Consider the following 114,439-nt stretch of genomic DNA (forward strand, 5'->3'; position numbering starts at 1 on the left):
GGAGGGACGCAATTCGCGCAGGTAGGTCTGGAACAGATCCGTGACGCGCGGCAGGTTCGGCTTGATCGCCTCGACCTGCTTCTCTTCCTTGATCTCGAGAACGACCTTGACGCGGAGATATTGCACCCGCTCGCCTGGGGCGCCGACCAGGTTGACCATCATATCGGGCACTTCGATGAAGGACGGCGGCTTCAGCGGCGGCGCTTCGGCGTGCTTCTCCTCGCCGTGGCCGCGCGTCAGGAAGAACCAGCCGGCGCCGGCGCCAAGGATGGCGACGAATCCGGCGACCGCAATGATCAGCTTGAGCCTGCCCTTTTTCGACGATGCGGCTTCTGCGCCGTCTGCGCCTTCCGCCTGCTCGTTGTCAGCCATTGCCCCGCCCGCTTCCCTCTGGGAACGAACGCGGTTGCCACCAGCCTGGGTAACGATGCCCACAACGCGAAACAAAAGCCGCCAGCGCACACGCGCCCTCTACACGTGCAACGCTAGGGTAATAATGGTTAACGGAACCTTTCCATTCGCACCCAACTGGGAAAAATCTGCCGGGCAAACATGGTCAACAAGATCTTTCTGCCGCCCTCTCCGCCCGCAGAAGAATGCCTAACCCCTTAAAAAATCAGCACTTCCGTACTTGGCACGGCTTTCGCTGAGTAAGCGGCGTGGACCCGCCGGCTTGGGAGAGCCCAAAGGTTTACGACGGATCCGGATTACGGGCTTGGGAGAGCCTGCTTCGGATCGATCAAGGGGAGAACCACCGATGGAGAATATGCTTCTCGTCGGACTTTCGCGGAAGATGACGTTGGAACGGCAGTTGGATGTCGTTGCCAACAACGTCGCGAACATCAACACGACGGGCTTCAAGGCCGACCGGTCGCTGTTCGAGGAATATCTGCGCTCGCCGGCGCATGAAGACAATTTCATGCGCGCCGACCGCCGCGTCTCCTTCGTGCATGACCGCGCCACCTTCCACGACTTCTCGGCCGGTCCCTCCGAGCAGACCAAGAACCCGCTCGACGTCGCAATCGACGGCAACGCCTTTCTGGTGGTGCAGACGGCCGCCGGGGAGCGCTACACCCGCGATGGCGGCCTGCAGATCAACAATCAGGGCCAACTCGTAACCGCAAGCGGCGATCCGGTGCTGGGGACCTCCGGCCCGATCGTGTTCCAGCCGACCGACAGGGCGATCAACATCGCCGCAGACGGCAATATCACGGTTCTCGAAGGCACCGGCAGCACCGACTCGATCCGTGGCAAGCTGCGGCTGGTCTCCTTTGCCGACCCGCAGAAGCTCGTCAAGGAAGGCGGCAACCTTTACTCGGCGGGCCAGGGCGTCGCCGCCCAGCCCGACACCACTTCGCGGGTACGCCAGGGCTTCATCGAAAAGTCGAACGTCAATTCGGTCCACGAAATGAGCCGCATGATCGAGATCCAGCGCACCTACACGCAGATCTCGGCGATGCTGCAGCAGCAGCACGACCTACACCGAACCGCAGTCGAGAAACTCGCCGACGTTCCGGCATAACGCTTAAGGCATAGATCGATGCGCGCACTTTACACAGCAGCGACCGGCATGGCGGCACAGGAACTCAACGTTCAGGTGATCTCCAACAACATCGCCAATATGCGCACCACCGGCTACAAGAAGCAGCGCGCGGCGTTCCAGGACCTGATCTATGACCATGTGCGCCGCGTCGGCGCGCAGGCTTCCGACCAGGGCACCATCCTGCCGGTCGGCGTCGACATCGGCGGCGGCGTCAAGACCGTCGGCACGCCGCGGCTGATGGGCCAGGGCACACTGTCGCCGACCGGCAACGACCTCGACGTCGCGATCCGCGGCGAAGGTTTCTTCAAGATCCAGGTGCCCGACGGCACCTATGCCTATACCCGCGACGGCTCGTTCATGATGGACGCGCAAGGCCGCGTCGTCACCGCCCAGGGCAACCCGGTGCAGCCGACGATCACGATCCCGCAGAATTCCTCGCAGATCACCATCAACGCGCAGGGCCAGCTCACGGTCATGCTGCCGGGCTCGACCACGCCGACACTCGTCGGCCAGATCGGTCTGACGCGCTTCATCAACAAGGCCGGCCTCAATCCGATCGGCGACAATCTGTTCACGGACACCCCGGCCTCCGGCACGCCGCAGGACGGCGTCGCCAACACCGACGGGTTTGGCGACATGCAGCAGGGCAACCTCGAACAAGCCAATGTCGAGGTGGTGACCGAAATCTCCGACCTAATCGCCGCCCAGCGCGCCTATGAGATGAACGCCAAGGTCGTCAGCGCGGCCGACCAGATGCTGCAATCCACCTCCAACATGTTCCGCTAAAGGAATGGTCATGATCGCCCGCGCCCTCCTCCTGGCTGCCGCCCTGATCGCCACATCGACTACGGCCGCCGTCGCGCAGACCCGGGAAAGCTTCGCGAACCGCAACGTGATCGCCGCGCCCGTGCTGCGTGCCAACGTGCAGGTATCGGGCGACCTCGTGCGGATCGGCGACGTGATCGACAACGCCGGCAGCGCCGCGCAGATCGCGATCTATCGCGCCCCGGATCTCGGCACCACCGGCTCGCTGCCGGTAGCGCAGGTGCTCAACACCCTCCGTGCCCATCACGTGATCGGCGTCGACACCCGCGACCTCAGGGAAATTTCGGTCACGCGTCTGGCTCGCACGCTCGAAGGCAAGGACATCGAGCTGCAGGTTGCGCGCGCGCTGGAGCGCCGCAATGGTCTCGGCGACGCCGCCAATCTGTCGATGACTTTCGACCGCGATCCCGGCGACGTCAGGCTGGATGCCGGCTTCAGTGGCAGCCTGCAGGCGACCATCGTGCGCTACGACAACCGCAACGGCCGCTTCGATGTCACCTTTGAGATCGCCAACGAGAACAGCGCCGCTGCTGCCAAGCTGCGCTTTATCGGCACGGCGATCGAGACCGTCGAGGCCGCGGTGCTGGCGCGCAACGTCGAGCGCAATGAGATCTTGAAATCGTCCGACGTGGTGATCGAGCGCCGCCCGAAAGCGGAAGTCGGCCCTGATGCCGCCGCGCGCGATCGCGCCGTGGGCATGCAGGCCCGCCGCCAGCTCCGCGCCGGCCAGGCCATCAGGACGGCAGATCTCGCCAAGCCCGATCTGGTACAGCGCGACCAGAACGTGATGTTGATCTACGAGACGCCCGGAATCTACCTCACCATGCGCGGCAAGGCGCTGGACAGCGGTACCGAAGGCGACGTCGTCACCGTCATGAACCTGCAGTCGAAGCGCACGGTGTCCGGCACCGTGACTGGCCGTGGGCAGGTCTCGATCTCACCGCCGGCGTCTCGCCTGCCGCAGGCCAGCGATGCCACCTCCTCGCTCGGCAAAGCACAACCCGCACCCGTCGCCGTAGCTACCGTCAGTTCGCCAGTCGCTCCAAAAGCCGAGTAATGTAAATGTCAGTCACCCGTCTCAACCGCCTCGCTCTCTCCGCCGCCATGCTGTCGCTGGCCGCCTTGGCGAGCGGTTGCTCCTCGATCGACCGTCTGTCGCAGATCGGCGAAAAACCGAAGCTGACGGAGATCGAAAACCCGACTACGCAGCCCGGCTACAAGCCGGTGCAGATGCCGATGCCGAAGCCGGAGCAGGCTTCCTATAACGCCAACTCGCTGTGGCGGAACGGCTCTCGCGCCTTCTTCAAGGATCAGCGCGCGGCACGCATCGGCGACCTCCTGACGGTGACCGTCAACATCACCGACAAGGCCAACCTGTCCAACGAAACCCAGCGCAGCCGCTCCGCCAAGGAAGACTCGGGGATCACCGATTTCATTGGGTCAAGCACGATCACGCAGGCGAACAAGATCCTGCCCGGCAAGATCTTGACCACGGACTCGACATCGTCGAGCGACGGCAAGGGCTCGGTCAACCGCCAGGAAGCGTTGCAGACCAACGTCGCGGCCGTGGTCACGCAGGTGCTGCCGAACGGCAATCTCGTGGTCGAAGGCAAGCAGGAGATCCGCGTCAACTTCGAAATTCGCGAACTGATCGTCGCCGGCATCGTCCGCCCTGAGGACATCCAGAGCGACAACACCATCGATTCCACCAAGATCGCGCAGGCCCGCATCGCCTATGGCGGCCGCGGCCAGATCACCGACGTGCAGCAGCCCCGTTACGGGCAACAGGTGATGGACGTGCTGCTGCCGTTCTAGTTTCTCCCGAGCTCCCACACTCCATCGCGAACCTAGGCGCGATGAAGTGTATCAACGCGGCCTCCGTCAGCTCCCCTGCCGGAGGCCGTGGTCGTTTTGTGATCCAAGGAGCCTTAGAGCTTGCTCCAGCGCAAGCCGCCTGCCCCTCGTCGTCTTCGCGTTGGAACCGAACCTACCCGCCGGCGTTCCTGACAGCAACCAATCTGCACGGAGGCTAATCATGGGCCGCGGAATGCCATCGATGACTGCTCTGCTCGGGCTGCTCGCCATTGCGGGATATCAGAATCGCGACAAATTGGCAGAACTTCTCAAGGGCGTTGGGGGCCAGCCGAACACAGGCGGGGGACAGCAGCCGCTGGGCGGTTTGCTGGGCAATTTGAGCGGAATGTTGGGCGGCGCCGGGGTTGGCGGCCTGCTCAACGGCGGGATCGGCGAGTTGCTCGAAAGGTTCAATCAAAACGGCCAGGGCGACAAGGCCGAATCCTGGATCAACCAAGGCCCGAACAAGGATGTCTCGCCGCCGGAATTGAAGCAAGCGATCGGGTCCGACGTTCTGGCACAACTCGAACAGCAGACCGGACTTTCGCAGGAAGAGATCCTGGCGAGATTGTCTCGCGAGCTTCCGGCAGCCGTCGACAAGTACACACCGGACGGCCGTTTGCCCGCAGCATAAGTTAATGGACGTGACGTTGGAGCAAACAATAGGGAGCATCGAGATGGGCATACTTTGGACGATCATCATTGGCTTCATTGCTGGCGTGATTGCGAAATTCATTATGCCCGGAGACAATGAGCCCTCGGGCTTCATTCTCACCACCATACTGGGCATCGTCGGCGCCTTCGTGGCGACCTACCTCGGCCAGGCGCTCGGATGGTATCGGCCCGGAGAAGGCGCGGGCCTGATCGGCGCGGTGGTCGGCGCCATCATTGTGCTCTTCGTCTACGGCCTCTTCGCCGGCCGGCAACGGCGATCGATTTAAGAACTGGACCTGATCGTTTCATCGTCGGGCTTGGGTGTGGATCAGCGGAGCGGTCCGTCGTCCCCTAGCGAACTCAGGCACGAGACGATGATCAACGCGGTCTCCGTGAGTTCCTTTGGGCGGAGACCACGCGTAGGTCGAAGTCAAGGAAACGCCTGCTCATCAGAAGAACTCACGATGCCAGCGCGGTTAAAAGCATCCGCGCGAGATCAGCGCTGAGGTAAGGCTTCGGCAGCAGCAGCACGCCAGCATCGAGACGACCGTGATGTACAAGGGCATTCTCCGCATAGCCAGAGGTATAAAGAACTTTGAGCCCTGGGCGCCTCTTGATCCCCTCGGTCGCGAGCTGGCGGCCATTCATTCCCCCGGGGAGCATTACGTCAGTGAACAGCAGGTCAATGCGTTCGGGTCCATCGATGATGGCCAGCGCCTCGGCAGCATTGCCGGCGGCGAGCGTGCGGAACCCGAAACGTGTGATCTGCGCCACGACGTATTCGCGAACCAGCGGGTCGTCCTCGACAATCAGGATAGACTCATCGCTGTGTTCGCCTGCATACCCGCCTGTCTCGCCGGCGGGCGTCTCCGGGCCACCACCCGTGGCCTGCGGCAGGTATAGCTTCACGGTCGTGCCGTGGCCCTGTTCGCTGTAGACCTTGATATGTCCATTCGACTGTTTAACGAAGCCATAGACCATGCTGAGGCCGAGCCCCGATCCCTTCCCGGCCTCCTTGGTGGTAAAGAATGGTTCAAACACCTTTTCGAGCAGGCTGCTGGGGATTCCGTCCCCTGTGTCACTCACTGCGATCATGACGTAGTTGCCCGGTCTAACCTCGCTGTTCAGGCGAGCGTAGTTCTCATCAAGCACCACATTCTTGGTTTCTAACGTCAGCTTCCCGCCGTTAGGCATGGCGTCACGCGCATTTAGGGCGAGGTTCAGGATCGCGGTCGAGAGCTGACTGGGATCAATCAGGGCCGGCGCGGAATCGTGCGCCAGCATCGATTCAATTTCGATGTGTTCACCAAGGGTCGGTCGTAGCAGACTCGCCGTATCGATCACCAACGCGTTGACATCGGTATTGCGCGGCTGCAGCGGCTGTCGACGGGAGAAGGCCAACAGATGCTTCGTCAGCTCAGCTCCCCTTGCTGCGGCTCCGCTAATCAGATTGGTGATCTGAGTGAGATGTGGACGATCCTTGACCGCATCGCTGAGGATTTCGATGGTCCCGGTGATCACAGTCAGAATGTTGTTGAAGTCGTGCGCGACGCCACCGGTGAGCTGGCCGATGGCTTCCATCCTCTGCGCTTGCCGGAGCTTGGATTCGGTGGCCTCTTTCTCCTCAAAACGCCTGACCATGGCCTCAGCTTCGCGGCGTTGCCTGACTTCCTCCTCAAGTGCCGCATAGGCACCCGCAAGCTGGATGCGCGTGGGCAGCACCAGGATCCGCGGCAGCAGCAGTAGCAGTGCTGCCGCGATCGCGACCGAGATCAGCGCCAGGAAAGCTTTGGTCAGGGCCTCGATTTCATAAGCTGGCACCCACATGGTGTAGATCGACAGCAGGCGGGTCACTCCGCAGACCGCGACGAAGATCGCGAATGTCAAGAATACGCCCCGGAACATAAGCTCACGGTAGCGCCGCCACACGAAGAACGCGAGGACGAACGCCGTAGCAAAGAAGGCACCGGCGAGCATCGCGTCGGAAATGACATTCAGCCAGATCAGTTCCGGCTTCCACAGTAAGCACGCGCCGTGCGCGGTGAGCGTCGACATGTGGATAGCTCCAACAAGCGGCTGCAAGCATGCAACCGCAATCCTCCGATCCGTCCGTCGGAGCGACAGAAATTATTCAGGTTTTTCGCCACCCGCACAAGCGCAGCGCTGACCTCGGCGAATGTTGCTGCGCGCGCCAGAGCATCAAACCCGCATGTTGCATTCCCGGGAACAACCAATCGATGCGTCGATGGGTAGCCGCCACATTCCGGAACGTCTCCCCCCGCCCCTCGTTTTTCGTTCATCCAACTAGCAGGAGGAGAATCCCATGGCACTGGAGGCAAACGAAACCGGCAACCTGATCGGCAGCGACAAGGTCGAGGGAACTGCCGTCTATGGCGCCGATCGCAATAAGATCGGCTCGATCGAGCGCGTCATGATCGACAAGAAGAGCGGCAGAGTGTCCTACGCCGTGCTCTCCTTCGGCGGCTTTCTCGGCATCGGCGACGACCACTATCCGCTACCCTGGCAATCGCTGAAATACGATACCTCGCTCGGTGGCTACGTCACCGGCGTGACGGAAGCACAGCTCAAGAGCGCACCGCATTACGGCAACGACAACGCCTGGAACTGGAGCGATCCGACCCGGACCCGCGCCGTCAACGACTACTACGGCGTCGCGATCTGATCGTGGTTGCTCATTGGGGTCCGCCTCAGTAGCGGGCTTTTCTTTGCCTGACAGCCGCGAACGCAGGGCCTGCGTTCGCCTGTCAGCAGAGAACCATTCCTGCTGCCTTGCGTTGTGATCTGCGAAAGGCAGAGCAATGGGAAAATTCTTCTTGATCATTATCGCTGTCAGCGTCGCCGTTTTGCTGGCGATGAGCGCGTACGTCATCAGCCTGTGACAGCGAAACGGCTTACCAAACAGTTCGATCAAACAGCGCCGGGCGTGGAGTCGGCCACCGGTCGGCCAAAAAGCAGGCCCCGGCGCCTCTCGGGGGAAGATTGCGCCAGAGCCTGAAGGATTGCCGCGTGTTCAAAAACACGATTGCATAATTTTCCCGGCCAGGAATCGTTCCCCGCCAGAACGTTACTTCTTCATGGTTCCCGCGGAGAAAGTAGCATCGCCCTTCTTGTCCACCGCGCCTGCAGTCCGCGCGCCCTGCGTGCCGGCATTCTTGGATGAGGGCCTGGAGTTGCTGGTCGTGGTGCCCGTTGCGGCGTTCTTCATGGTGGCTACCGCCGGTAGCATCACCTCGGGTGCGCAAGTTTGTCGCAGGGCGGCATCAACTGAGCGAGCAATCGCGCGGGCGAACGGCGAAGGCGCTCCGAGCCCGGCAAAGTTTCTAGTTAACCATTAATTCGCCGGCGACGATGGCAAGATGGATTCATGATGAACTCATGGCCGGGGAAAGCACGATACAAGCCGTTAAACTCATTGCGCAGGGTACCGCCGGTGGATCGCCACACCTGCGATGATTACCGTATGCTTACTACCAATACACACGGACGGCGGGTGCTGCGGGCATCTGGCGCTCCCACTCCCTCTTTCTTTTTTGAGGGAACCCGTTAGCATGACCCGGCAAGCCGCGGGGACGCGAGCAACACCCAGTCATCATTCGCCCGAGAAGCAGGCGATCGAGTATTCCAGAGACCGCAGTGATGGGAACGACAGGTCGCGGCGTACTAGCTACCCCGCAAGTGCGGGGTGTGACCATTGCTTGTGGGGCCATGCTTCTCTTCCTCGTGATCCTGATTCCGGCCTCGCCTGCATCCGCCGAGCCGTGCAGCAAGCCGGCAGCGCGCTCCAAGATTGCCGAGACGCTCCGTCTCGCCTCGGAGCAGCGGCCTGTCAATCTCACGTTTCGCACCGGCGCCGACGGCGTGAAACTATCGATCGGCCTCAAGACGAAATACCCCGACGATATGACCATCATCCTGCAGAGTGACTTCGAGCAGTTGAACGTAAGGGATGACCGCTTCGATGTCCTGCTGCGATTGAGGGGGGCTCGGGAACGGGTCACCGTCCCCTTCCATGCAATCAAATCATTCTGGGATAAGTCCGAGTTGAAGTGCTCTGACGGCTGATGCCTCACTCCGGCGTCGCACGCCGGATCAGGGCGCAAAGCCCTGTCATCCGTGCGATCGGGTGTTCGACGAACAGGCGGCAGGAAGCGAGCGCGCCCTTCAGCGTGTCCGGCGGCGCCGGCGGCCTCAGTTGCTTTGCGAGAGTCGCACCATGCGCGTACCCGAGCGCGCGAGTCGAAAGCGTCAGCGCGTTCAGCCGCCCTTCCCGCTGCAGTGGCGCCAGCATCGTTCGCACCAGCGCCAGATAGGACGGCCAGTACGCCAGGTGCCGGTACATACTCGCAATCAGTTGCGGTTCGGTGTCCTCTCCAAAGGAATTCAATTCGGCGACCAGCGCCGCCACCTCGGGGTCCAGCGCCTCCATCGGCGGCAGCTCGGGAATTTTGGCGCCGGGCGCCCTTGGCGCATTATCGGGGGTCGTCACGGCATCGGCCGGGCGCGGCTCGTAATGCGCCAGCAACGCCGACAGCACGACGAGCGCGAGCGCATTGGCATGCTGATAGCTGTCAAGCACGTCACGAATCAGCGCGCGCTCGGTCTCGTCTACGCCGACGGCGAGCAAAGTGTCGATCGAGAAGCCAGGCCAATCCGGCAGCGCGATCGTTCGCCTGACGGCTTCGGCATGCAATGGCGCGTCGCCGAGATAGAGCGGTCGCACCGTCGCCCACGTCCATTGCAGTGCGCCGGGCATGGTCGCGAGGTTGCGCCAGATCAAGTTGACCACGCTGGTGCCGAGCACCTTGCGGATGTCAGTAAAAATGTCTGCGATTTCGCCTCTCGCTTCAGATTCGAGAACCGACGGAACGCTCTCTGCCATCACTCTCACTCGGACCCTAGGGTAGGCAAAGAGCGGCGTGCCCACCGACACAAAAATGGTGAGCACGGCGCAAGCGCGCCTTTGCCCACCTACGAGATCTACGCAAATGTCGCGGTTACCGTCCCTAGGCCCTCCAACTCCATCTTCACGGCATCGCCCTGGTCGAGCCACACGGTTTTCACAAGGCTGCCGGTAAGAACGATCTGCCCGGCATGCAGCCCCGTGCCTTCTTCGGCGAGATGATTGGCAAGCCAGGCCAGCGCGTTGTGGGGATGGCCGAGCACGTCGGCGCCGGTGCCGCGGCCCACCTCCTTGCCGTTGACGACGGCACGGCCCTTGGCCGTGAGCAGGTCCGGCGCCTTGGTGCGCGCCACCGCTTTGCCGAGCACGCAGCCGGCGGCGAAGAAATCGTCCGCGACCAGCGTCGGCGCGCCCATCGTCTCCCATTTGACGTACCGGTCGTCGACGATCTCGATTGCGGGGTGATACGCCTCGATTGCCTCCATCACCCACTCCGGGGTGAACGGGGCTTCCGACGGCGCGAGATTACGTGCCAGCCGCACCGCGATCTCGCACTCGACGCCGACGCGGACGTAATCGGCGAAGCGCAGCTTGGCGCCGGAGTCATGCACGCCCTTGGCGAACACGCCACCGCCGCAAGGATGGGGAATGTCGAGATATTCCTGCATCACCGGGCTGGTGCAGCCGATCTTGTAGCCGACCAGCGCGCCGGTCTGCGGTAGCAGCAGATCGTGGACGGCGCGTTGGATCTGATAGCCTTCGGCTTCATCTGCAGGCGCTAGCTCAGGCGGCAGCGCGGCCAGCGGCGCGCGATTGCGGCGGGCGGTAGCGATGTTCTGTGCGGCCGCGAGAATCTTGTCCATCAGCGGCGGCTTTCATGGTTGCAGCCTGCTGCGCTGACCGCCCTTCGCGGTCAGCCGCCAGGCCCTGCCTATTCGTCTCGATAAACCTTCTCGCGCTTCTCGTGACGTTCCTGCGCTTCCACCGACAGCGTCGCAATGGGGCGAGCCTCCAGCCGCTTGAGCGAGATCGGTTCACCGGTCTCCTCGCAATAGCCGTAGGTGTTGTCCTCGATGCGTTGCAGCGCTGCGTCGATCTTGGAGATCAATTTGCGCTGGCGGTCGCGGGCGCGCAGTTCGATGGCGCGATCGGTTTCGGAAGAGGCGCGATCAGCGAGATCCGGATGATTGACGTTCTCTTCCTGAAGCGTTTGCAGGGTGATCTTCGATTCTCTCAGGATCTCGTCCTTCCACGCCAGCAGCTTGGCGCGAAAATACTCGCGCTGGCGGTCGTTCATGAAAGGCTCTTTTTCGGAGGGTCGATAATTCTTCAACTTTTCCAAGGCCAGCCCATCTTCACGTGCAAGGCGGGGCGGAAAATTGTCCGTCCGCGCGGGCCTTATATAGCGGCGGGTTGTGACAGACAATATAGGCCGTCTCCTTGGGGGTACCTCCCCCAAGGCCTTGCACAGGCAAAGTTATCGGGACCGTCCGGCGCTAGTAGCCGACTGTGAAGCGCTGGCGGATATGGGCGGGACGCTCGATCTCGTCGGCGAGTGCAACTGCGAAATCCTCGAAGGAAATGGAACTTTTGCCGTCGGCGGCGGTCAAAAGCTGATCGGTCCCGAGGCGGAACTTGCCAGTTCGCTCGCCGGCGGTGAACAGGGCCGAGGGCGACAGGAAGGTCCAGTTGAGTTCCTTTTCGGCCCGGAGCAGATCGAGGAAGGCGGCGCCCTTCTCGGCTTCCGCCTTGTATGCCACGGGAAAACCCGGGGTAGTGACCAGCCGAACGCCCGGAGCCACTTCAAGACTGCCGGCGCCCCCGACGACGAGGTAGCGGCCGACCTTCGAATCCTTGGCAGCGCCGATCAGCTTGGCCGGGTCGCTGGCGAGAAAGTGGATCGAACTGATCGCGGCATCATGACCGTCGAGCAGCCGGGCCAGTCCCGCCTGGTCCATGGCATCGCCTGCGGTGGGCGTGACGTTGGCCTGGGCGGCGACCTTTTCGGGATGGCGAGCGATGGCGGTCACGGTGTGGCCGCGGCGGGCGAGTTCGGCGGTGATGCGCGAACCGGCATTGCCGGACGCGCCGATGACGGCGATTTTCATGGAGGTCTCCCTTGCGATACGCGGATGTGGTATCCAATGGTGACTAGATAGCGATTTGAATGTAAGTGTTAAGAGAGCACTTTTGGATCACCTGATTACGCCGGAGTAACCGCCGTGAAAGCCAACGCCAAAATCCCGAACGCCTATTCGGCTCAATGCCCGACGCGGCAGATTCTCGATCGCGTCGGCGACAAATGGGCCGTGCTCATCCTGCTTCTCATCAGGCACGAACCGATGCGCTTCAATGCGTTACGCCGCACCATTGAAGGCATCTCGCAGAAAATGCTGAGCCAGGTTCTCAAATCGCTCGAACGCGACGGATTGATCAAACGCCGCGCGATCGCGACCGTGCCGGTCACGGTGGAGTATTCGATCACACCGCTCGGCGCGACGCTCGCCGATGCGGTCGATCCGTTGCGGGACTGGGCGGAGAAGAACCTGAAGGAGGTGCTGAACGCGCAGCGCCGTTACGACGCGGCGAAGGATATGGCGGCGTGAATCAATCCACCCCATCATCCGGGGACAGGCGGAGAAAATCTTAGAACTGTCCGGCCTTCGCCAGCTCGACTTCAACCCGCAGCTCGATCTCGGCCAGCACCGCATCGAGGCCGGGATCGCCGGAGGACGACTTCAGATTGGCAGCGGCATCGCGCAGCCGGTTCACCGTAGAAGCATCGAGATTGCCGGAGAGCAGGCCGATCTTGAGTTCGTCGAGCACGTCGAGCGCGCCCCTGCCCCGTGCCACCGAACGCTTGCGGCGCTCCGTCGGATCCTCGACGCCCTGCAGGGCGAGCAGCGCGTCAATGTTACCGGCGGCTTTGGGCGCCACAGCCGCGCGCGGCTCCTCGGGCGTGGTCGGCGCCTCCGGCAGCGAGAAGCCGGTCGAACTGGTTCGCCGCGTGTGACTTGCGGGCGATCCAAGCGTGGTGCCGTTCGGTCCGTAGATGCGCATCGTGGTGATCTCACCCTGAGAATAGAGCGACCTTCGCCTTCTTATGGTTAATGACGCGTAAACGGCTCGGCAAAATCTGCCGACATGCGGCAGTTTCGCCCATCGTGGTGAAGCCGCCGCGACCTCGCGCCTCCAAGGAAGGCCCAGCAATATCAATGCATTGCATCGGAAATGAAGTGTGGCACGGCGCTCGCATAGTTAATGCCGGACCGTCGTCATGGGAGTGGCGCCTGCGGTCCGGTGGAAGACCTCGAGGGGAGCACAGGATGCCCGGCATCCGTTCGGCAAGACTATTTTGGGTGGCCTGCGCCGCGCTGCTGGCGCTCGCGCTAACGCCCTCGTCCGCGGGCGCGACGTCGCGGATCAAGGATCTCGCCAATATCGAAGGCGTGCGGCAGAACCAGTTGATCGGCTATGGCCTCGTCGTCGGCCTTAACGGCACCGGCGACACGCTGAACAACATCCCCTTCACCAAGCAGTCGCTGCAGGCGATGCTGGAACGCATGGGCGTCAACATCCGCGGCGCCACCATCCGCACCGGCAACGTCGCAGCCGTCATGGTCACCGGCAACCTGCCGGCCTTCGGCACTCAGGGCACGCGGATGGACGTCACGGTTTCCGCGCTCGGCGATGCCAAGAATCTTCAGGGCGGCACCCTCCTCGTCACCCCCCTGCTCGGCGCCGATGGCAACGTCTATGCGGTCGCCCAAGGCTCGCTCGCCATCGCCGGTTTCGCGGCCGAAGGGGCCGCCGCCAGCGTCACGCGGGGCGTGCCGACCAACGGCCGAATCCCCAACGGCGCTATCATCGAGCGCGAGATCGAATTCGCGCTCAATCGCCTGCCCAATGTGCGGCTGGCGCTGCGCAATGCCGACTTCACCACTGCCAAGCGCATTGCGGCCGCGGTCAACGATTTCCTCGGCGTCAAGACCGCCGAGCCGATCGATCCCTCCACGGTGCAGCTCTCGATCCCGGCCGAATTCAAGGGCAATGTCGTCGCCTTCCTGACCGAGATCGAGCAATTACAGGTCGATCCGGATCTCGCTGCCAAGATCGTGATCGACGAGCGCTCAGGGATCATCGTGATGGGCCGTGACGTTCGCGTGGCTACGGTTGCTGTGGCGCAAGGCAATCTCACCGTCTCGATTTCGGAGAGCCCGCAAGTCAGCCAGCCCAATCCGCTGTCACGCGGCCGAACTGTCGTCACGCCCCGCACCGGTGTCAGCGTTTCCGAAGACGGCAAGAAATTTGCGGTCGTGAAAGACGGCGTGTCGCTGCAGCAACTGGTCGACGGCCTCAATGGTCTGGGCATCGGCCCGCGCGACCTCATCAGCATCCTGCAGGCGATCAAGGCCGCCGGCGCGATCCAGGCCGACATCGAGGTGATGTGATGAACGGCATCGCCAACTCCTACGACAAGACCTCGCTGATCAACGGCCGCAAGGACCCGCTGCTGGCCGAAGCCCTGACCAAGATTTCGCCGGAAGCGCAGAAAAAGACACGCGCCAAGGCCGAAGAGTTCGAGGCGATGTTCCTCAACTCGATGTTGTCGCAGATGACCACCGGCGTCAAAGGCGAAGGACCATTCGGTGACACGACGGGCACCGGCGTCTGGCGATCGATGCTAACGGACGAGTATTCGAAATCCTTCGCCAAGTCCGGCGGCATCGGCATCTCCAACGATGTCTTCCGCACCTTGATCCTCCAGCAAGCCAACCGCATCGGCTGATCCAAAGGAAACCCCCGACATGAATCAGCATCCTCAGGCCAGGCCCGAACCGGCCGCCGCGCCAGCAAGAGCGATCTCCACGCCAACCGAGGCGCGCAAGCTCGCGGAAGAACTGATGGTCGTGATGAGCGGGCTGCTCGGCACCATCGAGCGCGAAACCGAACTGGTTCGTGCCGGCAACGTGCGCGAGGCGATACGGCTGGAAGAGCAAAAGGGAGAGCTGTCGCGCCGCTACATGATCGCGGTCGAGAATCTGAAGAACGCGCAAAAATATCTGACCCAGGTGTCGCCGGAACTGCTGACCACGCTGCGCCGCCACCACGACACCTTTCGCGCGATGTTGCAGATCAATCTCACCGTGCTTGCGACGGCGCGCGCGGTGTCCGAAGGCATCGTGCGCGGCGTCAACGCCGAGATTCAGCGCAAGAACATTCCGAGCACCTATACGGCTTCGGGACAACGCACCGCGCCGGGACCGCGCAACATCACCCCGCTCTCGGTCAGCCGCTCGCTGTAAGCCTCTAAAGCGCTTGATCTCGTCGCCAAGCCGCTCGCACTCCGGCGGGTCATGCGGTCGCTACATTTTTCACTAAATTGCCGCGCCTGCGTCAGCGCGGGGGTTAGCGTATTCCCTAACATCCCATTGAGAGGTGTGGAGCTATATTGCGGTCCGAGAGGGGTTGGGATTTGACTCGAGGGAAGCCAGGAGGCTGCCATGAGTACGGATTTCAGCATCAAGCCGGTGGGGGCCCCGGTTGCAACGCCGATCGCACCGCCCGTGAGCGAGGCGGTCGGTCGTGCCGTCGCGACCGAATTGCCCGCGCGCCAGAGCGTCACGGTGACGGACGCGAGCGTGCGCGCACGCGTCGATGCCAATGTTGCGAATGCTTCCTTGTCGAATCAGGTGGTGATCGATCGCGCTGCCGCCTCGATCGTCTACCAGGTGGTCGATTCCAGGACGAGCCTTGTGGTGAAGCAGTTTCCCGATGAAGCCATTCTTCGCCGCCGCGCCTACTTCCGCGCGCTCGACCTGACCAGGGACGCGCCGACGCGGCTGCTCGCCACCGACGTCAAGGCGTAATTCAAAAAGCTTGAGCTCACTTGCTCTGCTTCGCATAGGCGGTATCGAGCATCGTTCCGCCGGTTGCCGGGTCGGTTACGACGTTCTTGATGACCGCTGTTCCTTCCTTGGTCACCATGAACTTCAGGTCACCGATCCGGAATGCATTGTCCCTGATCAGAACGTCCGCGTATTTGTTGGTGCTGCCGCTCTGGTAGTGGACCTTGGCGCGAAATCCCGTGATGTTCGAGACCGAGATCTTGAACGACTTGTTGTTGGCGTATTTTCCGGTCCAGTCGCCCTGATAGAGCGTGGGATCGACCGGCACATACGGCGTCTTGGATGGAACCGCCATTCCCACGGTCTTGTAGTTGGCCGACAGGATGCTGAAAACGTCAGCCATGATCGCGCCCTCTTAAGCGGTCAGCCGCGGCCCGACAGGCCCGCCGCCAGGTTGCGATTGATGTCGATCAGCGACTTCAATTTGGCCGGATCCGGATCCATCTGCATCTCGATGGTCTGCTTCATCACGAAGACGCCGATATTGGCGATGTTCTGACGGACTTCCATCGGCTGCGGGTTGTCGTTGGTCTCCACGGCGCTCATGAAGATCGACCAAAGCCGGCTGTTGAACAGCAGCGCGTTGTGCATGTTCTTGTCGGGACCAGCCCAGTTGGACTGGACGTCCTGGAGCTGTCGTGCGGCCTTCAGCAGTGCCTGCGCTTCAATTTCACGGGGGGATGCGGTGGTTTGCGACGTGCGAGCGTAGGCTTGGGCTGCATTAGACATACACTGACCTCGATGGGGAGCGATTCACAGAACCGCGGGGCTTCAAACTGCCCAACTTTCATACAAGCCGTGCCTTTAAATATGGTTAGCTGCGGTTACCAAATGTGATCATTAAGCGGCAGCGACGGCTCCGTCGCCGCCGCTCAAAACAAAGCGGCGGAGTTTCCCCCACCGCTCTTGTTTTCTGTCTCGTCGCCGCGCTAGGTCCGTAGGAGCTGGAGCACGCTCTGCTGCGATTGGTTGGCGAGCGCCAGCGCGGACACCGCGATCGACTGCCGGGTCGACAGCGCCTGGCTGTTGGCCGCTTCCTCGTTCGTGTCGGCCAACGTCAGGTTGGCCGAGCCGTTTTGCAATACGTTGATCAGGTTCTTGTTGAAGTCCTGGCGGATCTGCACGACCGACAGGTTCGAACCGAGCGACGAGGCGTGCGTCCGCAACATGTCCGACGCGATGCTTATCTTGTCGATCGTCGCCTTGGCCGAGGCATTGTCCAGGAAGTCCGTGCCCGCCACCAACGGAGCAAGGCCAAGGCCCGCCACGCTAAAGGTCACCCCCTTGATGTTCAGGATGGACTTGCCGGTCTCGTTGAAGGTCAGCTTGAGATCGTCACCGTTCAGCAGGTTGATGCCGTTGAACGATGCATCCTGCGCGGTCGTCGAGATCTGGGCAATGATGTTGTTGTACTGGGCCACCAGGTTGGAGCGAATGGTCTGCGAAGCAGCGTCGGCGACCGCCGCGACCGTGGTCAAGTTAGCGATCTCGAATGCTTTGCCCGCACCAGTCGCGGTGCCAGCGAGGGTGCCGACGGTTGCCGAAGCCTTGTCGTTGATCGTCGTGATCGTGATCGCGCCGGTGGTGTCGTTAACCGAAGCCTGCAGGTTGTTGGCTGCCAGAGCCGCGTTGAGTTCGGTCAGCGTGTCAACTTCGTTCGCGGCCGTACCGAACGTGATGTTCGTCGGCGTGCCGCCGCCGGTCGCTGTGATCGTCAGGATATCGCCGTCCGCAAGCGTTGCGCCCAGCAGGTTGGCTGCCGTTCCCCCGGCGTTCGCGACGCTGGTGACGCTGGATTTGGGCGAATAACCGGCGGTCGTCTGCAGCACCTGGTGGGCGATCGACTTCGCGGTATCGACCAGCTTCTGCAGCGAGGTGAGGCCGGTATTGGCGGCCTGCAGGACCTGTACGCCGTTGCCGATGCCATCGAGCAGATTGTTGATGTCGCTGGCCCGGTTATCGAGCCCCGCGGCAGTGAAATAGTTGGTAGGATTGTCGAGCGCCGTATTGACCTTCTTGCCAGACGAGAGGCGGTTCTGCGTGGTGGCGAGCAGATCAGCGGTCGACTGGAGCGAGAGCAGGTTCTGGCGAACCGAGGCCGAAAGAACAACGGACATGAATCAGACCTTCCTAGTTTACGTCCGCAGTTCTACTCAGTTTCCTTTAAATTAGGGTAAACGCCGGCTTAAGGGATATGATTAACGCTTCCTTACCTGGAGGTGCGCAGCGCATTTTCGCCCTTGCGGCCCTTGAGAACAAAAAGGCGGCGGGGTTTCCCCCGCCGCCGTCGCTTGAGCTTGAGAAGTCGTCGAAATCAGCGCAGGAGCTGAAGCACGCTCTGCTGCGACTGGTTGGCCAGCGCCAGCGCGGACACCGCGATCGACTGGCGGGTCGACAGCGCCTGGCTGTTGGCCGCTTCCTCGTTGGTATCGGCCAGCGTCAGGTTGGACGAGCCGGTCTGCAGCACGTTGATCAGGTTCTTGTTGAAGTCCTGGCGGATCTGCACGACCGACAGGTTCGAACCGAGCGACGACGCCTGGGTACGAAGCGTGCTGCTGGCGGCGCTGAGCTTGACCAGTGCGGCGTTCGCGGACGAATTGTCCAGGAAGTCCGTGCCCGAAGTCAGCGAGGCAAGGCCAAGACCCGCCGCGTTGAAGGTCACGCCCTTGATGTTCAAGGTGGACTTGCCGGTCTCGTTGAAGGTCAGCTTGAGATCGTCACCGTTCAGCAGGTTGATGCCGTTGAACGAGGCATCCTGCGCGGTCGTCGTGATCTGGGTGATGATGTCATTGTACTGCTTCACCAGGCTCGAGCGAATGGTCTGCGAAGCCGCGTCGGCAACCGGAGCGGCGACCACGGTCGTGTTAGCGGGCAGGAATGCTTTGCCCGCACCAGTCGCGGTGCCACTGAACGCGCCGATGGAGGCCGAAGCCTTGTCGTTGGTCGTCGTGATCGTGATCTTACCGGTGGCGTCGTCAACCGAAGCCTGCAGGTTGTTGGCTGCCAGGGCCGCGTTGAGTTCGGTCAGCGTGTCAACTTCGGACCCGCCCGTGCCGAACGTGATGTTCGTCGCCGTGCCGCCGCCGGTCGCTGCGATCGTCAGTTGGTCGCCCTGCACAAGCCCCGTGCCTAGCAGGTTGGCTGCCGTGCCCCCGGTGATCGCGCCGCTGGTGACGCTGGATTTCGTGCTATAGCCGGCGGGGGCCTGCAACACCTGGTTGGCGATCGACTTCGCGGTATCGACCAGCTTCTGCAGCGAGGTGATGCCGGTGTTGGCGGCCTGCAGGACCTGCACGCCGTTGCCAATGCTGTCGAGCAGGTTGTTGATGTCGCTGGCGCGGTTGTTGAGGCCCTGTGCGGTGAAGAAGTTGGTCGGGTTGTCGAGCGCCGAGTTGACCTTGTTACCAGTCGCAAGGCGATTCTGGGTGGTCGACAGCAGGTCGGCGGTGGACTGAAGCGAGAGCAGGTTCTGGCGAACCGAAGCCGAGAGAACGATAGACATGTTTCATACCTTTCTGGTGTGAAATGGGAGGACAGTCGTTGTCCCGATCCTTTTCGATCGGGGGTTTGTCAGCGGTCTGGAGCGGCGGGATTTCCCCCGCCGCTCAAGATGTCGTCGAAATCAGCGCAGGAGCTGAAGCACGCTCTGCTGCGACTGGTTGGCCAGCGCCAGCGCGGACACCGCGATCGACTGGCGGGTCGACAGCGCCTGGCTGTTGGCCGCTTCCTCGTTGGTATCGGCCAGCGTCAGGTTGGACGAGCCGGTCTGCAGCACGTTGATCAGGTTCTTGTTGAAGTCCTGGCGGATCTGCACGACCGACAGGTTCGAACCGAGCGACGACGCCTGGGTACGAAGCGTGGTGCTGGCGGCGCTGAGCTTGACCAGTGCGGCGTTCGCGGACGAATTGTCCAGGAAGTCCGTGCCCGAGGTCAGCGAAGCAAGGCCGAGGCCCGCTGCGTTGAAGGTCACGCCCTTGATGTTCAGGGTGGACTTGCCGGTCTCGTTGAAGGTCAGCTTGAGATCGTCACCGTTCAGCAGGTTGATGCCGTTGAACGAGGCATCCTGCGCGGTCGTCGTGATCTGGGTGATGATGTCATTATACTGCTTCACCAGGCTCGAGCGAATGGTCTGCGAAGCCGCATCGGCGACCGGCGCAGCGACGGCCCCAAAGGTCAGGGTACCACCGCCGGTGTTGGTGTAGGTAATCGCACCGATGGTCGACGACGCCGTATCGTTGGTCGTGGTAATGACGAGCTTGTTGGTGCTGTCGAGGCTGGCCGAATAATTGCTGGCCGCCAGCGCCGTATTCAAGTCGGCGAGCGACGTGGTGGCAGTGAAGGTGAAGCTGAATGCCGCATGGCCAGCGGAAGCCGCGATAATCAGCTGGTCGGTGGCGTCGATGACAGTGCCGTCAACGAGGTCGTCCGCGGTGCCGAGGCCGATCGAAGTAACCGAGGTCGCCGTCGACTTGCTCGTATAACCGGCGGGAGCCTGCAGCACCTGGTTGGCGATCGACTTTGCGGTATCGACCAGCTTCTGCAGCGAGGTGATGCCGGTGTTGGCGGCCTGCAGAACCTGCACGCCGTTGCCAATGCTGTCGAGCAGGTTGTTGATGTCGCTGGCGCGGTTGTTGAGGCCCTGCGCCGTGAAGAAGTTGGTCGGGTTGTCGAGCGCCGAGTTGACCTTGTTACCAGTCGCAAGGCGATTCTGGGTGGTCGACAGCAGGTCGGCGGTGGACTGAAGCGAGAGCAGGTTCTGGCGAACCGAAGCCGAGAGAACGATAGACATGTTTCATACCTTTCTGGTGTGAAAATCGAGGAACAATCGTTGTCCCAATCTTTTTCGATCGGGTGAGCCAGCCTGGGACCGGGCCTCTAAAAAACAAATGAATCGAAACTGGACTCCTCCAGCGCTAAAAGAGGGACAAATTGTTCGCATTGACGCGACGTGGTTCGAAAAACCATTGATATTGCTGCATATTGCGCGACAGACAAAAAAGCAGCCGCTTGGTCTCGTTCACCAATCGTTAACTATAATGGGAAAGGATTGCGTTCGGATCGCCTGGAGAAGCACCAGCGGGTAGCTGGCGCCACGCATTCCCTCTTCAATGACTGCGCTTTCAAAAAGCGGCGACGGAGAACAGGCATGGCCTTGAAGGTTGAACTCAAGCCGAACGAGCGGATTATCATCGGCGCCTGCGTGGTGACCAACACCGACCAGCGCGCGCGCCTGTTGATCGACGGCGACAGGATCCCGATTCTGCGCGAGAAAGACATCCTGACGCCCGAGACCGCCGATACGCCGGCCAAGCTGATCTATCTCTCAGTCCAACTGATGTATCTGTCGCCGGATCCGATGGCGCATCACCCGACTTATTTCAACCTGGTGCGGGGCATCCTGAGCACCATGCCGAGCGCGTGGCCCTTCATAGAAGCCATCAACAATAACATCCTGAACGGCGACCTGTATCACGCGCTGAAGGAATCAAAGAAGCTGATCGGCCACGAAGAAGAGCTGATCGCGGACGCGAAAAGCCTGCGAGCGGCCAACTCCGGCAGCCAAGCCGATCGCAAGTCGGCCTGATCGGCGCCGGACAACACCACGACGACAAAAGGCCTCCGCAAGGAGGCCTTTTTGCGTATCGGAGTATTCAGCCGGCGATCATCAGAGATATTTGGTCAGCGAGGTCTGGTAGAGCATCGAGGTGGTTTGGTACGAGGCCTGCAGGCTGGTCTGCAGTGCGAGAATCTTGGTCGCGACCTCGTCGTCGTTGATGCCCTCGATCGAATCCAGCATCGTCTGCGTGATTGCCTTGGTCTGGGCCTGGCGATCTTTGGCCGCCTTGATCGACGCCGCGGCGCCGGCAAAGTCGGCCTGGATGTCCTGAATCGACTGCGTCCCCGGCACATCAGCGAGATTCTGGGCAATGCGCTGGTTCAGCGCAGCGATCTGCGCGTTGGCATTGGGATCGGTCACCGACGTCGTCACCGCGGCAAATACCGCGACGGTCTGCAGTTGCGAGCGCAGCGCCTGTTCGTCGGCGCGCGCGCCGTATTGCACTGTGATCGATTGGTCGATCTGCGCGACGGCGGTACCGCGCGCGGAATCCGTGCCAGTTTCGCCATTGTACCAACTGACAGTGTTCGCCGCCGTGCCCGCCACCAATGTTGTCGCAGCACCGAACGGTGTGGTGCCGACGCGCATCGGCGGCTGGTCGAAGAAATTGTCGCCGGCCGTCACCGCCGACGCCGCGACCAGCGCGCCATTGGCGAGCTTGCCGATCGAGGTATTGAGCGCGGCGTTGAGATTGGCAGCCGTCGCGGTCGGGTTGGCACCGATGGCGAAGCTGTTGGCCGGCAGCGGCGTCGCCGTCGAGGCCGTCAGAGTGATGTCCTCGGTGGTGCCATCCGGCAGATTGAAGGTGAACTTGACCTGTTCGCCCTCAGCCGGGTTGGTGGCGCCCAGGTCGACCGACATCGCCGCCGGCGTGCCGGCCGGCTGGGTGATCGTCGCGCCCGTCAGCGTCGAGGTGATCGCATTGAGCTTGAGGCCGAACTCGGACGGCGAAGCGTCCTCGGCGATCTGCACTGACGTCGCCGACGCCGCCGTCAGCACGACGCGGCCGAGGCCGAGGGTACCGACATCGGCCTGCTTGCGCTCCAGAATCAATTGCTTGAGCCCGGCCTGGGCGCCGTTGCCGTTCATGATCACGTCGGCGGCAGTCACCGGCGGCGTGTCGGTGGCACGGCCTGAGAACAGGTAGCGATCGCCCGACTTGGCGTTGAGCATGTCGACGGAATCGAAGAACCCGAGCGATGCGGTTTTCTGTCCCGCGGTCTGGCCGGTGTTGTCTATCTCGCTGACCGCACTGACCGCGGCGCCCTTTACCGACGAACCGACGTCGACAAGCCGCTGCAGCGACAGATTTGCGACGCTGATCCGCGTGTTCAGGTTTACCGCGGTGTCGGCATAGCCGGCCAGGCCGCTGAGTTGCGAGCGCAAGCCGATGGCGAGGCTGCGGCCGCTGCCCTGCCCCGCATAGGTGTTGGAGATCTTGCCGCTCGCCAACTGCTGAGTCAGCGTGTCGAGCTGGCTGCGCAGATCGAGGATGCCTGAGCCGATGTATGATGTCCGTCCGCTGACGCCACTAATGGTCATGACTGCCTCATATTGCCTGCATCAACGTTTTGTACATTTCATTCACCGTCGACATCACACGCGCATTGGCCGAATAGGAGTTCTGCAGCAACAGCAGATGCGCCATCTCCTCGTCGATGTTAACGCCCGAGGTCGCTGACATCTTTTCCTGCAGCGTATTGAGCACCACGTCCTGCCCGTCGGCGAGTTGCGCTGCCGCGTCGGCGGCCGCACCCTGCGCGCTGGTGAACTGCTGCATGTAACTCAACAGCGTGCCTTTGAACGGCGCGCTGGCGCTGCCGACACCCGATGCCGGCGAGTATTGAAACGTTGCTGTGGTCAGCTGCGACAGGATGAAGTCGGAACGCGTCGTGTCGCCCGCGGCAGTCGAAGCGCTGTAGAGCACAAGCTTGGAGGGATCCGCAACCAGCGCATTGTTGACGGCAAGACGTCCCGCCAGGCCCGTGATCTGCGAACCCGTCGCACTGATCGCGCCGGTGTAGGGTGAGCCGTTGTCGGTGAACAGCGAGAGCTCGGCGCTGCCATTTGTCAGGTTAGTCTGCGTCGTGGTGACCGAAGCTGCATTGACCGTCGAGAAGCCGGTATTGTTCAGCACCGTCAGCGTGGAGCCAGCGCCGGAGAACTGCAGGTTCGATCCACCCAGCGCTGTGTTCAGCTGCGCAATAACGGACGCCATGCCTCCCGAAAAATCCACGCCAACGACCTGATCGTTGGGATCGGCCGTCGCATCGTTTGACAGCGGCAGTACGCTGGCATCATCGACGCGCATGATCGAGAGTTGGCGCTGCGTGTTGGTCGCGGTGTCCGTGTAGGTGACATGGATGATGTTGCCGGCCTTCAGGTCGGCGACATTCAAATCAAATCCCGACTGCAGGCCGGACGTCACCGCGGTGCCCGCGGTGGTTTTGTCGGACAGCGCGCTGGACAGCGATGCCGCGAACTGGTCGAGCTGGTTCTGCGCCTCGACCAGCGACTTGTCGCGCAACTCCGTATAGGCGGCGATCTTGCCCGACTTGATGCCACCGGTGGCAGTCAGATCGATCGATCCACCATTGGCGAATGAGACGACGACCGAGCCCAGGTTGCTTTTCGACGGGTCGGAATTCCACAGCGTGTTGGGGCTGACCGTTCCCTGCGCATTGAACGAAAGCGTGGCGGCCTCGTTGCCGACGAGCTGCACGCCGGAGCTGGTGAAGACCGTAACCTGGTTGGAGCCGTTGGTGGTGACGCGAATGTCCATCAATTCGGACAATTGCGTGATGTACTGATCGCGCTGGTCGAGCAGAGCCGCCGTCGATGCGTCAGTCGAGGTGCCGCCGAGCGGATTGACCGCTATCTGGTTATTGATGATCGCGATCTGCGACATCAGGTTGTTGGCGGTGTTGACGGAATCGTTGATACCGTTTTCGGCAGCGCCGCGCAGCGTCTGAATGCCCTGCGTCATCGAATTGAGCTGGCTTGCCAGCACATTCGCCGCATTGATGACGCCGATTCGCGCCGACTGGCTATCGGCGCTGGTCGACAGCGCCTGCACCGCCGTGGTCAGCTTGTTGAAGGCATCCTCGAGCGTACCGACCGAACCCGGGTTGCCGTAGAGGCTCTGCAGTTGCTGCAGGAAGTTCGACCGCAACGAGGCGTAGCCCGCGCCGGAGGTTTCCGTGCGTAGCTGTGCCTGGATATACTGATCCAACTCGCGGTTGACGCCAACGGTCCGGACGTTGCTGCCATACGACCCGGAATCGACGGTGACCTGATTCAGCGTCTTGCGAACATAGCCGGGCGTTTCCGCGTTGGCGACATTCGACGACACCAGCGACATCGCGGCCTGATTGGCGCGCAGCCCGGACATCGCAATGGAGAGTGCGTCGCTGAGACTCATGACAAACTACCGCTCTCGAAAACCACCACCGGATAACGCGCGAACTACCGCATCACGTTCAGCAGGTCCTGGACCATCGTGTTCGCCGTCGTGATCACCTTGGTGTTGGCCGAATAGGCCTGCTGCGTGACGATCAGCTTGGTGAATTCGTCGGCGATGTCGGTGTTGGACGATTCCAGCGACGAGCCGGAAATGCTGCCGCCCTTGCCGAACAGGGCCTCGCCGGATTCGTTGGTGACTTCGAACGCGCCGCCGTCGATGCGCTTCAGGAAGTCGGCGCCGTTGAAGGTCGCGACGCTGACTTCGGCGAGATCGATGTTGCGACCGTTGGAGTAGCTGCCGACCACGCGGCCGTCGTTGCTGACGGAGACGCTTTGGAGCTGGCCGGCCGCATAGCCGTCCTGCTGCAGCTGGTTGACCTGGGCGTTGCCGTTGGTGTCTGCGAACTGGGTCAGGCCGCCCGTTCCGAATGCCATGGTGACGTTGCCGAGCGTCACGCCGCTGACCGTGAGGTTGTTGAGCGTGATCTGGCCTACCACCGGATTCATCTGGCCGTTCGGGCCAAAGGTGAAATCGGTGCCGACGTTCTGCCAGGCGACCGCGCTGCCGGTCGCACTCGGGTTAACCTGATAAAACAGATTCCAGGTATCGACGTGGCCGAGGCCTAGGCTGGCTGAGTCGATCTTCGCCCAGCGCAACTGCATGCTGACCGGGGCGCCGTTGCCGTCATAGGCGGTCGCGGCGCCGCCGCTGATCGACTCGTCGAGGAAAGTCTGGTTGTCGCTGCCGATCACCACGCCGGTGCCTGCCGTGCCGCCGCCGCCGCGGAGCGCCGTCACCGTGCCGGTGAAGCCGAGCGCGCCGAACGCCGCGGCGTTCGAGCTCGACATCGTCAGATCGAACGATACCCCCGTATGGATCGTGAGCGCGCCCGACGCCACCGATGATGAAGGGGTCGACGACGGGGGGCCTGCGCCGGTGATGGAGTCGATCTTCGCCAGCAGGTCGGCGATGGTGTCGGTGACATTGAGCTGGTTGCCGACGGCGCCCGCGGCGACGAAGGTCACAACGGTGCCGTTGACGGTGATGGTATCGCCGGCCGCGAAATTCGAAGCGATCGAGTTTGTGTTTGCGGCACCGGAGAGCGTTGTCGTCGGGCCTATCGCGGCCGGAATCGTCAGCTTGTTGTTCTGCGAAGTTCCGGTCCTGCTGCTGTCGGTGAATGGAGCCATCGGCGTTCCCAGAATTCTCGGATTGCTGGCGAAGTCGGCCGGACGCAGCAACTCCGATCCCGGCACCGATTTTTCGTGGTTGGCGGTCAGCGGATAGCTCGCAAGGTTGGCGCGATAGTCGATCCTGGTCGTGGCCTGCGACGGTAGAAAGTCATTCTGGAATCGCAGAACCTCCGGCACGCTGCCGCTCGGATTGCCCGTGGTCGGGTCGATCGGCACGCCCTGCAGAAAGTAGCCGGCGCCGTTGACGAGATAGCCGTTTTTGTCGAGCGAGAAGTCGCCGCGCCGCGTGTAGCGATCGACACCGTCGAATACCGGGTTGTTGTCGGAGAAGCTGCCGGGCTTCTGCACCGCAAAGAATCCGTCGCCGTTGATGGCCATGTAAGTCGATACCGCCGCCGACTGCACCGACCCTGCGATGGTGTTGGTGCTGCGCGAGCCGGCAGTGACGCTGCCCGCCAGCTGCGCGGTGTTACCGGTGTCGGGAATGATATCCTTGAAACTGGTATCGATCCGCTTGAATGCAGTCGTTTGCGAGTTCGCGATGTTGCCAGAAATGTTTTCCAGGGCGTAGGAATTCGCCCGCAGACCCGCGACGGACGTGGTGAGAGCGCCGAAGATACCCATGACATTTTCTCCAAATTCGATCCGGGCGGCTCGCCGTTCCTGGGAAACCGAGGCCGCGTCGGGAGAACATGTCGCAAGCGTCGTGCCAAACTATAAAACCAATAAAAATCAAAGCCTTAACAAAAAAGCCCCGGTCCAAAGACCGGGGCACATTTGCCGGGCGGGGCAACAATTGCCGAGCGGTGCCGTTACGAAGCCTGTGGCCCGGCCGGGTGAAACACCAGCCCAAACCCGTCGATGCAATAGCGCAAGCCGGTCGGCTTCGGTCCGTCGTCGAAGACGTGACCCATATGCCCGCCGCAGCGGCGGCAGTGGACTTCCGTGCGCGCCATCCCGAACGTCGTGTCCTTGGTTTCGCCAAGGGCATTGTCGAGCGGCTTCCAGAAGCTCGGCCAGCCGGTGCCGCTATCGTATTTGGTATCAGAGGAGAACAGCGGCAGGTCGCATCCGGCGCAGGCATAGATGCCCTTGCGTTTTTCTTTCAGGAGCGGGCTCGAGCCGGGCCGCTCGGTGCCGTGCTTGCGCAGGATTTCATACTGCTGCGGCGTGAGCTGGGCGCGCCATTCGGCGTCGGTCTTCTCCACCTCGAATTTCCCGGCGGCCTGCGCCGGCGTGGTGCGCAGCCAGCGGAAAGCGGCCAGGCCAAACAGGCCGGCTACGGATGCGAGCAGGATACGGCGGTCGAACATGGAATTCTCCGTGCGAGGCGGGCCTAACGGTTCGCCATCGAGTACGGCCCGGAAGCGCCGAAGTTACACCGATCCGTCCCGGATCTTCTCACTTTCCTGCGAGGGAACGTCCGGCATCCTGCCGTCGCGCGCCTCTGCCGGCCGTGGCGGCTGTGGACGCACGGGGCGCGGCGCGACCGGCGGACGGCGCGGCGGCCTGGTTCCCGCCTGCCGGTTGGCCTCTGCCAACCGCGCCTCGCGCACCCGTTCCCGAGCGCGGGCGCCTTCGCGGTAACGGGCCAGCGCGCCCGCCGCCGCGGAATGGCCCCGCCCCCACAGGCCGATCAAATGGCCGGCTACGCGGCCGGTGGTGCCGCCCGCCCATACCAGTTCGAATGGCGAGAACAGTTTCCAGCGGTCCTCACCCCACAGGATGCTGCGCGCGATGACCTGCCCGGCCATCGCCGAAGTGTTCAGCCCGTGGCGTCCGAAACCGCTGGCAACCCACAGCCCTTTGCGCAACTGCCCGATCTGCGGCATGCCGTGCACGGTCACCCCGACCGCGCCGCCGAACACGTCTGATATCGGGACTTTGCCGAGGCTTGGGAAGATGGTGGCAATACGGCGCTGAATGAGGGGGGCAAAGCGGCGCGGCCGCGCCTCCCAGGTGGTTTCCGGACTCGCCCACATCAGCCGGTCGCCGTCGACGATTCGGAAATGATCGATGCCGTCGCTGTCGGCCACCGAGCCACTGAAGGCGATCACCTCGCCGAGCCGTTCGCCGAGCGGCTCTGTCACGGCGGCATAGCGCCAGACCGGCAGCAGCGTCTCCGACAGGCGGCGTAACGGGGCGCCGAGATGAACGTTGCCGGCCAGCACGATATGAGAGGCGCGCAGCCGCGCCGACGGCGTCACGATGCGCTTGCGAATGCCCGACGGATCGATGCTGACGACCGGGGTATCTTCGAAAATGCGCGCGCCCGCCCGCCTTCCCTGCGCGGCAAGGCCATGGATGTATTTGCGGCCGTCGATCTGGAACGCGCGCGGATAGTAGATGCCGTGGAAATAGCGCGCCGTCCCGAGCTGATCGCGAACGCGATCGACCTGCCATCCCTCGACTTCGGTCTCGAAATCCTCGCTCAGCGTCTGCAGCCGGCTGATCAGCGTCTCGCCGGCATCGACGTTGGAAACCTCAAGCGCGCCTTCAGTGAGCGCAATTCCCGGCATCGCCTCGTCGGTTGCGGCGGCGCGAACGTAATCGGCACCCTCCTTCGACAGTGCCCACAATTCGCGCGCGTCTTCGATGCCCACGCGCTCGATCAGGTCGCCGATCGGAAGACTGTAGCCCGGCATGACCGTACCGAGTTGATGGCCGGACGCGTTCCAGCCGACATGCCGTCCTTCGAGCACGGCCACGCTGGCGCCGCGTCGCGCGGCCTCCAGCGCTACCGTAAGACCGGCAAGTCCGGCTCCCACCACGCAAATGTCGACATCCAGGTCGAACGAAAGACGCGACCGAAAAGGGCCGTCGTCGGGGCCGTTGGTCGCACTTGAGAAAGTCTCGGGCATGGCGTTTCTTACGGCCGGCTGCAGCGCTTGTCACCTCGTCCCAGACATGAGCTTGTAGATTAGTCCAGACTAAGACCGAATCGAGATCGCGCCAATGCGCCGTTTGATGCTGCTGCGTCACGCCAAGACTGAACACGACGCGCCTTCGGGCCATGACCACGACCGCCGACTCGACGAGCGCGGCCGGCGGGATGCCGTCGCTATCGGAACCTGGATCGGCCGGCATCCGCCTTTTCCCGACGCCGTTCTGGTTTCAACTGCGGTGCGGGCGCGGCAGACCTGGGAAATCGCGCGCGATGCAATAAAGGATGCAGTGCGGGAACGGCCGCCGAAGCCGCAGGTCGAACTGCTCGATGAACTCTACGGCGCCGAGCCGACGCAGCTACTGCGGATCATCCGCATGGCCGAGGTCACCGACCCCGCGCGCCTGATGCTGGTCGGCCACAATCCCGGCATGCATGAGCTGGCGCTGATGCTCGCCGGCAGCGGCGACGCGGCGGCGAAGAAGGCGCTCGAGGACAATCTGCCGACCGCGGGACTGGCGATCCTCGACTTTGCCACCGAGGACTGGAGCGAGGTGGCGTTCCGCCGCGGCAAGCTCGTGCGCTTCACCAGCCCGAAATTGCTGAAGCAGGCGCTGGACGATTGAGGCGCGCGGACATGGCTCTCCCGTGCTAAGCTCGCCAAGATGCAGTTTTCGAGCGAATTAAGACAAGTTCGCGTAAAAGAAAGCGCGTCAAAACAAAGGGCTGGAGTCGGGTTCTGACAAATCAGAACGCGACGGGCTGCAGCGGGAGGCTCAGATGTTCAAGTCGATTCTCGTGCCGATCGATCTGGCTGATACCGATCTGGCCAAGCCCGCGATCGCGACCGCCGCAACGCTGTCGCAAACCTGGAGCGGCTCGGTACGATTGCTCAATGTGTTGCCGATGACGCCGGTGATGCTGGCCGAATACGTGCCGGCCGATTTCGACGCCCAGCAGCGCGCGACCTCGGAGGAAGCGCTCGCGATCGTGGCGCAGGAATCCGGCATCGACGCGCCGCGCATTTCCACCGCCGTGCGGAAAGGCGGCATTTATCACGAGATCCTTGAAGAGGCGGCGACGGTCAAGGCCGACCTGATCGTGATGACCTCGCACCGGCCGGCGATGCGGACCTATTTTCTCGGCTCCAACGCCGGCCATGTGGTGCGCTATGCCAAGTGCTCGGTGCTGGTGGTCCGCCATTAGTTGGAGTGCAAAGCACTAACGATGTCGTATCCCGGACGCCGTGCAAATGCGCGTCGGCCCTGCACCGCAGGGCCCAGACACAAAATATCGAAAATAACCCCATGCAAAGTAGGACGGACCGGGTCCGCAGCATTCACGCCGCTTGCGTCCGGTCCCGAAATGGTCTGCCGTCATGGCCCAACCTGATCTCGTCCTGTTCTAATTTCCGATGGGGAATTGTGGACTTCACAACCCCGCCGCTTTCCCGCCCAAGTCATTTCCATCTCCAGATTCGTTCGATTCCGCGCTGATCGTCGGTACCGATCGCGCACGAAATCCGCGTCCTACGAACCTAGGAGATGATGACCCGCTTCCTTTCTATTCCGGGTAGTGAGGCATTTTGGTCACGCTGAATGATCGGGCGTGCGCGGCATGCGACGGAAAAGATCGGCCCGATCGATCGACCGGGCCGTTTCATCTACCAGCGATTAATTCCGACGCCTCACATCATTCGCCCGTACATCGGATCGATGACGCCGCGCACGGCCGACGCTATCTGGCTGCGCTCGACACCGATGTCGCGAAGCGCGCGATCGTCCAACTCGCTGAGCGTTTTGATGGCTTGGCGGCGCGCAAAGTAGGTGACGACGGCGTTCACCCAGTGACCGAGCAGGCGGAAAAAGCCACCAGCGAAGGCTCGGGACGCAGATTGACCTGCCGTCTGGGATATCGTCGTCATCGTTCTTCTCCTTGCTTTCGCGCGGCAAAGCACTGCCGCTGGCGCAAACGCTGCAGATAGCGCCTGCACCTATTGGGTTCTGATTGCTTGCACCCCTCTCAGTGCAATCACGGGCTTGATGGGTTCAAAATGATCCGATACATTTCTCGGTGCAAGGAAAACATTGCTCTCGGTGCAATAATGTCGAAGTTCGAGTATTTGAAGCTTGCCGATACCGTCGCCGCTGAGATCGCCAATGGCGCGCTCAAGCCTGGCGATCGCCTGCCGCCGCAGCGTAGCTTCGCCTATCAGCGCAAGATCGCAGTCTCGACCGCGAGCCGCGTCTACACCGAGCTCTTGCGCCGCGGCCTGGTGGTCGGCGAAGTCGGACGCGGCACGTTCGTTTCGGGCGAGACGCGGCGCGGTATCGCCATGCCGGCAGAGCCGCGCGGCGCGCGTATCGATCTGGAAGTGAACTATCCGATACTGCCGACGCAATCGGCGATGATCGCGAGAAGCCTGGCCGGACTGGAGCGGCCCGAAGTGCTCGATCTCGCATTACGGCACTCGACCACGGCAGGCACGCTGGCGGCGCGGACCATTTCCGCCGAGTTTCTCTCCCGCGACGACTGGTCTCCCGCCCCCGATCAACTCGTCTTCACGGCGAACGGGCGGCAATGCATTGCCGCCGCGCTAGCGGCAGTGGTGCCGAGCGGCGGCCGCTGCGGCGTCGAGGCGCTGACTTATCCGTTCATCAAGGACATCGCCGTCAGGCTTGGCGTGACGCTGGTGCCGCTTGCGATGGATGAGAACGGCGTTCGCCCGGACGCCGTGCAGAAGGCTCACCGCGAAGCGCATTTGTCGGCGCTGTACGTTCAGCCGACGATTCAAAACCCGCTCGGCATGACCATGCCAGCGGCGCGCCGCGCCGATTTGCTGCGCGTGGTCGAGAAGCTCGGCCTCACCGTCATCGAGGATACGGTCTACGGCTTTCTTGACGAAGAAACCCCGATGGCCGCGCTCGCGCCGGATAGTTGCATCACGCTCGACAGCCTGTCGAAGAAGGTGGCGCCCGGCCTTGCCCTCGGCTTCATCGTTTCGCCGCCGCGGCTGCGCGAACGCGTCATGTCCGCGGTTCGATCGGGCGGATGGACGGCTTCGGGATTTGCGTTTGCCGCCGGACAGCGGCTGATGGCAGATGGCACCGTTGCCGAGCTGTCACGCCTGAAACGAATCGATGCGGCACGGCGCCAGCAGATGGCGGCCAAATACCTCGCCGGATTCGATGTTCAGGCCAACGTCAAATCCTACCATCTCTGGCTGACCTTGCCCCAGCACTGGCGCTCGCAGACATTCGTCGCGGCCGCGGCCCGGCGCGACATCGCGTTGACGCCTTCGACCACCTTCGCGGTAAGTCCAGGCCACGCCCCCAACGCGGTCCGCCTGGCGCTCGGCGCCCCCAGCACCGAACAGCTCGATCTGGCGCTGCGCACGTTGTCGGGAATGCTGACGGCGAAAGAAGATGTCGATACGACCGAGTAGAACTATCGGTCGCCTGCCGGGCTTGCCGGCCACTCTGCGATAAAGCCTCTCGCCTTGTACGGCTCGATCTTGTCCCATTCGTGGAGCATGCGGCGGCTGAATTCGGCGTCGGTGTGCCAGAGCGCCCGCGGCGTTTTGAAACTGTCGACCATGACCAGCATCTTCTCCACTTCCGGCCAGTGCCGGTGCAGCGTCATCGGATAGCGACGCGCGGTCCACGTATTGCCAAGGCAGATAACGCTGCGGATGTTGGCGAGGCCGAGCGCAGCATCGATGATCGGCAGCGAAAAGATGACGTTTTCGCCGGTGTTCATCGCGCGGTCCTCTCTCAGAATGATGTCGGCCGGAACGCCCCGCGCGATCATGGCACCCGCAATGACCTCGCATTCCGACAGATCCGATCCCGGCGTCACGCCGCCGCTCACGGTCGCCCAGCGAAAATATCCGTCGCGCCACAGCCTGCAGGCTTCATCGACGCGCTCCTCGACATCCTCGCGCGTCCCGAATACGAACAGCAGATCGGCCGGCCGTAACGGCGTCTCGATCAGATGCCGCGCGTTGATCGCGGCAATCTCGGCCTCGGTTGGCGATCGCCTGTTTCGATCTGTCACGGCAGTTCGTCTAATAACGAAAACGGTCCGATCATGATGCTGTGCGTCAGGCGTCCGGCGAAGTCACATTTCATTTCGCCTCATTTCGCGGGATTGCGAGGCGGCGGCGGGAGCAATGTCTCGGGCAGTTCATCGAACGTGTAGAGCCGCGGCTTGTTGCGCCAGATGAAGCCGCCCATCTGCCATCCGAACAGGGCGGCGAACCCGACCAGAAACAAGGCGCCCGCGAATTCACCGGTAGCGACTGCGCGCGCGAGCAATCCTGCGATCGCGATCGCGACCAACGCCAATAGCAGACAGCCGCCGGCATAGGTCATCGGCCCGATGCCGCCGACCAACGCGACCGTGCCGCGCGCGGCCTTCAGGCGCGCATGCAATTGCTCGATGAAGGCGCGGTAATCGCGGTCCTGCGGCGTCATCAGCACGACGGTGTGCCAGCTTGTCGAAAAAGCGGTGATGCGCTGGCCGCTCTTGTGTTCGATATCTGCGCGAAAGCGGCGCGACTGCATCGACATTGGCCGGTAGGAGAGACGCACAGCCACGATATCGGCGTACGGCCAGATCCCGGCCTTTCCCCTCGCCTGCCACGACAGCCCTTCATCCCTGAGTTCGAATTCATGCGCCGATCCGACCAGCGATGCCTTGTAAACATAGCGGGTTCCGGGCGTGCCCTCCCCTGCTGTCGTGGCCTGTTCCGTTAGTGAAGGGGACAATTCAAAAATCCCGTTGTCGGTTGAATGCGGCCTGCTTGCGCGGCGCGCTGGCTTTATCTTACAAGCGGGCCATGGCCGATACGACTTATTTTCCGCGTCGCCTGATCCTGGCCGGCGCGATTGTTTCCGGAGTGCTGCTGGCGCTGGCCGTGCACATGCTGGGCGCGGGTTACGGGCTCGATCTCGGCGGCCTGTGGCGAACCGACACAAGCGAATTCATGCCCGCGGGCGCGGCGATCGCGTGGTGGCTGATCGCGACAGTGGGCTTTTCGGGCGGCTATTTTACCGCCGACCTGATGCACAGCGCGGCCTCGGGCCAAATTCCGCAGCGGATGCGACAGTTCCTGATCGCAGTCGGCGTACTGATCCTTGCCGGCGCCGGACAAGCCGCCTCGGCGCCGAGCCCGGTCTCGACCGTGTCGGGCGTGCTCGCCGGCCTTGCAGCCTTATGCCTCGGCGCCGTGATGGCATTCTGCGGCGCGCATTTCGCGTTGCGCGAGGCTTAAAGAACCAAGACTCGAGAAGCTAAGCGACGACCCGCGCCCGTGGCTTCGATAGCATCGTTTCCACCTCGGCAGCGGGACGCGGCGGGCTGAACAGATAGCCTTGCGCCTGCGTGCAGCCCTCCTGGCGCAATAGCTCGAACTGCGCGTCGGTCTCGACGCCTTCAGCCGTGGTGATGATACCCAGGCTCTTGCCGAGGCCGGTCACGGCGCGGACGATCGCCATCGAATCATCGCGCGTCGCCAGTTCGGTGATGAACGAGCGATCGATCTTGATCTTGTCGAACGGGAAGCTGCGCAGGTAACTTAGGGACGAATATCCGGTTCCGAAGTCGTCGAGCGAAATCCGGACGCCAAAAGCGCGAAGCTCGTGCAGAACCGAAAGCGTCGCCTCGCTGCTCTGCAGCAGCACCGATTCCGTGATTTCGAGCTCGAGCCGGTGCGCCGGAAGACCCGAGGCTTTCAGCGCCTCCATCACCGTCGATACCAGATTGGGATTCTTGAACTGCACCGGCGAGAGATTGACGGCGACGCCGACATCCTGCGACCACTGGGCCGCGTCGACGCAGGCTCGGCGCAACACCCAGTCGCCGATCGGCACGATCAGGCCGGTTTCCTCCGCGAGCGGAATGAAGTTGGCCGGAGAGATCATGCCGCGTAGTGAATGACTCCACCGCACCAGCGCTTCGAAACCGACGACTACGTCTTTGGCGACGTCGCGGATCGGCTGGTAATAGACTTCGAATTCTCCACGCTGCAGCGCGGCGCGCAAGTCGAGCTCCAGGAGCCGCCGGGCCTGCGCGCGGGCGTCCATCCCGGTCTCGAAGAAGCGGTAGGTGCCGCGGCCGTCCTCCTTGGCGCGGTAGAGCGCGAGGTCGGCCTTCTTGAGGAGCTCGTCGGGGTTCTTGCCGTCCTCCGGCGCCAGCGAAATGCCGATGCTGGCCCCGATGACGAGGTGGTGGCCGGCAATCTCGTACGGCGCGGAAACCTTCTCGACCACGTGGCTGGCGAGCAAGGAAACGGCGGACGGGTCGCAATCGTTGCAGAACTGCACGATCGCGAATTCGTCTCCACCCAGCCTCGCCACCGTGTCATTCTCGGTGATGCATTCGCCGAGACGGCGGGCGACTTCTTTCAAGAGCGCATCGCCGACCGGATGGCCGAGCGAATCGTTGATGTCCTTGAAGTGGTCGAGATCGAGACAGAGCACCGCAAGCTGATCGCTGCGTTTGGCGAGCCGCAACGCCTTTTCGAGTTGCTCGCGGAACAACCTCCGATTCGGCAGATTGGTCAGCGCGTCATGGCGCGCCATGTGGGAAATCTGTTCCTGGGCAGCCTGCCATTCGGTGATGTCCTCGAAGGTCGCGACCCATCCGCCGCCCTTCATCGGCTGGTCGACGACGCGGAGCGAACGTCCGTTGCGGCCGATTGACTTGGTCACGGTTTTGCCGGCCTTGGCATCCGCTACCACCGCAGCGAAGAATTCATCGGGATCGCCGTCCCACTCGCCGACCGATTTCAGTTCGCGCAGAACGTCGATCAGCAACCGGCCTTGCAGCGGCATGCCGGACCGGTCCATCAACTCGACGTAGCGTTGGTTGAATAGCAGGATGCGGCCGTCCGCATCGAACATGCAAAGTCCCTGCGACATGTTGTCGAGCGCGCTATCGAGCAGGACTTTCTGTTGATGCAGCTCACCCTTGGCGCGGCGATCGATCATGGCCGCCAGCAGCGACAGCCCGAGGATGGCGAACGCCGCCACCGCTGTGAGGAAGGAAAGCGCGGTCGGTGAAATCGACAGCCCGTCGGTCCCGAGCGTCGGGTCGGGAATCAGCGTGACGGCGCCCATCGCCGTGAAATGATGCGAAACGATGGCAATCGTCAGCAGCCCCGTGGCGCCCATGGTATAGACGGGATCGTCACGACGCACGGCAACAAGAAGCGCCATGGCGGCAAACACGCTGCCAAGCACGATCGAGGCCACAACGATGCCTGGCGACCACACAATGAAGGCCGGAAGCTCGAGTGCGGCCATGCCGGTATAATGCATCGCTGCGACGCCCGCGCCGATCACTGCGCCACCGATCGCAACCACCGGCCAACGTGCGCTCGACAGCGCAATGCACAGACCGACGGCGACGATGCCTACCGCGAAGACCAGCGACAACAGCGTAACGGGAATGCTGTATCCGGCTCCGGCGCCAGGATCGTAGGCCAGCATCGCGACGAAATGGGTGGCCCAGATTCCGCAGCCGCCGACCGCTGAGTCGAGGCCGATCCAGATCGCGCGCGTACGGCCGCGCGAGGCCCTGGCACGATGAAACAGACTGATGGTGACTGCGCTGGCGAGCCAGCAAATGGCACCGGCAAGCACGACCAGACGCCAGTCATGCTCGGAAGTGAGGCAAGTTAGGACGCGGTACATACAGACCCCCGAAGGCCTGTAACAGCACCCCTATTGGTATATTTGGCGTAACCGCCGCGACGCAGTTGCGCGGATGGTGAACAAACGCTTTTTGGCATGCCAGGCATGCCGACGGAAACGCCGCGCGAGCTACGTGCCGGCGCGGCGTTTTGCCTCAATGGTGCGATGAATCAGCTTGCGGCTCGCAGATTGACCATGCCTTCCGCCAGCGAGGTCAGCTTCTTGTCGACCGTCTTTTCCTCGTCGAGCGTCTTCTGCAGGATGCTGGCGCAATCGTTGCGGCCGAGCTGCCGCGCCCACGCGACTAGGCTGCCGTAACGGGTGATTTCATAGTGCTCGGCAGCCTGGGCGGCGTTGATCAGGGCCGCGTCCAGCACGGACTTATCAGCGATTTCGCCCGCGACATCGTCGGCTTCCTCGATGATCCCGTCGATCGCCGGGCAATCGACCCTTCACCTCGGCGCCGTGCATCCGGAATACATCTTCGAGGCGCTGGATATGCGTCTTGGTTTCGTCGAGATGGCTCAGGAAACCCTGCTTGAGCTGCTGGTCGGTGGCCTTTTCGGCCATTTTTGGCAGCGCTTTCACGAGCTGCTTCTCGGCATAGTAGATATCCTGCAATTGATGGATGAACAGGTCGTTCATCGTCTTGATGTCTGTGGTGAACAGTCCCATTGCGGTTCTCCTTCATTCGGGAACACGCACGGCGCATGCCCCGTGCTGGCCGGACGCGCTTATGTTCGGTGCTGTTGGAGGCTAACTTGCTTGCGAAAAGGACGTTCCTGAAAGCCGCGAAAACGCCGCGATGGAACGGACGGAACGGCGCGGCAAAAAGCGCCCGCGGAACGGACCTCGTTGCGACTCAAATTCGTTAACGCCACGACATATGTATGGCGTATGACAAAGGCGGCGAACGACGCCAAAAGGCATGCTTGTCAAGGGCTGCACAACGGCCTGGTTTTGGCTTATGGGTTTCGCGCACGGTGCCTCTGACCGTCGACTGTCACCCGTCGTGGCAGGCCCCATTTTTACGTATTGCCGCCCCGCCGGGAGGATGAATGCATCGGCTGCTGACCGCGCTCAGGCGTGGCTTCAAGGAGAAGATCGGCTGGAAACGGCTGGGAATTGTCGCGAGTCTTCTCATCATAGCTCTTGCGATCACCCATCTGGTGCGCACCCTCAAGGGCGTCGACACCGGGGTCATTCTGACTGCGTTGACCGAAATCGCACCGCATCGCATCGCGCTGGCTGCGCTGTGCGTGGTGGGAGCGTTTTGCACGCTGACCTTCTATGATTTCTTTGCCCTGCGAACCATTGGCAAGACGCACGTGCCCTATCGCATCGCCGCGCTGTCGAGCTTCACGAGCTACACCATCGGCCACAATATCGGCGCCACCGTGTTTACCGGCGGCGCGATCAGGTTCCGAATCTATTCCGACTACGGTCTGACGGCAATCGATGTCGCAAAAATCTGCTTCCTCTCGGGCCTCACCTTCTGGCTCGGCAATCTGTTCGTGCTCGGCCTGGGCATGGCCTGGCATCCCGAGGCGGCGTCGGCGATGGACCTGTTGCCGCCGGCCATGAACCGCTTGATCGCGATCGGCTGCCTTGCCGGCATCGCCGCCTATTTCGTCTGGCTATTGATGGGCGAGGGCCGGCGCGAACTCGGCCAGAACGGCTGGAAGGTCGTGTTGCCCTCCGCCCGGCTGACGCTGCTGCAGGTCCTCATCGGCGTCGTCGATCTCGGCTTCTGCGCGCTAGCGATGTACTTGCTGATGCCGATGGCGCCGCACATCGATTTCGCTTCGCTGGCGGTGGTATTCATCCTGGCGACGCTGCTCGGCTTTGCCAGCCATGCGCCGGGCAGCATCGGCGTGTTCGATGCGGCGATGCTGGTGGCGCTGCCGCAGTTCGGCAGGGAAGAATTGCTGGCGACGCTGGTAGTGTTCCGGATCCTCTACTTCCTGATCCCCTTCGGCATCTCGATTTCGATCATGGGAACGCGCGAAGTCTGGCTCAGCGTGGTGCAGCCCTGGCAGGAACGGCGCCGGCTCAGCGAAGCGTGTACGGCCAAGGCCAGGGTGCGGCAACCGATCAAGGGCCGACAACCCTGAGCCGGTAACGGCGTCGTTATCTGCGCCGTCTGGTGTTTTGGGCCAGAGCTGCCTCATTCTCTTATTTCTGCCTTACCACTAACGTCAAACGACGCCATGGCTGGAATTCTCCTACGTTCGATGATGTCGGCCGCGCTGCTTGCCGGCGTGCTGATTGGAATAATCACGTCCGCGGCGGAAGCCCAGACCGCCGGCGGCTACGGGCCGCTGCAGATTTCCTGGGAGGTGCGCAACCGCTTCCGCCTGTTCCGCGAGGAGCGGGATTTCCTGCTGCATGCCGAAAGCGGACGCGGCCGCAGCGTGCTGGCTTCGGAGCAGGTGCTGGCGATCCAGAGCGACGGCCGCGGCTGGGCGCGCAACACCGTGAACCGACTCTGTATCGATCTTGCGGGCCGCGTCAGCGAGCCCTGCACGCGCGACAACACCAAAGAAAGCTATCTGACGCCGATCGATCATCCGGTCGTGATCCGCCTGACGGGCCCGGTGCCGGTCGGCGCGACCTGCGCCTGGACGGTCGACGACGGCGACGGCCCGCAAACTTCCACTTTCGACTGCGCCGAACCGGTCAATCTCCGCGTCCGCTATGGCCGCACCACAGTCGTGACCGCCGACATATCCAGCTCGGAAGGCAGTCAGCGCGCTTTCACCGAGATCGCGGTACGCGACATCTTCATAGCGGGTCTCGGCGACAGCATCGCTTCCGGCGAGGGAAATCCGGACCGTCCCGTTGCGCTAGCTGATGAAGGTTTTTGCTTCCGCTCCTATCTCGGAACAGCGGCCTCGCAATATTACCGGCCGAGCCGCGCGGGGTATAAAGGCGGACGGGCCTGCGAGGCGCCCGATTCCCTCGCCGTATGGCAGCGGCAGAGCGCGCTCTGGTTCAACCCTGCCTGCCACCGTTCGCTCTACAGCTATCAGACCCGGACCGCACTGGCCCTTGCTATACGATATCCGCACATCGCTGTGACCTATCTGCCGCTGGCCTGCACCGGCGCCACGATTGCCGACGGGCTGTTCGGCTCGCAGCGCGCCCGCGACTGCTTGCCGTCGAAATCGGGCGGTGCGTGCCAGGGCACCGTCAACGGGCAACTGGCCGAATTGCGTGAAGCCGTCGCCGCCGCGAAACGCCGCCAGTCGGACCGCCAGCTCGACCTGGTGCTGCTGTCGATCGGCGCCAACGACATCTACTTTTCCGGCCTTGTCGCTGACGTCATCGTCGACACGGCGACCGAACGCGCGCTGTTTCGGCGCAGCGGCGTGATGGCCTCGGTGGACGACGCACGGAGTGCGATGACGCGGGACCTGCCGCAGGGTTTTGCCAAGCTGCGCGAGGCGCTGAAGCCGCTTCTCGGCGGCGACCTGTCGCGAGTGGTCTACACCGCCTACGCCAATCCGACGCTGTCGAATGGCGGCGCGCCCTGCCCCGGCGGACGCGCCGGCTTCGACATTCATCCCTCGTTCAATGCCCAGCCGCAGCGGCTGGCGGCCGTGTCGAACTTCGTCGAAAGCGAATTCCTGCCGCAGTTGCGAGCGCTGGCGCTCTGCGAGGGCGGCATCCTCTGCCGCAATCCGCGCGCCGACCGCATGACCTTCGTCGACAGCCATCAAGCCAGTTTTGCCAATCACGGCTTCTGCGCACGCGCCGAAAACGATCCCGAATTCGACCGGCAATGTTTCTCGGCGACCGGCGACAGCTTCGATCCCGATCTCGTCACGGCCGCCAACCAGCCGATGCTGTGCGGCCGCAGCGCCGGCGAGTACCGCGCCTATCTGCCGCGGGCGCGCTGGATCCGCGACGCAAACGACAGCTACTTCGCGGCGATGACCTACCCGCAGGGCCTGCCGGCGTCGCAGCAGCCATCCGATATTCATGATGCGACCTGGGGCGTCTTGTCCGCGGTCTATGGCGGCGCGGTGCATCCGAGCGCCGAGGGCCACGCCGCGATGGCGGATGCCGCCGTGCCGGCGGCCGCCGCCGTGCTGCAGCTCGATGCGGCGGTGCCTGAAGTCACCTCGCAACCAATGCGGCCGATACCGGTTTTGCCGGACGTGCCGCGTCCACCAGGCAGAACCGGATTGAATTAGCGTGCAGGAGCCGGTGCTGGCGCAGTGGTCTTCTTGGGCGCTGCGGGGGTCTTTGCCGCACCGGTGGGCTGCTTCATCGCAGCGGCCTGCGCCGGCAGATATTTTGCGATGATCGCGGGATCGACCTGCGCCAGCGCCGTATCCGGCAGGCGCGTCCAGACCTCATCCCTGCCTAGCAGCGAGATGCCGAGATAGCCGCGCATCGTCAGCGTCTGCCCATCGGGACTGAGCGTCATCTTCGCCTTGTAGATCTTGCCATCGCGCGGGTCGAGCACGTTGCCGTTCTCGTACTTCAATCCATCGCGCTTCATGTCGCGGATGAAGGAGAGCCCGAGCCACGGCGCATCCTTTCGATCGTCAGTGCATTTCGAACAAGTCGGATTGGGAGCATCGCCGGGTTCGGAAAAGAGCTTGGCGAACACGCCCTCGAAGGCGCCGTTGCGATCAACGACGAGAAACCAGCCGACCGGCTTGCCCTTCTCGACCTTCTCCCACAGCCCGGCTGCTGAAGGTTCCGCCGGCTGCGCGGCGAGTTCACCGGCGAAAGCGAGCCCGATCAGAAGCGGGAGTATCAGTTGAAACACGGTCAGCTTGCGCACGTCATCACCTGATCAATTCGCTAATGGAATGGCCCCAAACATGGAATGGCCCCAGACTAAGGCCATTTCGCGGACGGTTCCAGCGACGATCGCCGCGCGCCTTGACAAAGCTCCGCGAGCCCAACTGTCATTTTTGGGAATCAGCTGACCCCGAGCTTCTTCTGCAGGCTCGACGAAGAGGTGGTGTACTGGAACACCAGCCGCTTGTCCGGATAGACGTAGCGGTGCGCCTTCTGCGCCATCAGCGCGCCCTCATGGAATCCGGACAGGATCAACTTGAGCTTGCCGGGATAGGTGTTGATGTCGCCGATCGCGAAGATGCCGGGAACATTGGTTTCGAACGCCGCGGTGTCGACCGGCACCAGATTGTTCTCGAGCGCGACGCCCCAGTTCGCAACCGGACCGAGCTTCATCGTCAGCCCGAAGAACGGCAGCATCGTATCGCACTCGATCTTGGAGACCGCGTTGTCGTTGCCCTTCATCATCGCCGCGGACAGCTTGCCGCCCTCGCCTTCGAGCGACGTCACCTGACCGATCTTCAGATCCATCTTGCCGTTCGCGACCAGCGCACGCATCTGCTCGACGCTGTGCGGCGCGGCGCGGAAATCGTCGCGCCGGTGCAGCAGCGTCACGCGCTTGGCGATCGGATGCAAATTGAGCGTCCAGTCGAGCGCGGAATCGCCGCCGCCGACGATCAGGATGCTCTTGTCGCGGAACTGCTCCATCTTGCGCACGGCATAGAACACCGAGGTGCCTTCATAGGCCTCGATGCCCGGCACCGGAGGACGCTTCGGCTGGAACGAACCGCCGCCCGCGGAAATCACCACCACCTTGCACTCGAACACCTTGCCGGCATCGGTGGTCACGCGGAATACCGGATCGCCGATCTTCTCGATCGTCTCCACCATCTCGTTGAGATGGAAGGTCGCGCCGAACGGTTTAATCTGCTCCAAGAGCGCGTCGGTGAGGCCCTGCCCGGTGACGAAGGGAATGCCGGGAATGTCGTAGATCGGTTTCTCCGGGTAGAGTTCGGCACACTGGCCGCCGATCTTGTCGAGGATGTCGACCAGATGCGCCTTCATGTCCAACAGGCCCAATTCGAAGACCGCGAACAGGCCGCACGGACCTGCGCCAATGATCAGCACATCGGTTTTGATCGCTTCGCTCATGTCAGCTTCTTTCGGTTGAACCTGGCGGGAAGGCCGCATCTGTCTAACCAACCCAGGGCTAACAGGAAAGCCATAATATGGCGTTTGCGACGGCCGCAACCCCTTGCCGTCATTCGACAAGTGGGCTGTAAGGGAACGAGATTTTCGGAGATGGCCCCGTGAATGCCCACTTGCGTCCCGACGCAACCCCGCGTCTGGAGGATTATCCTTATCGCTTGTCGGACAATGTGAGATTTGCCGACCTAGATCCCAACCAGCACGTTAATAACGCGGTCTACGCGACCTATTTCGAAACCGGCCGCGTCACGCTGATGAAGGACCCCAGCTATGGTTTGATGCCGGACGGCTTTGGCTGGATCATGGTCCGGCTCGACATCCATTTCCGCGCCGAATTGCGCTGGCCAGGCGCGATCGAAATGGGACTGGGCGTCGTCAAGTTCGGCAGAACTTCCGTCACCTTCGATCAGGTAGTGTTCTCCGAAGGCAAATGCGTTGCGTCGGCGCAATCGGTGTCGGTGCTGCTCGACGAAGCCACGCGCAAGCCGACGCCGCTGACACCAGAGATCCTGGCGAATTTTCAGCGCTGGATCCGTCGCGGAGCAAAGCCGGCATGAAGCGCGCGGCGAGGTTGGCCTGCGCGGAGTACGCGCCCGATTGCACGCTATATGCGGTCGACCACGATCTCGCGGAGACCGCAAACGCCGAATCGCACTGAACGTCTTCCGGAGCTCAGGCCTGCCGTTCCGGTGTCGACACCACGAGGCCGTCGAGGTCGTCGCTCACCTTGATCTGACACGACAGGCGCGAGTTCGGCCGCACGTCGAAGCCGAAATCCAGCATGTCTTCTTCCATCGGAGTCGGTGCACCGACCTTCTCGCGCCAGGCTTCGTCGACATAGACATGACAGGTTGCGCAGGCGCAGGCTCCGCCGCATTCGGCTTCGATGCCTGGAATGGCGTTGCGGATCGCGGCTTCCATCACGGTCGCGCCGTTCTCGACTTCAATGGTTCGTTTTTCGCCCGTGTGGTCGACAAAGTGGATTTTGGCCATGATCGCTCGTGCTGCCGGAATAGAAGTCCCGGCAGTCCTATAACGGGTCGATCCGCACAGCGCCAGCGGTCGAGACGAAAACCTGAGGCAGCATTTTACCGGGATTTTGGCCGATCCGGACCGCTTTCCGTTCAGGAACGATGCAGAACCGCTTCGATCGCTGCACGCGCCTGCTCAACCGCCCCGCCCAATTCGGCGAGCGGCGCTGATACGTCGGAGCCACCAGCGACTGCCGCCTCCAGCCGGGCTGCGGCGTCGGCGACCGCAAAAGCGCCGATCGCACGGGCCGAGCCCTTGAGCGTGTGCGCCAGCGCGCCGGCATCCGCAGGCATGGCGGCGAGCCTGTGCAGCAGTCTTGCCGATTGGGCCGAGAACATCGTCAATACCTCCCGCTCGAGGCCAGCATCGCTGAACGTCATGCGGTCGAGATGTTCGAAATCAATCGGCTCGTCGCCGGGAGCCAGCGGTGGCGATGGCATCCATTCTACCCGTTCGAGATGAAGCGGCATGGCAAGGTCCGGATCGCCCCGCCGCGTGATTCCCGGAGGGCATTTTGGTCAGCCAATCACGACAGCAGTTAACGGAACGTTCCCGGAATGCGCCGCAACTTTGCCTTGTTTCCGCCGACAATCTGCCCTGATCCTGGATTCGGTTCCAAAAAACTGTGTATCCTTAGGGCCTTAAGGAACAAAGCTGTTAACGATGATTAAGAAAGTCTTAATCACGGCCATTTCATTCGTATCGCTCAACCAATAGGATGTTCGCGGACGTAGCGGACAAGCTGCCGGCGGGCATGCTTGCGGTCCGCGGGGGATTATGAATCCGGCTTCGAGCTTGCGGGGGCATTTTTGCCAGGGCGGCCGGATGCGTAAGTTTAAGAGGGCTCGGACTGCACATGGCGAACAATCCCAAGAAGGTCAAAGATCCCACAGAAGTCGCGCTCTCCGCCATTCAGGAAGCGCTCAACATCAGCGATACGACCGTCGACCCCAGCCGAAATTCGATCGGCGGCGAACTCACGCAGCCGATGATGCCCACCGCCGCGCCGCCCTATTCAGAAACGCAGTTCGACACGCGCGCAGGCGCCGAGCGGCCGGCGCTTAATTCGATCGAAGAGCCGCGCGGCCCCCGCCGCGCCGCCAACGACGATCGCGAAACCATCGGCCAGATTCTGCAGGCGATCCAAAAGAACCATCCTGCCCGCAGCGTCTACACGCTTGCCACTGTGTTTGGCGGCGTCTGGGTGCTCGGTTGCGTCCTTCTGACCGCCAGCTTCCTGCCCTCGCTGCAGGCGGCGATCGGACAGAGCGGCGGCGTGCTGGTGCTCGCCGGGCTCGCGGCGTTGTTCTTTGCGCCGGTGCTCTTGTTCTACTTCCTCGCCAGCCTTGCCTGGCGCGGCCAGGAAATGCGGATGATCGCGCAGTCGATGGCGCAGGTCGCGATCCGCTTCTCCGAGCCCGAGGGAGCCGCCGCCGATTCGATGGTGACTGTCGGTCAGGCAATCCGCCGTGAAGTCGCCGCGATGGGCGACGGCGTCGAGCGTGCGATCGCGCGCGCCGGCGAGCTGGAAACGCTGGTCGCCAATGAAGTCGCAGCGCTGGAGCGCGCCTATAGCGACAACGAAGTTCGCATTCGCGCGCTGCTGCAGGACATCGCCCATCAGCGCGACAATCTGGTCGGCCAGGCCGAGCAGGTTCGCAGCGCCATTTCCGGCGTTCAGATCGACTTGCGCCACGACATCGCACTGATCTCGGACGCGATCGCCTCGCGCGTCGACGAGGTCGCAAAAAGCATCACCGGCGCACTGGAAGAGCGCGGCCAACACATCACGAGCGCCTTGAGCCATGCCGGCGACAACATGATCCTCGCGCTCGGCGAGCGCGGCGGCGACCTGCTTGATCGTCTGGAAGAAGCCAGTGCCGAGACCACGCGTGCCGTGCTCGACGCTTCGGAGCGGCTGACCACCAGCCTCAACTTCAAGACCGGGCACGTCCATGACGAGTTCGTCGATCTGGCCGATCGCGTCCATGAGATGCTGAACGAGCGCCTCGATCGCATAACTAGCGAATTCGAGCAGCGCTCCTCGACCATCGTCGACGGCATCTCGGACCGCACCGAGCAGGTCCACGACTCCCTGAAGAATTCGTCCGACTCGCTCTTGCTCGAACTCGAGTTGCGCTCAGGTGATCTCGTCAGCAAGATCGACGACGCCGGCAACCGCCTCGCGAGCCGCATTCTCACCTCCGGCGACAAGGCCAGTGACGCGCTGGACGTGACCGTGAACACGCTGGTCGCCAAGGTGATCAGCCAGACCGAGAACGCGCACGACAGCCTCGCCCTGCAGATGAACGCTTTCGACGAGCTGGTGAAGAACCAGGGCTCGGAGCTTTCGGAAAAGTTCGCCCGCGACAGCGGCACCCTGGGCGCGCTGATCACGCGGCACATCTCCGAATTCGACCGCACCGTCAAAACCTTTGGCGGCGAGATCGTTGAGCGGATGGGCCAGCGGACCCAGGAGATATCAGACAACCTGAAGAATTACGTCGACACTTTCGACACCCGCCTGGTCTCGAACAGCGGCGAGATCACCGCTTCGCTCGATCAGCGGCTGCTGCAGTTCGAAACCCAGCTCGGCACCCGGGTCAACAGTCTCGACGCTTCGCTCGACAGCAAGATCAAGTCGTTCGACGAGACCATCGACGGTCGCCTGAAATCGCTGGAAACCACTTTCGACACCCGCGCCAAATCCGTCACCGAAACCATCGATGGCCGCCTCGGTACGCTGGCAACCTCGTTGACCGATGGCGCGGCGCAGGCGATCCAGTCGATCGACCAGCGGCTCGCCCTGCTCACCTCATCGCTGACCGAGGGCACTGCACAGGCGATTGCCGCGGTCGATCATCGCATTGCCAACGTCACCGAGACCATCGACGGTCGCAGCGCCCATTTGACCGACACTATCCAGGCGCGGTTCCAGGAAATTCATCAGGGCATTGAAACCCGCGTCGGCGACATTGCCAACGGCGTCGAGACCAGGGTCGGCGCCATCGCCAGCGACATCGACACCCGCGTGGCGCAATTTGAGGATCTGCTCGGTTCGCGCATCGAGGCTGTGGCCGGCCGGATCGAAAGCAGCGGCCGCCAGGCCAGCGAAGATCTGATGTCGCGCGCCGAAATGCTGTCCTCCGGCATCAAGTCGCATGTCGAGGACGCCGAACGTTCTCTGACCAACCTCGTGGTCAATACCTCCGAAACCATCCAGACCGGCGCGCGCAGCGCGCAGCAGGCGCTGCTGACGGTTTCCTCCGATGTCGGCGCGCAACTCAAACTGACCTCGGCCGAGGTCGAGGCCGCCCTCACCGCGGTGGGCACCGGCGCGGCCACTTCGATCCTGACCAGCGCCAAAGATGCCCAGACCACGCTGGTGTCCGCGTCCTCCGAGGCTGCCGCCCAAATCAAATCTCTCGCCGCCGACGTCGAGCGCACCCTCTCGGCCGCAGGCGACGCCACGGCCGCATCGGTTCTCGCCGGCGCGCGCGAGGCGCAGACCACGCTGGTGACCGCGTCCGCCGACGCCGCAAGCCACGTCAAGTCGCTCGCCATCGATGTCGAGCGCTCGCTGTCGGTCGCCGGGACGGCAACCGCCGAAGCCGTCACCGCAGGTGCCCGTGAAGCACAGAGCACGCTGGTTGCCGCCTCTACCGAGGCCGCCAATCAGGTCAAGTCGCTTGCAGCCGACGTCGAACGCTCGCTCTCGGCCGCCGGCACGGCAACCGCCGAGGCCGTCACCGCAGGAGCCCGCGAGGCGCAGAGCACGCTCGTTGCCGCCTCCACCGAGGCCGCCAATCAGGTCAAGTCGCTTGCGGCCGACGTACAGCGTTCGCTGTCGATCGCCGGAACGGCGACCGCCGAGGCGATCACGGCAGGCGCCCGCGAGGCCCAGAATACCCTGATCAGCGCGTCCGCCGAGGCATCGACCCAGGTCAAGGCGCTCGCCGCCGACATGGAGCGTTCGCTCTCGATGGCTGGCAATGCCACCGCCGAATCGATCACGTCGGGCGCACGCGAAGCCCAGAACGCGTTGATCACGGCGTCGACGGAAGCCGCCAACCACGTCAAGTCGCTGGCGATCGACGTCGAACGCACGCTGACTTCCGTCGGGACCGACACTGCGGCCTCCATCCTCGGCACCGCGCGCGAGGCCCAGAACTCGTTCACTGCGACCTCTGCGGAGGCCGCTAACCAGATCAAGGCGATCGCCGCCGACATGGAGCGTTCGCTCGGCGCCGTCACCGCCAGCACGACCGATACCATCCAGACCACCGCGCAGAACGCGCAGAGCGTGCTGGTCGCCGCAACGAACGAGGTCAGTTCCAAGGTCAAGTCGACCTCGGCCGATATCGAACGTTCGGTGCTCGCCGCAAGCAGCAATTTCGGCTCGACGATGACCGGCAAGACCGACGAAATCGTCACCTACGTCCAGCAGCAGACCGACCGTCTGGCGCAGATCGTCGACAGCCGCCGCGGTTCGTTGGTCGAGGCGCTCAGCGCCAGGACCACGCAACTGACGACAGACATCGACCGTGTCACCGGCGACGCCCTGAAATCGATCGAAACACGCGGCCAGGCGTTCTCGCAATCGATGTCGACCCACGGTTCGGAAGTCGCGCGCACGATTACCACCGCAGGCGACCTCGCCACCGGCGCGGTAGCCAAGTCGCTGAAGGACCTCGAACAGGCGTCGCGCTCGGCCATCGACCAGTCGCGCCAGGTATCGATCGCCGCCGTCACCGAAATGCAGGAGACCAGCAAGATCCTGCGCACCGACACGGTGGCGCTGTTCGAGCGGCTGCGTGAAGGCAACATCCTGCTGCAGGAAGTGCTGACCGGCGCCCACGACAATCTCAACTCGCTGGAACGCGCGCTGGTGACCCGCGTGGCCGACTTCGTATCCGCGATGAACGATGTCACCGCGCGCAACGGCGTCGCGACCCAGACCCTGGAAGACCAGTTGACCGTGTTCAACTCCAAGACGACGAAGGCGCTGGAGGATCTCGGCGCGCTGTCGAGCGAGTTCGAAAAACACGGCAAGGAGCTGGTCGAAGCAGCCGGCGTGGTCGAAGAGGCGAACCGCTCCACCTCGATGTCGGTCGCCGACCGCAAGTCGCAGCTCGAATCGCTGGTGACCACCATCGACCTGCGCACAACCGATCTCGACCAGCGGCTGTCGCGCTTCACCGGCCTGCTCGACGAATCGCTTGCCGCGGCGGAAGAACGCGCCCGCGATATCGCGCGCGTCGTGGCGGAAACCGCCGGCGCAGGATCGGCCGCGATTAGCCGCCAGTTCGAAGCCGTGCGCGCTGCGGCCGAAAACGAGCGGCAGCAGACCCTCGACGCAATGAACGATCTGTACCAACAGAGCACGCATGAAACCGACGCGATGTTCAAGCAGTCAACCGAGAAGTTCGCTGCGATGGTACAGTCCATGAAGCAGATGGCCGCCGAAATGCATCAGGAGCTCGAGGCGACGCGCAACGAGCTGCGCCGCGGCGTGCTCGAGATGCCGCAGGAGGCGGCCGACAACACCGCGCAGATGCGCAAGGTGATCGTCGACCAGATCGAGGCGCTTGCCGAGCTCAATCGTATTGTCGCGCATCATGGCCGCGGTCTCGACGTCGTGACTGCCGGCCGCGCCAGCGTGCAACGCCAGGAAGAGCCCGTGATGGCAGCGGCCGCCGGCGGCCGCAACGAAGTGCGGATGCGCGAAGCCGGCAGCGCATCGACGCTGCCGCCGCCGGATCTCGGCATGCCCGCCCAGCGCCGCGCCGAAGCTCCGCCGGTCAGTCCGGTGAGCCAGGATGCCGGACGCGGCGACGGATGGCTGTCCGACCTGCTCCACCGCACCGACGCAGGTACGGGACGTGAGGCTCCCCGTGGCCGCCCGCCGCAGACTCCGGTCAATCCGCTGGAGTCGCTGTCGCTCGACATCGGCCGGCTGATGGATCGCAATCTCGCCGCCGAAATGTGGGATCGCTACCAGCGCGGCGAGAGCAAGGCGTTCAGCAAACGCCTCTACACACCGGCCGGCCAGAAGGCGTTCGATGAGGTCGCTCGCAAATATCGCGCCGATCGCAGTTTCAAGCAGACGGTCGATCGCTACATCGCCGAGTTCGAACGGCTCTTGGACGAAGTTGCACGCGAGGATCGCGGGCCGCAGGCGCTGCGCGGCCACCTCACCTCGGAGACCGGGCTGGTCTACACCCTGCTCGCTCACGCAGCGGGACGGCTGGGGTAACGGCTGCGAATAGCGCGTGGCAAATAGCGAATGAAAACGGAGGCCTCGTGGCCTCCGTTTAGCTTTTCAACCACAATCGAAGATGCGGCGCTCGCCGTCATTGCGAGGAGCCACCGGATCCGGCCTTCGGCCGGCCCTCGCCCCCTGCTACTGCCGCTTCTGCCCGTTCGGCGCCCTTGGGGCCGCCGCGGCGGCTGGCGGCGGTGGCGGCGGTGCTGCCGCCTGGCTGTTGCTGCTGCTGCCGCCGCCGAAGATCACCCGGGTCGGGTTGCGGTCGAAATTGTTCACGGCGCGGCTGATGTCGGAGAGCGTGCGCCGGCCATCGGCCATCAGCGCGCCCGACCGCTTGTCGAAATCCTCGGCCAGTTCGCGGATCGACTTGACCATGAGATTCAACTCGCCGCCGGCGGCGCCGCCGGCGATCGTATTCAACCCGAGCATGAGACTGTCGGCCTTGCCCATCACGCCATCGACCCTGAGCATGACGTTGTCGATCTTCTCGGAGTTGCGCGCGAGCGCTGCCGTAAAGGTCTCGAGGTTTCGCAGCGAGTTCTTCACCGATTCCTGATTATCGGCGACAAGCCGGTTGACGTTCTGCAACGTGGCGCGGATGGACTCCGTGACATCCTGCAGCGCGCTCGGGTCGGCGGTCAGCATCGGCACGCCATCCTCGTCCAGCGGCACGGCGGGAGCGCTCTCCTCGCCGCCCTTCAGCGAGATCGCCGCGACGCCGGTCAGCCCCTGGAATTCGAGACCGACGAGCGTGTCTTTCCGAATCGGCGCGTTGTTCTCGACCATTGCCAGTGCGACCACGCGCCGCGGATTGTCGAGTTTGACCGAGACAACCTCCCCTATCCTAATACCGTTAAAGTTGACGCTGCCGCCGTTGCGCAACCCGGACGCCGGGCCTTCGAATACAATTCGGATCGGGCTGCGCTGCTTGGTGGTGTGCAGGCTCTGAAACCACAGCACGAAGCCGAATGCGGCGGCGATCACCGCCAGCGTGAAGGCCCCGATCAGGACGTAATTCGCCCGCGTTTCCATAATTCAAGGTACTCCGAAATCAGATCTATCCAGCGTTGCCGATAGACCCTTCATTTATCTCATGTTTGAGCACGATCTGACCCGAAAAACCGATCACACTTTTGGGGGGCCCTATCCCATCACAGCGCGGGCGCGCTTGCCGTGGAAATATTGCCTCAGCCAGGGATGCTGTGAGGCCTGCATGTCAGCAATCGATCCTGCGGCAATGATCTTACCGTTCCCTAAAACCGCGATGCGATCGCAGGCCGTGTAAAGGCTATCGAGATCATGGGTTACCATGAAAACCGTCAGGCCCAAAGTACGCTGCAGGGTGCGCACCAGCTCGTCGAAATCCCCCGCGCCGATCGGATCGAGCCCCGAGGTCGGCTCGTCCAAAAACACCAGCTCGGGGTCGAGCGCGAGTGCGCGCGCCAGCGCCACGCGCTTGATCATGCCGCCCGACAGTTCGGACGGATAGCGGTCGGCGACGTCGGGCCGCAGGCCCACCATGCCGAGCTTGGCCACCATGATCTCGTCGAGCAGCCGCTGCGAGACGTTGAGATATTCGCGCACCGGAAACTGGATGTTCTGCCGTACGGTGAGCGAGGAAAACAGCGCGCCTTGCTGAAACAGGATGCCCCAGCGGCGCTCGACGCCGCGGCGTTCGGAGGCGCTCGCCGCATCGAGATCGACGCCGAACACCTCTATGCGTCCACTGAGCTTGGGCACCAGACCGATGATGGTGCGCGTCAGCACCGATTTTCCGGCGCCCGACGGCCCGACAAATCCCAAAATCTCGCCGCGCTTGACGTCGAGGTTGAGTCCGTCGAGCACCCGCGTCTTGCCGAACTGCACGGTGATGTCGCGGACCCGGATGATCGCGTCGGAAAGCTCACCCACCATGGTCACATTCCGATCGACGCGAAGAAGATGGCGAACACGCCATCCATCACGATCACGAAGAAGATTCCCTTCACCACCGAGGACGTCGTGTGCTGCCCGAGCGACTCGGCACTGCCCTGCACGGCCAGTCCCTCGACGCAGGCGACGATGCCGATGACAGCCGCCATCACCGGCGCCTTGATGAGACCAACGATGAAATGATCGATCGAGATGGCATCGCGCAGCCGCAGCAGGAAAGCTTCGGGCTCGACCCCGCCATAGAGCCACGCCACCAGCCCGCCGCCGTAAAGCGCCGCCATCGCGCCGAGGAACGCCAATATCGGCAATGCCAGCACTAGCGCCAGCATCCGCGGCAGGATCAAAACCTCAATCGGATCGAACCCCATGGTGCGCAGCGCGTCGATCTCTTCCCGCATCTTCATCGAGCCGAGCTCGGCGGTGTAGGCCGAGCCCGAACGTCCCGCTACCATGATCGCCACCAGGAGCACGCCGATCTCGCGCAGCACCAGCACGCCCAGCATGTCCACCACGAAGATGTCGGCACCAAACTTACGGAAATGGAAAATGCCCTGTTGCGAAATGATACAGCCAATCAGGAACGTGATCAGCACCACGATCGGCACCGCGCGCCAGCACACCTGCTCCAGGTGATGGATGGTCGAGGTCAGGCGGAAGTGGCGGGGACGAATCAGGACATGGGCGGCTGCGGCGAGCACCGCGCCCAGCATATCGATCAGCCCGATCAAGGTGCCGCCGATGCCGGCCACGGCGCGGCCGATCTGCTCGAGCATGCCGGTGATCGTCAGCCGATCGGTTTCGACGATTGGCTCGGCCTTCACCCGCCGCACCTCGTCGACCAGGCTGGAATAATTGGCCGAGAGCCCGCCGATCTGAGCCTCGATGCCGCCATGGGTCAGGCTGCGGCGCAGCCGCTCGATTAGCCAAGCGCCGAACGTGTCGAGCTTCGACACCTGCGAGACGTCGATGGAGATGTTGGGCCGGGTGCCGCCGAGTTTCTCGGCGTCGGCGACCATTCGTTCCAGCACCGGCGCAAAGCGCGCCGTCCAGGAACCGGCTGCACACAGCGCCAGCCCGTCGCCCCTCGCTATCCGCTCCAACGTCGGGTCGCCGCTCACCAATGCCCACCCCTCGGCCGATACCGATGCGAATCCCTTGGGTTCCGCACGCCGTATTGCCTTGTCGAATCTGTCCCTAACCAGCCATAGTTGGTAGCGGCGGGCAAGCTTGCGGTTCACAAAATTGCCAGATTTTAAAATGACTTCCAGCCCATCTCGAAAGCTTGCCGTCAGCATCGAACGCTGGCCCATCGCAGGCGCGTTCACCATCAGCCGCGGCGCCAAAACCGAAGCGGTTACCGTCGTCGCCGCCGTGAGCCAGGGGGACCGTACCGGGCTCGGCGAATGCGTGCCCTACCCGCGTTACGGCGAGACGGCGGAAGCGACGCTTGAAGTCCTTAATGCGATGCAGGAACCTCTTGCCAAGGGACTGGACCGAGCGGCGCTGCAAGCGGCGATGCCGGCCGGCGCCGCCCGTAACGCGCTGGACTGCGCGCTATTGGACTTCGAAGCCAAGAGCTCGGGCCAACGGATATGGACTCTGCTCGGACGGCCGGCGCCGCGCCCCTGCACCACCGCCTTCACGATTTCGCTGGGCACGCCGGAGGCGATGGCCTCGGCAACCGCCAAGGCCTCGCATCGGCCGCTCTTAAAGATCAAGCTCGGCGGCGATGGCGATGAAGCGCGGATTGCGGCGGTACGCAAAGCGGCTCCCGAATCCGAATTGATCGTCGATGCCAACGAAGCCTGGACGGCGGACAATCTCGAATACCACCTCGCCGCCTGCGCCAACGCCGGGGTCACGCTGGTCGAGCAGCCACTGCCGGCCGGGCGCGACGAGGCGCTGGCCCGCATCAAGCGCCCGGTCGCGGTCTGCGCCGACGAAAGCGTGCATGATCGCGCCTCGCTGGAAGGCCTGCGCACGCGCTACGATGCCGTCAACATCAAGCTCGACAAGACCGGTGGGCTGACGGAGGCGCTGGCGATGGCGGATGCCGCCCAGGCGCTCGGCTTCGAGATCATGATCGGCTGCATGGTTGCGACCTCGCTGGCGATGGCGCCGGCCATGCTGCTCGCGCAGCAGGCGAGATTCGTCGATCTCGATGGCCCCCTGTTGCTGGCGCGCGACCGCGACGGCGGCCTGCGCTACGACGGCAGCCTGGTCTATCCCCCGGAAGCCGCCTTGTGGGGCTGATGCGCGAGCCGGTCCCGCGCCAGCCAGACCACCAGCCCGCCGAGGGCGGCCATCGCCGCCATCACGTAGTAGATGCCTTGTCCCCAGGTCTCGTAGATCGTGCCTGACCCGATAGAGGCGAGGCCGGCGACGATGCCGCCGCAGGCGGTCAGATAGCCCTGTGCGCGCGCCATCACGTGGCCGGGCACGTGATGCAGCATCAATCCCATGATGCCGACCTGCGTCAGCCCGAAACTCAGTGCATGCGCGAGCTGGACGATCGCAAGGACAGCAAGCGGCAGGTCCTGCGCCGTCAACACCCAGCGCGCGGCCGCGCTCAGCGCCGCGATCACCACCAGCATCGACGGCTGCAGGGTGAACCGTGGCGACAGCGCGAACAGCACGATCTCGGCGATCACGCCGAGCACCCACAGAGCCGCAATCGTGAGCCCGTCGAACCCCGCTTGTTGCCAGGCAATCGACGCGAAAATGTAATAGGCGGCATGGCTGCCCTGGATCAGCGCCGACGCCACGATGATCGCGAGAAAGCCGCCGTCGCGCAGCAATGCGCTCGCGCCGCCGGTGACCGGGCGGGCGCTCTTGACGTCGTCTAGCGGCTCCAACGCGAGGCTGGCGAGCGCCCCAAGCGCCGCCGAGCCGGCGATGATCCAGATCAGATTTCGGGCGGCGATGAGGTCGAGCAGCATTCCGCAGACCAGCGCGCCCAAGACGAAGGCGGCGGAGCCCCACAGCCGCAACGGCCCATAGTTGAGGCCGTAGCGCTTCACTCCCCGCAACGCATAGGCATCAGTGAGCGGCACCATAGGCGTCCACAGGCAGCAGGTCAGCGCGTAGATCAGGAACACCAGCACCGGCAAATGCTGGGTGCCCAGCACGAAAAAGCCCAAAGCGGTGGCGAAGGCGGTCAAGATGATGCCGCCGCGCAAGGCCTGCCGCCGTTCCGCAAGGCCCGTCACCACCGGAAGGGCGGTAAATCGGCTCACCGGCGGCACGGCCGTGATCAGCCCTATCCAAAACGCATCGATCCCGACTGCCTTCAACCATATCGTGAAAAACGGCAGATGGGCGCCGGTCATGCCGAACAGCGTGCCGTAAAACAGCGCCACCCGGGTCGCGAATCGCTTTGATGCACCTTGAGAAGCGATGGGGATTTGTGATTCGCTTGGCATCAATTCAATTGCGATTCGGTCAATATCGTGTTGTTTCGTTATCGCAATGCGCGCCGATTTGCGCGAAGAGTTTGACATGGCCGACGAAGCATTCGCCCTTTCGCCGATCTCAGCACGCGCCGCGCTGCCGAGCGAGGAGGACTATGCTGCGATTGCCGAAGCCTTCATGGAGACTTCGCGGGGCCGCTGGTTCCTGACCGAATACGCCAAGCGCAACCGCAACGCCGACACCCGCATGGTGCTGGACGCGGTGGCGCGGATCGAGCAGAGCCTCACCGCCCAGCGGGAAGAGACCCTTCAGCGGGAAGCAAACCTCCAGCGGGAGGAAGGCCTTTCGGCGCAGCAGGCGGCCGAAGCCGTCGCTGCGGCTGCCGCGGCGCAAGAGCGCCTGACCGAGGCGCTTGCAGCTATCCGCGGCGCGGTCGAGGCGGCCGAGGAATCCGCGGTCGAGGCGCTCGACAGCCTCGCGCTGGAGCAGCGGCTGGCCCCGGTCCGCAAGGGCGCACGGGTGCTGCGCGAAATCGCCTGGCGGTTGCGGGAAATCGGCAATGACGGGCGAATTTGCGACCTGATCGATTCGCAGGTCACCGTCATCGAAAAGGGCACCGAACAGTTCTCCTCCGAGGAGGCGCGAGCAGCGCTGCGTGCGGCCTTCGCCGCCCTCCAGGGCCGGCTTGTGGAATTCGGGGACGAGGACCAGTCGCCGGCGCCGGCTGCCGAGCCCGAGGCGGCGGCGCCTTCCCCGGCAGCGGAGAAAGCCTTCGCGCAGGAAGCACTGGAAGCTGCCGAGACGCCATTCCCTTCGATGGCCGCATCCGCAGAGGCCGCGCTTGCAGCGGCGGAAGCCGCGCTGACGGAAGCGGAAACGCCGCTGGCTGCCGAAAGCGCCACCGCTCCAGAGGCTTCGGCCAAAGATACCTCCGTGCAGGACGCGACCGTCCAGCACGCGGCCGCCCAAGACGCTGCTGCCCAAGACAACTCCGTCCAGAACGCCGACGCTCAGGCCGCTGATGCCCAGGACGCTGATGCGCAAGACGAGGCGGTCCTCGACATGATCGCGATGGAGATGGGCGCACCGGATCCGATCAGCGACGAGGAGGTTGCCGAAGCGATAGCCGAGCAGGTCCGTTTGGCGGAGCCTGCCAAGATCGTCGCCGAAGCGCCCGAACCGGTCGCCACATCGTCGCCGCCGCCGGTCCAACAGATGGTTCAGCCGCCTCCGCCGCCTGCTACCGCACCGGCACCCGTCGCGGCAGTAGAAGTGTCGCTCGGCTCGACCCTCATCGCGAGCGGCATACTGCGAAAGCCGGTCACGCCGGCCAACGACCCGCTGGCGCCGATCCGGCGCATGAGCCAAGCCGAGAAGATCGCGTTCTTTTCGTAAGCACTCTCGGCTACCTAATCTTGTCGCCCGCAACGAGATTCTTGTGGATTTTGCCGTCTTTCATGATGACGAGAAAATTCTTGGCCGGATCTTCTATCAGTTTGATGTTGTCGATTGGATTTCCGTCCACCAGCAGCAGATCGGCAAATGCACCCTCTTCCACTACGCCCAGCTTGCCGGGATAGGGATTGCGAAGTCCAGAGAGGGCAAGCAGCTCGGCGTTAGCCGTGGTCGCCATCTTCAAGACCTCAGCGGCGCTGTACCAGCGAGTCAATTTTGCCAACTGAGCGCCCTGGCGCCTCGCCAGCTTCTGGGAAAACAATATGTCGGTGCCGAAGGCAGTCTTGAGGCGGTATTGCTTCGCCAGCGCATAGACGGTGTCGGTACCACTAATGACCTGCAATTGTTTCGCCCGTTCCTCCGAGCCGGGCGGCAGCGGGGTAGCGTCCTCGTCATCGAAGAATGGCTGCGGGCTGAGCCAAATCCCCTTCTCGGCCATGAGCTTCGCAGTTGCGTCGTCCATCAGGTGGCCGTGCTCGATGCATTTGACGCCAGCCGCGATCGCTCGCTGGATCGCAACCGGCGTATAGGCGTGCGCGACGACGTAGGTGCCCCAGTTGTCGGCCGCTTCGACGGCCGCGCGCAACTCGGCCTCGGTGAAGGTGGATACATCGAGCGGGCTGAATGGCGACGCGACACCACCACCCGCCGTGAGCTTGATCTGCGACGCGCCTTGCATGAGCTGCTCGCGCACACGCACGCGAACCTCATCCGGACTATCCGCAACCATGCTGCCGCCGATTTGCTCCATGCGGCTGAGCAGCCCTCCGATTGTTCGCGGCAGGTCCGTTAGCTGGCGGAAGTCGCCATGGCCGCTGGTGACGGTGATCACAGCACCGGAAGGATAGATGCGCGGACCAGCCACCAGTCCGTCATCGATGGCGCGCTTCAGTCCGAATGCGGGTCCGCCGAGATCGCGAACGGTGGTGAAGCCGCGCATCAGGGTGTCGGCAGCCTCGTCGGCCGCCACGATATTATTGTAAGCGACATCACCGAGGGCGGCGGCGGGTGTCAACCGTGCCATCATCGCATGCCAATGCATGTCGATCAGTCCCGGCATCAGCACGCGTCCTCGGCCGTCAATGACGACCGCTCGCGCGACGTCTGCCGTGATCGCTACGGGCGAGATTTTCTCGATCTTTTTGTCCCTGATCAGCACATTGGACGATGCTGAAAGCGTGTCGCTCCTTCCATCGAAGATACGAACGTTCTGAAACAGCACTGCCGCGCCTTGCTGAGCTTGTACAGGGGGTAAACCCGCCGCGAGGCTCAATGCTGTCGAGGCAGCGACTGCAAGGATTTTGACGACCCGATGCCAAGACATGGAAGACCTCGGCTGAATAACGCTGGAGTTCGGCAAGAACCAGAAACATCGCGACCGTGACGAGAGATTTGGAGGTGTTTGCCCGGAGATCATGCTCAAACAGAAAAAAAGAGCGAGATAACGATTCGAAGAACAGCCATCTCGCTCAAGTAGGCAGGGAGGAGCTACGCGCTTCGGGTGGTAGGCTGCCACGCGTAAGCCAACCATCCGATGCCATGGGAAATCAGATCGACGCCGAGCAGCAATCCGAGGACCCACAAGCCGGTCATCGGAAATCCAGTCAGAATGATGAGGCCAGCCAATACGCCAAACGCGCCGGATAGCAGCATGATCCAGCCCGCCTCTCGCCAATGGCTGATGCTGATCAGGATGCGGACGAAACCGGAAATCACCAACACCAGGCCCAGGACGTAGGTGAGAATCAAGGCGCTGGCGACCGGCTGGCCCACCAGCACGACGCCAAAGGCGATGTACAGGATGCCGAGGAGCACCTGCCATACGAAACCTCCCCATCCCTTGGTCCAGAATGCATGGACGATCTCGAAGGCGCCGGCGATGATCGAAACCCAGCCGATGAAGATAGTGCTGATCACGGTGACGAGCATGACGTCGCCGAGAACCAGGAAGCCGGCCAGGATCAAGGCGAGTCCAAGCAGAACACAGATCCAGAACGGCGGCGCAGGCAGGTTGGTGACGCCCATCGGCGAGCTGTTGTCAATTGTAGTCATGGCAGTCTCCTCACTTCACGTCTCATCGCAGCCTCGAGCAGCGTGGCCATCACCGCCATCGCCAGCCGCACCGGCGACGGCCGCGGTGCCACCAGCAGACCCAACGGCGACGCCGACGACGATGCCAGTGAGGGGGACGCGACGGCCGCGTGGGCGGCCGTCCAGGCGGTCGTCCCGGTGGCCGTCCAGCCGGTGATCCAGGCGGCCGCGTGCCTGGGCCTTGAGCCTCGAGCTTGAAATCTCCGGCGTCCTTTCCAGGATCCTTCTGCACCGCGAGCGGCGCCGCCTCGGCCATGCCTGGTGGCAGGCTTGTGGCCAGGCCCATGGTCACGGCACCGCACGCCAGAGTCCGCAGCGCAGTGCGACGGTCGATTGCATCCATTGTTGTTCTCCTTCTTGGGACGCCCTTTCCTCGCATGCTCGTGCTGATCAGCCGGACCTCAATCGGTTGCCGGGCGCATCACTTGGTATCTCGCCCGGCAGGTAGTTCGGAAGCCGGCCCGCCGGGATGATCGCCAGCAGCGCAAGACCGGCCATGATCAGCAGTCCGGTCTTCAGCGCACGGAGCCGCGCTTCGGTGTTCACGCGCACCGCTTCCTCGACCTGCTGCGGTGTCGCGGTCGTTCCTTCCATCACACTGCGCAGCCGGTCATTGCTGACGAAGGTGATGTTGTCGAGATCGACCTGGCTCTGGATTTCCTTCGGCAGCACGGGGTTGGCCGCGATACTGCCGAGCGCGATCGCACTCAACAGACCGACCAGGAGTGCACCCGCCACCGCCGTTCCAACCGCAGCGGCCAGATTTTGCGTGGTGCCGCGCAGCGACCCGACATCGCCTGCGAGTTCCTTGGGCGAGGCGGTGACCAGCACGTTGAACAACAGCGTTACCAGCGAGCCCTGCCCGATCCCGAACAGAACCAGGCCGATCAGCACAGGAATCTCGCTCCAGTCGTTGCGCACGACAACGGCTAACCACACCAGACCGACCGTACACAGCAGGAAGCCATAGCGACCGATCTGCCGCGGCGTCAGCCGGTCGTAGACATTGACGATCAGCATCGCCGTGAAGAACACCGTCAGATTGAACGGCATCATCGCAATCGCGGTCGCAAGCGGCGAGCGCCCCTGCACGATCTGAATGTACAACGGCACTGAGAAATTAAGCGCCGCCTCCAGCGCGACCACGGCAAACAGCGCATAGACCGCGCAGCGCTCCTCCGGCGAATCGATCACCTCGAGCGCCAATAGCGGAGTCTTCCCGACGGCCTGACGCCGGTGCGTCCACATCAGGAATGCCTGCCCGAGCACGACGCCGAGAACGATCATGATCGGCGCCGGCGAAAGGCCGAGCAGATCGAACGGCGCATTGGCGGTGGCCAGCGCTAGCCCCCATCCGTTCAGATTGTTGAAGCCGAAACTGATGAGAACGATCGCCGATGCGGCCAAAACCACACCGAAGATATCAATCTGCACATCCGGGCGGCCATAGTCGCGCTTGAGCCGGAAACTCAACAGGAACACAATCGCGGAAACCGCGATCAGGATGCCGAATGCGGGCCGCCAACCGATATAAGTGCCGAGCACGCCGCCGATGATGAACGCCAGCACGCCGGCCGCCGCGCGCGCGGAGCCGAGCGCACCCACCGCCGTCGCCTGCTGCCGTCCCGTGTAATTCTCGGCAATCAGCGCCACCAGTGACGGCACGATCACGGCGCCGGCCGCGCCGCAAAGCGCTTGCGCTGTGATCATCAACGTCGCCGTGGGACTGAAGGTCATCAATATCTGCGACGCGCAGAACAGGATGACGGCGAAGCGGAACACCTGCAACGCGCCGAATCGTTGCGCGAGTTTTGCGCCGAGCATCACGAAGCCAGCCACCAGCATGGAATAGGCCACGATACCCGTCGCAACCGTCGTCGGCGGGACGCCAAAACTCTTCACCATCCCGCCGAGCGCCACTGGTAGCGAGGCGACGTTGTAGGACATGATCATCTGGCCGAGCGCGATGGCGATCATCGGTACCCATGACTCCCGCGCACCTTCCCGGATTGCTCCGATCGACATCGAGTGCGTCGCCATGGTGTCCTCCCGAGCGGCTCGGTTCGGGATCGATCGAGCTATCCACTCGATCAATCCACTCTTTGCATCTGCTTCAGTTTTCCGGTTGCGATACGAACAGATCCATTCCCAGCCGCTGCGAGAGGAATTTTGCCGCGAGCTGTCCCTTCACGCTGTTGCCGGCCGCGTCGAGCGGCGGCGCGAAGGTGCCGAAGCCGCCCTTCCCCGGCGAGACCGCGACGATGCCGCCGCCGATTCCGCTCTTCCCGGGCAGGCCGATGTCGTAGAGCCAGTCGCCCGACGTCTCGTATAGGCCGGCAGTAATCATCACGGTCAGCGCATAGTGACAGACTGCAGCATCCACCACGCGCTGCCGGGTAACCGGATTGACGCCGCCGTCCGCCAGCGTCGCGCCCATGACCGCCAGATCCCGCGCACTCACATTCAGCGAACATTGCTTGGTATAGAGATCGGTCGCCTGCTTGGCGTCGCAATAGATGCGGTCGTAGCTCTGCAGCAGCCGGGCGATACTGCGGTTGCGATAGTTGGTTTGCGACGCCGAGGCGTACACCTCTTCATTGAGCGCAAGCTTGCGCCCCGCAAACCGCGACAACCCGTCATGAATGAATTGCCATTGGCCTTCGGCCGTCAGGCCCGGCACGAGGCTGGTGGTCGCGATCGCGCCCGCGTTGACCATCGGGTTGGTGCGGCCACCGCCCTGCTCGATGGCCGCGAGGGAGTTGAAGGGCAACCCGGTGGCGTTCGCCCCAAGTCTTCTGCGCGCCTCTTCCGGGCCGATCGTCTCGCAGACCAGCGCGAACACGAACGGCTTCGATACGCTCATGATCGAGAATTCATATTGGGTGTCGCCGGCCTCATAGAGGCGCCCGCTGGTGCCGGCGACGCAAATCCCGAACAGTTCGCGGGGAACCCTGGCAAGGGCCGGATAGACCTGTGAATTTTGTCCCTCGCCATTCGACTTGAAGCGCCGATGGGCATCGGACACCAACCTCTGCACCATATCTGGCTCGGGCAGATGTCCCGTCGAGATGTACGGCCGTTCTGATCGTTCCGAGATCAAGCGTGAGTCCATGGGACTCCTCCACCCGGCTGCTCGCAAGGGTCGAGCGGTCGGCAACGCAAATTACACGCCGATAGGCGGTCTGCGTTGACCGCCTCTCATTGCAACTGAGCAAACGCTCGAAAGTGCATTGAGTCAATCGTACAACCTTAACGTAGTTTAGGCGCCCGCTACAAAGTTTTGTGATGAGTCGCATGATGCTGATCATCTATCGACAAACCTCGGCGAATTAGAAACCAATTTGACCGAGCGCGCTGTCACGGGTTTGGTGGGAGCGATCAGCGAGCCATGATGCGCTCGCTCGCAGGTTGTGATACAGTCAAAACTATGCCGTGCGCCGCCAAGGCGAAGCTGCCTGCCGTTGGCAAACCGCGGCTCTGCGGGATCGTCCTGATCGGCCGATTTTCCCGACGAGCTGTGTTGTTTGCTTCACTGCCGCAGAAAGGCGTCGACCCCTCGCGCGCCGCGTATGACTCGGACCGTCCATCACATCGAGTTGGAGGATACGAAGATGTCAGATCTGAGCGCAATCATCTATCCATCGGAAGCAAAGGCAGAAGAAGTACGGCAGCGCCTGTTCAAGTTGCAGAAGGAATACCTGATCACGATCAGCGATGCCGTGATTGCGGTGAAGACGGAAGCCGGCCCCGTCAAGCTCAATCAGTTCGTCAACACGACAGCGGTCGGAGCCGTATCGGGCAGCTTCTGGGGACTGCTGATAGGCGTGCTCTTTCTCAATCCCATACTGGGCGTCACCCTCGGTGCGGCGTCCGGTGCGCTCGGCGGCGCGCTGTCCGATTACGGCATCGATGACGCATTCATGAAGGATCTCTCGACAAGCCTGCAACCCGGCAACGCTGCGCTGTTTGTTCTCGTCAAGAACATGACCGCTGACAAGGTGCTGCGCGAGATCCAGGACGCTGGCGGTACCGTGCTCAAGACGTCGCTGGATGACAGCAAGGAGCAGAAGCTTCGCGAAGCGCTCGCAAAGGCGAGTGCCGAGCAGCCCCCACAGACGGACGCCGCCTAGCTCTGGCGGACGAGGTCCGTAGGACCTGCCGGTGGCGGTAACGATAGCGCGGCCGGCCTCCTCGAAGGATGCGCTCAGCAAGGACGGCTTTCATGCGCCGCGCAAGCGAAGCAGGCACTGAGACGGCCAGGGCAAGCACGCCGGCTATCCTCGACGCGATCGAGCGGATCGGCAACAGCGTTCCCCACCCGGTTCTGATCTTCCTGATTCTGATCGCCATTGCCGTGATCGCTTCGCACCTGCTCTATTTGCTCGACGCGTCGATTTCCTATCAAATCATCAATCCGACGACCCACGGCACGGAGACCGTGACAGCCCGCGCCAACAGCCTGCTGACGACGGAAGGTATCAGGCACATCTATACGCGGCTGGTGCCTAACTTCATGGGCTTCAGCGCGGTCGGACTGCTGATCGTCGCCATGATCGGCGTCGGTGTCGCCGAGGAATCGGGCCTGGTCAACGCCTGCATCCGCAAGCTCGTCGCCGCCTCACCGCGCTGGACGCTTTCGTACATTCTTGCCCTCGTCGGGATCCTCTCGAGTGTAGCCTCCGATGCGGGTTACCTCGTGCTGATCCCGCTCGCCGGCACGGCGCTGATGAGCGTCGGCCGGCATCCGCTGGCGGGTCTGGCGCTAGGCTTCGCGGGCGTGGCCAGTGCCTTCAGCGTAAACATGCTGATCAAGCCGCTCGATGCCGTCCTCACCGAACTGACCAACGACGCCATTCACATCGTCAACCCATCACTCTCGATCGAAGTGACAGCCAATTTATGGTTCTCGATTGTGTCTGTCGTCGTATTGACGATCGTGATTGCCTTGATCACGGAGCGGATCATTGAACCGCGCCTTGGCGCGTATCGCGAGGATCAGGCCAGCGCAACGCTGCCCCCGCACGAGGGCGGACAACTCTCCGCACGAGAGACGCGCGGCTTGAGGTATGCCGCCGCGGGACTGCTGGCTGTCACGCTGGTCTTCTGCCTGCTGACGCTGCCGCCATGGGCCCCTCTCCGCGATCCAGCGACCGGAGCGCTGGTCGGCAATTCACCTTTCATGAACGGGCTGATCGGCCTCGTCATGATCTTGTTCCTGGTGACCGGCATCGCCTATGGCATCGGCGCAGGAACAATCAGGCACGCTACCGACGTCATCGATGCGATGACCAAGGCGGTCTCGGGCATGGGCGGCACGATCCTGCTGTTCCTGGTCATCAGCCAGTTCGTCGATTACTTCACCTACAGCAACATTCCGACGCTGCTTGCGGTCAAGATGGCGGATACCCTGAAGGACGCGAGCATCGGCCCGCTATGGCTGTTGCTGGGACTTATTGCGGTGGTTGCAATACTCGATCTGGTCTTCACGCCGGCTATCGCCACATGGGCGATCTTTGCGCCAGTGTTCGTCCCGCTGTTCGTGCAGTTGGCCGTCGATCCGGCGGCAGTTCTGGCAGCATACCGGGTCGGAGACGGGCCGATGAACTCGATCACTCCGCTCAATCCTTACTTCGCGCTCGTTGTCGGCTTTGCCCAGAAGTACGACCGCAGGGCAGGCGTCGGCACCGTCATCGCGCTGATGCTGCCCTATGTGCTCTACATGTCCGCACTTTGGACACTTCTTTTTGTCGCGTGGTACCTGTTGGGCCTCCGCTGGGGCGTTTAGCCGGAGACGGCGCGAGCGGCAGGATGCGGTATTGAGCAATGACGAAGCCGATCTCCGAACGACACGCCATCAAAGCCGCAAAGAATACGCTGGTCGATCCGCGCGACGGCGATATCGAGGATGATGCCGCCAGTCCGGGACAGCGGTCGCTGCTGGCAATCGCCGGAAGCCTGCTGGTCGAAATCAGTTTGCCGAAGCTGTTGTTCGCCTGGACGGTCTTGCTGTTGTTGCCGTCGGTGTTGCTCGGTCTGGCGCCGTTGCTGGCTTCGGCCTGGTTTTCCACCTTGTCGGAACAGCTTGCAGCGCTGACCGAAATCGGCACCGCGCTGTTACTGGCCGCGATCGTCGCGGTGGGATGGGTCGGATGGCGCCCGCTGCTTCGGATCGCCGAGATCAATTTCTGGTCGCTCAATGCACTCGCGGTGCAGCCGGGCTATGCGTTTGCGCGCGAAGCCTTGCGTCATCTGACGGAACTGATCGTAGGAAAAAACTTCACCCCTGCCGGCCGGGCGCGCTTGCGCAGCGCCAATTCGGTTGGCGCCGGCATCATGTTGTCGGCATGCGCGGCGGTGATCGCGATACTCGCCTGGCCTGCCTCGCGTTGGGCTGGTAACTGGAGCGATCTGCTCTTGCTGCATCGGCTCGCCGTGCCCACGCTTGCGAATGCAGTTGTACTGATGGCAGGCTATCTGGCGGTCGCATCGCTGGTTTGGGGTTTTGCCGATGCCAGCATGCCTCAACCGCTAGATCTTGCCATGTTCGATGCCGCCTCGGCCGAGGGCCGGACTTGGCGCGTTGCGCATCTGTCGGATATTCACGTGATCGGCGAGCAATATGGCTTTCGCATCGAAAGCGGGCGGGCTGGTCCGCGCGGCAATGGCCGGCTCAATCGAATTCTCGCGCGGCTGGCCGCCATCCACGCCAGCAATCCGCTCGATCACGTTCTGATCACGGGCGACATGACCGACGCCGGTCGCGCCAGCGAATGGGCATTAGTCCTCGAAGCACTGGCGCGCCACCCGGAGCTTGCCGCGCGCACGATCCTGTTGCCGGGCAATCACGACGTCAACATCGTCGACCGCGCCAATCCGGCTAGGCTCGACCTGCCGTTCAGCATCGGCAAGCGGCTGCGGCAGATCCGGACGCTGTCGGCGATGGCGGCCGTGCAGGGCGAACGGGTGCACGTCGTCGATGCCAAGGGAAGACCGGCCGCTACGTTGCAACAGGCGCTGGCGCTGCACCGCGACGCGATCGTGGCCGTTGCGGAGTCTGGAGGTTTGCGCCGTGTCGCCGCGCTGCGCAGCCTCTTCGACGACCAGTTTCCGATGATCCTCCCGCCGGAGCCGGCAGATGGCCTCGGAATAGCTATCCTGAACTCGAATGCAAAGACCCACTTTTCCTTCACCAACGCGCTCGGACTGGTATCCGTCGAACAGGCGCATCGCCTCGAGGCAGCCATCGGATATTTTCCGCGGGCGCGCTGGATCGTCGCATTGCACCACCACCTGGCGGAATATCCCATGCCGGTGAAAGCATTTTCCGAGCGCATCGGAACGGCGCTGATCAACGGCAGTTGGTTCGTCCGCAGATTGGAAGCGCTGGGAGATCGCGCCGTCGTGATGCATGGCCACCGTCATATCGACTGGATCGGCGCATGCGGCGGGCTAAAAATCATCTCCGCTCCGTCGCCAGTGATGGGTGCGACCGACGCTGCGGCGACGTACTTCTATATTCATTCGCTGACGGCCGGCCATGATGGCCGGCTGGGCCTGTTGCCGCCCGAGCGGGTAGAGATCGAAGGCGAGACAGCCGACTAGAGCTTGCCGGGTTTCTCCGGCTCCGGTCCGCCGAGCAGATCAGCAATCCAGCTGCTCGACGGATGCTGGGCACAGAAGGTGAGTGTGGCGAGCGCGATGGGCACGCCGATGAAGGTCCCGAACAGGCCCCACAGGAACGTCCAGAAGAAGATCGCAAATAGCACCACCACCGGCGAGATCGACAACAGGCTGCCGGCCACCCGCGGCTCGATGTAGCTGCCGACCGCGAATTGAATGATGTTCAGGCACACGAATACGCCGAGCACCGCCGGCCAGGTCTCGAACTGCGTCATCGCCAACAGGGTTGGAAACAGTGTCGCAACGAACGGGCCGATGAACGGGATATAGTTCAGCACGAACGCGATAACGCCCCATTCGAGCGCGAATGGCAGCCCGGTAATCCAGGCGAAGCTGCCGACCAGCAGGCCGGTGACGGCGCTCATCTGCGTCCGCACCAAGAGGTACTTTCGGAACTTCGCCGCGGTCGCTTCGCTGCCGTCGAGCAGCACGCGTGCTGCAGTACGGTTGTCCAGCCGTTCGATGTTTCGCCTGATGCTTTCGACTTCGAGAAGCCCCAGCATGACGTAAACCAGCGCAATCACCCAGAAGCTGAGTGTCGTGTTCACCCGTCCGGTGACATATTGCGTGGCGCGCAGCAGCCAGCCTACGTTGAAATGTTCGGCCCACAGGCCCGCAACGGACACGCCGTGGCCGTCCAGCCAATCTACCGTCGCCGCATAAAGGGCCTGGTAGCGCGCCAGGTCGGCGAGCAGTGACTGCCCAACCCGACCAAATCCCCAGGCTGCGAGCGAGGCGAAGCCGAGGCAGACTGCCACGGTGGCGACAATGGTGATCGCCAGCGCGGCAAGTTTTGGCATCCATGACTGCAACTGCTTCTGGATCGGCCACACAATCGCAATGATGAACAATGCCGCCGCAAGCGGCGCGAACACACTGCTCGCCTGAGCCAGCGCCGCCGTGACCAACACGGCCGCGATAATTCCTGTGGTGGTCTTTAGTCCGAAGCCCATTTCGGGTTCCTCCGACCGTGGAGCAACCCGAGATTGTCAGCGGCATCGTGCGGCGGCAAGCATGGAAGTGCCGCGCGCTGCAACCGTGACCGCGGTCACGTACGACAGCCCGCACCCGGCTTAGCATCCCAGCAGCAAATCTCGCAACGAGGTCTCGCCTGAGGAGGCAGCCATGTCCCGCTTTAAGTCATTGCTATTGGGTGCCGGCCTGCTGGCAGGCCTGTTCGGCTTCGCTGGTGCGGCGTTGGCCGAAGCCCCGAACGTCGACATCCGCAACGGCATGCAAACGCCGCCGGCCGACCAGCGCGTCGCGCTGGTGATCGGCAATTCGAATTACCAGATCGCGCCAAAGCTCGCCAATCCCGGCAACGACGCGCAATCGATGGCGCAGCTTTTGAACTCTGCCGGCTTCGAGGTCACCCAGGCCACCGACCTGACGCGCAGCGACATGGTCAAGGTCGTGCAGGACTTCTCCACCAGGGTCGCCGAGCGCGGCCCCGGCACCGTCGCCATGATCTATTATGCCGGTCACGGCGTGCAGGTGGCGGGCGAGAACTATCTGCTTCCAGTCGATGCGAAGATCGCTTCGCCGTCCGATCTTGACGGCAATTCGGTCCGGCTGGTCGATGTGATGGGCACGCTGGAATCGATCCCGAGCCGGATGCGCATCGTGGTGCTCGATGCCTGCCGCAACAATCCGTTCCCCGAGATCAACGATGCCGGGCGGGGCTTGGCAATCGTCGATGCGCCCCGAGGCTCGATCGTCGGCTACTCGACCGCGCCGGGCATGGAAGCGCAGGACGGCGACGGCAACCACAGCCCGTATACGTCAGCTTTCCTGAATGTCGCACGCGAGCCGAACCTGCCGATCGAGCAATTGTTCAAGCGTGTCCGGCTCGAAGTGAACAACACCACGTCCGGAAAGCAGACACCGTGGGAGAGCTCGTCTCTGACCTCCGACTTCTATTTCTTCGGCGATACCGCGGTCGCCGCAGGCCGCGCGCCGGATCGCCGCCCGATCATCCAGGCCGCGTCGAGTCTGCCGTCGCGTTCGGTGCGCCAGGCTTACGACTACGTGCTGTCGGAAGGTTCGCCCGAGTACTATGAGGAATTCATCCGCCTTTACCCGCATGACCCGCTGTGCGACCACATCCGCATGCTGCTCGGCAATTTGCGAATGGCGACGGCGTGGCACAAAGCGGTGGTCGCCAACTCGCCGTTCGCCTACAAGACGTTCCATGACAATTATTCCAACAGCCCCTACGCCAAGTCCGCGTTGAAGCTGCAGGTCGCGCCGAAGGCCGTGCCTCTGATGCAGTTCACGCATCTGGCGAAGCAGTCGCCGAATTTCAAACCGGCGAACATCGGCAATTCACCCATGCTCGGCATCTCCAAGCACAATCTCGGTGCCCAGGCCCACATGCCGGTGCCTTCCAAGATCATCACGCTGCCTGCCAAGGGCACGGCAACGAATAACCCGATCAATGGCGGCATCAACAACGGCAAGATGGGCAAGATCACGACCCTGCCTGGCAAGCTCACTGGCAACAGTAATGGCATTGGCGGAAAGGCCACGACCCTGCCCGGCAAGATCAACCCGATCCCTGTCAATGCCAGCAACAACAGCAGCAAGGTCGGCAAGGTCACGACCTTGCCGCCCAGGATTCATAACAACCCGATACGGGTCACCAAACCCATCACGACCAGGCCCATGATGACTAGGCCCATGATGACCACCGCGCCGCGTCGGGTCAGCGGCGGCATGGGCGGCGGAGGTTTCAGCCAGCACTTCGCCTCAAGCCCGTCCCGCAGCTCGTTCGGCGGGTCATTCGGCGGCGGCTTCAGGCGCTGAATAAGGATATCCGGGCAACAAAAAAAGCGGGCAGCGCACATGCTCTGCCCGCTTTCGTTTAAGATGTAATGATCAGGCGACCAGTTTGGCGAACAGGTCCGCGTCGACGTTGCCACCGGAAAGCACGATGACGACGTTCTTTCCCCTGGCATCGATGCGGCCGGCCAACAGTGCGGCGAGGCCGACAGCCCCGCCGGGCTCGACCACCAGCTTCAATTCCCGGTAGGCATATGCCACCGCCGCGCCGACTTCCTCGTCGGATGCGGTCACGCCGTTTGCGAGCAGCTTGCTGTTGATCGAGAAGGTGAGTTCGCCCGGCATCGCCGCCATCAGCGCATCGCAGATGGTGCGGCCGGCGGCGTGATGGGCCTCGCGATGGCCGGCGCGGAGCGACAGGCCGTGATCGTCATAGTCCTTGGGTTCGGCGACAATCACCTGCGCTTGCGGAAATTTTGCCTTCACGGCCGTCGCGACGCCGGCGATCAGTCCGCCGCCGGAGGCCGGCGCTACCACGATATCGGGTACGAGCCCGAGCGCTGTCATGTCCTCGGCGATTTCGCGGCCCGCAGTGCCCTGCCCTGCAATGACGAAGGGATCGTCATACGGCCGGACCAGTGTCGCACCGCGTTTGCCGGCGATGCCGTTGGCGATCGCTTCGCGGTCCTCCTTGTCGCGGTCGTAGAGCACCACCTCCGCGCCATAGCCCTTGGTGCGCTCGCGCTTGGTGATAGGCGAGTCCGCCGGCATCACGATGGTGGCCTGCATGTTGAGGATCTGCGCCGCCGCCGCCACGCCCTGCGCGTGGTTGCCGGAAGAGAAGGCGACCACCCCGCCGCCGCGCTTGTCCTGCGGGATCGAGGCCAGCTTGTTGAAGGCGCCGCGGAACTTGAACGATCCGGTCCGCTGCAGCATTTCGGGCTTCAGAAAGACCTTGGTCCCGACGCGCTCGTTGAGAACGGGGAACGACAACAGCGGCGTCCGCACCGCGAACGGGCCAACTACGCGCGCCGCCGCATCGATATCTGCAGCACCGACCGGTGCCGTTGAGGCTTTTTCCGTCATGCGCACTTTGTATCGCGCAAGCGGACCGGCGGGCAATACAGATTCAGGTGATATCAGGCGGCGAAATGCGGGTCCTCCGCCACAAATTCGGCCAGCTCGCCTTCCGGCTGCAGGGGACCGAGATTGAGGGCATGGTCGACAAATACCCGCGCCGAGGCCTGCCAGGTATGGGCGGCGGCAAATTCCACGCATTCGTTCCGCGAAATCTGCAGCGCCCCCAGGCAGGCCGCGCGCAAATCCTCGTTCAGCACGCCAACCGGCGCCGAGCCGATCACGTCGCGGGGACCGTTGACCGGAAAAGCCGCAACCGGCAGGCCACTGGCCAGCGCTTCCAGCAGCACCAAGCCAAACGTGTCGGTCTTGCTAGGAAACACGAAAACATCGGCCGCCGCATAGATTTCGGCCAGTTCCTCGCCATGCCGCGCGCCAAGGAACACGGCGTCAGGATATTTGCGCTCCAGCGACATCCGGGCCGGCCCATCGCCGACGACGAGCTTGGTGCCGGGCAGATCGAGATCGAGGAAGGCTTCGAGATTCTTCTCTACCGCGACACGGCCGACGCTGAGATATACCGGCATCGGCAGGCAGAGATCGACGCTGCGCGGATGGAATAGCGAGGTATCGACGCCGCGCGACCACAGCACCACGTTGCGAAAGCCACGCAGGCGCAGCTCAGCCGCCAGCGCCGGCGTCGCCGCCATCACTGCCCGGCTCGGCCGGTGGAAGGCACGTAGCGCCCACCAAACCCAGGATTCCGGAATCGGCGAGCGCGCCGAGACATATTCCGGAAACCGGGTGTGAAAGCTCGTGGTGAACGGCAAGCCGCGCTTGCGGCAATAGCGCCGCACCAACAGCCCAATCGGCCCCTCGGTCGCGATATGTATGCTGTCGGGCCTTGCCGCTTCGATCAGTTGTGCGATCTTGCCGGGAAGCGGCAGAGCCAGCCGCAGGTCGGGATAGCTCGGCATCGCAAAGGTGCGAAACGATTGCGGCGTCAGAAAACTCACCTCGACGCCAAGCCCCGTCGCCGCCTCCGCCATCGCGGTCAGCGTCCGCACCACCCCGTTGACCTGGGGATGCCACGCATCGGTCGCGACGAGGATATGCGTCATGCGGCGCGCGCCGCGACGCGGGGAACGGGCACCGCCCTTCGCTGCGGATCGGTCCAGGTGATGATCTCGAACCGGCCGTCCTCGTGCTCGGCGAGCGCGGTGCAGCTTTCCACCCAGTCGCCGCAATTCATGTAGCGGATGCCGTGCTCGTCGCGGATGGTGGCGTAGTGGATGTGGCCGCAGATCACGCCGTCGGCGCCGTGCCGCCGCGCCTCGCCGGCCAGCGTCTGTTCAAACGCGCCGATGTAGTTGACGGCGTTCTTGACCTTCAGCTTCGCCCATTGCGATAGCGACCAATAGGGCACGCCGAACATGCGGCGGAAGAAGTTGACGAGGCGATTCATCTGAATGGCGAAGTCGTAGGCCTTGTCGCCGAGATGGGCGAGCCAGCGCGCGTTCTGCACCACGAGATCGAAGATGTCGCCGTGGATGATGAGATAGCGCTTGCCGTCGACGCCGGTGTGGATGGTGTTTTCCACCACGTCGATGCCGCCGAAATGCGTACCGTAGTAGTTGCGCAGGAACTCGTCGTGATTGCCCGGCACGTAGATGACTTTGGCGCCCTTGCGCGCCTTGCGCAGCATCTTCTGCACGAAGTCGTTATGCGATTGCGGCCAGTACCAGCTCGACTTCAGCGCCCAGCCATCGACGATATCACCGACGAGATAGATGGTGTCGGCGTCGTGGCTTTTGAGGAAGTCCAGCAAACGGTCGGCTTGCGAGCCGCGGGCTCCGAGATGGACGTCGGAGATGAACAAGGTACGAAAGCGCCGCTCGGGGCTCTCTTCGCTCAGGGAGTCACTGCCCATATCTGTGCACCTACCAGATTTCTGTGACAGGGCGATGACTGTTCACGCGACCTATAGCCCCACGAGAATCAATGCCGCGCCCTTGGCTCTCGCGGATAGCAGCGCGATGCGACAGGCAAGCGACACGGCCTCCGCAACATCTTCTCGTCGTCCCTGCGAGCGGAAGGGACGCATAACCACCGATGCTTATTGTTGGAGAAGATAACGAGCCGCTTGCTTCAATTGACAAGCCGCGGCGTATGGTCCCTGCGTTCGCAGGGATGACAGTTCAGCTAGTAAAACTTATGAAAATGGTGGATCGGGCCGTGACCGCGGCCGACGCTGAAGCGATCTGCCGCCGCAATCGCAGCGCTGACCCACGCCTTGGCGTTACGCACGGCGGTTTCCATGTCCCCGCCTTTCGCGAGCTCCGCTGCAATCGCCGAGGACAATGAGCAGCCGGTGCCATGGGTATTTTTCGTCGCAATGCGCGGCGCGGCCAGCGCGATGGTGCCGCTCGTGCCGATCAGATAGTCGACGCATTCGGCGCCCTCCCCGTGGCCGCCCTTGATCAGCACCGCCTTGCAGCCCATGGCCAGCAATCGCCTGCCCTGGCTTTCGACGGCGGCCTCACCCGCAGCCACCGGTTCGTCGAGCAGCGCGGCGGCCTCAGGCAAATTGGGCGTAATGACCGAAGCAAGCGGAATGAGTTTTGTCCTGAGCGACTCGACCGCTTCTGCAGCCAGCAGCCGATCGCCGGAGGTTGCGACCATCACGGGATCGAGCACGACATGATGCGGCGACCAGCGCTTGAGACCGGCGACGATGGCGTCGATAACCGATGGCTGCGCCACCATGCCGATCTTGACTGCTCCGACGTCGAGATCGGAAAACACCGCATCGATCTGCGCGGTCACGAACTCCGCCGGCACCTGATGGATGCCGCTGACGCCTTCGGTATTCTGTGCGGTCAGCGCCGTGATGACGGAGGCGCCGTAGACGCCGAGCGCGGCAAACGTCTTCAGGTCGGCCTGGATACCGGCGCCGCCAGAGGAATCGGAGCCGGCGATGGTCAGCGCGATCGGCGCCGTCATCGCAAACCTCATGCAAGTCGTAGGTTGAAGGCCATGGAATGTCCTACCGCGCCATGGCATGGCCAGCAAGCTGGCTTGCCATTATCAGCGGTTTTGGCCTATTGGGACCAACCAATTCGGAGAAGACAGCGATGGTTCCCTTCTTTGTCCAGTTCAAATGCAAACTCGGCCAATCCTATGCCGTCGCCAATGCGCTCGCGGAGGCCGAGATCGCCTCGGAGATCTATTCCACTGCCGGCGACTACGATCTGCTGGTCAAGTTCTACGTCGATAAGGACACCGACATCGGCCATTTCGTCAACGAGAAGGTGCAGGTGATCCCGGGGATCCAGGACACCCACACCATCATCACCTTCAAGGCGTTCGGCACGGGTTAGGTATCGGCTCGTCTTCCCGCCTCCATCGCCGAAATCCTCGCCCGGCGGATGGCTGGATGGTTTTGGGCGCAGGCCGCACCGCTTCAGCCTCCCCCGATCGCGGGGCTTCTCACCGCAGTGCATGGTTAACGACGTTAACCATGGCATGCTTTTGCCATAAGGGGATCATCCTACCGCCTTGATATTTTTGATTATCTAGGGCGTCGTCAATCGGAAGTTCCGCGGCGGGGACGGTCCGAGGGGAAACGGTCGCGAGTACCACCATGGGGACGCTGTACGATTTGCTCGGAGCGCTTCCGAGTGATGACGCCGAGGAATTGCGGAAGGCATTCCGCAAGGCCGCGAAGGCGACCCATCCCGATATCAATCCCGACAATCCCGACGCCGCGCTGAGGTTCAGAGAACTCGTGCGCGCCTATGACATCCTGACCGACACCGAGCAGCGCGCGACCTACGATAAGTTGCTCGCCATTGCGCTGCAGCCGCCTGCCACGAAGGCAATCCAGACATATGAGACCGTACGAAAGGTCGCCTCCAATACGATGGCGGCAACGGTCATTTCCGCGGTGCTGGTCGGCGGCTACACCGTGTTCGGATTATTTTCAAAAACGCCGGGCGCCGCCGAAATACTGGCCGACAGAACCGCCGGCGGCGTGCAGGAAGTTGCGGCCGTGCAGCCCGACACTCCAGCGCAGGACGAACTGCGCATCCAGCGCGGTGGAGAGGCTTTAGCCAGCGGAGCGGTCGCGCTCGCCTCCACAGCAGCCAAGGAATCGGGCGCCGCCCCCATCAGCCGCTTCGAGCCCGTCCCGGCGTTCGCCACGTACAATCTGGGCGTTCAATATTATCCGCGCTTCGCCACCGCCTATTTCGATCGCGGCGTCGTGCTGTACCGGATGGGCGATTTCGATCAATCGTTCGCCGACGTTGCGTCGGCCAAACGTCCCGCGGATTTGAAACGGACCAAAACTGCCACGCCCGTGCCGCGCAAGCCATTGATGATCGTGCCCACCCTGCCGGAACGGCGCGAGGCGATCCCCGCGGCCATTACGCCCTGACGACGCACGAACCTATTTTCTGTCACGACTTTTCTGCGTTCTCCTTCTTCGGACGCGGCGGTCCCTCGACCGGCGGCAGCGACTTGATATACTCTGCGATGGCATCGCGATCTTCCGGCGGCAATTGCGACGTGTTCTTGATCACGCGCGCCATAGATCCGCCTGCAGTGTCGCCATCGAGCGTTTGCCCGGTTTCGAGGAAGTAGGCGATATCCTTCGCACTCCACTCGGCCAATCTTTTCTGGGTGATGTTGGGTACCCAGCCCTCTCCTTCCGGATTGGGCCCGCCTGCGAAGCGTTGCGCTGCGACGATACCGCCGAGGAAATTGCGCGGGCTGTGACACTCGGCGCAATGGCCCATACCGTTGACGAGGTAAGCCCCGCGATTCCACGACGCCGAATGTGAGGCATCGGCTACGTGAGGCTTTCCATCCATGAACAACCATTTCCAGACTCCGATATTGCGACGGATATTGAATGGAAACGGCACGTCGTGATCGCGCGTCTTGCCGCTTACCGGCGCAAGCGTCTTCAGATAGGCAAAGAGATCACGAACGTCATCGACGGTAGCGTTCTGGTAGGACGTATACGGAAAGGCCGGAAAATAATGCACGCCGTCCGGCGACGTCCCTTTGAGCACTGCGGTCACAAAATCCGCCTCGCTCCACCGGCCAATACCGTAGGTCGGATCAGGCGAGATGTTGGGAACGTAGAACGTCCCGAACGGAGACGGCATTGCTAACCCGCCACCGAGCTTCAGCCGATCGGGCTGGTTGGGAACGGCATGGCAGGAGGAACAGCCTCCGGCGTTGAACGTTGCAACGCCGTTGGCAAGGTTCGGCGTGCGAGGAGGAAGCGAGGCTGGAGCAACGACCGCCGGGATCGTCAGCCACCAGAAGACACCGGCCCCGGCGACACCAGCCAAAATCAAGCCAAGGAGAATTCGTCGCAGCATTCACTGATCCGTAGTCAGGGAGTCCTAAACTCAACAACCAGTATGGACGCACTTTGCGCCATAGGCTTCTGCGAAATTTCGAACCTTTGTCTGCATCTCGGGAATAAATTCGGAAAGGCGTTGTTTTGAGGCTGACATCGCCGTTTTGACGTCCACAGGGAGAAACACCATGTCGAACAAGACCATGCTTGTCACCCTTGCGCTGGGGATTGCTTTTGCAGGGCCCGCTCTTGCCGACAAGATGAAGGCGACCCTCGACGGCAAGTCCCAGGTGCCGCCCAGCACCAGCGCGGCCACCGGTACCGCCGACATCGACTACGATCCCGCGAGCAAGAAGCTGAGCTGGAAACTGAGCTATTCCGGCCTGTCCGGCCCTGCCACCGCCGCACATTTCCACGGGCCCGCGGAAGCCGGCAAGAATGCCGGTGTCGCTGTCGCCGTCCCCAATGCGACGTCGAGCCCGGTCGAGGGCAGCGCGACGTTGACCGATGCGCAGGCCGCCGACCTCGTGGCCGGCAGGTACTACATCAACATTCACACCGCAGCCAATCCGGGCGGCGAAATCCGCGGCCAGGTGACCAAATAAATCAAGTCACCAAGTAGATTCGGTGACGAAGCAGGTAAGTTCGAACGCGAGTAGACGAACGGGCTGACGCCAAAGGGCGGACACTTCGCGGCGTCCGCCCTTTTTCGAGGCCAGAGCATGATCCGGAAAAATGTGTAGCGGTTTTCCATCGCGACAAACGCGGAACGCGTTTGCGCGGAGATCATGCACAAAGTTAGAATGCGATCAGCCCTTCTTGATCCGATATGTTTCGTGGCAACCACCGCACTGCTTGCCGATGACAGGCAGTTCCGCCTTTAACGTGTCGAGATTCTTGATCTTGCCTTTGGCATCGGCGACGACCTTGGCGAAGCTCTTAATTTGGGACTCGAAGCCAGCCTTGTCTTCCCAGACTTTCGGCGAGGCATCGTAATCACCCTCCATCTTGAGACCTTTCATGCTCTCGGGGAACAGCGTCGGAAGGCTCTTGGCGGTGTCTTCGAACTGAGCCAGCGCGGCATTGACAGTCGACTGGTCGTAGGGCTTTTCGCCCTTGACCATCGCCGACAATGCGCCTGCGTTCTTGCCATTGTCCTTCATCATGGCCTGGGTCCGCTTGACCTGATCCTGCTGTGCAACGACCGCACCGGCACTGAATGCAAGCACAGCTGCGACGACGACGATCCGCTTCATTGGCTAAATCCCCTCCGATTCGGGTTTGTACCGGCCCCAAGATGGTGCGGACCGGCTCTTTGCAAACACCGCAGGCGGCGCATCATTCCGCATGCGACAAAATATCAGAGATTATGCCGTTTCTGTGCCTCGCGAATTGCGATCCAGACCCGTTCGGCCGTGGCCGGCATGTCGATGTGATCGATCTTGTACTCGCGCCACAGACCCTCGATGATCGCGTTGACCACCGCGGGGCAAGAGCCGATCGCGCCCGCCTCGCCTGCGCCCTTGACGCCGAGCGGATTGGTCGTGCACGGCACATTGTGCGTTTCGAAATGGAATGATGGGCCGTCGGAGGCCCGCGGCACAGCATAATCCATGAAAGTGCCGGTGACGAGTTGGCCGTCGGTTGCGCTATAGACGGCGTGCTCCATCAAGGCTTGACCAATGCCCTGCATCGCCCCGCCATGCACCTGACCGGCGAGCAGCAACGGGTTGAGCGTGACCCCGAAATCGTCGACGATGACATAGTTGACGATTCTAATGATGCCGGTGGCGGGATCGATCTCGACTTCGGCGAGATGCGTGCCGTTCGGGTAGGTGCCGTCGGCCTGCGCAAACGTCGCGCTCGCATTCAGTTTCGACGGATCGACGCCTGGCCGTTTCGCGAGGTCTGCAAAACTGATCGAGCGATCGGTGCCGGCGATGCGCACGACACCATTGCTGATCTCGAGGTCGCCGGCGCTGGTCTCCAGCGCTTCGGCCGCGATCTCCTTCAGCTTGTTGCCGAGTTCGCGCGTGGCGCGCTCGACGCTGACGCCGCCCGTCGGAATCGAAGAAGAGCCGCCGGTGCCGAGCCCGGTGGCGATCTTGTCGGTGTCGCCCTGCAAGACATGAACACGCTCGGGCGGCACGCCGAACTGCTCGGCAACGAGCTGCGCATAGGCAGTCTGGTGGCCCTGCCCGCTCGACTGTGTGCCGATCAGGACGTTGATGTCGCCGTTGGGATCGAGCGCGACGTTGGCGGTCTCCTCGCCCATCGTGCCGCAGATCTCGACATAGCAGGACATGCCGATGCCGCGCACGAGACCTTGCTTCTTCGCCGCCTTGGCGCGCTTCGGAAATTCCTTCCAGTTGGCGACTTCCATCGCGCGCTTCATATGCGCGGTGAAGTCGCCGGAATCGTAGACCTTTCCGGTCGCGGTCTTGTAGGGCATCGCCTTCGGCGGAATGAAGTTCTTGCGCCGGATCGCATCCGGCGTCATCCCGAGCTTTCGCGCGGCCGCATCGACCAGACGTTCGACCACATAGGCCGCTTCGGGGCGCCCGGCGCCGCGATAGGCGTCGACCGGCACGGTATTGGTGAACACGGTGCGGACGCGGCAGTGGAAGGCCTGGATGTCGTAGAGCCCGGGCAGCATGCCGGCGCCGCCATGCGGGATGTAGGGCCCAAAGGTCGAGAGATAGGCGCCCATGTCGCCCATCAGATCGACGTCCATGCCGAGGAATTTGCCGTCCTCGGCCAACGCCATCTTCGCGGTCGTGACGTTATCGCGGCCCTGCGCGTCGCCCATGAAGTGATCGGAGCGATCCGCGGTCCATTTGATGGTCTTGCGCAGCTTGCGCGCCGCTACCGAAATCAGCGCATATTCGCGGTAGGGAAACAGCTTTGTGCCGAAGCCGCCGCCGACGTCGGGACAGATCACCCGCATCTTTTCCATCGGAATCTTCAGCACCATCCCGCACAGGATTTCGCGCAGGCGATGGCTGCCCTGGCTGCCGATGGTCAGCGTCAGATGATCGCGCTTGGCGTCGTATTCGGCGACCGCGGCGCGCGTCTCCATGAAGTTGGTGATGACGCGCGGGTTGACGATCGATATCTCGGCGATCGCATGCGCCTTGGCAAAGGCGGCCTCAGCCGCCTTCTTGTCGCCGATCGACACGTCGAACAGCACGTTCCCGGGCTTGTCAGGCCAGACCAGCGGCGCGTCTTTCTTCACGGCGTTGACGACGCCGACCACGGACGGAAGCGGCGTCCAGTTGACGTCAATCGCCTCAATCGCGTCACGCGCCTGGTCGATGGTGTCGGCGACCACGAAGGCGACAGCGTCGCCGACATGGCGCACCTCGTCCTTGGGAAGAATCGGATAGGGCGGGCCGGTGAACGGATCGACTTCCAGGTTGAACAGGCACGGCAGGTCGCCGAGATCCCTGACGTCGTCGGCGGTCAAGATCGCCGCTACGCCCGGCATCCCGCGGGCCTTGGTGACGTTGAGGGTGAATTTCGCGTGCGCATGCGGCGAGCGCAGCATCAGCGCGTGCAACGCCGGCTGTGGCGAATGGTCGTCGGTATAGCGGCCCTTGCCGCGAATGAGCGCGTCGTCTTCCTTGCGAAGAACGCTTTGACCGACGCCGAACTTGATGGGAGCTGCCATCGTATCTCCAATTGCCGCTAGCGCGTGATGAGTTTTCCTGGAAACGTCACCGCACTCACTTTTGTTTTGAGCATGATCCTTTCGGAGAACCCGGTACCCGCGTTTCCGGATCACGCACCTGGAAGCGTTCTATATTGCAGCGGTTCGCGAGCCAGCGCAAACCCGCTTTTAGCGGCGACTACTATTCCAGCGGCCGGATTTTCCGCACCTGCACAACAAGAAAACTTGATGACGTCCGACTCACAATGCCGGCGTTTTTCCGGCGGCAGACGCGAACCTGCGCCAATGCAGCCACCGCGCGATTTCTAGAAAATTTCTTTTATTCACAGAAGTTTAGCCCCGGGATTGGCGGTCGCGGAGCAGCACAAATAGCCACCCTCTGCCAAACAGCAGCAGGATCAAGACCCCGTACACGAATGCACCAGCCACGATCAGCAGCAGTAGCGAGGTCTCGTCGCGGAAGATGTGCATTTGCGCGAAGTAGAAACTAGCGAATCGCGCGGTGGCCCACAGCGCGGCGCTGAGCACAATACCGGCCGCGGCGAACTTGGCGAGCGACGTCATCCAGGCGCGGTCGAGCTCGAGGTAGCCCGCCCGCACCGCGAAGGCGAGCACCAGCAAAAGATTGACCCAAGCCCCAATGGCGGTGGCGAGCGCCAGGCCGATTTGCGCCAGCGCGCCCATCAGCCCGACCTTCAGCGCGACGTTGACGGCAACGCCGGTTAGCGCCGCCTTGACCGGCGTCGCGGTGTCATGACGGGCATAGAAGGTTGCTACCGCACTACGGATGGTCACGAACGGGATGAGTCCGATTGCGTAAGCGGCCAGCGTGGCGCCGGCAGCCACCGCGTCCGCGTTCGAGAACGCGCCGCGCGCAAACATCGCGCGCATGATCACGTCAGGCACGGTGAGGAAGGCGGCGACGAAGGGCACCGAAAACAGCAGCGAGAATTCGAACGCCCGCCGCTGCGCGGCGGATGCACCGGTGATATCGTTCGCCGCGAGGCGCCGCGACATTTCCGGCAGCAGCACGGTGCCGATCGCGATTCCGATCACGCCGATCGGCAACTGGTTGAGACGGTCGGCGTAGTACAACGCCGAAAGCGCACCCGCCGGCAGAAAGGTCGCGATGATCGTATCGGCGAATAACGCGATCTGCGTTCCCATCGAGCCGATGGTCGCAGGCCCCAGCGCCCGGAAGAACGCGCGCACGTCTTCGTCGAATTTGATCGAAGCGAATTTCGGCAGGATGCCGGTCTTTGCCGCGTCACCCGCCAGCAGCAGGAACTCGAGGATGCCGGCGAGCAAAACGCCCCATGCCGCGGCGTAGCCCGTGCCCGGAAAGAACGCCGCCAGCGCCAGCGTCGCCATCATCGACAGATTGAGGAAGATCGGCGCGGCGGCAGCGCTGGCGAAGCGATGCATCACGTTGAGCATGCCGCCGTACAGCGTCACCAGCGTGATCAGCAGCAAATACGGAAACGTGATCCGCGTCAGCGAAATCGCCAGCTCGCCACGCGCCGGATCGTCCTTGAACCCCGGCGCGAGAATGGCGATCACCTCCGGCATGAACCACCACGCCAGGACGAGCAGGATCACCTGCACGGCAAACAGCAGCGTGAAGATGCGGTCGGCGAATAGCCGCGCCGAGGCTTCACCCTTGCCGTGCAGATGCGCGTAAGCCGGCACGAAGGCAGCGTTGAAGGCACCTTCGGCGAAGATAGCGCGAAAATGATTGGGCAGCCGCAGCGCCACGAAAAACGCGTCCGCGACGGGGCCTGCGCCGAGAATCGCGGCAAGCATGATATCGCGCGCGAATCCGGTCAGCCGCGAAAGCAGCGTATAACCGCCGACGGTGAAGATGCGTCCGAGCATGCGCTGCTTCTAGCGCATATTCGCAAAGCGGGGAAATCAGTTCGCTAGCAGTTTAGCCATGATGTTGACCGAAACCGGCCACCACTTTGCCGACGCGGCCCTTCGGGTCGGGATCACGCCTGAAGCGCGCCGCGTACCGCCTTGATGACCCGCTCCTGCGTCGGCTCGTCGAGATAGGCATGTATCGGCAGGCTGATGACGTCGGCGGACAGGCTCTCGCATACCGGCAGTCCGCCATCCGCGACCGGGAAATCGCGATAGGCGGTCTGCTGATGCATCGATTTCGTGTAGTAGATCGCGGTCGGAATCCCCTGCGCCCTCAAGTCGGCAGCGAAGCGATCACGGTCCGTGCCTTTGGGCAGGCGGATCGTATAGCACGCCCAGATCGAACTGCAGCCGCTGGCAAGACGCGGCACCGTCACGACATTGCCGAGGCCCCTTGCATAGCGCTCCGCGACCACATTGCGCGCCGCGATCTCGTCCTCGAAGATTTTCAGCTTCTCGATCAGAATCGCAGCCTGCATGGTGTCGAGCCGCGCGGTAAGCCCGATACGGACATTGTCGTATTTGTCCGAGCCCTGGCCGTGGATGCGGATACTGCGCAGCGTTTCGGCCAGCGCATCGTCGTCGGTGAAGATCGCGCCGCCGTCGCCGAAGCAGCCGAGCGGCTTTGCGGGAAAGAAGCTGGTGGTGGTCGCCAGACCGAAGGTGCCGAGCCGGCGGCGCTTGTAGCTGGCGCCAAAGCTCTGGGCGGCGTCGTTGAGCACGAACAGGCCCTCGGCTTCCGCGACGGCGCTGATCGCGTCCTGGTCGGCCGGCTGTCCGAACAGGTCGACCGGAATGATGGCGCGCGGATTCAGGCCACGCTGCCGCGCCGTCACGATGCCGCGCTTGAGTGAGCCGGGGTCGATGTTGAAGGTTACCTCATCGACATCGACGAAGACGGGCGTGGCACCGGTCAGCACCACCACCTCGCCGGTCGCGCAAAAAGTGAAGGACGGACACAGCACGGCATCGCCTGGGCCGATATTTTTCGCCATCAGCACCATCAGCAGCGCGTCGGTGCCGCTGGCGCAGCTCACCACATGCTTGGCGCCGCAAAATTTCGCGAGCGCGGCTTCCAGCTCAGTGACCTCCGGTCCATTGATGAACTGGCAGTGATCGAGCACGCGGGCAACGGCCTCATCGATCGATTTGCCGAGCCGGCGGCGCTGCGCAGCGATATCAGCGAAGGGAACGGGTTCTGAACGCATGTGCTGGTTCATGGAGCCTTGCTCGGTTCTGGAAGGAATTCAGCCGGCGATACGGCGCGGTCCCTTGCGCGCGGCGGAAGCCGCGGGCTTGGCGGGCTGCTCGAGGCAGCGAATAGCGATTTCAAGACTGGCGACGCCCTCGTCGCCGGAAACCGCCGGCATATTGCCGGTGCGGACGGCATCGAAGAATGCGATCAGCTCGGCGCGCAGCGGTTCATCATGGCCAACCGGCAGATGCCGCATCGAGTAGCTGCCGTCGGGCTTGAAGCCGAAGCACTCGGTCACCTGCCGTGTCAAAAGATCGCCCATCACATATTTGCCGCGGGTTGCGACCGTAACGCTGCGCGCCTTGAACGGGGTCAGCCAGTTGGTGTTGATATGGGCAAGCACGCCGGAGGCGGTGCGGAATTGCAGGAGCGCTATGTCCTCGCGCTCGGCAACCGCGCTGGAAAGCTGCGGCTGCACCTCGACGATATCGGACTCGGTGAACCAGCGGATCAGGTCGATATCGTGGACAGCGAGATCGATCACGACGCCGACATTGGACATCCGCGGCGGAAACGGTCCGACGCGGGTGATGCCGATCGAAAGAATGTCCTCACCCGAGATCGCCTGCTTGATCGCGGCGACCGCCGGATTGAAGCGCTCGACATGGCCGACCATCAGCGTCACGCCGGCACTACGCGCCGCATTGACGATGTCCTGCCCTTCCTCGACGGTCGAGGCCACCGGCTTCTCGACCAGGAGGTGGATGTTGCGGGTGATGCAGGCGAGCGCAATCTCGTGATGGAGATGGGTCGGCGCCGCGATCGTAATGGCATCGACGCCCTCGTCAAACAGCTCGTCGAGTTCGGCGAACGCACGGCAGCCGGAGAGCGCGGTGGCGCGCGCGCGGTGTTCGGGCAACGGATCGACAATGCCGACCAGCGTCACGCCGGGCAGACCGGCCAGCACGCGGGCATGGTTACTCCCCATCACACCCGCCCCGACCACGCCGACGCGCAAGCCGCGTTTTGTGTCGGCCTTCGCTTCGAATGCGGCCCCTTTGGAACTCATGATTTGTCGACCCCAAGCAGATTCCAGGCAGAATTGCGCCGGTAAGTGTCCCCGGCGGTTCTCTAGCACGCCATCACAGATGTGGCGAACGCGATCGACGGTTTTCAGACACGTTTTGATTCAAAGAATTACAACCGCGGGCCCGGTAAAACTACGGTCGGCTCAACTGCGCTGGTAGTCGTCCTCGATGCGGATGATGTCGTCCTCACCTAGATAACTCCCGGTCTGGACCTCGATCAGTTCGAGCTGGATCTTGCCCGGATTTTCCAGCCGGTGCACCGCGCCGATCGGGATGTAGATCGATTCGTTCTCGTGCACGGTCTTGACCAGTTCGTTGACGGTCACCTGCGCCGTTCCGCGCACCACGATCCAGTGCTCGGATCGATGATGGTGTTTCTGCAGCGACAGCCGCCCGCCCGGCTTCACGATGATGCGCTTGACCTGATGCCGATCGCCATTGTCGACCGACTGATAGGATCCCCAGGGCCGATGCACCCTGATGTGGTCTTCCGTCACCTGCGGCGCCACTGTCTTCAGTTTTGCGACCAGCCGCTTCAGCCCGTTGGCGTCCTTCTGCCGGCTCACCAGCACGGCGTCCTGGGTGGCGACCACCACGAGGTCGTCGACGCCTTCGAGCGCGACCAGCGCGCGATCGGTCGATACGTTGCAATTGCGCGAATCCTCAAACACGGCTACGCCGCGCGCCGCGTTGCCCTCGCCGTCCTTGCCGGACAATTCCCACACCGCATGCCAGGAGCCGACATCGGACCAGCCGCACGCGACCGGCACGACCGCGGCACGCGAGGTCTTCTCCATCACCGCATAGTCGATCGAGATCGATTTCGCCGATCCGAACGCGGCCTCGTCGAGCTTGACGAAGCCGAGATCGGTGCCCGCCTTCGTCACTGCATCGGTGACGGCTTGGACGCTGTCCGCATCAACCTTGCCGTACTCATCCGACAGCACGGCGGCGCGGAACATGAAGTTGCCGCTGTTCCACAGATAGCCTGACTTGACGTAATCGGCCGCGGTTGCCGGATCGGGCTTCTCGACGAACTTCGCGACTGCGCGAACCTTGCCGGAAATGACCTCGCCGGGATTGATGTAGCCATATTCGGTGGCGGCGCGTTCGGGCTGCACGCCGAACGTCACGATGTGCCCGGCTTCCGCGGCAGCCAGCCCCTCGCGGCAGGCGGCGAGGAAAGCGGGCGTGTCGCGCACCACGTGGTCGGCGGCGAGCGCCAGCACGATGGCATCCTTGTCGCGCGCCTGCGCAAAGGCGGCGCCGGCCGCGATCGCAGGCCCGGAATCGCGCCGCATCGGTTCGAGAAGCACGTCAGCTTCCAGTCCGATCTCCGCCAGTTGCTCGAGCACCATGAAGCGATAGGCGTTGTTGGTGATGATGACGGGCCGTTCGAACAGGCCAGCATCCGAAACCCGCAACAGCGTATCCTGGAACGTCGAACGCGCGCCGAACAGGGAGAGGAACTGCTTGGGATGAACCGCGCGCGAGGCCGGCCACAGCCGCGTTCCCGCGCCGCCGCACATGATGAGAGGAATAATTCGTCGGTTCATCGGCGCCTCAAACCTTATGGTAGTCGCGATACCAGGCAACGAAGGCGCGAAGCCCTTCCTCGATCGAAGTCTGCGGCCTGAAGCCGGTGTCGCGCATCAGTTCGGTTACGTCGGCAAAAGTCTCGGTCACATCTCCGGGCTGCATCGGCAGCATCTCCTTGACCGCCGCGCGGCCCAATTCCCGCTCGAGAACCGCCACCACATGGGTCAGCTCTTCCGGATGATTATTGCCGACGTTGTAAATTTTTGCCGGCGCCCCGGCGCCCTGCCCGCCGTCGCGCGGGGCCTGGTCGATCAGTCGCAGTACGGCGCGCGTCACGTCCTCGATATAGGTAAAGTCGCGTCGCATCCTGCCATGGTTGAAGAGCCTGATCGGGGTACCCTCCACGATCGCCTTGGTAAACAGGTAAACCGCCATGTCGGGCCGTCCCCATGGCCCATAGATGGTGAAGAACCGCAGGCCTGTTACCGGAAGACGGTAGAGATGGCTGTAGGAATGCGCGATCAGCTCATTGGCCTTCTTGGTGGCGGCATAGAGGCTGATCGGATGATCGGTTTTGTCCTCCACCGAAAATGGCATTTTGGCATTGGCGCCGTAGACCGATGAGGACGAGGCATAGACCAGATGGCCGCATCCATAATGCCGGCAGCCTTCCAGCACGTTGACGAAGCCTGCGAGATTGGCATCGACATAGGCGTGCGGATGATCGATCGAATAACGCACGCCAGGCTGTGCTGCGAGATGCACCACGCTTGGAAAGCGGTGTTTGGCGAACAGGCGTTCCATTGACGCGCGATCGGCGAGATCGATCTGCTGGAATGCAAAACCCTGCTCCCCACGCAGGATATCGAGCCGCGCCCGTTTCAGCGCCGGATCGTAATAGTCGTTGAGATTGTCGAGGCCGACCACGGCGCGGCCTTCGGCCACCAGCCGGCGCGCAACGTGGAAGCCGATGAAACCCGCAGCTCCGGTGACCAATATGGGTTGATCCGGCATCGTATCCTTGGAAGGCGCCGCTCAATGGCGGAAATTTCTGTCGCTAGGCCTCTTTACCTGCGTTGCCGAGGCCACCGCAACACCTACCAGCCCCGCTATTGCCAGATCGGCCCGAAAACCATACCAAGGCGCCGAATTGCACCGCTTTTTGCACCCTCTCCTCAAACCCGGCACGGGCGAGATGCGCCGAATCCTGCTTTCGACATTGAAGATACTGGTTTCGGCGGCGCTCTTGTATTTCTCGTTGCGCAAGGTGGACCTCGCCGACCTCGCGGCCCGCATCGACGTTTCCAGCCTCGGCTGGCTCGGCGTGGCGATTGCCGTGACGTTCCTGCAGATATTCGTCGGCGTGTTGCGATGGCGCGAGATCGGTGCGGAATGCGGCGCTCCGCTGCCGACCCGGCAGGCGATGCGCTTCAACGTGATCGGGATGTTCTTCAACCAGACGCTACCGTCCTCGATCGGCGGCGATGCGGTCAGACTATGGCTCGTCGCGCGCAACGGCGCCGGCTGGCGGGCGGCGACCTATTCCATCTTCGTCGATCGTGCCATCGGCCTGATCGCGCTCGCGGTCGTCATTGTTGCGAGCCTGCCGTGGAGCTATCGGCTGATCACCGATCCCCATGGCAGGTCGGCGCTGCTGTTCGTCGATTTCGCAGCGCTTGCCGGTGGCCTCGGATTTCTCCTGCTCGGCAGGCTGCCGTGGCCGTGGCTGAAGCACTGGTGGGGCACCCATCACATCCACGCCTGCTCGGTGATCGCCAATCGCGTGCTGTTCAGCCGCACCCACGGCCCGAAAGTCGCGGTGCTGTCGTTGCTCGTACACGTGCTCGCCGTCGTGATCGCCTGGTGCGTGGTGCAGTCGATCGCAGCCCCTGTAGTGTTCGGCCAGATTTTCCAGCTTGTTCCGCCCGTCATGCTGATCACGATGCTGCCGATTTCGATTGCCGGCTGGGGCGTCCGCGAAGCCACTATGGGGCTGGCGTTCGGGTATGCCGGCCTGATGGCCAACGAGGGCGTCAACATTTCTCTGCTCTATGGCGCGGTGTCCTTCGTAGTCGGTTTGATCGGCGGACTCGTCTGGATCTTGAGCGCCGAGAAGGCCGCGCAGGGCACGGCGCCCATTGAAGTTCCCAAATAATCTTCGAGCGGCTCCCGGCGCAAACAGAATGGCCAATTCGCAACTACTGTTGTCGTTTGCCGCCGCGGTGCTGGCGGCGCTCTTGTCAGCCGTCCTGACATGGGCGCTCCGGCCTCTGCTTTTGCGGATAGCGCTGGCAAAACCGAACGCGCGTTCTTCCCACCGGATTCCGACGCCGCAGGGCGCGGGCATCGCGGTGATCATGGCCACGCTGATCACGACTGTTGCGGTCATCGTGTTTGCCGGGGCTGCGGAGATGAAGATTCCCGTCGCTGTATTTGCCGCGACGTTGTTCATTGGGGCCGTGGGCATCGCCGATGACGTCAAATCGATTCCCGTTCTGCCGCGACTGTTGCTGCAGGGGCTTGCTGTCGCCGCAGTGATCCTGGCCGCGCCCGAAAATCTGAGGATCGTTCCCGCCTGCCCGCTTTGGCTCGAGCGCGGCCTCCTGATCCTCGCAGGCCTATGGTTCGTGAACCTCGTCAATTTCATGGACGGATTGGACCTGATGACGGTCGCCGAGATCGTGCCCATCACCGGCGCACTCGTTCTGCTCGGCTGGCTCGGCGGACTTCCGGCATCAACGACGGTCGCCGCCGCAGCGCTGTTCGGCGCGATGCTCGGCTTCGCGCCCTTCAACCGGCCGGTAGCAAAAATCTTTCTCGGGGACGTCGGCAGCCTGCCGATCGGCCTGTTGGCCGGCTGGTGTCTCTTGCAGCTCGCCTGGCACCAGCAAGTGGCAGCGGCGCTGCTGTTGCCGCTCTATTATCTCGCCGATGCGACCGTCACGCTGCTGCGGCGCGTCGCGCGGCGCGAGCCGTTCTGGGCCGCGCATCGCACCCACTTCTATCAGCGCGCCACCGACAACGGCTTTTCGGTATCACGCGTGGTGAGCGAAGTGTTCGCGCTCAACCTCGTGCTGGCCGCATTGGCAATCGGGTCGGCCATGACCTCGTCGTCTACGATAACTGGCCTGCTACTCGGTGCTGGAGGCGCCGCGACGGCGCTCTTGATGCACCGTTTCTCATGCCGGCAACCGTCTCGCGTCTGATCCAGCTACTTCTGCGCGAGCTCGCGGATGAGGCCGCAATAGTCGGCCATGGCGATTTCAAAATCAAAGCGCCTGGAGATTTCAGCCGCGCGTTCGGCCCGCTGGGTGTCGTCGGTCTGGGCGGCGTGACTGACCGTTTTCGCCAGTTCGTCGGCGTTGCCAGGCTCCACCACCCAGCCGACATCGTGCTCGACGACCGTCAGCGCCGCCTCGGCATCCGCTTCGGAAACCAGGATCACCGGACGGCCGATCGCCAGCAGATTGTAGAACCGGCTGGGCACCGACACGCCGGCGACGTTCCTGCGGTAGGGAATGATCCAGGCGTCCGCCGCCGAAAGAAACGCCTCTAGCTGCTCCTCCTCGACGCGATCGACCAGGGTAACGTTCGGGAGCTTTGCCTCGGCCTGCATGGCCTTCAACTGGTCGAACCCGATCCCCCAGCCCGACAGCAGGAAGTGTATATCCTTGTCGTCGCGCAACAGGCGCGCCGCTTCGAACACGATGACGGGATCGTGGGTAAAGCCGAGATTGCCTGACAGTCCGACGACGAAGCGGGCGGAAAGCGGCCGGCGGTACGGATTGTCCGAGTCGATCGCGCGAACGCCACGCGCAAGTGTCGCCCAGTTCGGAATGAAGCGGATCTTGTCACTTGTCATTCCGCCATAGCGCAGCAGCAGCTTCTCGGTGTCGCGGCCGATGATGACGACGGCGTCGAGCGCGCGAAACATCGGCGCGTTCAGGGCGCGCATCGCCTTCGCCACGATCGACTGCGGCTTCAGCAGGCCGGCCATGACAAGGACATCGGGATAGAGATCGTGCATGATCAGCGCCGATCTCGCGCCTTTCAATTTGGCCGCGGCGGCAAAAGCGTAAGGCAGCATGAAGGGGGCCGGCACCGTCAGTGTGACGTCGCCGCGCCGCAACCTCGCCAGCAGCACGAAAAACATCCGGACCGTGAACAGCAATTCGGCCATGGCGCGCCTTCCCAGCGCGCCCTTGCCCGGCATCCAGTTCCTGACCTCGACGACCTCAGGCTTGCCCGCTTGCGCCGATACCGCGGAGCCCGCCGTTCCCGACAGCACCAGCACCTTGGCCTGCTGCGCCACGTGGTCGGAAATCGCGGCCATGATCGCCGCCGTCGTGCTCGGATCGGGCGGATAATGCTGGCTGACGACGACGACTTTTCCGGACTTCTGCATCATGGCTTCCGAAGGGCACGAATGGCCGCGGCGACCGACCGGGCGAGGCAGCAAAAAATCAGGCGGCGTTCGATCCGAATTCCGGCACGGCATCCTTGAGCACCGCGCGGATGGTGGAGCGGTCATCCCGCGCGATTGCATCCTCCAGCGCCGCAAGCCATTTTCGCAAGGTCTGCATCGGCGGCTCATTCGGCTTCGCCGCCATGATGCCGGCGACCCCGATCTCGACCGGCGGCTCCTCGGTGGCGAACAGGATCTCGTTCAGCCGCTCGCCCGGCCGCATACCGGTGAACACTACCTCGATGTCGACGCCGGGTTCGAGGCCGGACAGGCGGATCATCCGCTCTGCAAGCTCCACGATCTTGACCGGCTGTCCCATGTTGAGAACATAGACGGAGACGTCGGGCCGCGCGGGCGTCAGCGCGTGCGTGGCTGCGGTCAGCACGAGATCGCAGGCTTCGCGGATCGTCATGAAGTACCGGACCATGTTCGGATGCGTCACCGTGACCGGACCACCGGCCTCGATCTGCGCCTTGAATTTCGGCACCACCGATCCGTTCGAGGCCAGCACGTTGCCGAACCGCACCGAGATCAGCCTCATATGCGGCTTGCCCTCCGACTGGATCATCAGGTCGTGGTCGAGCGCCTGGCAATACATTTCGGCGAAGCGCTTGGTCAGTCCCAGCATCGAGACCGGCTCGATCGCCTTGTCGGTCGAGATCATCACCATGGCTTCGGCGCCCGCTGCCTGCGCGGCGTCGGCGACGTTGACCGAACCGAAGATGTTGGTCTTGACGCCCTCGCTCCAATCGCGCTCGAGGATCGGCACGTGCTTCAGCGCTGCGGCATGGAACACGATATCGGGCTTGAACTCCCGCATCAGGCCCATGATCCGATCGCGATCGCGGATGTCAGCGATCCGGCCTTCGATGGCGGCATTGGCCGCGCGTGCCGTCAGCGCTTCCGTAACCGCGTAAAGCGCCGGTTCCGAGTGCTCGATCACCAATAGCCGCGCAGCGCCAAAGGTCGCGACGCGGTCGCATATCTCCGAACCGATCGAGCCGCCGCCGCCGGTGACGATCACCGATTTGCCCTTCACCAGCCTTTCAAGCCGCGCGTAGTCGATCTTCTCGCTTGGCCGCAGCAAAAGGTCTTCGACGGCGACATTGGTCAGCCTCGGCACGTCGCCGCTTTCGAGCGACGGCAGGCGGCTGACGAACAGCCCGAGCCGTTTGGCTCGCATCAGAACCGCCTCGGGGTGCGCCTCGGGTTCGAACGCCGACGGCGTCATGACGACCCGCGAAATCGGCTTTCCCCGTCCGGCATAATCGCGGACCACGTCCTCGACGTCGTCGATCCCGCCCAGCACCGGCACGTTACGGATCGACTGCCCGCGGTCCGCGGCCGACGGCGACAGCACGCCAACCGGCCAAAGCTGCTTGACTGCGCCGCTCTCGATCGCGCGCAACAGCACCTCGGCATCGGCGGCGCGGCCGATCAACAGCGTCGCCGACGCGCCTTCGGTCTGAGCATGGCGGCGAACCCGGGTGTAACGGAAATAGCGATATCCGAAGCGGAGCGCGCTCAGCGCGAACACCTGCAGAAACCAGTAGAGAACGATGGTGACACGGCCGAACAGCACCGGCGTCTTGCCATTCGATGCGGCGAAAATGAAGGCATAGTCCAACACGACGAGCGTTACCGCCAGAAGGGTTGCCACGCGCAGGATGTTCAGTGCATCGGGGAGCGAAATGAAACGCCATTTCGTCGTCGTCAGATTGAAGACGTAGCAGATAACGATGCTGAAGGCGACGAAGAGCGGCAAGATCTTCAGCAGCAGCGGCAGGCGGGCATAGAAGGCCTCGCCACCGTCGAAGCGCAGGTAGAAGCTTGCGAGCAGCGCAATGGCGGTCGCCAGCGCATCATGCGTTGCGATCAGGAAATTGCGACGGGTGAGTTGCGAAAGAGGCGTCATTTCAATGGTCGGCTGGGGAAGCGATGGGATTCGCAGGGCGTCCTTCGCCCGCTGATATCTCATCTCTGGCGTGCATGCCAGCGATCATGACCTGGCTGTTCCGGAAGGGTCCTTACCGACCGATCTAGCGCGCAGCACCATGCCACCGGCCACTCCAACGCCGAGCACATACATCCAACCCTCGTGGAAATCGAAGATGTGCGAATTGAATATTGAGGTGAAGATGTTTTGCACCACGACCAGCATTCCGATCCAGGCCACGAGACCCTCACCGCGGAACAATCGAAGATGTGCAAACCACATGGCATACAACGTGATGATCCCGGCGGCGCCCCATTGAACTGCAACGGCAAGCGTCTGGTTATGAGGATTGCCAATGACATGGGCCGTGGCGCGATCCGGCTCCCCGCTGGCGGCCCTCTGGAACAGCCCGAGCGTGGCCCCCGTCCCGTTGCCGACGACCGGGGAGGCGGCAAAAAACTGCACCGACTTCCGCCAATATTCCAGCCTCAGCCCGACCGATGTAGGCACGTTTTGCCGCTTGTATAATTGGTAGTCGCTGACGATCGTTTCCGCCTTCCGCTGCAGGAGCGGCGACGCGGCAAACGCCAGTGCCGCCAGGACGACCAATCCGCTGAAGATCATCAGGCTGGTTCGCCATTTCAGGTGAAGCAGCGCGAATACTGCAATCATGACCGGGATGGTGACCATGGCCGTGCGCGAAACGATCACAAAAGACATGTTGAAGATGAAGCCGAACGAGATCACGGCCAGCATCAGCGCCAGCCACAGCCTGTTTGCTTGCAGCAGACGGACGATCGGGTAGGCCAGCGCCACCGCGCACAGCGCGAATTCCTGGCTCTGGGCGATATAATTTTTGACGAAGATGCCGCGCTCCGCCGCTTCGGCGGGCTTCAGCGATAAACTTGGATCGATCAGAACGATCCAGGACACCAGCATCAGCAGGGTGCACGAACCCAGGAACGCGATAAAGACCCACATTCCGCGTGCCGAGCGCTCGAAATGGTAGAACAAGCCCGGCAACACGAGAAGCTTGAGCGTGGGACCAAGGGCATAGAGACGCGCGCCCCAAGCCGCGTCTGACCAGAGCGTGCCGACAGCAGCGAGACCCGCGAAAGCAAGCGGTAGATAGCAGATCGGTTGCGTCAGCAATCGCGTGAAGGCCCGCCAGTCAGTCACCCACGCCAACGCGCCAAGCCAACAGGAAACGAAAATTCCCGGCAGGGTCGTCGACCATGGCAGCGTCAATACCGTTAGAATTGCGAAAACATCCGCGACCGTCATCCACCTCGCTTGGTCGCGCCAATTCCGCCGTACCCCTGTCTCGGGTACTGGCACCGCACTTACGCTCACGCCTTGCCTCCCCTCGCGCGGCCGAGCAGCGACGTCGTGCTATGGCCCGGCAGGATATCGACGAGCATGACCTCGCCGCCGGTAGCCTCGACGATCTCGTGGCCGACGATTTGCTCGCGCATATAATCGCCGCCCTTGACCAGCACGCTCGGCCTCACGCGCGTGATCAGGTCGATCGGCGTGTCCTCCGCGAAGATCGCGACGAGATCGACCGCTTCCAGCGCTGCCAGCACTTCGGCGCGCGCCCGCTCATCCTGCACCGGGCGTCCCTCGCCCTTCAATCGTTTCACCGAGGCATCGCTGTTGAGGCCAACGATCAGGCGGTCGCAGGCGCCGCGCGCCGCCGTCAGCACCTTGACGTGGCCGGGATGCAGAATATCGAAGCAGCCATTGGTGAAGCCGATGCGCAGCCCCTGCCGGCGCCACTCCGCCAGATGCACGGCGAGATCGCCGCCTGCCGGCACGATCTTCTCTTCGGCCGCCAGCGACGCATGCGGCAGGATTTTCCGCCGCAGCTCCGCGGGCGTCACGGTAGCGGTGCCTTTCTTCCCGACCGCGACCGCGGCCGCTGCGTTCGCCATCCTGAGCGCCGTCTCCCAGTCGGCTTGGGCCGCAAGCGTCAGCGCCAGCACCGCGGCGACCGTGTCACCCGCGCCCGAGACGTCGCGTACCTTTACCGGAAGCGCCGGCACATGGATCGCTTCGCCTCCGCGAACCACCAGCGTCATGCCGTGCTCGCTTTGCGTCACCAGCATGGCCTCGCAGTCGGCGAGGTACATCGCGTCCTGCGCCGCCTCGGCAATGTTCTGGTCGGTGTCGGCGCGGCTGCGGGTGGCTTCGGCAAACTCCTTGCGGTTGGGAGTCAGCAGCGTGGCGCCGCGATAGATCGCGAAATTGGCGCTCTTGGGATCGACGATCACGCGCTTGCCGAGCCTTTTCGCGACGTCGATGATGTTGCGGATGACGCGCGCCGTCAGCACGCCCTTGGCATAGTCGGACAGCAGTACGATATCGGCGCGGGGCACCAGCGGCAGAATTGCATCGATCAGCCGCTGCTCGACAACGGCCGAGGCCGGCACGGCCTGCTCCCAATCCGCGCGCAGCATGTGCGTGGAAAAATGCTCGGAGACGAAGCGCACCTTGCGCGTGGTCGGACGGGAAGGATCTGATACCAGCACGGTCTCGATCCGGCTTTCCCGCGCCAGATCGGCTTTCAGCTTCGCACCCGCCTCGTCTTCGCCGATCAGGCCGGCAAAGATGCAGCGGGCGCCGAGCGAGGTGATGTTGCGCGCGACGTTGCCGGCACCGCCGACATTGGTCTCGCTACGTTGGACCGCGATAACGGGCGCCGGCGCTTCCGGCGAAACACGGGATACGTCGCCATAGACGAACTCGTCGAGCATGAGATCGCCGACGCAGAGCACGGTCTGATTTGGGATCGCCTGGCTCAGGGCTTCAAAATCGAACATCTGTCTACCTGGTGCCCATCAGCGAAAGCGATCAGGACGATCGAGAAAAACTTTCACATAGGTTTCGACCGCGTCTTCCAGCGCCGTAAAGCCGCCATTATAGCCGGCGTTCAGCAACCGATCGACTTCGCTCTGAGTGAAGTATTGATAGCTGCCGCGGATCTGCTCGGGCATGTCGATATACTGGATGTTCGGTGTGACGCCGAGTGCGGCATAGGCCGATAGCATCAGATCGCGAAAGCTGCGCGCCGTGCCGGTTCCGACGTTGAAGATGCCGCTGACCGATGGCGTCGAGAGCAGCCACATCACCACCCGCACGACGTCATCGACATAGATGAAGTCGCGCCGCTGGTCCCCGTCGGCGATCCCTTCCCGATGCGACCTGAACAATTGCACCGGACGGCCGGCCTTGATGTCGTCGAAGCGCCGCGCCAGCACGCTCATCATCGTGCCCTTGTGATATTCATTGGGGCCGAACACGTTGAAGAACTTCAATCCCGCCCATTGCGGCGGCAGCCGTTCGCCGCGCGCTGAGCGTTCGGCGACCGCCATGTCGAACAGATGCTTGCTCCAGCCATAGAGGTTCATCGGCCGTAGCCGCTTCAGCGCGTCCATTGACTGGTCGTCGCCAAACCCCTGCTCGCCGTCGCCATAGGTCGCGGCCGAGGACGCGTAGATCAGCGGCGTGGCGTTGGCCGTGCACCAGTCGAGTAACCGCATCGACAGGCGGAAATTGGTCTCGATCACCAGGTCGCCGTCGGTCGCCGTGGTTTCGGAAATGGCGCCGAGATGGATGATCGCTTCCAGCCGGCGGCCCTTCAGCCAGTCCATCAGTTCCGAAGGCGGTACAAAATCGGCCAACCGGCGTTTAGCCAGATTGCGCCATTTGCCGTCATGGCCGAGCACGTCGCACACGACGACGTCCCGGCCGGCGTCATTCAACGCAGCCACGACGTTCGACCCGATAAAACCGGCACCCCCGGTCACCAGCAACATGCCATCCCCTGCCATGATTTGTTCGGGCGAAAGCTTTGCCTCACTCCCGCGCGGCAGGCAACTTTGCTTCTCGGCGAATCCAAGACCGAATCGACCGGCTTTACGTGTCGCCTCGGAGCGGTTACCGACGGGCCGGCAATCGGTTAGCGGCGAAATAAGCCAAGATATGAATTTTAGTTCACCATATGGGATCGAAATGGAAGATAGCGCCGACACCAGGCCTATCCTGATCATTCCCTATATGTGGATTGGCGATTTCGTCCGCGGCCATACCGTGGTGCGGGTATTGAAGCAGCGCTGGCCGAACCGCCCGGTCGACCTCCTGGTGACCCCCCTTTGCGCACCGCTGGTCGACTATATGCCCGGTGTCCGGGCGGGCATCGTCTGGAACCTGCCGCGCAGCCGGCTTGCGCTGGCCAAGCAGCGGGGCCTCGCCACCGAACTGCGCGCCCGGGGTTATGGAACCGCCCTCGTCCTGCCCCGCACCTGGAAGGCGGCGATCGCGCCCGCGCTGGCCGGCATCCCCGAGCGCGTCGGCTTTTTCGGCGAGGCGCGATTCGGCCTGATCAACCGGATGCGCTGGGGCGAAAAGGCCCTGCCCCGCTTTATCGACAAGAATGCCGCGTTGGCGCTGCCCGACAGCACGCCCCTGCCGCCGGAATGGCCCGTGCCGCAGCTCGTGGTTCCGCCGGAGGAAACCGCCCGTTGGCGGCAGGCGAGCGGGCTCGGTACGGGTCCCGCCGTAGCGTTCGGCCCGGGCTCCGTCGGCGCCTCAAAGCGATGGACCTATTATCCGGAAGCCGCGCGGCTCCTGGTCGAGCGCGGCCTCGACGTCTGGGTTGTCGGCGGTCCCGGCGAAAAGACACTGGCGCAGGAAATCGTCTCCGCCACCGGCGGCAAGGCCCGCGACCTCACGGGGACTGACTTGCGCAACGGTATCCTGGCAATGGCGGCGGCGAGCGTCGCGATCTCGAACGACTCCGGCCTGATGCACATCGCGGCTGCGATCGGCACGCCGACCATGGGCATTTTCGGCCCCACCAGCCCCTATCTCTGGGCGCCGCTGAACGGTCTTGCCGCCACGGTGCTGCAGACCAAATCGAAACTGTCCTGCCAGCCCTGCCAGCGCACGGTCTGCACTATGAACGACCACCGCTGCATGCGCGACATTGCGGCGGCCGAGGTGGCCGACATCGCGCAGCGCGTGATGGCTCAATCGAGCGTGCGATAGACTGCGGCGATCGCATTGGCCTCCGCCTCAAGACTGAACTTGTCCAGCACGCGCGCACGCGCCCGCTCGCCCATCGCATGTGCCAAGGCCGGATCGCGCATCAAAGGCTCGAGCGCCGCGACCAGCGCCTCAGTATCGCCCGGCGGCGTCAGCACGCCAGTCACACCGTCCTCGACCACGAACTCCGCTGCGCCTGCCCGCGCCGCCACCAGCGCCGCACCTGCCGCCATCGCCTCGATCAGCGTCAAGCCAAAGCCTTCGTTGCGCGAGGTGAACGCGTAGATCGTCAGCCGCTGATACCAGCGCTGTACTTCCTCGATTTCGAGCTCGCCGGTGATGACGATGCGCGATTGCAGCCCGGCCGCCTCGATCTGCCGTTTCAAGCCATCGGCAAAACCCTGCTGCTCCGGCACGACCGCGCCGACGATGACGGCGGTGAAATCCGGGTAGCGCGGCAGCAACCGGCACATCGCCTCGACGAACACATCCGTGCCCTTTTGCGCGCGCACGCGGCCAAAGCAGCCGATCGCGTAATGTCCCGGCAGTTTCGCCTCGGCAAACGCCGCGGCGCGGTCGGCCGGCGGCGCGTAGGCGTTGGTGTCGACGCCGTGCATCACGACCGTCGCCTCGCGTTTGAGAAACGACGCCGACAGTTCGGAGGTCGCGATCACGGCATCCATCTGCCGGATCAGCCATCGGGTCAGCCAGGTGTGATGCCGCTGCGCCGCCGAGGTGAAGACCAGTTTCAGCGGCCAGCCGAGCGCACGCACCAAAACGCCAACAATCATCTCGTCATTGCGTCGCGCGTGCCAGATCAGGAAGTGGCGATGCCGCCAGAGTTTCAACAGATCCGCAAAACCCATCCGCGCGATGCCGTCGGGCGCGTGCGGCCCGAGCCATGCTGCGCGGTACATCTGCGCGAGCTTCGGCGCCACCATCCGGTTGGTCGCCGTCACGCCCGAATAGCGCCTGTGTAGATTCGGCACGATCAGTTGCAGATCACTGGCCAAATTGTTCTCGATCGGCACGTCCGGCTCCGTTTCGGCCAGTTCCTATACGCAACATTAAGCATAGTGGCCAGTTCGCCGACGCCGAAACCCCCTCTTCACCGCGAGCCCCTAGCATTGCCCTCCAAATAAATCGGGAGAGGTGACCCATGACCGTGCTCGTCACCGGTGGCGCCGGTTATATCGGAAGTCATACGGTTCATGCGCTGGTGGACGCCGGGGAAAGCGTCGTCGTGATCGACAATCTGTCCACCGGATTTTCCTCACTGTTGCCCCGCCCCGTGCCGCTGTTCATCGGCGACGCCGGCGACGAAAACCTCGTCGAGGGCGTGATCGCCCAGCACCGCGTCGAGAGCATCATTCATTTCGCAGGCTCCGTCGTGGTGCCGGATTCGATGCGCGACCCGCTCGGCTATTACCGCAACAACACCATGACGACCCGCAGCCTATTGAATTCAGCGGTGAAGGCCGGCGTCAGCCGCTTCATCTTTTCGTCGACGGCTGCGGTCTACGGCAATCCGGACCAGGTGCCGGTGCCGGAACATGCGCCGACGCGACCGATGTCGCCTTACGGTTCATCCAAGCTGATGACCGAAATCATGCTGCATGACGTCACTAGTGCACACGATATGAAGTACGTCGTGTTGCGCTATTTCAACGTCGCCGGCGCCGATCCGCACGGCCGCTGCGGCCTCTCGACCGTCGGCGCGACACATCTGCTCAAGATTGCGGTCGAAGCCGCCATCGGGCAGCGCGCCAAGGTCGACGTGTACGGAACCGACTACCCGACGCCGGACGGAAGCTGCATCCGCGATTTCATCCATGTCAGCGATCTCGCGGAGGCCCATCGCGCCGCGCTGTCATACCTGCGAGGCGGCGGAAGCTCGATCACGCTGAACTGCGGCTACGGCCGCGGCTATTCTGTGCTGGAAACCATCGAGGCCGTCCGCCGCGTCTCGATGCGCAATTTCGCGGTCTCCTTTGCGCCGCGCCGCCCCGGCGACATCGTGACCATGGTTGCCGATACCAGCCGCATTCGTTCAATGCTGGAGTGGACGCCGCAATACGACAATCTCGAAACCATTGCCGGCCACGCGCTGATCTGGGAAAAGCGGCTGTTCAGCGAGCGCGGCGGCATTCCGCAGCGTGCGGAATCAGCCTGAAATCAAGCGCTTATTTGGCTTGAAAAAGCCCCTCTAAGCAGGCAAGGAGGCATCGCAGCAGCCCTGACGCGCCGGGCTATCCAGGCGCCGTCAATGGAACGCGGATGACCGAACTTCCTACTGAAACTCCGAAGAAAATTACCGACGACCCCTATGGTGCGGCGATCCTGATTCGGCGCCTCGTCGCTGAACAGGGGCTCGCCTACTGGCGGCGCTATCTGCTCGCCTTTTCGCTGATGGGATTAGCGGCGGTGACAACCGCGGGTTCTGCCTACCTGCTCGGCGAGGTCATCAACAAGGCCTATGTCGACAAGGATGTGCGCGGGATTGCGTTCTTGTCGCTGGTCACCGTCGTCATCTTTACGATCAAGGGTGCGGCGACCTACGGGCACACCGTGATCCTGTCGCAGATCGGCAATGCGATCCTCGCAAACAACCAGCGCCGGCTGTTTGCCAAGCTGATGAACGAAAACATCGCGTTCTTCTCCGAGCGGCATTCATCGGAATTCCTGGCGCGGCTCACTGCTGGCGCCACCGCGGTGACGCAGGTGCTCAATCTCCTGATCAACGCCATCGGCCGCGATCTGCTGTCGCTGATCGCGCTCGTCGTCGTCATGGTGATGACCGATCCCCTGATGGCGCTGCTCGGTTTTGCGGTGGCGCCGCCGGCGATGATCGTGCTGCGCAAGCTGGTGAAGCGCATCAAGGGCCTTGCACACAACCAGTTCTCGGGCACCGCCGATATCATGGAGACGATGCAGGAATCGCTGCAGGGCATCCGCACCGTGAAGGCCTTTACGCTCGAACAGGCGATGCGCGAACGTATCGACGCCAGCATCGCCGCGGTCGAGCGCAACGCCAACAAGATGGCGCGCGTTTCCAACCGCTCCAGCCCATTGATGGAAACCCTCGGCGGCTTCGCGATCGCGGGCGGCCTGATGTATGGCGGCTATCGCGTGGTCGCGATGGGCGCTTCGCCCGGCCAGTTCTTTTCATTCCTGACCGCGTTCCTATTGGCCTATGAGCCGGCCAAGCGGCTGGCGCGGCTCAACATCGAGCTCAACAGCAACCTGATCGGCGCGCGCAAGCTGCTCGAAATCGTCGACGGCCCACCGAGCGAGCCTGACGATAGTGACAAGCCGACGCTGAAACTCACTGACGCGCGGGTCGAGTTCCGCGACGTGACCTTCGGCTACCGGCCAGGCGAGCCGGTCCTCAATCGGATGAGCTTCGTCGCCGAGCCCGGCAAGACCACCGCGCTGGTCGGCCCGTCCGGCGGCGGCAAGTCCACCGTGCTCGCGCTGCTGCTGCGGCTCTACGAGGTGAACCAAGGCGAAATCCTGGTCGACGGCCAGAACATTTCCAGCGTGTCGCGGCGCTCACTGCGGCGGCAGACCGCCTATGTCGGCCAGGACGTCTATTTGTTCCGCGACACGATCGGCGCCAACATCGCCTTCGGCAAGGAAGGCGCCCGCCAGGACGAGATCGTGGCGGCAGCGAAGGCGGCCTGCGCGCACGATTTCATTATGGGCTTTCCACTCGGCTACGATACGCCGGTCGGCGAGCACGGCACGCAGCTATCCGGCGGCCAGCGCCAGCGCATCGCAGTGGCCCGGGCGCTGATCAAGAACGCGCCGATCATCCTGCTCGATGAGGCCACCGCGGCGCTCGATTCCGAATCCGAGAAAGCCGTGCAGGAGGCGATCGAGCATCTTTGCCAGAACCGCACCACCATCGTGATCGCCCACCGCCTGCACACCATCATGCATGCCGATGCCATCCTGGTGGTCGAGGCCGGCGAGATCGTCGAGCGCGGCCAGCATGACGATTTGCTGCGCCGCGGCGGGCGCTATGCTTCCTTCTTCCGCCTGCAGCAGCGCGAAGCCGGTCCGCCCAGTCTGGCGCCGATCAGCGCAACCGCGTAAAGCTAGAGCATGATCCGGAAAAGTGGGCACCGGTTTTCCGAAAAGATCATGCTCAACTAGAAGAACCCGGAATTTCACCGTAACCCGAGACCCTTTCATGACCGCAGCCTCCTACGTCATATCAGCAGCCCCGCAGCCCACGCTTCCCGTCGTCGGCGAGACCGGCTCCTATCCGGTTCGCCGCATCTGGTGCGTCGGGCGCAACTATCTCGAGCACATCCGCGAGATGGGCAATGATGAGCGCGCGCCGCCGTTCTTCTTCGCCAAGCACGCCGACATGCTGGTGCCCGACGGCGCCACCATCCCCTATCCGCCGCTGACCAAGGACCTGCATCACGAAGTCGAACTGATCGTCGCGATGAAGAGCGGCGGCCTCAACATCCCGGCCGACAAGGCGCTCGATCATGTCTACGGCTACGCCGTCGGTATCGACCTCACCCGACGCGACCTGCAGATCGCCTCGCGCAAGAAGGAGCGGCCGTGGGAAGTCGGAAAGTCCTTCGATTATTCCGCACCCTGCTCCGCTATCCAGCCCGCATCCAAGATCGGCCATCCTGCCAAGGGCAAGATCTGGCTGACGGTCAACGGCAAGGAAACGCAGAAGGGCGACCTCACCGAACTGATCTGGAGCGTGCCCGAAATCATCTGGCAGCTCTCGCAGCAGGTGAAACTCGCCGCCGGCGACATCATCATGACCGGCACGCCGGCTGGAGTCTCGCAGCTCAATCCCGGCGACAAGATCGAGTGCGGTGTCGACGGTGTCGGCACGCTGAAGGTAAATATCGGCAAGCCGGAATAGGCCGACGGTACTTTCGACAGCAAGAAGCCCCGGATTACATCCGGGGCTTTTTTATTGCAGGAACGCCTATTTCTACTGCGTTATTTCGTGCTCGCTGAGATAGGCCTGGTAGGCGAGCCGGATGCCGTCCTCAAGTTTCGTGCTGGCCCGCCAGCCGAGCTTGGCCAGCCGGCTGACGTCGAGCAGCTTGCGCGGCGTGCCGTCCGGGCGCGAGGCATCAAAACCGATCTCGCCGTTGTAGCCGACGGTCGCCGCGACCACGCGGGCGAATTCGGCGATCGTGATGTCCTCGCCGGTGCCGATATTGACCAGCTCGCTACCCGAATAGGTCTTCATCAAGTGGATGCAGGCGTCGGCAAGGTCGTCGACATAGAGGAATTCGCGCCGCGGCGTGCCGGTGCCCCAGACCACGACTTGCTTGGCGCCGGCAACCTTGGCCTCGTGAAAGCGGCGGATCAGGGCGGCGACGACGTGGCTGTATTCGGGATGATAATTGTCGCCGCGGCCGTACAGGTTGGTCGGCATCACATTAATGAAGTCGGCGCCGTACTGGCTGCGATAGGCCTCCACCATCTTGATCCCGGCGATCTTGGCAATCGCATAGGGTTCGTTGGTCGGCTCCAGCAGACCCGTGAGCATGGAATCCTCGCGCAGCGGCTGCGGCGCCAGCTTGGGATAGATGCAAGAGGAGCCCAGGAACATCAGCTTCTCGGCGCCGTGGACATGCGCCGCATGGATCACGTTCGAAGCAATCGCCAGATTGTCGTAGAGGAATTCGGCGCGCAGCGTGTTGTTGGCGACGATGCCGCCGACCTTGGCGGCGGCCAGAAACACCACCTGGGGCCGGTTGGCGGCAAACCACGCATTGACCGCGGCCTGATTGCGCAAATCGACCTCATTGCGGGGCGTCGTCAGCAGTTCGACGTCTTCCCGCGCCAGCCGGCGCACCAGCGCGGCGCCGACCATGCCGCGGTGGCCGGCGACGTAGACCGTCTTGCCCTTCAGCTCAAACGGCAGGCTTGCCATTGGCGACCTCCCGCCGCGCTTCGTCGAGATCGTTCGCCACCATTTCCTTGACCATCTGTGCGAACGACGTCTTGGGCTTCCAGCCCAGTTTCTCGCGCGCCTTGCTGGCGTCGCCGACCAGAAGCTCGACTTCGGTGGGCCGGAAATAGACCGGATCAATGCGGACCACGGTCTTGCCGGATTTGGCATCGACGCCGGCCTCGTCGGCGCCCTGGCCGCGCCACTCGATGCGGCGGCCAACTTCGGCGAACGCCAGTTCGACGAATTCGCGCACCGAGCGGGTCTCGCCGGTCGCCAGCACGAAATCGTCCGCCGCATCGGCCTGCAGGATCAGGTGCATGCCCTCGATATAATCCCGCGCGTGGCCCCAGTCGCGCTTGGCCTCGAGGTTGCCGAGATAGAGCGCCTCTTCCAGGCCGACCTCGATGCGGGCGACGCTGCGGGTGATCTTGCGGGTGACAAACGTCTCGCCGCGGATCGGGCTCTCGTGGTTGAACAGGATGCCGTTACTGGCAAACATGCCGTAGGCCTCGCGGTAATTGACCGTGATCCAGTAGCCGTACAGCTTGGCGACGCCGTAAGGCGAGCGCGGGTAGAACGGCGTGGTCTCCTTCTGCGGCACCTCCTGGACCAGGCCGTAGAGCTCCGAAGTCGAGGCCTGATAGAACCGCGTCTCCTTCTCCATGCCGAGGATGCGGATCGCCTCCAGCAGCCGCAGCACGCCGATGGCGTCGGCGTTGGCGGTGTATTCCGGACTTTCGAAACTGACGCCGACATGGCTCTGGGCGGCGAGGTTATAGATCTCGGTCGGCCTGATCTGCTGCATCAGCCGGATCAGGTTGGTCGAGTCGGTCATGTCGCCATAATGCAGCAGGAACGGCACGTTGCGGGAATGCGGGTCCTGGTAGAGGTGGTCGATCCGCGCGGTGTTGAACGAGGACGACCGCCGCTTGATGCCGTGGACCTCATAGCCGAGGCCGAGCAGATATTCGGCCAAGTAGGCACCGTCCTGGCCGGTGACGCCGGTGATCAGCGCCACGCGCCGCTTTAAATCCTGAGCCGCCATATCTTCTCCAAACCCGCTCGTCGCGCAGGCCATAGCATTCGACCTGCGCCAAGTCTATCGCCAAAGCCGTTTGAAATCAGGCTCTTAGGTGCCTAATCGCCATGGTGGCGCAAGCGTTCGAGTTCGATGATGGTGACGCCGCCATATTCGAGCCGCAGCAAGCCCTCCTTCTCGAGCCGCTTCAGACACTGGTTGGCGTTTTGCCGCGAAATACCGGAGAGCGCTCCGATTTCCTCCTGCGTGATCTCCAGGTGGCGCGTCATGTCCGGATAGAGAATCGGGTTGAACAGCGACGCGATGGAACGCGCAACGCGGCTGGTAGCATCGAGCGTGCGGCCATGTTCCACCGCTCCGATGAACTGGCCGAGCCGCTCGTTGAGCTGCCGGACCAGAAAGCGGTTGAACGCCACGCTGTTCTCGAACAGCCAGAAGAAGGTGCTGCGGTCCATCAGCGCCAGCCTGGTGTCGCGCAATGCGACTACGTCGTAACGGCGCGGCTCGCCCTTGAGCACCGAGCCTTCGCCAAACCAGGCACCGGCCGTGAGGCCGGCGAAGGTCGCGGCCTTGCCGCCGCTCGACACGGTACTCATCCGGGCAAGACCGGTGACGATGCCGGTCCAGTAGTCGAAGGGATCGCCGCGCATGAAGATATGCTCGTTGGCGCGATAGGATTTCTCGACGATGCCGGCACGGGCGACCTCGATTTCCCGCTCGTTCAGTTCGCGCGACCAGGCCGCGATGCGCTTGAGGTAATCCGCAGCAATCATGATCGCATCGACCGTCACGCCCTAAACTTGCTGCACCGCAATAAAAGTGCAGCCTGGCAAAATTTCCCGACGAATTGTCAGGCAAAAGACATTTCAAACTATCGCATTGCCCTAAGGAGGGCCACCTCGGCCGATGTGCCCATGGCGCTACCGGTTTGGGGTCCGGCGTTACTACGCGTGATGCCGGCCGTGATCGGCATCGTTAGTCGGATGGCCGGAAGGTCACTCCGGATGTAAGATTGCGGGTTCAGTTGCGAACGATAGATAAAGAGCGCGGCAAGCGCCTTATCTGGAGGGAATGAGTGGCTCATACGTTGGAAGTGCGCGGCGTGTCGCTGCGCTTCGGTGGCGTCCGTGCGCTGACCGAGGTCTCGTTCGGCGTGAACGAGGGCGAATTGTTCTCGATCATCGGCCCCAACGGCGCCGGCAAGACCTCCATCGTCAATTGCATTTCCGGCCGCTACAAGCCGACCGAAGGTCGGCTATTCTACCGCGGCAAGGATATCACCGGCCTCAATCCGAACGCGCGGCCACAGCTCGGCATCGGCCGCACTTTCCAGAACCTGGCGCTGTTCCACCACATGAGCGTGCTCGACAACATCATGGTCGGGCGGCACCACCTCTTGAAGAACAATTTTATCACCGGCTCGCTTTACTGGCTGACCGGCGCGCGGCGCGAGGAACTCGAGCACCGCCGCAAGGTGGAGGAGATCATCGATTTCCTTGACCTGCAGTCGGTGCGCAAGGCGACCGCCGGCACCCTGCCCTACGGCCTGCGCAAGCGCGTCGAGCTGGCACGCGCGATGGCGCTGGAGCCACAACTGATTCTGCTCGACGAGCCGATGGCCGGCATGAACTTCGAGGAAAAGGAGGACATGGCGCGGTACATCGTCGACCTCAACGAAGAGTTCGGCATGACCGTGATGATGATCGAGCATGACATGGGCGTGGTGATGGATATCTCCCACCGAGTCATGGTGTTGGATTTCGGCCGCAAGATCGCCGAAGGCGATCCCGCCTCCGTGCTCGCCGATCCACATGTGAAACGCGCCTATCTCGGCGAAGAGGATGAGGTCCTCGTCGACCCCGACGACACGCCGGCTCCTCGGGAGAGCGTGGCATGATGGACTACGTCGGGCGCGCCGCCCTAGCCGATACCTTTCCAAAGCTGCTGCGCCTCAACGCGAAGGAGCATGGCGGCGAGATTGCGCTGCGCGAAAAGGATCTCGGGCTGTGGCGCGTCTTCACCTGGAGCGATTACCAGACCCGCGTCCACGATTTCGCGCTCGGCTTGGTCGAACTTGGTCTTGGCCGCGGCGACGTCATCGGCATCATCGGCGACAATCGCCCGGACTGGGTGGCCGCCGAAATCGCAACCCATGCCATCGGCGCCATGAGCCTGGGCCTTTATCGCGATGTGCTGGACGAGGAAGCGGCCTATCTGCTCAGCTATGGTGAAGCCAAGCTGGTGTTCGCCGAGGACGAGGAGCAGGTCGACAAGCTGCTGGCGCTGGCCGATCGCGCCCCCAACCTCAAGCACATCGTCTATTCCGATCCGCGCGGCATGCGGAAATACGACGATCCCCGCCTGATGGAAGCCGGGAAGCTCGCCACAATGGGACGCGACCGCGCCGCGCGCGAACCCGGGCTCTACGATCGGTTGGTCGATGCGACGCGCGGCGAGGACGTCGCGATCCTCTGCACGACATCAGGTACCACGGCCAATCCCAAGCTGGCGATGCTGGCGGCTGGCCGCGTCCTCAAACATTGCGCGACTTATCTCGCCTTCGATCCGAAAGGACCGAACGACGAATACGTCTCGGTGCTGCCGCTGCCCTGGATCATGGAACAGGTCTACGCGCTCGGCAAAGGGCTGCTGTGCCGGATGAAGGTCAACTTCGTCGAAGAGCCCGAGACCATGATGCACGATTTCCGCGAGATCGCGCCGACCTTCGTGCTGTTCGCGCCGCGGCTCTGGGAATCGATTGCCGCCGATGTCCGCGCCGGCGTGATGGATTCCTCGCCGTTGAAGCAAAAGCTGTTCGATATCGGAATGAAGACGGGCTTTTCCGCGCTGGCTCAGGGCAAGCGTTCGATATTTGCCGATCAGCTCTTGTTCCGCGCGCTGCGCGACCGCCTGGGCTTCACGCGGCTGCGCTCAGCGGCGACCGGCGGCGCCGCGCTCGGGCCCGATACCTTCAAATTCTTCCAAGCGATGGGCGTGCCGCTGCGCACGCTCTATGGCCAGACCGAGCTACTGGGCGCCTACACGCTCCATCCGGCCGGCAAGGTCGATCCGGATACGACCGGCGTGCCGATGGCCGACGATATCGAGATCCGCGTCGACAACCCTGACGTCAACGGCGTCGGCGAAATCGTCGTGCGCCACCCCAATATGTTCCTCGGCTATTACAAGAATCCGGAAGCCTCCGCCGCCGACATCAAGGACGGCTGGATGCATTCCGGTGACGCCGGCTACTTCAACGATCAGGGCCAACTCGTCGTCATCGACCGCATCAAGGATCTCGCCGAGACAGCGCGCGGCGAGCGCTTCTCGCCGCAATATCTGGAAAACAAGCTAAAATTCTCGCCCTACATCGCCGAGACGGTGGTGCTCGGCGCCGGCCGCGATACGCTGGCGGCGATGATCTGTATTCGTTATTCGATCATCTCCAAATGGGCGGAGAAGAACCGCATCTCGTTCACGACCTATACCGACCTCTCCTCGCGTCCCGAGGTCTACGCGCTGTTGCGCAAGGAAGTGGAGGGCGTCAACGCCACGCTGCCGCCGGCGCAGCGCATCTCGCGCTTCCTGTTGCTCTACAAGGAGCTCGACGCCGATGATGGCGAGCTGACCCGTACCCGAAAGGTCCGCCGCAGCGTCATCAACGAGAAATACGCCGATATCATAGACGCGATCTACGCCGGCAAGAGTGACATTCCGGTCGATACCGTGATCCGCTTCCAGGACGGTACCACCCAGCGCATCCGCACCACGCTGCGGGTCGTCGATCTCGGCGGACCTGCGCCGATGGCGGAGGCCGCGGAATGAGAATGTTGCAGCGGCTTCGCGCGGTGCCAGTTAATGCGCCCTCTCCCCTTGTGGGAGAGGGCTACACCGCCATTCACCACGAACTCACTTCGGTGAGGGGTTCCTCTCCACACACGCGTATGTGGAGAGAAACCTTCACCCGTCTTCGCGAAGCCTGTCATCGGGCGGCGCTTCGCGCCGACCCGTCGGCGAAGCCACCCTCTCCCACAAGGGGAGAGGGAAAGAGGGCCGCATGAACACCCAGCTCCTGATCCAGCTCCTCGTCAACGGCCTCGTGGTCGGCACGCTCTACGGCGTGGTCGCGATGTCGTTTGTGCTGATCTACAAGGCGACGCAGGTGGTGAACTTCGCGCAGGGCGAACTGCTGCTGGTCGGCGCCTGGGTATGCTGGTGGCTGCTGACCAAATATCAGGTGCCGTTCTACCTGGGCATGCCGATCACGCTGGTGTTCATGTTCCTGTTCGGCATCGCGATCCAGATCGTCATCCTGCGCCCCATGATCGGCGAGCCGATCATTTCCGTAATCATGGTGACGATCGCGCTGTCGACGGTGTTTTCGGCGCTGATGAAATGGATGTTCGGGGTCAATCTGCAGCCGTTCCCGCGCATCTTTCAGACCCAGAACGTCAACATCCTCGGCCTGCAGGTGCAAACCGTCTATCTGATGAGCCTCGCGGTCTCGGTGGCGATGATGGTGGGCATGGCGTGGTTCTTCCGCCTCTCCAAATATGGTCTGGCGATGCGCGCCACCGCGTTCAACCAGCAGGTGGCGCAGTCGCTCGGCATTTCAGTCAAAAGCGTATTCGCGATGGCCTGGGCGATCTCGGCGACCGTCTCCGCCGTCGCAGGCGTGGTGGTGGCCGTCGTCAACGGCGTCTCGGCAGGCCTCTCCGCCTATGGCGTCAAGGTGTTTCCGGCCGCGATCCTCGGTGGTCTCGACAGCGTTGGCGGCGCCGTGCTTGGCGGCATCATCATCGGCCTGTTGGAAAACGTCGCGCACTTTCTCGACAGCGAATATCTGCACTGGGGCAATCTCTACGAGATCGCGCCGTTCTATGCGCTCATCATCATCCTCATGATCAAGCCGTACGGCCTGTTCGGCACCAAAGACATCGAGCGGGTGTAAATCATTATGGCAGGCCAGACCCTCATTCCCGCCGGCGATTTCCGCACCAGCTATGCGGCGGATACCACCGTGTTTCCGACCACGACCAGTCGCAACGCCATGATCGCCGGCATAGTGCTGATTTGCTTTGCGCCACACGTCGTTAACGAATACATCCTCAGCCTGCTGATCCAGATCGGCATCTTCGGCATCGCGGCCCTCGGGCTGAACATCGTCGTCGGCTTCACCGGCCAGATCTCGATCGGTCATGCCGCCTTCTTCGGTTTCGGCGCCTTTACCTCGGCCTATCTCTCGAACCGGTTCGGCATTCCCGTCTTCTTCTGCATTCCGCTCGCCGGTGTCGTGACGGCCGCGGTCGGTCTGGTCTTCGGCCTGCCCGCGGCGCGACTGAAGGGGCTTTATCTCGCGATCGCGACGCTGGCGGCGCAATACATCCTGCTCGACTTCTTTGCCCGCGCCGAATGGTTCACCGGCGGCAGTGTCCCCGCCAGCGCCGAACCGTTCTCGATCTTCGGATACATGCTGCGCGGCGATAAGCAATATTTCTACGTCGTGCTGGCCTATATCGTCGTCTGCTATCTTCTGGTCACCAACCTGATCCGTTCGCGCGACGGACGCGCGCTGGTCGCCGTGCGCGACCATTATCTGTCCGCCGAGATCATGGGCATCAACCTGACCAAGTACCGGACGCTGTCGTTCGGCCTCGCCGCCTTCTTTGCCGGCGTCGGCGGCGCGCTCTATGCGCATTACAATCAGGTTGTCTCCATCGAAGGCTTTGGCATCGATCGCTCGATCATCTTCCTCGCCATGATCATCATCGGCGGGCTCGGTTCGATCATGGGCACGCTGATGGGCACCGCCTTTATGGTGCTGCTGCCGGAATCGATGGAATGGCTCAGCGTCGCGCTCCGCGACAGCCCGATCGATCAATTTCTGGGACTAAAGAACAATATCGCTTTCTTGCGCGAGATGGCCATCGGCCTGATCATCATCATCTTTCTGGTGTTCGAGCCGGATGGACTTGCGCATCGATGGCGGCAGATCAAGGCATACTGGAAACTCTACCCGTTCTCGCATTGAGGTCGGAACGGGATGAACAACGAGAAGACCTCGAGAAGTAACCGGGAGGACTATGTCCATGACGATGAAGACTCTGTTGAGCACAGCCTCGCTTGCTTTGCTGTTGGGTTCTACCGCTGCATCGGCCCAGGCGCCGATCGCGCTGGGGCATCTCACCGACTATTCAGGACCAACTTCGGACGTCGGAACGCCGTTCGGACAGGGTGTCGCCGACACCTATGCATGGATCAACAAGAGCGGCGGCATCAACGGCGCCAAGGTCAACCTCGATACCGTCGACTACGGCTATCAGGTGCCGCGCGCGATCGCCCAATACAAGAAATGGTCGGGCGCCGACAAAGTCGCCGCCATTCTCGGCTGGGGCACCGCCGACACCGAAGCGCTGACGGGTTTCCTGGCCCAGGACAAGATCCCCGATATCTCGGCATCTTATGCCGCAGCACTCTCCGATCCGACCGGCGCCGGCGGAAAGGCCAAGCCCGCGCCCTACAACTTCTTCTATGGACCGAGCTATTCGGACGCACTTCGCGGCATGCTGACCTGGGCCGCCGAGGACTGGAAAGCCAAGGGCAAGTCCGGCAAGCCGAAATACGTCCATATGGGCGCCAACCACCCCTATCCGAACGCGCCGAAGGCGGCAGGTGAAGCGATTGCCACCGACCTCGGGTTCGAAGTGCTGCCGCCGATCGTGTTCGCATTGACGCCCGGCGACTACAGCGCGCAGTGCCTTACGCTGAAGAGCTCAGGCGCCAACTATGCCTATCTCGGCAATACCGCGGGCTCCAACATCTCCGTGCTCAACGCCTGCAAGGCGGCCGGCGTCGACGTGCAGTTCCTCGGCAACGTCTGGGGCATGGATGAGAACGCCGCCAAGGCTGCCGGTGCTGCCGCCGACGGCGTGGTGTTTCCGCTGCGCACCGCGATCGCCTGGGGCGGCAACGCGCCCGGCATGAAGACGTTCATGGAAATCTCCAAGATGTCGGACGCGGCCGGTACCGCCTACCGTCCCGTGCATTACCTCGCCGGCGTCTGCACCGCGCTCTACATGAAGGAAGCCGTCGAATGGGCTGCCAAGAACGGCGGCGCCACCGGCGAGAACGTGAAGAAGGGCTTCTACCAGAAGAAGGATTGGGTGCCCGCCGGCGGCGAAGGCATCTGCAACCCCTCGACCTTCACCGAGAAGGATCACCGCGGCACGCTCAAGGTCGATCTGTATCGCATGAAGGTCGCAGGCGCGACCGACGCCCCGCTCAACGAGCTCGTCAAGAACGGCGGCATCAAAATGGAAAAGGTGAAGACGATCGACCTGCCGCGCAAGCCCGAGTGGCTCGGCTGGTGATTTCACGGGTCGCCTGCTGGCGGCCCAACACTCCGTCGTCCCCCCGCGAAAGCGGGGATCCAGTACGCCGCGGCTCCTCGATTAATCGCAGGCGTCTCTGGAATACTGGATCACCCGCCTGCGCGGGTGATGACGGCAAGAGGTGATTGGATATGACTGAAGCAACCGAACTCAATCGTCCTGCGAAGACTGCCGCGCAAGCCGCCGCCCCGCTGCTCAGCGTCCACAACATCGAGGTGGTCTACGACAAGGTCATCCTGGTGCTGCGCGGCTTGAGCCTTGAGGTGCCGAAGGGCGCGATCGTGGCGCTACTCGGCGCCAACGGCGCCGGCAAGTCGACGACGTTGAAGGCGATCTCGGGTCTGCTCAAGACCGAGGACGGCGAAGTGATCCGCGGCGAAATCATCTTCGACGGCGAGCGCATCAACGGCATCGACCCTGACAAGATCGTGCGCCGCGGCATCTTCCAGGTGATGGAAGGCCGCCGCATCATCGCGGACATGACGTCGATCGAAAACCTGAAGCTCGGCGCGTTCACGCGCACCGACAATGAGATCGCCGCCGACATCGACATGGTGTTCAGATATTTCCCGCGGCTCAAGGAGCGCACCGGGCTCGCCGGCTATCTCTCCGGCGGCGAACAGCAGATGCTGGCAATCGGCCGCGCGCTGATGGCGCGCCCCAAGATGATCCTGATGGACGAGCCGTCGATGGGCCTGTCGCCGCTCCTGGTCAAGGAAGTATTTGGGATCATCAAAGCGATCAACCGCGACCTCGGCGTCACCATCCTGCTGGTGGAGCAGAACGCGCGTGCGGCGCTGTCGGTCGCGAGCCACGGCTACATCATGGAACAGGGCAAGGTGGTGCTCGACGGCACCGCTGACGAATTGCGCGACAACGAGGACGTCAAGGAGTTCTACCTGGGCGGCGCCGGTGACCAGCGCAAGAGTTTCAAGAACCTGAAGAGCTTCAAGCGGCGAAAGCGGTGGCTGTGAGCCATAGCGTTTTCGAGCGAAGTGGAGACCGGTTCGCGTGAAGAAAACGCGTCAAAACAAAAGACTCAGATGCTCAACCGAGCACCTGCTCCGCTTCCGCGACCGCGCAGAGAACATGATAGAACGAAGACGCGGGAATGGTGGCGACCAGGGAGTTGCCGTCGCGGTCGAGTTGATCGTACCAGCCGCCCGTGACGGGATGGTTGAGATAGTGCCGTTCGAGCCGCGCCAGCGCCGCGCGCGCTTCATCGGCCGCGCCTGCCTCGCCCGCTTCGGCCTGCGCGATCCACGCCTTGGCGATTTCCGTCTGCGGCCACAGCCGGCGCGTATGCCGCCTGATGTTGCCGCGGGCGTCGCCTTCGTCGATCAGGCAGCCGGTCGCCTCGTCGCGATAGCGCAGCGCTGTTGCCAGCAATTCGCCGCGATAGCGCCCGGTCGGACAGCCGGTGATGCGCTCAAAACCTTTCAGCAGCCACGCCCATTCCGCCTGATGCCCGGGCTCGACACTGACCGGCTCGATCTTCGACCAGTCCTCCTCGAAATATTCGCCAAGGATCTGCCGCTGCTTATCGTAGAGGTTGGCCAGAAACAGGCTGAAGAAATTGCCGGCCCGGTTCTGGAACACGAGGTCATGTGTCGCGTCGAACGCGGCAATCATCGCCTCGAACAGGTGCATCTGCGGGTTTTGCCGCCGCGGCAGCGATACCGGCAATCCTTCGTGAACCCCGCCGTGCGGCGAACGCAGTTGCGTTTCGACGAAGTGGCACAGTGCGTCGATCTCGGCGCGGACCTGCGCATCGCGATCGAGCGCGTAGACGGTTGCCAGTGCCAACAGCACGAAGGCGTGGTCGTAGGAATCCCGCAGCGGATCCAATACGGCGCCATCGGGCTGCAGCGTGTGCACGAAGCCCGGCTTGCCGTCGGGGGCTTTCGCCTTCGCCAGCAGGTGCTCCAGCCCCTTCAGCGCGATCGCGCGCCCCTGCGGATACCAGCCCATCTGCGCCGCCTTGGCGAAGCAATAGATCTGGCGCGCCTGCACGAAAACCCGACGCGGCGCCAGGCAGTCTGCACGGCCGTCCGGATCGAGCCGATCGATAAAGCCGCCCGCTCTGTCGTCCCACCCCTCGGTCGACCACAACGGCAGGCAATGCTCGACCATGCGAAGCCTCAGCTTGGCTACGATATCGGCCGAATCCAGCGTGTCTGCCGCCGCAGCAGTATCTCTTTCAGCCATTGCGTTCCCTGGAACATCAACACCGGTAGAAGCCATCTGATAGCACGTCAGAGCCGGCACGCAATCGGCCCTCACCTGAGGCATCAGCCATGACCGACCACTACGACGCCCTTGAAACGCGCGAGCCGGACCTACGCGAGACGGAGCTGTTTTCAAAGCTTCCGGACGTCCTGCGCAAGGCGCTCGCCGCGCCGGCCTATGCCGAGCGCTTGAAAGGCATCGATCCCGCCGCCGTGACCAGCCGCGCCGCGCTTGCTGAGTTGCCGGTGCTGCGCAAATCGGAACTCCCTGCCCTGCACAAGGCCGCGCCGCCCTTCGGCGGGTTTGTGGCGGGGCCGCTTGGGTCGTTCGGACGGCTGTTTACCTCGCCGGGACCGATCTTCGAGCCCGAGCCCGTTCACGTCGACCCATGGCGTGGCGCACGGGCGCTGTTCGCGGCCGGCTTTCGGCCCGGCGACGTCGTGCTCAATACCTTCAGCTACCATCTGACGCCCGGCGGCTTCATCTTCGACGCCTCGGCGCGGGCGCTGGGCTGCGCGGTGATCCCGGCCGGCCCCGGCAATACCGAGCAGCAGTTTGAACTGATCGAAGCCTACCGACCAGTCGGCTATAGCGGCACGCCTGATTTCCTCAAGATCCTGCTCGATGCCGCCGCGAATGCCGGGCGTGATGTCTCCTCGATCAAGCGCGCGCTGGTCTCCGGCGCGGCGTTTCCGAAATCACTGCAGGACGAAGTCAAGGCGCGCGGCATCGACGCCTATCAGGCGTTCGGCACCGCCGACCTCGGCATGGTCGCGTTCGAGACGCCGGCGCGCGAAGGCATGGTCCTCAACGAGGACCTGATCATGGAGATCGTGCGTCCCGGCACCGGCGATCCGGTGGCGCCCGGCGACGTCGGCGAGATCGTCGTCACCTCGCTCGATCCGCTGCATCCCTGGATCCGGCTCGCGCTCGGCGATCTCACCGCCGCGCTGCCCGGGACAAGCCCATGCGGACGCACGAACATGCGCATCAAAGGCTGGATGGGCCGCGCTGATCAGACCACCAAGGTCAAAGGCATGTTCGTCCGCCCCGAGCAGATCGCCGAGATCGGCAAGCGCCATCCGCAACTCGGACGGCTGCGCCTCATCGTCACGCGATTAGGCGAGAGCGATGTGATGACGCTGAAGGCGGAGACAGCCACGCCAGGCGAAGCGCTTCAGAGCGAGCTCGCAGCAACGCTGCGCGCGGTGACGAAGCTCGGCGGCAATGTCGAGTTGGTTGGCGCAGGCTCGCTGCCGAATGACGGCAAGGTGATCGCGGACGAGCGCTAA

102 protein-coding genes and 1 pseudogene (1 of these 103 running past the window's edge) are annotated in these 114,439 nt (G+C 63.0%); 45 read left to right on the top strand and 58 right to left on the bottom strand.

Going from position 1 to position 114,439, the window contains the following annotated elements:
* Window positions 1-372 carry the 5' portion of a flagellar basal body-associated protein FliL gene (gene fliL / locus KJQ96_RS00290; protein ID WP_213284725.1) on the bottom strand. It extends 120 nt beyond the left edge of the window, so only the first 372 of its 492 coding nucleotides appear in the window; the start codon lies at window positions 370-372; the stop codon falls past the left edge of the window.
* 385 nt (window positions 373-757) lie between these two features.
* Between fliL and flgF the strand changes: the two genes are divergently transcribed.
* The 6 genes from flgF (at window position 758) to KJQ96_RS00320 (ending at window position 5,163) form a co-directional block, all read left to right on the top strand.
* On the top strand, window positions 758-1,522 hold the full coding sequence (flgF, locus tag KJQ96_RS00295; RefSeq protein WP_213284726.1) for a flagellar basal-body rod protein FlgF: 765 nt from the start codon (window positions 758-760) through the stop codon (window positions 1,520-1,522).
* Window positions 1,523-1,540: 18 nt separating this feature from the next.
* Entirely contained in the window at window positions 1,541-2,329 is a 789-nt protein-coding gene (gene flgG / locus KJQ96_RS00300) for a flagellar basal-body rod protein FlgG (protein WP_028348633.1), read from the top strand.
* Window positions 2,330-2,339: 10 nt separating this feature from the next.
* Entirely contained in the window at window positions 2,340-3,425 is a 1,086-nt protein-coding gene (gene flgA / locus KJQ96_RS00305; protein WP_213284727.1) for a flagellar basal body P-ring formation chaperone FlgA, read from the top strand.
* A 5-nt stretch (window positions 3,426-3,430) separates the two neighbouring features.
* Window positions 3,431-4,183, top strand: a complete 753-nt coding sequence (gene flgH, locus KJQ96_RS00310) for a flagellar basal body L-ring protein FlgH (protein WP_213284728.1) — start codon at window positions 3,431-3,433, stop codon at window positions 4,181-4,183.
* Window positions 4,184-4,403: 220 nt separating this feature from the next.
* Entirely contained in the window at window positions 4,404-4,856 is a 453-nt protein-coding gene (locus KJQ96_RS00315; protein WP_213284729.1) for a YidB family protein, read from the top strand.
* A 43-nt stretch (window positions 4,857-4,899) separates the two neighbouring features.
* Window positions 4,900-5,163: a GlsB/YeaQ/YmgE family stress response membrane protein gene (locus tag KJQ96_RS00320; protein WP_213284730.1), complete on the top strand. Its 264-nt coding sequence runs from the start codon at window positions 4,900-4,902 to the stop codon at window positions 5,161-5,163.
* Window positions 5,164-5,335: 172 nt separating this feature from the next.
* On the opposite strand, the gene KJQ96_RS00325 is transcribed toward KJQ96_RS00320, so the two are convergent.
* A complete protein-coding gene (locus KJQ96_RS00325; RefSeq protein ID WP_213284731.1) occupies window positions 5,336-6,931 on the bottom strand; it encodes an ATP-binding protein in 1,596 nt (531 codons plus the stop codon).
* Window positions 6,932-7,199: 268 nt separating this feature from the next.
* Between KJQ96_RS00325 and KJQ96_RS00330 the strand changes: the two genes are divergently transcribed.
* Window positions 7,200-7,559 (top strand): PRC-barrel domain-containing protein, encoded by a 360-nt coding sequence (locus KJQ96_RS00330; RefSeq protein WP_213284732.1) that lies wholly within the window; start codon window positions 7,200-7,202, stop codon window positions 7,557-7,559.
* Window positions 7,560-7,961: 402 nt separating this feature from the next.
* On the opposite strand, the gene KJQ96_RS00335 is transcribed toward KJQ96_RS00330, so the two are convergent.
* Complete coding sequence (locus tag KJQ96_RS00335) at window positions 7,962-8,102, bottom strand: hypothetical protein (protein WP_213284733.1); 141 nt, start codon at window positions 8,100-8,102, stop codon at window positions 7,962-7,964.
* A gap of 500 nt (window positions 8,103-8,602) precedes the next feature.
* On the opposite strand from KJQ96_RS00335, the gene KJQ96_RS00340 reads away from it, so the two are divergent.
* The gene (locus KJQ96_RS00340; protein WP_213284734.1) at window positions 8,603-8,959 is read left to right on the top strand and encodes a ClpXP protease specificity-enhancing factor SspB; all 357 of its coding nucleotides are present in this window, start codon (window positions 8,603-8,605) and stop codon (window positions 8,957-8,959) included.
* A 4-nt stretch (window positions 8,960-8,963) separates the two neighbouring features.
* Here KJQ96_RS00340 and KJQ96_RS00345 read toward each other — a convergent pair whose 3' ends face one another.
* The 4 genes from KJQ96_RS00345 to KJQ96_RS00360 form a co-directional block, all read right to left on the bottom strand.
* On the bottom strand, window positions 8,964-9,776 hold the full coding sequence (locus KJQ96_RS00345; RefSeq protein WP_213284735.1) for a hypothetical protein: 813 nt from the start codon (window positions 9,774-9,776) through the stop codon (window positions 8,964-8,966).
* 98 nt (window positions 9,777-9,874) lie between these two features.
* Complete coding sequence (locus tag KJQ96_RS00350; protein ID WP_213284736.1) at window positions 9,875-10,660, bottom strand: 2-keto-4-pentenoate hydratase; 786 nt, start codon at window positions 10,658-10,660, stop codon at window positions 9,875-9,877.
* 68 nt (window positions 10,661-10,728) lie between these two features.
* The gene (gene dksA / locus KJQ96_RS00355; RefSeq protein ID WP_141686941.1) at window positions 10,729-11,094 is read right to left on the bottom strand and encodes an RNA polymerase-binding protein DksA; all 366 of its coding nucleotides are present in this window, start codon (window positions 11,092-11,094) and stop codon (window positions 10,729-10,731) included.
* 199 nt (window positions 11,095-11,293) lie between these two features.
* Entirely contained in the window at window positions 11,294-11,905 is a 612-nt protein-coding gene (locus tag KJQ96_RS00360; RefSeq protein WP_213284737.1) for an NAD(P)-dependent oxidoreductase, read from the bottom strand.
* A 114-nt stretch (window positions 11,906-12,019) separates the two neighbouring features.
* On the opposite strand from KJQ96_RS00360, the gene KJQ96_RS00365 reads away from it, so the two are divergent.
* Complete coding sequence (locus KJQ96_RS00365) at window positions 12,020-12,403, top strand: helix-turn-helix domain-containing protein (RefSeq protein ID WP_213284738.1); 384 nt, start codon at window positions 12,020-12,022, stop codon at window positions 12,401-12,403.
* Between the two features lie 40 nt (window positions 12,404-12,443).
* Here the strand turns inward: KJQ96_RS00365 and KJQ96_RS00370 are convergent, their stop codons facing one another.
* Window positions 12,444-12,857: a flagellar assembly protein FliX gene (locus KJQ96_RS00370; RefSeq protein ID WP_213284739.1), complete on the bottom strand. Its 414-nt coding sequence runs from the start codon at window positions 12,855-12,857 to the stop codon at window positions 12,444-12,446.
* A gap of 266 nt (window positions 12,858-13,123) precedes the next feature.
* Here KJQ96_RS00370 and KJQ96_RS00375 point away from each other — a divergent pair, with 266 nt between their 5' ends.
* The 4 genes from KJQ96_RS00375 to KJQ96_RS00390 all read left to right on the top strand — a co-directional run bounded on the left by KJQ96_RS00375 (window position 13,124) and on the right by KJQ96_RS00390 (window position 15,667).
* Window positions 13,124-14,248, top strand: coding sequence for a flagellar basal body P-ring protein FlgI (locus KJQ96_RS00375; RefSeq protein ID WP_213284740.1), 1,125 nt, complete (start codon window positions 13,124-13,126; stop codon window positions 14,246-14,248).
* On the top strand, window positions 14,248-14,586 hold the full coding sequence (gene flgJ, locus KJQ96_RS00380; protein WP_213284741.1) for a flagellar assembly peptidoglycan hydrolase FlgJ: 339 nt from the start codon (window positions 14,248-14,250) through the stop codon (window positions 14,584-14,586). The genes KJQ96_RS00375 and flgJ overlap by 1 nt, the downstream gene beginning before the upstream one ends.
* A gap of 19 nt (window positions 14,587-14,605) precedes the next feature.
* Entirely contained in the window at window positions 14,606-15,103 is a 498-nt protein-coding gene (locus tag KJQ96_RS00385; RefSeq protein ID WP_213284742.1) for a hypothetical protein, read from the top strand.
* Window positions 15,104-15,301: 198 nt separating this feature from the next.
* Window positions 15,302-15,667, top strand: coding sequence for a hypothetical protein (locus KJQ96_RS00390; RefSeq protein WP_057900674.1), 366 nt, complete (start codon window positions 15,302-15,304; stop codon window positions 15,665-15,667).
* 16 nt (window positions 15,668-15,683) lie between these two features.
* Here KJQ96_RS00390 and KJQ96_RS00395 read toward each other — a convergent pair whose 3' ends face one another.
* From KJQ96_RS00395 to KJQ96_RS00415, 5 genes are all read right to left on the bottom strand, one after another.
* Window positions 15,684-16,049: a hypothetical protein gene (locus KJQ96_RS00395; protein ID WP_213284743.1), complete on the bottom strand. Its 366-nt coding sequence runs from the start codon at window positions 16,047-16,049 to the stop codon at window positions 15,684-15,686.
* A 20-nt stretch (window positions 16,050-16,069) separates the two neighbouring features.
* Window positions 16,070-16,435, bottom strand: a complete 366-nt coding sequence (gene flaF, locus KJQ96_RS00400) for a flagellar biosynthesis regulator FlaF (protein ID WP_213284744.1) — start codon at window positions 16,433-16,435, stop codon at window positions 16,070-16,072.
* A 200-nt stretch (window positions 16,436-16,635) separates the two neighbouring features.
* Window positions 16,636-17,823 (bottom strand): flagellin, encoded by a 1,188-nt coding sequence (locus KJQ96_RS00405; protein WP_213284745.1) that lies wholly within the window; start codon window positions 17,821-17,823, stop codon window positions 16,636-16,638.
* Window positions 17,824-18,020: 197 nt separating this feature from the next.
* A complete protein-coding gene (locus KJQ96_RS00410; RefSeq protein ID WP_213284746.1) occupies window positions 18,021-19,208 on the bottom strand; it encodes a flagellin in 1,188 nt (395 codons plus the stop codon).
* 120 nt (window positions 19,209-19,328) lie between these two features.
* Window positions 19,329-20,495 (bottom strand): flagellin, encoded by a 1,167-nt coding sequence (locus KJQ96_RS00415; RefSeq protein ID WP_213284747.1) that lies wholly within the window; start codon window positions 20,493-20,495, stop codon window positions 19,329-19,331.
* 357 nt (window positions 20,496-20,852) lie between these two features.
* Between KJQ96_RS00415 and flbT the strand changes: the two genes are divergently transcribed.
* Entirely contained in the window at window positions 20,853-21,290 is a 438-nt protein-coding gene (gene flbT / locus KJQ96_RS00420; protein WP_213285100.1) for a flagellar biosynthesis repressor FlbT, read from the top strand.
* 81 nt (window positions 21,291-21,371) lie between these two features.
* Here flbT and KJQ96_RS00425 read toward each other — a convergent pair whose 3' ends face one another.
* From KJQ96_RS00425 to KJQ96_RS00445, 5 genes are all read right to left on the bottom strand, one after another.
* Window positions 21,372-22,865, bottom strand: a complete 1,494-nt coding sequence (locus KJQ96_RS00425; RefSeq protein ID WP_213284748.1) for a flagellin — start codon at window positions 22,863-22,865, stop codon at window positions 21,372-21,374.
* A 7-nt stretch (window positions 22,866-22,872) separates the two neighbouring features.
* Window positions 22,873-24,744, bottom strand: coding sequence for a flagellar hook-associated protein FlgK (gene flgK / locus KJQ96_RS00430; RefSeq protein WP_213284749.1), 1,872 nt, complete (start codon window positions 24,742-24,744; stop codon window positions 22,873-22,875).
* A 44-nt stretch (window positions 24,745-24,788) separates the two neighbouring features.
* A complete protein-coding gene (locus KJQ96_RS00435) occupies window positions 24,789-26,603 on the bottom strand; it encodes a flagellar hook-basal body complex protein (protein ID WP_213284750.1) in 1,815 nt (604 codons plus the stop codon).
* Window positions 26,604-26,791: 188 nt separating this feature from the next.
* Window positions 26,792-27,292 (bottom strand): peptide-methionine (R)-S-oxide reductase MsrB, encoded by a 501-nt coding sequence (msrB, locus tag KJQ96_RS00440; protein ID WP_213284751.1) that lies wholly within the window; start codon window positions 27,290-27,292, stop codon window positions 26,792-26,794.
* Window positions 27,293-27,355: 63 nt separating this feature from the next.
* Window positions 27,356-28,840 (bottom strand): FAD-binding oxidoreductase, encoded by a 1,485-nt coding sequence (locus KJQ96_RS00445; RefSeq protein WP_213284752.1) that lies wholly within the window; start codon window positions 28,838-28,840, stop codon window positions 27,356-27,358.
* Between the two features lie 94 nt (window positions 28,841-28,934).
* Here KJQ96_RS00445 and KJQ96_RS00450 point away from each other — a divergent pair, with 94 nt between their 5' ends.
* Window positions 28,935-29,489: a histidine phosphatase family protein gene (locus KJQ96_RS00450; protein WP_213284753.1), complete on the top strand. Its 555-nt coding sequence runs from the start codon at window positions 28,935-28,937 to the stop codon at window positions 29,487-29,489.
* Between the two features lie 154 nt (window positions 29,490-29,643).
* A complete protein-coding gene (locus tag KJQ96_RS00455) occupies window positions 29,644-30,069 on the top strand; it encodes a universal stress protein (RefSeq protein ID WP_213284754.1) in 426 nt (141 codons plus the stop codon).
* 481 nt (window positions 30,070-30,550) lie between these two features.
* Here KJQ96_RS00455 and KJQ96_RS00460 read toward each other — a convergent pair whose 3' ends face one another.
* A complete protein-coding gene (locus tag KJQ96_RS00460) occupies window positions 30,551-30,787 on the bottom strand; it encodes a DUF1127 domain-containing protein (protein WP_213284755.1) in 237 nt (78 codons plus the stop codon).
* 180 nt (window positions 30,788-30,967) lie between these two features.
* Between KJQ96_RS00460 and KJQ96_RS00465 the strand changes: the two genes are divergently transcribed.
* Window positions 30,968-32,308 carry a PLP-dependent aminotransferase family protein gene (locus KJQ96_RS00465; protein WP_213284756.1) on the top strand — a complete coding sequence of 447 codons (1,341 nt, stop codon included), beginning with the start codon at window positions 30,968-30,970 and terminating at the stop codon, window positions 32,306-32,308.
* A 2-nt stretch (window positions 32,309-32,310) separates the two neighbouring features.
* Here KJQ96_RS00465 and KJQ96_RS00470 read toward each other — a convergent pair whose 3' ends face one another.
* Together KJQ96_RS00470 and KJQ96_RS00475 are read right to left on the bottom strand one after the other, a co-directional pair.
* Window positions 32,311-32,919 carry a YdcF family protein gene (locus KJQ96_RS00470; protein WP_213284757.1) on the bottom strand — a complete coding sequence of 203 codons (609 nt, stop codon included), beginning with the start codon at window positions 32,917-32,919 and terminating at the stop codon, window positions 32,311-32,313.
* Between the two features lie 80 nt (window positions 32,920-32,999).
* Window positions 33,000-33,632, bottom strand: coding sequence for a hypothetical protein (locus tag KJQ96_RS00475; protein WP_213284758.1), 633 nt, complete (start codon window positions 33,630-33,632; stop codon window positions 33,000-33,002).
* A gap of 71 nt (window positions 33,633-33,703) precedes the next feature.
* Here KJQ96_RS00475 and KJQ96_RS00480 point away from each other — a divergent pair, with 71 nt between their 5' ends.
* Window positions 33,704-34,138, top strand: coding sequence for a hypothetical protein (locus tag KJQ96_RS00480; protein WP_213284759.1), 435 nt, complete (start codon window positions 33,704-33,706; stop codon window positions 34,136-34,138).
* Between the two features lie 19 nt (window positions 34,139-34,157).
* Here KJQ96_RS00480 and KJQ96_RS00485 read toward each other — a convergent pair whose 3' ends face one another.
* Window positions 34,158-36,560: an EAL domain-containing protein gene (locus tag KJQ96_RS00485; RefSeq protein ID WP_213284760.1), complete on the bottom strand. Its 2,403-nt coding sequence runs from the start codon at window positions 36,558-36,560 to the stop codon at window positions 34,158-34,160.
* 170 nt (window positions 36,561-36,730) lie between these two features.
* Window positions 36,731-37,235: pseudogene (locus KJQ96_RS00490) on the bottom strand (ferritin-like domain-containing protein).
* 383 nt (window positions 37,236-37,618) lie between these two features.
* Between KJQ96_RS00490 and KJQ96_RS00495 the strand changes: the two are divergent.
* Together KJQ96_RS00495 and KJQ96_RS00500 are read left to right on the top strand one after the other, a co-directional pair.
* Window positions 37,619-38,674: a YbhN family protein gene (locus KJQ96_RS00495; protein WP_213284761.1), complete on the top strand. Its 1,056-nt coding sequence runs from the start codon at window positions 37,619-37,621 to the stop codon at window positions 38,672-38,674.
* A 96-nt stretch (window positions 38,675-38,770) separates the two neighbouring features.
* Window positions 38,771-40,759 (top strand): hypothetical protein, encoded by a 1,989-nt coding sequence (locus KJQ96_RS00500; protein ID WP_213284762.1) that lies wholly within the window; start codon window positions 38,771-38,773, stop codon window positions 40,757-40,759.
* Here KJQ96_RS00500 and KJQ96_RS00505 read toward each other — a convergent pair.
* Window positions 40,756-41,358 carry a DUF2147 domain-containing protein gene (locus KJQ96_RS00505; protein WP_213284763.1) on the bottom strand — a complete coding sequence of 201 codons (603 nt, stop codon included), beginning with the start codon at window positions 41,356-41,358 and terminating at the stop codon, window positions 40,756-40,758. The genes KJQ96_RS00500 and KJQ96_RS00505 overlap by 4 nt on opposite strands.
* Window positions 41,359-41,498: 140 nt before the next feature.
* Complete coding sequence (locus KJQ96_RS00510) at window positions 41,499-42,527, bottom strand: NAD(P)/FAD-dependent oxidoreductase (protein ID WP_213284764.1); 1,029 nt, start codon at window positions 42,525-42,527, stop codon at window positions 41,499-41,501.
* A gap of 158 nt (window positions 42,528-42,685) precedes the next feature.
* Here KJQ96_RS00510 and KJQ96_RS00515 point away from each other — a divergent pair, with 158 nt between their 5' ends.
* The gene (locus KJQ96_RS00515; RefSeq protein ID WP_213284765.1) at window positions 42,686-43,141 is read left to right on the top strand and encodes a thioesterase family protein; all 456 of its coding nucleotides are present in this window, start codon (window positions 42,686-42,688) and stop codon (window positions 43,139-43,141) included.
* A 115-nt stretch (window positions 43,142-43,256) separates the two neighbouring features.
* Here the strand turns inward: KJQ96_RS00515 and KJQ96_RS00520 are convergent, their stop codons facing one another.
* Together KJQ96_RS00520 and KJQ96_RS00525 are read right to left on the bottom strand one after the other, a co-directional pair.
* Window positions 43,257-43,577: a 2Fe-2S iron-sulfur cluster-binding protein gene (locus KJQ96_RS00520; RefSeq protein WP_025588945.1), complete on the bottom strand. Its 321-nt coding sequence runs from the start codon at window positions 43,575-43,577 to the stop codon at window positions 43,257-43,259.
* A 131-nt stretch (window positions 43,578-43,708) separates the two neighbouring features.
* Window positions 43,709-44,086 (bottom strand): Hpt domain-containing protein, encoded by a 378-nt coding sequence (locus KJQ96_RS00525; RefSeq protein ID WP_213284766.1) that lies wholly within the window; start codon window positions 44,084-44,086, stop codon window positions 43,709-43,711.
* A 386-nt stretch (window positions 44,087-44,472) separates the two neighbouring features.
* Between KJQ96_RS00525 and KJQ96_RS00530 the strand changes: the two genes are divergently transcribed.
* Entirely contained in the window at window positions 44,473-49,872 is a 5,400-nt protein-coding gene (locus KJQ96_RS00530) for a hypothetical protein (RefSeq protein WP_213284767.1), read from the top strand.
* Window positions 49,873-50,019: 147 nt separating this feature from the next.
* On the opposite strand, the gene KJQ96_RS00535 is transcribed toward KJQ96_RS00530, so the two are convergent.
* The 3 genes from KJQ96_RS00535 to KJQ96_RS00545 form a co-directional block, all read right to left on the bottom strand.
* Window positions 50,020-50,916 carry an MlaD family protein gene (locus KJQ96_RS00535; RefSeq protein ID WP_213284768.1) on the bottom strand — a complete coding sequence of 299 codons (897 nt, stop codon included), beginning with the start codon at window positions 50,914-50,916 and terminating at the stop codon, window positions 50,020-50,022.
* Between the two features lie 111 nt (window positions 50,917-51,027).
* A complete protein-coding gene (locus KJQ96_RS00540) occupies window positions 51,028-51,798 on the bottom strand; it encodes an ABC transporter ATP-binding protein (protein ID WP_213284769.1) in 771 nt (256 codons plus the stop codon).
* Window positions 51,799-51,800: 2 nt separating this feature from the next.
* The gene (locus KJQ96_RS00545) at window positions 51,801-52,934 is read right to left on the bottom strand and encodes an ABC transporter permease (protein ID WP_213284770.1); all 1,134 of its coding nucleotides are present in this window, start codon (window positions 52,932-52,934) and stop codon (window positions 51,801-51,803) included.
* A 139-nt stretch (window positions 52,935-53,073) separates the two neighbouring features.
* Here KJQ96_RS00545 and dgcA point away from each other — a divergent pair, with 139 nt between their 5' ends.
* Entirely contained in the window at window positions 53,074-54,069 is a 996-nt protein-coding gene (gene dgcA, locus KJQ96_RS00550) for an N-acetyl-D-Glu racemase DgcA (RefSeq protein ID WP_213284771.1), read from the top strand.
* Here dgcA and KJQ96_RS00555 read toward each other — a convergent pair.
* The gene (locus KJQ96_RS00555; protein ID WP_213284772.1) at window positions 54,039-55,238 is read right to left on the bottom strand and encodes an MFS transporter; all 1,200 of its coding nucleotides are present in this window, start codon (window positions 55,236-55,238) and stop codon (window positions 54,039-54,041) included. The genes dgcA and KJQ96_RS00555 overlap by 31 nt on opposite strands.
* A 76-nt stretch (window positions 55,239-55,314) precedes the next feature.
* On the opposite strand from KJQ96_RS00555, the gene KJQ96_RS00560 reads away from it, so the two are divergent.
* Window positions 55,315-56,622 (top strand): hypothetical protein, encoded by a 1,308-nt coding sequence (locus KJQ96_RS00560; RefSeq protein ID WP_213284773.1) that lies wholly within the window; start codon window positions 55,315-55,317, stop codon window positions 56,620-56,622.
* Between the two features lie 10 nt (window positions 56,623-56,632).
* Here KJQ96_RS00560 and KJQ96_RS00565 read toward each other — a convergent pair whose 3' ends face one another.
* Complete coding sequence (locus tag KJQ96_RS00565; RefSeq protein WP_213285101.1) at window positions 56,633-58,006, bottom strand: amidohydrolase family protein; 1,374 nt, start codon at window positions 58,004-58,006, stop codon at window positions 56,633-56,635.
* Between the two features lie 164 nt (window positions 58,007-58,170).
* The gene (locus KJQ96_RS00570; RefSeq protein WP_213284774.1) at window positions 58,171-58,734 is read right to left on the bottom strand and encodes an HdeD family acid-resistance protein; all 564 of its coding nucleotides are present in this window, start codon (window positions 58,732-58,734) and stop codon (window positions 58,171-58,173) included.
* Between the two features lie 42 nt (window positions 58,735-58,776).
* Between KJQ96_RS00570 and KJQ96_RS00575 the strand changes: the two genes are divergently transcribed.
* Window positions 58,777-58,971 (top strand): hypothetical protein, encoded by a 195-nt coding sequence (locus KJQ96_RS00575; protein ID WP_213284775.1) that lies wholly within the window; start codon window positions 58,777-58,779, stop codon window positions 58,969-58,971.
* A 192-nt stretch (window positions 58,972-59,163) separates the two neighbouring features.
* Here the strand turns inward: KJQ96_RS00575 and KJQ96_RS00580 are convergent, their stop codons facing one another.
* On the bottom strand, window positions 59,164-60,813 hold the full coding sequence (locus KJQ96_RS00580) for an MFS transporter (protein ID WP_249733566.1): 1,650 nt from the start codon (window positions 60,811-60,813) through the stop codon (window positions 59,164-59,166).
* Between the two features lie 73 nt (window positions 60,814-60,886).
* A complete protein-coding gene (glsA, locus tag KJQ96_RS00585; RefSeq protein ID WP_213284776.1) occupies window positions 60,887-61,885 on the bottom strand; it encodes a glutaminase A in 999 nt (332 codons plus the stop codon).
* Window positions 61,886-62,384: 499 nt separating this feature from the next.
* Between glsA and KJQ96_RS00590 the strand changes: the two genes are divergently transcribed.
* The 3 genes from KJQ96_RS00590 to KJQ96_RS00600 all read left to right on the top strand — a co-directional run bounded on the left by KJQ96_RS00590 (window position 62,385) and on the right by KJQ96_RS00600 (window position 66,375).
* The gene (locus KJQ96_RS00590; RefSeq protein ID WP_213284777.1) at window positions 62,385-62,903 is read left to right on the top strand and encodes a DUF1269 domain-containing protein; all 519 of its coding nucleotides are present in this window, start codon (window positions 62,385-62,387) and stop codon (window positions 62,901-62,903) included.
* Between the two features lie 92 nt (window positions 62,904-62,995).
* Window positions 62,996-64,558: an AbgT family transporter gene (locus KJQ96_RS00595; protein WP_213284778.1), complete on the top strand. Its 1,563-nt coding sequence runs from the start codon at window positions 62,996-62,998 to the stop codon at window positions 64,556-64,558.
* Window positions 64,559-64,596: 38 nt separating this feature from the next.
* Window positions 64,597-66,375, top strand: a complete 1,779-nt coding sequence (locus KJQ96_RS00600) for a metallophosphoesterase (RefSeq protein ID WP_213284779.1) — start codon at window positions 64,597-64,599, stop codon at window positions 66,373-66,375.
* Here KJQ96_RS00600 and KJQ96_RS00605 read toward each other — a convergent pair.
* A complete protein-coding gene (locus tag KJQ96_RS00605; RefSeq protein ID WP_213284780.1) occupies window positions 66,372-67,406 on the bottom strand; it encodes an AI-2E family transporter in 1,035 nt (344 codons plus the stop codon). The genes KJQ96_RS00600 and KJQ96_RS00605 overlap by 4 nt on opposite strands.
* A 172-nt stretch (window positions 67,407-67,578) precedes the next feature.
* On the opposite strand from KJQ96_RS00605, the gene KJQ96_RS00610 reads away from it, so the two are divergent.
* Window positions 67,579-69,258, top strand: a complete 1,680-nt coding sequence (locus KJQ96_RS00610; RefSeq protein WP_213284781.1) for a caspase family protein — start codon at window positions 67,579-67,581, stop codon at window positions 69,256-69,258.
* Window positions 69,259-69,330: 72 nt separating this feature from the next.
* Here the strand turns inward: KJQ96_RS00610 and KJQ96_RS00615 are convergent, their stop codons facing one another.
* The 4 genes from KJQ96_RS00615 to thiD form a co-directional block, all read right to left on the bottom strand.
* On the bottom strand, window positions 69,331-70,320 hold the full coding sequence (locus tag KJQ96_RS00615; RefSeq protein ID WP_028348579.1) for a threonine/serine dehydratase: 990 nt from the start codon (window positions 70,318-70,320) through the stop codon (window positions 69,331-69,333).
* A 53-nt stretch (window positions 70,321-70,373) separates the two neighbouring features.
* On the bottom strand, window positions 70,374-71,432 hold the full coding sequence (locus KJQ96_RS00620) for a glycosyltransferase family 1 protein (RefSeq protein ID WP_213284782.1): 1,059 nt from the start codon (window positions 71,430-71,432) through the stop codon (window positions 70,374-70,376).
* A complete protein-coding gene (locus KJQ96_RS00625; protein WP_057844005.1) occupies window positions 71,429-72,241 on the bottom strand; it encodes a UDP-2,3-diacylglucosamine diphosphatase in 813 nt (270 codons plus the stop codon). The genes KJQ96_RS00620 and KJQ96_RS00625 overlap by 4 nt, the downstream gene beginning before the upstream one ends.
* A gap of 272 nt (window positions 72,242-72,513) precedes the next feature.
* Window positions 72,514-73,314 (bottom strand): bifunctional hydroxymethylpyrimidine kinase/phosphomethylpyrimidine kinase, encoded by an 801-nt coding sequence (gene thiD / locus KJQ96_RS00630; protein ID WP_213284783.1) that lies wholly within the window; start codon window positions 73,312-73,314, stop codon window positions 72,514-72,516.
* Window positions 73,315-73,445: 131 nt separating this feature from the next.
* Here thiD and KJQ96_RS00635 point away from each other — a divergent pair, with 131 nt between their 5' ends.
* The gene (locus KJQ96_RS00635; protein WP_065730617.1) at window positions 73,446-73,691 is read left to right on the top strand and encodes an Lrp/AsnC family transcriptional regulator; all 246 of its coding nucleotides are present in this window, start codon (window positions 73,446-73,448) and stop codon (window positions 73,689-73,691) included.
* Window positions 73,692-73,954: 263 nt separating this feature from the next.
* On the top strand, window positions 73,955-74,749 hold the full coding sequence (locus tag KJQ96_RS00640) for a J domain-containing protein (RefSeq protein ID WP_213284784.1): 795 nt from the start codon (window positions 73,955-73,957) through the stop codon (window positions 74,747-74,749).
* Between the two features lie 22 nt (window positions 74,750-74,771).
* On the opposite strand, the gene KJQ96_RS00645 is transcribed toward KJQ96_RS00640, so the two are convergent.
* Window positions 74,772-75,704 (bottom strand): cytochrome c, encoded by a 933-nt coding sequence (locus KJQ96_RS00645; RefSeq protein ID WP_213284785.1) that lies wholly within the window; start codon window positions 75,702-75,704, stop codon window positions 74,772-74,774.
* Between the two features lie 169 nt (window positions 75,705-75,873).
* Here KJQ96_RS00645 and KJQ96_RS00650 point away from each other — a divergent pair, with 169 nt between their 5' ends.
* Entirely contained in the window at window positions 75,874-76,290 is a 417-nt protein-coding gene (locus tag KJQ96_RS00650) for a CHRD domain-containing protein (protein WP_213284786.1), read from the top strand.
* 204 nt (window positions 76,291-76,494) lie between these two features.
* On the opposite strand, the gene KJQ96_RS00655 is transcribed toward KJQ96_RS00650, so the two are convergent.
* From KJQ96_RS00655 to KJQ96_RS00685, 7 genes are all read right to left on the bottom strand, one after another.
* A complete protein-coding gene (locus KJQ96_RS00655; protein WP_213284787.1) occupies window positions 76,495-76,941 on the bottom strand; it encodes a cytochrome c in 447 nt (148 codons plus the stop codon).
* A gap of 104 nt (window positions 76,942-77,045) precedes the next feature.
* Window positions 77,046-79,355, bottom strand: a complete 2,310-nt coding sequence (locus tag KJQ96_RS00660) for a xanthine dehydrogenase family protein molybdopterin-binding subunit (protein ID WP_213284788.1) — start codon at window positions 79,353-79,355, stop codon at window positions 77,046-77,048.
* Window positions 79,356-79,688: 333 nt separating this feature from the next.
* Entirely contained in the window at window positions 79,689-81,230 is a 1,542-nt protein-coding gene (gene murJ / locus KJQ96_RS00665; protein ID WP_213284789.1) for a murein biosynthesis integral membrane protein MurJ, read from the bottom strand.
* Between the two features lie 113 nt (window positions 81,231-81,343).
* Window positions 81,344-82,495 carry a DegT/DnrJ/EryC1/StrS aminotransferase family protein gene (locus tag KJQ96_RS00670; protein ID WP_213284790.1) on the bottom strand — a complete coding sequence of 384 codons (1,152 nt, stop codon included), beginning with the start codon at window positions 82,493-82,495 and terminating at the stop codon, window positions 81,344-81,346.
* A 27-nt stretch (window positions 82,496-82,522) separates the two neighbouring features.
* On the bottom strand, window positions 82,523-83,539 hold the full coding sequence (locus KJQ96_RS00675; RefSeq protein ID WP_213284791.1) for a Gfo/Idh/MocA family protein: 1,017 nt from the start codon (window positions 83,537-83,539) through the stop codon (window positions 82,523-82,525).
* Window positions 83,540-83,701: 162 nt separating this feature from the next.
* Window positions 83,702-85,114 (bottom strand): mannose-1-phosphate guanylyltransferase/mannose-6-phosphate isomerase, encoded by a 1,413-nt coding sequence (locus tag KJQ96_RS00680; RefSeq protein ID WP_213284792.1) that lies wholly within the window; start codon window positions 85,112-85,114, stop codon window positions 83,702-83,704.
* A gap of 7 nt (window positions 85,115-85,121) precedes the next feature.
* On the bottom strand, window positions 85,122-86,111 hold the full coding sequence (locus tag KJQ96_RS00685) for an NAD-dependent epimerase (protein WP_213284793.1): 990 nt from the start codon (window positions 86,109-86,111) through the stop codon (window positions 85,122-85,124).
* Between the two features lie 181 nt (window positions 86,112-86,292).
* On the opposite strand from KJQ96_RS00685, the gene KJQ96_RS00690 reads away from it, so the two are divergent.
* On the top strand, window positions 86,293-87,252 hold the full coding sequence (locus tag KJQ96_RS00690; protein ID WP_213284794.1) for a lysylphosphatidylglycerol synthase transmembrane domain-containing protein: 960 nt from the start codon (window positions 86,293-86,295) through the stop codon (window positions 87,250-87,252).
* 28 nt (window positions 87,253-87,280) lie between these two features.
* The gene (locus KJQ96_RS00695) at window positions 87,281-88,303 is read left to right on the top strand and encodes a glycosyltransferase family 4 protein (RefSeq protein ID WP_213284795.1); all 1,023 of its coding nucleotides are present in this window, start codon (window positions 87,281-87,283) and stop codon (window positions 88,301-88,303) included.
* A gap of 5 nt (window positions 88,304-88,308) precedes the next feature.
* On the opposite strand, the gene KJQ96_RS00700 is transcribed toward KJQ96_RS00695, so the two are convergent.
* From KJQ96_RS00700 to rfaD, 5 genes are all read right to left on the bottom strand, one after another.
* Entirely contained in the window at window positions 88,309-89,502 is a 1,194-nt protein-coding gene (locus KJQ96_RS00700; protein WP_213284796.1) for a glycosyltransferase family 4 protein, read from the bottom strand.
* A 58-nt stretch (window positions 89,503-89,560) separates the two neighbouring features.
* Complete coding sequence (locus KJQ96_RS00705; RefSeq protein ID WP_213284797.1) at window positions 89,561-91,477, bottom strand: SDR family NAD(P)-dependent oxidoreductase; 1,917 nt, start codon at window positions 91,475-91,477, stop codon at window positions 89,561-89,563.
* A gap of 84 nt (window positions 91,478-91,561) precedes the next feature.
* Window positions 91,562-92,782 (bottom strand): O-antigen ligase, encoded by a 1,221-nt coding sequence (locus tag KJQ96_RS00710; protein WP_213284798.1) that lies wholly within the window; start codon window positions 92,780-92,782, stop codon window positions 91,562-91,564.
* A gap of 65 nt (window positions 92,783-92,847) precedes the next feature.
* A complete protein-coding gene (gene rfaE1, locus KJQ96_RS00715; protein ID WP_213284799.1) occupies window positions 92,848-94,320 on the bottom strand; it encodes a D-glycero-beta-D-manno-heptose-7-phosphate kinase in 1,473 nt (490 codons plus the stop codon).
* Between the two features lie 18 nt (window positions 94,321-94,338).
* Window positions 94,339-95,316 carry an ADP-glyceromanno-heptose 6-epimerase gene (gene rfaD / locus KJQ96_RS00720; protein ID WP_213285103.1) on the bottom strand — a complete coding sequence of 326 codons (978 nt, stop codon included), beginning with the start codon at window positions 95,314-95,316 and terminating at the stop codon, window positions 94,339-94,341.
* A 196-nt stretch (window positions 95,317-95,512) separates the two neighbouring features.
* Here rfaD and waaF point away from each other — a divergent pair, with 196 nt between their 5' ends.
* Complete coding sequence (waaF, locus tag KJQ96_RS00725) at window positions 95,513-96,547, top strand: lipopolysaccharide heptosyltransferase II (RefSeq protein WP_213284800.1); 1,035 nt, start codon at window positions 95,513-95,515, stop codon at window positions 96,545-96,547.
* Here the strand turns inward: waaF and KJQ96_RS00730 are convergent.
* On the bottom strand, window positions 96,529-97,575 hold the full coding sequence (locus KJQ96_RS00730; protein ID WP_213284801.1) for a glycosyltransferase family 4 protein: 1,047 nt from the start codon (window positions 97,573-97,575) through the stop codon (window positions 96,529-96,531). The genes waaF and KJQ96_RS00730 overlap by 19 nt on opposite strands.
* 128 nt (window positions 97,576-97,703) lie before the next feature.
* On the opposite strand from KJQ96_RS00730, the gene galE reads away from it, so the two are divergent.
* From galE to KJQ96_RS00745, 3 genes are all read left to right on the top strand, one after another.
* Window positions 97,704-98,717, top strand: a complete 1,014-nt coding sequence (gene galE / locus KJQ96_RS00735) for a UDP-glucose 4-epimerase GalE (RefSeq protein WP_213284802.1) — start codon at window positions 97,704-97,706, stop codon at window positions 98,715-98,717.
* A 104-nt stretch (window positions 98,718-98,821) separates the two neighbouring features.
* Window positions 98,822-100,642 (top strand): ABC transporter ATP-binding protein, encoded by a 1,821-nt coding sequence (locus tag KJQ96_RS00740; protein ID WP_213284803.1) that lies wholly within the window; start codon window positions 98,822-98,824, stop codon window positions 100,640-100,642.
* A gap of 97 nt (window positions 100,643-100,739) precedes the next feature.
* Complete coding sequence (locus KJQ96_RS00745) at window positions 100,740-101,441, top strand: fumarylacetoacetate hydrolase family protein (protein WP_028348554.1); 702 nt, start codon at window positions 100,740-100,742, stop codon at window positions 101,439-101,441.
* Between the two features lie 72 nt (window positions 101,442-101,513).
* Here KJQ96_RS00745 and KJQ96_RS00750 read toward each other — a convergent pair whose 3' ends face one another.
* The 3 genes from KJQ96_RS00750 to KJQ96_RS00760 all read right to left on the bottom strand — a co-directional run bounded on the left by KJQ96_RS00750 (window position 101,514) and on the right by KJQ96_RS00760 (window position 104,300).
* The gene (locus KJQ96_RS00750) at window positions 101,514-102,467 is read right to left on the bottom strand and encodes a GDP-L-fucose synthase (protein ID WP_305829124.1); all 954 of its coding nucleotides are present in this window, start codon (window positions 102,465-102,467) and stop codon (window positions 101,514-101,516) included.
* Entirely contained in the window at window positions 102,448-103,533 is a 1,086-nt protein-coding gene (gene gmd / locus KJQ96_RS00755) for a GDP-mannose 4,6-dehydratase (RefSeq protein WP_213284804.1), read from the bottom strand. Before gmd ends, KJQ96_RS00750 begins: the two co-directional genes overlap by 20 nt.
* Window positions 103,534-103,625: 92 nt before the next feature.
* The gene (locus KJQ96_RS00760) at window positions 103,626-104,300 is read right to left on the bottom strand and encodes a Crp/Fnr family transcriptional regulator (protein WP_028351611.1); all 675 of its coding nucleotides are present in this window, start codon (window positions 104,298-104,300) and stop codon (window positions 103,626-103,628) included.
* A gap of 302 nt (window positions 104,301-104,602) precedes the next feature.
* On the opposite strand from KJQ96_RS00760, the gene KJQ96_RS00765 reads away from it, so the two are divergent.
* The 6 genes from KJQ96_RS00765 to KJQ96_RS00790 all read left to right on the top strand — a co-directional run bounded on the left by KJQ96_RS00765 (window position 104,603) and on the right by KJQ96_RS00790 (window position 111,892).
* Complete coding sequence (locus KJQ96_RS00765) at window positions 104,603-105,424, top strand: ABC transporter ATP-binding protein (protein ID WP_028351612.1); 822 nt, start codon at window positions 104,603-104,605, stop codon at window positions 105,422-105,424.
* Window positions 105,421-107,352 (top strand): long-chain fatty acid--CoA ligase, encoded by a 1,932-nt coding sequence (locus KJQ96_RS00770; RefSeq protein ID WP_213284805.1) that lies wholly within the window; start codon window positions 105,421-105,423, stop codon window positions 107,350-107,352. Before KJQ96_RS00765 ends, KJQ96_RS00770 begins: the two co-directional genes overlap by 4 nt.
* Before the next feature lie 232 nt (window positions 107,353-107,584).
* Window positions 107,585-108,478, top strand: a complete 894-nt coding sequence (locus tag KJQ96_RS00775; protein WP_057847915.1) for a branched-chain amino acid ABC transporter permease — start codon at window positions 107,585-107,587, stop codon at window positions 108,476-108,478.
* A 6-nt stretch (window positions 108,479-108,484) separates the two neighbouring features.
* Window positions 108,485-109,558, top strand: a complete 1,074-nt coding sequence (locus tag KJQ96_RS00780) for a branched-chain amino acid ABC transporter permease (RefSeq protein WP_213284806.1) — start codon at window positions 108,485-108,487, stop codon at window positions 109,556-109,558.
* Between the two features lie 58 nt (window positions 109,559-109,616).
* The gene (locus KJQ96_RS00785; protein WP_213284807.1) at window positions 109,617-110,897 is read left to right on the top strand and encodes an ABC transporter substrate-binding protein; all 1,281 of its coding nucleotides are present in this window, start codon (window positions 109,617-109,619) and stop codon (window positions 110,895-110,897) included.
* 152 nt (window positions 110,898-111,049) lie between these two features.
* A complete protein-coding gene (locus tag KJQ96_RS00790; RefSeq protein WP_213284808.1) occupies window positions 111,050-111,892 on the top strand; it encodes an ABC transporter ATP-binding protein in 843 nt (280 codons plus the stop codon).
* A 73-nt stretch (window positions 111,893-111,965) separates the two neighbouring features.
* On the opposite strand, the gene KJQ96_RS00795 is transcribed toward KJQ96_RS00790, so the two are convergent.
* On the bottom strand, window positions 111,966-113,126 hold the full coding sequence (locus KJQ96_RS00795; protein WP_213284809.1) for an AGE family epimerase/isomerase: 1,161 nt from the start codon (window positions 113,124-113,126) through the stop codon (window positions 111,966-111,968).
* 89 nt (window positions 113,127-113,215) lie between these two features.
* Here KJQ96_RS00795 and KJQ96_RS00800 point away from each other — a divergent pair, with 89 nt between their 5' ends.
* Window positions 113,216-114,439: a phenylacetate--CoA ligase family protein gene (locus KJQ96_RS00800; protein ID WP_213284810.1), complete on the top strand. Its 1,224-nt coding sequence runs from the start codon at window positions 113,216-113,218 to the stop codon at window positions 114,437-114,439.

Source organism: Bradyrhizobium sp. sGM-13, from assembly GCF_018398875.1.
Taxonomy (GTDB): Bacteria; Pseudomonadota; Alphaproteobacteria; order Rhizobiales; family Xanthobacteraceae; genus Bradyrhizobium.

Coding starts and splice junctions, on each gene's coding strand:
- flgF (WP_213284726.1), top strand. CDS start 758: ATGGAGAATATGCTTCTCGTCGGACTTTCGCGGAAGATGACGTTGGAA.
- flgG (WP_028348633.1), top strand. CDS start 1,541: ATGCGCGCACTTTACACAGCAGCGACCGGCATGGCGGCACAGGAACTC.
- flgA (WP_213284727.1), top strand. CDS start 2,340: ATGATCGCCCGCGCCCTCCTCCTGGCTGCCGCCCTGATCGCCACATCG.
- flgH (WP_213284728.1), top strand. CDS start 3,431: ATGTCAGTCACCCGTCTCAACCGCCTCGCTCTCTCCGCCGCCATGCTG.
- KJQ96_RS00315 (WP_213284729.1), top strand. CDS start 4,404: ATGGGCCGCGGAATGCCATCGATGACTGCTCTGCTCGGGCTGCTCGCC.
- KJQ96_RS00320 (WP_213284730.1), top strand. CDS start 4,900: ATGGGCATACTTTGGACGATCATCATTGGCTTCATTGCTGGCGTGATT.
- KJQ96_RS00325 (WP_213284731.1), bottom strand. CDS start 6,931: ATGTCGACGCTCACCGCGCACGGCGCGTGCTTACTGTGGAAGCCGGAA.
- KJQ96_RS00330 (WP_213284732.1), top strand. CDS start 7,200: ATGGCACTGGAGGCAAACGAAACCGGCAACCTGATCGGCAGCGACAAG.
- KJQ96_RS00335 (WP_213284733.1), bottom strand. CDS start 8,102: ATGAAGAACGCCGCAACGGGCACCACGACCAGCAACTCCAGGCCCTCA.
- KJQ96_RS00340 (WP_213284734.1), top strand. CDS start 8,603: ATGCTTCTCTTCCTCGTGATCCTGATTCCGGCCTCGCCTGCATCCGCC.
- KJQ96_RS00345 (WP_213284735.1), bottom strand. CDS start 9,776: ATGGCAGAGAGCGTTCCGTCGGTTCTCGAATCTGAAGCGAGAGGCGAA.
- KJQ96_RS00350 (WP_213284736.1), bottom strand. CDS start 10,660: ATGGACAAGATTCTCGCGGCCGCACAGAACATCGCTACCGCCCGCCGC.
- dksA (WP_141686941.1), bottom strand. CDS start 11,094: ATGAACGACCGCCAGCGCGAGTATTTTCGCGCCAAGCTGCTGGCGTGG.
- KJQ96_RS00360 (WP_213284737.1), bottom strand. CDS start 11,905: ATGAAAATCGCCGTCATCGGCGCGTCCGGCAATGCCGGTTCGCGCATC.
- KJQ96_RS00370 (WP_213284739.1), bottom strand. CDS start 12,857: ATGCGCATCTACGGACCGAACGGCACCACGCTTGGATCGCCCGCAAGT.
- KJQ96_RS00375 (WP_213284740.1), top strand. CDS start 13,124: ATGCCCGGCATCCGTTCGGCAAGACTATTTTGGGTGGCCTGCGCCGCG.
- flgJ (WP_213284741.1), top strand. CDS start 14,248: ATGAACGGCATCGCCAACTCCTACGACAAGACCTCGCTGATCAACGGC.
- KJQ96_RS00385 (WP_213284742.1), top strand. CDS start 14,606: ATGAATCAGCATCCTCAGGCCAGGCCCGAACCGGCCGCCGCGCCAGCA.
- KJQ96_RS00390 (WP_057900674.1), top strand. CDS start 15,302: ATGAGTACGGATTTCAGCATCAAGCCGGTGGGGGCCCCGGTTGCAACG.
- KJQ96_RS00395 (WP_213284743.1), bottom strand. CDS start 16,049: ATGGCTGACGTTTTCAGCATCCTGTCGGCCAACTACAAGACCGTGGGA.
- flaF (WP_213284744.1), bottom strand. CDS start 16,435: ATGTCTAATGCAGCCCAAGCCTACGCTCGCACGTCGCAAACCACCGCA.
- KJQ96_RS00405 (WP_213284745.1), bottom strand. CDS start 17,823: ATGTCCGTTGTTCTTTCGGCCTCGGTTCGCCAGAACCTGCTCTCGCTC.
- KJQ96_RS00410 (WP_213284746.1), bottom strand. CDS start 19,208: ATGTCTATCGTTCTCTCGGCTTCGGTTCGCCAGAACCTGCTCTCGCTT.
- KJQ96_RS00415 (WP_213284747.1), bottom strand. CDS start 20,495: ATGTCTATCGTTCTCTCGGCTTCGGTTCGCCAGAACCTGCTCTCGCTT.
- flbT (WP_213285100.1), top strand. CDS start 20,853: ATGGCCTTGAAGGTTGAACTCAAGCCGAACGAGCGGATTATCATCGGC.
- KJQ96_RS00425 (WP_213284748.1), bottom strand. CDS start 22,865: ATGACCATTAGTGGCGTCAGCGGACGGACATCATACATCGGCTCAGGC.
- flgK (WP_213284749.1), bottom strand. CDS start 24,744: ATGAGTCTCAGCGACGCACTCTCCATTGCGATGTCCGGGCTGCGCGCC.
- KJQ96_RS00435 (WP_213284750.1), bottom strand. CDS start 26,603: ATGGGTATCTTCGGCGCTCTCACCACGTCCGTCGCGGGTCTGCGGGCG.
- msrB (WP_213284751.1), bottom strand. CDS start 27,292: ATGTTCGACCGCCGTATCCTGCTCGCATCCGTAGCCGGCCTGTTTGGC.
- KJQ96_RS00445 (WP_213284752.1), bottom strand. CDS start 28,840: ATGCCCGAGACTTTCTCAAGTGCGACCAACGGCCCCGACGACGGCCCT.
- KJQ96_RS00450 (WP_213284753.1), top strand. CDS start 28,935: ATGCGCCGTTTGATGCTGCTGCGTCACGCCAAGACTGAACACGACGCG.
- KJQ96_RS00455 (WP_213284754.1), top strand. CDS start 29,644: ATGTTCAAGTCGATTCTCGTGCCGATCGATCTGGCTGATACCGATCTG.
- KJQ96_RS00460 (WP_213284755.1), bottom strand. CDS start 30,787: ATGACGACGATATCCCAGACGGCAGGTCAATCTGCGTCCCGAGCCTTC.
- KJQ96_RS00465 (WP_213284756.1), top strand. CDS start 30,968: ATGTCGAAGTTCGAGTATTTGAAGCTTGCCGATACCGTCGCCGCTGAG.
- KJQ96_RS00480 (WP_213284759.1), top strand. CDS start 33,704: ATGGCCGATACGACTTATTTTCCGCGTCGCCTGATCCTGGCCGGCGCG.
- KJQ96_RS00485 (WP_213284760.1), bottom strand. CDS start 36,560: ATGTACCGCGTCCTAACTTGCCTCACTTCCGAGCATGACTGGCGTCTG.
- KJQ96_RS00495 (WP_213284761.1), top strand. CDS start 37,619: ATGCATCGGCTGCTGACCGCGCTCAGGCGTGGCTTCAAGGAGAAGATC.
- KJQ96_RS00500 (WP_213284762.1), top strand. CDS start 38,771: ATGGCTGGAATTCTCCTACGTTCGATGATGTCGGCCGCGCTGCTTGCC.
- KJQ96_RS00510 (WP_213284764.1), bottom strand. CDS start 42,527: ATGAGCGAAGCGATCAAAACCGATGTGCTGATCATTGGCGCAGGTCCG.
- KJQ96_RS00520 (WP_025588945.1), bottom strand. CDS start 43,577: ATGGCCAAAATCCACTTTGTCGACCACACGGGCGAAAAACGAACCATT.
- KJQ96_RS00525 (WP_213284766.1), bottom strand. CDS start 44,086: ATGCCGCTTCATCTCGAACGGGTAGAATGGATGCCATCGCCACCGCTG.
- KJQ96_RS00530 (WP_213284767.1), top strand. CDS start 44,473: ATGGCGAACAATCCCAAGAAGGTCAAAGATCCCACAGAAGTCGCGCTC.
- KJQ96_RS00535 (WP_213284768.1), bottom strand. CDS start 50,916: ATGGAAACGCGGGCGAATTACGTCCTGATCGGGGCCTTCACGCTGGCG.
- KJQ96_RS00540 (WP_213284769.1), bottom strand. CDS start 51,798: ATGGTGGGTGAGCTTTCCGACGCGATCATCCGGGTCCGCGACATCACC.
- dgcA (WP_213284771.1), top strand. CDS start 53,074: ATGACTTCCAGCCCATCTCGAAAGCTTGCCGTCAGCATCGAACGCTGG.
- KJQ96_RS00555 (WP_213284772.1), bottom strand. CDS start 55,238: ATGCCAAGCGAATCACAAATCCCCATCGCTTCTCAAGGTGCATCAAAG.
- KJQ96_RS00560 (WP_213284773.1), top strand. CDS start 55,315: ATGGCCGACGAAGCATTCGCCCTTTCGCCGATCTCAGCACGCGCCGCG.
- KJQ96_RS00565 (WP_213285101.1), bottom strand. CDS start 58,006: ATGTCTTGGCATCGGGTCGTCAAAATCCTTGCAGTCGCTGCCTCGACA.
- KJQ96_RS00570 (WP_213284774.1), bottom strand. CDS start 58,734: ATGACTACAATTGACAACAGCTCGCCGATGGGCGTCACCAACCTGCCT.
- KJQ96_RS00580 (WP_249733566.1), bottom strand. CDS start 60,813: ATGGCGACGCACTCGATGTCGATCGGAGCAATCCGGGAAGGTGCGCGG.
- glsA (WP_213284776.1), bottom strand. CDS start 61,885: ATGGACTCACGCTTGATCTCGGAACGATCAGAACGGCCGTACATCTCG.
- KJQ96_RS00590 (WP_213284777.1), top strand. CDS start 62,385: ATGTCAGATCTGAGCGCAATCATCTATCCATCGGAAGCAAAGGCAGAA.
- KJQ96_RS00595 (WP_213284778.1), top strand. CDS start 62,996: ATGCGCCGCGCAAGCGAAGCAGGCACTGAGACGGCCAGGGCAAGCACG.
- KJQ96_RS00600 (WP_213284779.1), top strand. CDS start 64,597: ATGACGAAGCCGATCTCCGAACGACACGCCATCAAAGCCGCAAAGAAT.
- KJQ96_RS00605 (WP_213284780.1), bottom strand. CDS start 67,406: ATGGGCTTCGGACTAAAGACCACCACAGGAATTATCGCGGCCGTGTTG.
- KJQ96_RS00610 (WP_213284781.1), top strand. CDS start 67,579: ATGTCCCGCTTTAAGTCATTGCTATTGGGTGCCGGCCTGCTGGCAGGC.
- KJQ96_RS00615 (WP_028348579.1), bottom strand. CDS start 70,320: ATGACGGAAAAAGCCTCAACGGCACCGGTCGGTGCTGCAGATATCGAT.
- KJQ96_RS00620 (WP_213284782.1), bottom strand. CDS start 71,432: ATGACGCATATCCTCGTCGCGACCGATGCGTGGCATCCCCAGGTCAAC.
- KJQ96_RS00625 (WP_057844005.1), bottom strand. CDS start 72,241: ATGGGCAGTGACTCCCTGAGCGAAGAGAGCCCCGAGCGGCGCTTTCGT.
- thiD (WP_213284783.1), bottom strand. CDS start 73,314: ATGACGGCGCCGATCGCGCTGACCATCGCCGGCTCCGATTCCTCTGGC.
- KJQ96_RS00635 (WP_065730617.1), top strand. CDS start 73,446: ATGGTTCCCTTCTTTGTCCAGTTCAAATGCAAACTCGGCCAATCCTAT.
- KJQ96_RS00640 (WP_213284784.1), top strand. CDS start 73,955: ATGGGGACGCTGTACGATTTGCTCGGAGCGCTTCCGAGTGATGACGCC.
- KJQ96_RS00645 (WP_213284785.1), bottom strand. CDS start 75,704: ATGCTGCGACGAATTCTCCTTGGCTTGATTTTGGCTGGTGTCGCCGGG.
- KJQ96_RS00650 (WP_213284786.1), top strand. CDS start 75,874: ATGTCGAACAAGACCATGCTTGTCACCCTTGCGCTGGGGATTGCTTTT.
- KJQ96_RS00655 (WP_213284787.1), bottom strand. CDS start 76,941: ATGAAGCGGATCGTCGTCGTCGCAGCTGTGCTTGCATTCAGTGCCGGT.
- KJQ96_RS00660 (WP_213284788.1), bottom strand. CDS start 79,355: ATGGCAGCTCCCATCAAGTTCGGCGTCGGTCAAAGCGTTCTTCGCAAG.
- murJ (WP_213284789.1), bottom strand. CDS start 81,230: ATGCTCGGACGCATCTTCACCGTCGGCGGTTATACGCTGCTTTCGCGG.
- KJQ96_RS00670 (WP_213284790.1), bottom strand. CDS start 82,495: ATGAACCAGCACATGCGTTCAGAACCCGTTCCCTTCGCTGATATCGCT.
- KJQ96_RS00675 (WP_213284791.1), bottom strand. CDS start 83,539: ATGAGTTCCAAAGGGGCCGCATTCGAAGCGAAGGCCGACACAAAACGC.
- KJQ96_RS00680 (WP_213284792.1), bottom strand. CDS start 85,114: ATGAACCGACGAATTATTCCTCTCATCATGTGCGGCGGCGCGGGAACG.
- KJQ96_RS00685 (WP_213284793.1), bottom strand. CDS start 86,111: ATGCCGGATCAACCCATATTGGTCACCGGAGCTGCGGGTTTCATCGGC.
- KJQ96_RS00690 (WP_213284794.1), top strand. CDS start 86,293: ATGCGCCGAATCCTGCTTTCGACATTGAAGATACTGGTTTCGGCGGCG.
- KJQ96_RS00695 (WP_213284795.1), top strand. CDS start 87,281: ATGGCCAATTCGCAACTACTGTTGTCGTTTGCCGCCGCGGTGCTGGCG.
- KJQ96_RS00700 (WP_213284796.1), bottom strand. CDS start 89,502: ATGCAGAAGTCCGGAAAAGTCGTCGTCGTCAGCCAGCATTATCCGCCC.
- KJQ96_RS00705 (WP_213284797.1), bottom strand. CDS start 91,477: ATGACGCCTCTTTCGCAACTCACCCGTCGCAATTTCCTGATCGCAACG.
- KJQ96_RS00710 (WP_213284798.1), bottom strand. CDS start 92,782: ATGACGGTCGCGGATGTTTTCGCAATTCTAACGGTATTGACGCTGCCA.
- rfaE1 (WP_213284799.1), bottom strand. CDS start 94,320: ATGTTCGATTTTGAAGCCCTGAGCCAGGCGATCCCAAATCAGACCGTG.
- rfaD (WP_213285103.1), bottom strand. CDS start 95,316: ATGTTGCTGGTGACCGGGGGTGCCGGTTTTATCGGGTCGAACGTCGTG.
- waaF (WP_213284800.1), top strand. CDS start 95,513: ATGGAAGATAGCGCCGACACCAGGCCTATCCTGATCATTCCCTATATG.
- galE (WP_213284802.1), top strand. CDS start 97,704: ATGACCGTGCTCGTCACCGGTGGCGCCGGTTATATCGGAAGTCATACG.
- KJQ96_RS00740 (WP_213284803.1), top strand. CDS start 98,822: ATGACCGAACTTCCTACTGAAACTCCGAAGAAAATTACCGACGACCCC.
- KJQ96_RS00745 (WP_028348554.1), top strand. CDS start 100,740: ATGACCGCAGCCTCCTACGTCATATCAGCAGCCCCGCAGCCCACGCTT.
- KJQ96_RS00750 (WP_305829124.1), bottom strand. CDS start 102,467: ATGGCAAGCCTGCCGTTTGAGCTGAAGGGCAAGACGGTCTACGTCGCC.
- gmd (WP_213284804.1), bottom strand. CDS start 103,533: ATGGCGGCTCAGGATTTAAAGCGGCGCGTGGCGCTGATCACCGGCGTC.
- KJQ96_RS00760 (WP_028351611.1), bottom strand. CDS start 104,300: ATGATTGCTGCGGATTACCTCAAGCGCATCGCGGCCTGGTCGCGCGAA.
- KJQ96_RS00770 (WP_213284805.1), top strand. CDS start 105,421: ATGATGGACTACGTCGGGCGCGCCGCCCTAGCCGATACCTTTCCAAAG.
- KJQ96_RS00775 (WP_057847915.1), top strand. CDS start 107,585: ATGAACACCCAGCTCCTGATCCAGCTCCTCGTCAACGGCCTCGTGGTC.
- KJQ96_RS00780 (WP_213284806.1), top strand. CDS start 108,485: ATGGCAGGCCAGACCCTCATTCCCGCCGGCGATTTCCGCACCAGCTAT.
- KJQ96_RS00785 (WP_213284807.1), top strand. CDS start 109,617: ATGACGATGAAGACTCTGTTGAGCACAGCCTCGCTTGCTTTGCTGTTG.
- KJQ96_RS00790 (WP_213284808.1), top strand. CDS start 111,050: ATGACTGAAGCAACCGAACTCAATCGTCCTGCGAAGACTGCCGCGCAA.
- KJQ96_RS00795 (WP_213284809.1), bottom strand. CDS start 113,126: ATGGCTGAAAGAGATACTGCTGCGGCGGCAGACACGCTGGATTCGGCC.
- KJQ96_RS00800 (WP_213284810.1), top strand. CDS start 113,216: ATGACCGACCACTACGACGCCCTTGAAACGCGCGAGCCGGACCTACGC.